Source organism: Hyphobacterium sp. (genome assembly GCF_043584775.1).
Taxonomy (GTDB): Bacteria; Pseudomonadota; Alphaproteobacteria; order Caulobacterales; family Maricaulaceae; genus Hyphobacterium.
The window spans coordinates 2836725-2952067 of the sequence record NZ_CP121327.1 but is presented as its reverse complement, the minus strand read 5'-3'; the positions used below and the strand labels follow the sequence as shown (position 1 = coordinate 2952067).

Genomic DNA, 115343 nt, shown 5'->3' with positions numbered 1-115343 from the left:
CGGCGGTCCTGGACCATGTCGTGAGTGCCCACGCGGACCTGTCCACCATCAGGCTCCAGACGGCCCGCAATCATGCGCATGACCGTGGTCTTGCCGGCGCCATTGGGTCCGAGGAAGCCGAGAACTTCCCCGGTCGCCAGTTCGAAACTGACGCGATCAACCGCGGTGCGGCGTCCGAATGTTTTGACCACTGAGTCAACGGCCAGCATGGCGTGAAGTGTATCCTCATCAAGAATGATGCATGGCCCATAGCGATAACTTGCGTTGCCGGACTTGGCCAGATGAGAACAGTGAAAGTCTGAAGGAAGGGTGTCGGCCGGGGGTTATACTGCTGATCCGGGGGGCTGGGGGGGCTGTCTGAAACCTGGACCATGCAGCCTTTGAACAACCGTCCGACCGACAGGTGAAAGCTGTTTTCAGGATGCGGCCTTCACAAGACCGAAATTTGACGGCTTTGTGGCGATGCGTGAATACTTGGTAACAAAGCCGGAGTGATTCCGCTCTGGCGTCCATCAGGGAGCCTTGTTTCGCTTATGAGGGGAATATCCGTTTCGGCCCGCGACGAAACCGTCATGTTTGCCCGCCCCGAACTGGATGCCATCCTCAGCGTTTATGGCCGTCTTGTCGCCAGCGGTGACTGCAAGGATTACGCAATAGACGGTCTGTCTGACCGGGCGGTTTTTTCCATCTTCCGGCGGACCAGCGAGTTTCCGCTCTATCGCATAGAGAAGACGCCCGCGAACGCCAAGAAACAGGGCGCGTGGAAAATCCTGGCACCGGGCGGCGCCATTCTCAAGCGCGGCCACGAACTCGGCCCCCTGCTCAGATATTTCGACCGGAAGCGCTTCCAGGTCATCGACTGATCGGTCACCGGACGTTGGCGCAAAGAAAAACCCCGGCTCAAGAAGCCGGGGTTTCAAATCGTTATCTGCCAGACCCTATTCGCGGCCGAGCAGCGAAAGGATGATCTGGAAGATGTTGACGAAGGCGAGATAAAGGTTCAGCGCGCCCATATTCGTCATAACGGCCAGCGAACGCTGATCGCCCTGATAGGCATAGTAGGAACCTTTCAGGGATTGCGTTTGCCAGGCCACGATACCGGCCATCAGACCCAACAGGACGATCTGGATCAGAAGCTCAAGACCGCTCGACTGGACGAAGAACACATTCACCAGGCTGGTCGCAATGGCGCCCCAGGCGGCCATGATCATGAAAGAGCCAATGCCCGACAAATTCCGCTTCGTCGTATAGCCCCAGAAGGACAATGCCAGGAAGGACGACGCCGTAATGAAGAAGGCCTGACCAATTGTGGTGAAGCTGGCGGTGATCGAGGTCCCACTGGCGGTTTCGGCAGTGATGTTATTCTGTGCGATAAACACCCAGACGCTCAGACCCATGCCGATCAGTGTAACGATGGACCAGTAAAGCAAGGCCGACCCGATCGGAGACGGGCGGCGCATGAAGAACATGGAGCCGAGCAGCAGAACGATCGGACCGAACTGGACGACGTAAAGAAGCGGCGTGCCAAGAACGAGGCTGGTCAGCGGCGCAACCGTTCCGACCGCATAGGCAAGCGCGGCAGACAAAACGAGGCCCAGCCCCATCTTGTTATAGACGCCGAGCATGAAGCTGCGCAGTCCGGCATCGACGGACATATCCATCGTACCGGCGGCGTTGGCATAACCACGATAGCTGTCATTCATAGCAATTCTCTTTCCTTCAACACGAAAGGGGCCCTTGCCGAAAGGCAAAACCCGTTGCCGGGAATATCGTTCGATTGGCGTGTCATTACAAGGGGAGACGGGCGAAAGATGAATCCCCCATCCCGTCCCGCCTTTGACAGTTTCGGGGTTAAAACCGCGACGGAAACGCGCCATTCTCGGCGGCATGTCTCTACGCCTCTTTGCCGCCCTGCCCCTTCCGGCGGATATCGCCGAACAATTAACCGGATTGCAGCTGGGGGTGCCGGGTGCGGATTGGCGGCAGACAGACACCCTGCACCTGACCCTGTGCTTCTTTGGCGAAATGGGTGACGAATCCGCCGAGGAGCTCGATCACGAATTGTCCCGTATCCGTTGCAAGCCCTTTGACCTGGCCATCAGGGGCGCCGGACATTTTGGCCGCGAGGAACCTCGCGCTCTCTGGATGGGAATAGAGGCACATCCATCGCTCTTATTGCTCTCAAAGGCCTGCGAACGCGCGGCGCGGCGCATCGGGCTGAAAATTGAAAAACGGAATTATATCCCGCACGTTACACTGGCCTATCTGAATGACACTCCGCTCGGCCGCGTGCACGCCTTTGAGCGTCAGCATGCTCTGTTTCGCAGCCCGGACTGGCGGGCGGACCGATTTTATCTCTACTCATCCTGGAAGGGCGGACGTGGCGATAACCCCTACCGGGTCGAGGCGGAATATCCGCTGGGCTAGATCCAGCGGCGGGTCCGCGCGCAATACGCGGTGAAGGCATCACCGAACAAGGCGTGCAGGGCGCGCTCTTCCGGCTGAATCTGCAAGCGATTCAACGTGATAACAAAGCCCGGCAAGGCGATGAGGGCCAGGATGTCGCCGGTATGGAAAACCACTCCGGTCAGCACCAGCAGCATGCCGAGATACATGGGATTGCGCGTCAAGCGGTAGATTCCACCGGTGACCAACGCCCTGGCCTTGTCAATTGTGTGGGGGTTGATCGTCGTCTTGTGTTTCTGAAACTGAAGGACGCCGAGAACAGCAATCAGAATACCCGTAGCAGCAAAGACCAGCGCCAGCGGAATGCGGGATTGACCCATAAGGAGGTCGAACGGCGAAAGCGGATCTATGCCCAGCGCGATGCCGATGAAGAAAATCAGGATGATTGGCGGCGGGATGATCGGTTTCATGGCAATCGGCTCACCTATTCGGCAATGTCGAAAACGCCCTCGAGCACGGTGACATGCCAATCGTCTGCGATACGATAAAGCCAGAAAACGTCACCATAATCGGCAGACGTCAGCTGCCCGCTCTCACACAGAGTGCCGGCCAGCGCATCTTCGCCGGCAATGGCGGCTACCCAGTTACAGCTGGTATTGGAATGTTCGGCAACGAAGCTCCAGCGGGCATCGGATCCAAGAGCATCGGCAATCGCGTCTTCACGCGTACGTTCGGCCATTCCGCCGCCACACATGGCAGGCGCGGATGGGGCAGCGGCATGTTGAACGACCGCTCCCGCCGGCAATGCCGTCTCAAAGGTCCGGCAAGCCCCGGATGAATAGACGGCATCAAAATCCGGCTCGCCCAGTAGGGCATCCAGGCGGGCCACCATTGCCAGCCCATTTTCACCGAGCGGGCAATCGAGCGCATTGCAGGATTCGTCCGCCTTGCGGGCATGGCGCACGATCAGGAGATGGCGGTCTGCCGACTGAATGTCCGCACGAACGCTTTCATCCGCCGCCATGAGAAGTGCCTCGCGATCAAATTCACCGTCGGCGAGCGCGGAGGCGGAAAACACGAAGCCAAGCGCAATTGTCGCGACCGCGAACAGAGCGGTGCGCCATTGTGCCGAACGGACAGAAGTCTGGCCGAAAGCCGGACGGTCGAGATGTCTCATGAGCTTCAAAATTCAACTCCGTGGGGAAAGCGGAGCGAGTCTTTAACGCACCCATAGCCAAAAGGCGACGGCGGATTTCATGACAAAAAGGAGAGCTTCGGGATCCGGGTTCAGAAGCCGCTGTTTAACAGGGGCTTTCTGCCAAATCGCCGGCGGAAAATCTGGATTTCCTTGTCGGCTTGCTCATACGGTGTCGGCGTTTCCGCACAACAGAAAAAGCGTCCCTGGGGTTTGGCCAGCGAGGCCTGTGTCGCGATTTCCTTGAGAAACTCTTCCCTCAGATTCTTCGAGCCGCCCAAGAATACCATATCGCCTTCGCGCTTGCCACTCATCAGGGCATAGACACCGGAAGCGTCCGGGACGTCCGGCACACAATTTTCCGTGAGCGGAAGAACATTGCCCCAATGGAGGGAATTGCCGGTTTGAATCCGCGGCGCAGGCTTCGGTGCGCCTTGAGCAGGTTTTCGGGTGGGCGCAGCGGAGGCTGTGGACGTTCCGCGGGCTTGCTCGACCCCTCTTTTACCAAACCCTGCCATAATGCGCGTTACACCCGTTTGCCGCTGCTGGACTCTAAGCCACATCTTTGTGTGAGACCAACAGATTTACGGCCAAACGGTAATCAGGACTTTAAGATGAAAGCTAGACGTCCACCTCGGCTTCAAGCGCATGAGTCGTGATGAAGTCGCGCCGAGGCTCGACAAGGTCGCCCATCAGTTTGGAGAAGAGGTCATCTGCCTCGGCCAGTTCTTCGATTTTGACCTGCAGAAGCGACCGTGCATCGGGATCCAGCGTTGTCTCCCAGAGCTGTTCGGCATTCATCTCGCCCAGCCCTTTATAGCGCTGTATTTTCATACCCTTGGCACCCGCGGCTGTCACCGCCGCCATCAACTGGGTCGGCGTATAGATGACCGTATCGGCAGATTTTGTGACGTAATTGGCTGGCCCAACGAAATCACCGGCAATGGCGATGGCCCGATCCGACAGGCGACGTGCCTCCGGCGAGACACGAAGCGATTCTTCAAGAATGGCCGTTTCGGTCACACCGCGAACATCGCGTTTGAACACAAGTGCGTGATCTTCGGACAGTGTTGCCGTCCAGTTATCTTCGCCTTCTTCAGCGAAACGATTGAGAATGCCGGCCGCCTTGTCGGCAGCGTCCTGCGAAACCTCCGGCACCATGGCGCCTGCCAATGCGGCGGCTTCTGCGGCAAAGATGGGTGCCCGCGCCGCCATGCGATCGAGCGCCAGCTTCACCAGCCGTGCCTTCTCCACACGGTCCGCGAGATCGGCGCCGCCGATGGTTGAACCATTGGCCAGTTTGAGCAGCGCGTCAGAACAGCCCTCTTCGATCAGATAGGAATCCATCTCTGCCTGATCCTTGACATACCGTTCAGATCGCCCGCGCGTGATTTTATAGAGCGGAGGCTGGGCAATATAGAGGTGGCCGCGCGTTATCAGCTCGGGCATCTGACGATAGAAGAAGGTCAACAGGAGCGTCCGGATATGCGCGCCATCGACATCGGCGTCAGTCATGATGACGACCTTGTGATAGCGCAGCTTGTCGAGATCGAGTTGATCTCGCCCGATCCCGGCCCCCAAAGCCGTGATCAGCGTCCCGACCTGTTCCGAGGACAGCATTTTATCAAAACGGGCGCGTTCGACGTTCAGGATCTTGCCGCGAAGGGGCAGAACGGCCTGAAACTCGCGCGCACGTCCCTGCTTGGCTGAACCGCCAGCGGAATCACCCTCGACGATGAAGAGTTCGGATTTGGACGGGTCTTTTTCCTGACAATCAGCCAGCTTGCCGGGCAAGGATGCAATATCCAGAGCGGACTTGCGCCGCGTCAGCTCACGAGCCTTGCGCGCCGCTTCCCTCGCTGCCGCCGCTTCAATGATCTTGCCAACAATCTGCTTGGCCTCATTGGGATGCTCTTCAAACCATTGAGACAGCATTTCATAGCATGTGCCTTCAACCGCCGGACGCACTTCAGACGAGACCAGCTTGTCCTTGGTTTGCGAGGAGAATTTCGGGTCCGGCACTTTCACCGACAGAACGCAGGTCAGGCCTTCGCGCGCATCATCGCCGGTAATGGTGACTTTCGACTTTGCCGCCAGGCCGGACGAAGCCGCATAGGTGTTGATTACCCGCGTCAGCGCACCCCGGAAGCCCGCCAGATGAGTGCCGCCATCGCGCTGCGGGATGTTATTTGTGAAGCACAGAACGTTCTCGTGATAGCTGTCATTCCACTCCAGCGCGGCCTCGACGGTGACGCCTTCGCGTTCACCGGCAATCAGGACTGGCGGCTGAAAGATCGGTGTTTTGGCGCGATCCAGATGCTCGACAAAAGCGGCAACCCCGCCTTCATAGAAGAGGCGCTCTTCAAACCCTTCATCATCACGCTGGTCACGAAACAGGATCAGCACACCGGAATTCAGAAAGGCCAGTTCGCGCAGACGGTGGATCAGCGTTTCACGCTTGAATTCCACATTCGTGAAAATCGAATCCGATGGCATGAAGCGAACTTCGGTGCCGGTCAGCTTCTTGCCCTTGGCATCCGGCGCATCGCCGACAATCTTCAGATCTTCGCCGTTTTGCGGATCACCCATCAGAAAGCGCATTTCGTGCGTCTTGCCATTGCGCCAGATACGCAGATCCAGCCATTCCGACAGCGCATTCACAACGGACACGCCCACACCGTGGAGGCCGCCGGAGACCTTGTAGGAATTCTGATCAAACTTACCGCCCGCATGCAGCTGAGTCATGATCACCTGAGCCGCCGAGACGCCCTCGCCTTCATGCATATCCACAGGGATGCCACGGCCATTGTCCGACACGCTGGCCGAACCGTCGGCGTGCAGGGTCACGCGAACCTCGTCGGCATGCCCTGCAAGCGCTTCATCGATGGCGTTGTCCACCACCTCATAAACCATGTGATGAAGCCCGGATCCGTCATCGGTGTCGCCGATATACATGCCGGGGCGTTTGCGGACGGCGTCCAGTCCCTTGAGGACCTTGATGGAGCCGGCTGCGTAATCCTGATTTTGTTCGTCGCTCATGGATTCAGTCTATCTGAATCGGCCTTCTCGCGCCATGCTTGAACTACATATTTATGACGAAGATATCGCAATAATTTCAATAGCTTAAATGTCGTGGTCAGGGAGGGTTGGAAAACGCCGTCATTTCCCTCTGAAAACCGGAGAATCAGCGGAAAACAAGAAGGATGGCGATACCCAGCATTACCGCCGCCGTGAGCGCATCCGACCAGCGCTTGACGCCCTTTTCCTGCAGCCAGTTTCGCGCTCTGTGGGCCAGGCCGACATGAACGCTGGCGGTCAGCAGATACATGGCCAGCATGATGGAAACCATCGCGAAATAGGCAATCAGATCGACCTGAGCGAGGTCAAAAAAGCTCGGCAGAAGAGTCAGGTAGAAGATGATGGGCTTGGGATTGGTCAACGGCATGGCAATACCCGCCAGATAGGTCGCCGCGAGCCCCATTCGTGTCGGCTTTTTCAGCTTCGCAATTTTCGGATGGCGAAAGGATTGAAAGGCGGTCCAGGCAAACCAGAGCAAAATACCCACACCAAGGATCTTGAAAATCCAGCCCGCAGGTCCGATGCGATCGGCAACCGCCGTCAACCCTGTGACGGCGACAGTGAACCAGAAAATATCGCCGGTGATGATCCCGCCGCCATAGACAAATCCGTGCGCCGGGCCAGCATCCAGCGTCCGGGCCACCATGGCGACATTGCCGGGGCCGGGGGTAAAGAACAAAACCAGCAGCGCACCGGCAAAAAGAACAAAGGAGTCTGGAGACATTATCTATCCACGGGAAAGGTGAGATAGGCGTAGATAGCGCGCGACACATCTTTCAGGAACGCTTCATCGCCATGCGTGTACAGCGCGCCGATCCCGTCATCACGGAACAGCCCGTATTCCATCGGCAGCAGGTTCAGCTGATAAGCCAGAAACGCCGCGGCGCGGTCCGGTTCCTCGACTTTAACCTCCTCCGGAAACAGCGCCATCAGCTGAATGGCGGACTGGCGCGCCTGCTCTATAAAGCCATTCCATTTATCGCCGATCAGATCCGGCCGCTGGCGTGCAAATAGCACGGTCGCGCGCAATAAATGGCCCTCGTTTTCGGTAAACGCCCAAGCAGTATATACGATTCTTTCGATAGCCGGCTTCAGGCCCGCATCAGGCTCAATCTCCACTCGACCTTCCTCTGCCAGGAAGTCAATAAGGCGCTGTTCGTAGAGCTCGAAAATCACCGGAATCAGGGCCTCCTTGTTTTCAAACCGTTGATAGATGGTACCAACCGCTACGCCCGCCTCCTTGGCAAGGGCCGGCATGGTAACGTCATCAAATTTCATGGTTTTCAGCATCCGGCCCAGAGCCGCCACAATCCGGTTGCGCTTCTCCAGCGCTCGTTTCTGCAGGGGACGGCCTTCAGGCTTGCGCGCTTGATCAGATCGATTGTCGGGCACGCGCTTTACCTTCTTGAATTCCAGGCTTTCGATTTTCGTCTTGACGCATACTCAGCGCCCGAATATGAATCTGAATTCATATTCATTAATAATCTACTCTGGCTATCGAAATCCGTCAAGCCTGAGAGGGTCGAAAGAGGTATCTCAAATGTCTGCGATTCTTGATCTCCACCCCGCCCTCCTCGTGGGCTTCAGCGGCATTGTTTTCATCCTGACCAGCACTGTCATTAGCGACCTGAGGCGCGCCTGGGGTGAAGATGAACCGCTGAGCGAAGCGGAGCGGTTGACGCTGTATGATCTGATCCGGCTACGGCTTGCCCTGATGGCCGTAATCGCAATTGCCGCCTGGGCACTGGCAGGGCTGCCCCTTGCACAGATGGGGCTTCACTGGGGTTCAGGATGGCGTTTCATTGCCGCCTGGGGCGTGACGGGGACGGCCCTCACCCTCATGGCAATACAAACAGCGTTCGCGCTGCGAAGCCATGAAGCCCGCCGAGAAACCGCGAGGCAGCTGAATGCCGATGAAAACCTTAATGTCATCCGCCCGGCAACCCGGCGTGAAATATCCAGCTTCACCTGGTTGGGTCTGACCGCCGGCATAACCGAGGAAATTATTTTTCGAGGATTCCTGACGGTTCTATTTGCGTTGGTAGCACCGCTGTGGGCAGCCATCATCCTGGCCAATGCTTTCTTTGTATTTATCCATATCTATCAGGGCTGGAAAGGCATGTTGCGTATCGTGCCCATAACGGTGTTGATGGCCTTTGTCGCATGGCTCGGCGGGTCCCTTTATCCCGCGATCACTCTTCACATCGGGGTCGACTGGATCGCGGCATTCATGTTCCGCGCCGTCGCAAACGTGCCGCCAGAGGGCGAGCCACGACAGGAAGAGGCCGCCGCAAGCGCCTAGTTTACAACCCGGCCCTGTTCGACCGTGAAATGCTGCGCCTGATCACCAAAGGCGGCAAACAGGCTTGCTTCGACCCCTGTCAGCCAGGCTTGCGCGCCCAGTTCCAGTATGGCCGCGGCCAGCCCTTCGCGCCGGACTTCATCAAGGTGCGCACAGGCTTCATCGAGCAGAAGAAGCGGGACGACCCCACCCCGCGATGCCAGCGACTGGGCCTGCGCCAGCACGAGGCGGATGATCAACGCCTTCTGTTCACCGGTCGAGCACCGTGACGCCAGCTGATCCTTTTCGCGATGACGTCCGGTCAGATCACTCCGATGCGGGCCCCGTGTCAGCGTTCGCCCCGCGGCCGCATCACGGGAACGCCCCTCACTGAGGGCATCAATCAGCAAGTCTTCTGCAGCGCGGATTTCGGCGCCTTCAGCCAGCGCGGCCTCGATCAGGCCATCGAGCGCCAGATCGGCCTTGGGAAAGGCATTGTCCTTCGCGGCATCAATCGCGCCCTGCAAACGGGCCAGTGCATGGAGGCGGCCAGCCGCCAGCGCGACGCCATGCCCGGCCATGTCCGTTTCCAGCGCGTCGAGCCAGACCGGGTCGGCCCGCCCCTGATCCAGCAGCCGCTGGCGGCGCGAACGCAGCTTTTCATAGGCACCCAGCGTTTCACCATGCGACGGTTCATTGGCCGCCACCAGACGATCGAAGAATTTCAACCGATCCGACCGCGGTCCGGCAAACATGCGATCATGTTCCGGTAGAAGCGCAATCATAGGCAAACGCCGGGCGAGATCCCCCCGGGAGGCAGACTTTCCATCCATGCGGGTCTGGCGCCGGCCACCGTCGAGAAGCCCGGAGGCCAGCGTAACCTCATCGCCGTTCTCCGAAAGGGTTTCAGCAAACACGGCCCAGGCAGGCGCCACAATGCCGTCTGAGCGGCGCAATGGCTCCTCTGTTTCAGCGCCGCGCAATCCGCGTCCAGGCGCGAGCAGTGATATTGCTTCAAGAATATTGGTCTTGCCCGACCCATTGGGGCCGGCCAGACAGACCGGACGCGCATCAAGATCCAAGTCGAGCGTTTCGAAATTGCGGAAATCCGTCAGCCGCAGCCGCTTGAGGGCCGCGATATTCCGGGTCTCGGCTAACGTTTGCGTCACACGCGGAGCGGCATCAGCACGTACAGCGAATCCGCATCACCGGAATCGGTCACCAGCGTTGGCGAGGCCGGATCAGCAAAGTGGAACTGCGCAAATTCACCTTCAATCTGTCCCGCGACATCCAGGATGTAACGCGCATTGAAGCCGATCGCGAAACCGCCTTCCTTGCTGTCGACGGGCACTTCTTCGGTGGCCTGGCCGGATTCCGGATTATTGACCGCCAGAGTCAGAGTCCCATCGTCCAGAGACAGTTTGACCGAGCGGGATTTCTCAATCGAAATGGTCGCAACGCGGTCGACCGCTTCAGCAAAGCGCTTGTTGTCGACCGACATCATTTTCTCATTCCCGCGCGGAATGACCCGCTCATAATCCGGGAAAGAGCCATCAATCAGCTTCGAGGTCAGTACCGCACGGCCAAAGCCGAAACGGATCTTGCCATCAGAAACCGAAATGCGGATATCATCATCCGCATCTTCCAGAAGGCGGCGGGCCTCCTGAACGGTTTTACGCGGCACGATGACGGCCGGCATGCCACCCGCGCCATCGGGCAGATCACATTCCGACAATGCCAGACGATGACCATCCGTGGCCACCGCACGAAGGGTCTTGCGGCCCTTCTCATCGGCGGCGTGAAGGTGAATCCCGTTGAGATAATAGCGCGTCTCCTCGGTCGACACGGCAAAACGCGTCTTGTCGATGATCCGCGCCAATGCGTCTGCTTCCAGCTCGAAAGCATGCTGCAAGTCTTCTGACGGCATCATCGGGAAGTCGCCCGGCGGAAGTGAGGGAAGCGAGAAGCTCGACCGGCCTGCCTTCAGGCTGAGGCGAGGGTCATCACCATCCAGCTCAAGCGTGACGTCTGCGCCGTCAGGCAGTTTGCGGGCAATTTCATAAAGCGTGTGGGCCGGGGCCGTCGCCATGCCTTCCCGATCAACCTGTGCCGCAGCGCTTTCCTGAATTTCCATGTCGAGGTCGGTCGCGGCAAAACTCGCGCCATTCGATCCGGCAGTGATCAGGACGTTGGACAGGATGGGAATCGTATTACGGCGTTCAACGACAGCCTGAACGTGACCCAGAGCTTTGAGAAGAGCTGCGCGTTCGATCGTGAGTTTCATATCGTATCCGTCTTCCTGCCTTCTTGTCCGGAAACAGGGTCAATCGCGACAGAAAAATGAATCGCCTCATCCCCGGGGCACAGAGCATAGCGAAATTTTATAAAGTGCAATACGCCCCAGCCTGCCTGAATGCAGCAAGCCGGGGAAAAGTATTAGCCCCGAATTTCTTCGGACAGACTCTCGATTTCGTCTTTTACCGGGTCTCCGGCCTTGATCATATCGCTGATCTTGTTGACAGCGTGAATGACGGTGGAGTGATCACGATCACCAAACCGCCGGCCAATATCCGGCAAGGACCGTGTCGTCATCGTCTTGGCCAGATACATGGCAACATGCCGCGGCTTGACCACTGTCTTGGTCCGGCGCTTGGATAATATGTCCGCCACCTTCACGCCAAAGCGTTCGGCCACCGCCTTCTGGATGACATCCACCGTCACGCGACGCTCGGAGACGATCGACAATTCACGCAAGGCCGCCTCGACGGCCTCCATCGTGACCGGCCGCCCCAGCAAGGCCGTCCGTCCGATCACATTATTGAGGACACCCTCGAGCTCACGCGCGCTGGCCGTCATGCGGGCAGCCAGAAAATCGCGCACCGTCTCGGGAACGGCCAATTCGGGATAATGACAGCCGGCCTGGGCGATCTTGCAATCGAGGATCTTGCGACGCAGATCGAGATCCGGCTTGCGAAGCTCGCACGCAAATCCGCCCTTGAGCAGAGAGGCCAGTCGCTGATCCGACACGTTCAACTCGGCGGGAGGCAGATGCGACGCCAGAACCACTTGCTTTTCATCCGCAATGAGAGACGCGACCGTATGCAGGAATTCATCCTCGGTTTTCGGCTTGCCGGCAATGAAATGCACATCGTCAATCAACAGCACATCCACACGACGGACAGATTCCTTGAAACTGATCGTGTCTTTCTTGCGCATCGCGGACACGAAACCGGACAGAAACTCTTCCGCCGTCAGATAAAGCGCTTTGCGCCGGGCGCCGCCCAGCTCGACCGAATGGGCAATGGCATTCAGAAGATGGGTCTTGCCGACCCCATAATCGCCGTAAAAGAAGGCCGGATTGAACGGTGAGGGTGACGCATTGACGATCGCCCGCGATGCGGCGGACGCCATTTCGTTCGACGGCCCGACCATGAAGGTATCGAAAGTGAAGCGCTCGCTGACCACGCGCGGCTTCGCCTCGGTGGAGGGATGAGCGGCCGCCACAGCCTCCTTCGTTGCAATCGCAATGACCGGACTGGGAACAACATCTTCTTCGGAGAGGAGCTGGATAGTACGGTTCGCTGGGTCCAGCTGGGCCCAGAGCGCCCGCAATCGCGCGCCGGCATGGTCCTCGACCCAGTCCCGGTAAAACCGACTCGGCGCGATCACCAGAAGTCCGCCGTCTGCTTCCTCGCGAACTCGCAAACGTGCCATATTCGATGAAAAAACCGTATCGCCATACTCACGGCGTAGATGCGTTCGTACCTCGCGCCAGACAGCCCCCGCAGTCTTCATTTCACCCGCCTTGTCCAGGGATTTTAGCGCACCGCCAGATAATAACGACATATCCCCCAAACCCTCTTCTTGGGCCCATACATTGTAGGCCATGTTATTGTATTACAGACACATTTTCCCCGCTCACCGAACGCGCAAGCGCTCGGCGTCAGCGTCTTATTTGATCCGCATGGGAATGAACGCCTGATATGACCCTAGAGTAACCCCTGACCCGGTTCGGTCAACCGAACTTTCCCCCTGATTCGCGTGATTCTTCGCTTGACACGAGAAAAGTCGTGAAGGGGAAAGAATTTGGCATCTGCATGTTTTTTTCATCCGTACACAGGGCCGTTTGAGGACGAAAACGACTCGCAAAAAGGCAAAGAAAAACGCTCCGAGCACGGCGCTCGGAGCGTCTTCAAAATAGCTGTTCTGGTATCAGCGTTTAAGCCGAAAGGGACTTCACGCGAGCCGACATACGCGAGATTTTGCGCGATGCCGTATTCTTGTGAAACACGCCTTTGGTAACCGCGCGCATCATCTCTGATTCCGCTTTCACCAGAGCCTCACGGGCCTTCCCGGAGTCACCGGCAGCAATCGCCACGTCGACCTTCTTGATGAAGGTCCGAACGCGCGAGCGACGGGATTTGTTGATCGCGGTGCGGCGAGCAATCTTGCGCACCATTTTCTTGGCAGAGGCCGTATTCGCCATGAAGGTCTGTCCGTTGTCTCTATAATTCTGTGCCTGCGCGCTCCAAAGTCCGGATCGCGAGTGAGGCGGGGCGTATACTCGTCCGGACCCCGCCCGTCAACTCTCTGCGCAGGCTATTTGTGCTTGAAGTGTGCGGCCCGCTTCTCAGCGAATGCGGCCATGCCCTCACTCTGGTCCTCGGTCGCAAATTGCGACTGGAATACGCGGCGTTCCCAGCGCACGCCTTCAGCCAGGCCAAGTTCGAATGACCGGTTGATCGCTTCTTTGGTCATCATCGCAATCGGCATGGATTTGGCGGCAATGGTTTCCGCAGCTTCAAGCGCGGTGCTCATCAGGTCATCCACCGGCACGATCCGGCTCACAAGTCCGGCCCGCTCGGCCTCCTTGGCGTCCATCATGCGGCCTGTCAGGCACATATCCATAGCCTTGGCCTTGCCGACAGCGCGCGGCAGGCGCTGCGTACCACCGGCCCCGGGCATGACGCCGAGATTGATTTCCGGCTGACCGAATTTGGCGGTTTCCGACGCGATGATGAAGTCGCACATCATGGCAATCTCGCAGCCACCGCCGAGCGCATACCCGGAAACCGCTGCAATGATCGGCTTGCGGAAACGCGCCACGGATTCCCACGTCTTCTCGAAGGGGTCGTTCATATAGAGGCCAACAAAATCCTTGCTGACCAATTCCTTGATATCGGCTCCGGCGGCAAACGCCTTCTTGGAGCCGGTCAGGACCACACAGCCGATATCGCTGTCGCTTTCGAATTTCGCCAGCGCACCAGCCAGCTCCGTCGTAAGTTCGTCGCAAAGCGCGTTCAGCGCTTCCGGGCGATCCAGCGTGATCACGCCGACACGGCCTTCGGCCTTTACCTGAATTGTCTTGTAGCCCACGAAAGGCCTCCATCTGACTGCAGCGTTTTCACTGCCGGAATGTTAAGCGCGCCGCTATATCGCAAACGGGCACCGGGGTCACCACCCCGATGCCCGCTGATTTGACATAGCGGCTTTGCGGTTACGGTCCTGACACTTCAATGCCGCGATCCCGCAGCAAGGAGATCACGCCCTGCTCGCCCGGCAAATGCCCGGAGCCAACCGCGATAAAGACCGTTCCCGACCCTTCGAGAATGGTTTCGATATCCTCGACCCAGCGCTGATTGCGCTGAACGATGATGACGTCATGCACCTCGGGCGCGTCTTCCCGCATCTGGCCATTCATGACGTCATCGATGGCGGCCTGATCACCATTGGCCCATGACGTCACGAGCGTATCGATCTGATCCGGGGATTGCTCGAACTCGGCCATGGTTTCTTCCAGCAGGCGCACTTCTACCTCCTGCGGGAGATTGGCAAAGAAGCCGATCTGCTCTTCCACGGTTTCGAAATAGGCCAGAGTCTTGCCCGCGTCATTCGCCATCGGCCACAGCGTGGCTTCAACGCCCGATTCCGGATTGTATCCTGACGCCACAATAAAGCCGACACTCAGCTGGACGGTCGCGATCCAGGGCCGCAGGCTTTCCAGTTGCGCTGCCGAAAACCCAACCTGAGGAGCAAACTCCTCGATCGAGGCCCAGGTCTCATCACTCACAAGCGACGACAGGGTCACACCGGCCGGGTTCATCGCGTTGGCGAAGACCGCTTGCTGCATGGCGCTCGCCTGTTCGGGGTCATTTACCGGGGCTTCAAAATACACGGTATCGGCGGCATCAAAGGCGGCCATGACCTCCTCTGTTTGCCACTCGATACCCGGTCTCAGGATATGAACCGTGCCGAAGACGTATACATCGCTGTCTTCATCCTGAATATGCCAGAGCGTCGGGTCGGCCGCGGCCGTTCCCACGAGCAAGCTGGCGGCAACAATTCCGCCTGCAAGAGTTTTGAAATGCTTCACGTGTTTCTCCAGTCCGGGAATTTCATTCGACCAATAGCGCGCTTTATTGCGGCCAACACACCTGTGATCTACCGGGAATAGACGCCAGCCTGTCTCCCCTATCGCTGACAAGTCGGGCAGAAAAATGTCGACCGGCCCGATTGCACGATGCGCTCGATCTTGCTGCCACAATCCGGCGTCACGCAAGTTTCGCCTTCGCGGCCATACGTCCGGAATGTGTGCTGGAAATAGCCCAGCTCGCCATCAGCCGAGGCGAAATCCTTCAGGCTGGACCCGCCGGCTGCGATCGCCTCGTCAATGACTTGCCGGACTGCCAGGGCCAGACGCTCTGCGCGCTTTGGCCCCAGACTCCCGGCCATCCGCCTTGGCGAGAGTCCGGCCCGGTACAAGGCTTCGCAGACATATATATTGCCCAGCCCGGCAACGACGCGTTGATCCAGCAAGGCCGCCTTCAGCGGGGCCTTTTTGCCTTTCACACGCGCCTGCAGGAACGGGCCGGAAAATTCATTGGAATTCGGCTCCGGCCCCAGCCCGGCCAGAAACGGGACGGCCGCTTCGTCATCCGTCGCGAACAAGGTCATGAAGCCAAAGCGCCGCGGATCATTGAAAACAATCCGGACATCCCCTTCCATGTCAAACACGACATGGTCGTGCTTTTCCGATGTCGGGGGCGCGTGGACGAAGTCGCCCGGCTTCAGGGCCACCTCCGATTGCTGGACGGTAAAGCGTCCCGACATCCCCAGATGCGACAACAGGGTTTCGCCACTGTCCAACCGCATCAGAAGGTATTTGGCGCGGCGGTCCAGCCGCTCGACCCGCGCCCCGCTCAACCGCTCTACAAAGCCGTCCGGAAACGGAAACCGCAAATCCGGGCGCCGGTTCTCCGCGCGTTCGATGAGGCGGCCCTCCATCACTGGAGCCAGCCCTTTTCGGACGGTTTCAACTTCAGGAAGCTCGGGCATGATGTCGCGCTAGTGCAAAGCTGTTCATTGCCCTATCTTCCGTTCCCATGAGTGAACCGCAATCAGAAACCGCATCCTTTGGCTTCAGGGATGTGCCGAAAACCGAGAAGGCGTCGCTGGTCCGCGGCGTCTTTGACCGCTCCGCGCGCAAATATGATCTGATGAATGATCTGATGTCGCTGGGCATTCACCGTGCCTGGAAAGACATGACGATCGAACGCGCCAATCCGCAGCCCGGCCAGAAGCTGATCGATGTCGCCGGCGGCACTGGAGATCTCGCCCGCGCTTTCGTTGCAAAAGCCGAACAGCGCCGCAAGACGCGCGGCGGCGATCCGGCAACGGCGATTGTGACCGATATCAATGAGCAGATGTTGTTGGCAGGCCTCAAACGCGGCAACGCCGAGCACCTGACATGGGCAGTGGGGAATGCCGAATGTCTGCCCTTCGACGACAAGAGCGCCGATTGCGTCACCATCGCCTTTGGCATTCGCAATGTCACCGACCGGATTTCAGCATTGAAGGAAATGCGCCGGGTTTTGAAGCCTGCAGGCCGATTCCTGTGTCTCGAATTCTCCCGGCCGACGACCCGGGCACTGGAGCGCATCTATGACGCCTGGTCCTTCAACGCGATACCGGTGTTGGGCGAGAAAATCGCCAATGACCGCGACAGCTATCAGTATCTGGTGGAGTCCATTCGCCGGTTTCCGCATCAGGACGCGTTCGCAGAAGAACTCCGCGAGGCCGGGTTCGGCCAGGTTGGCGTTACCAATTATTCTAGCGGCATCGCTGCGCTTCACACGGGCTGGCGGATCTAGATCAGTTTCGCTCTCCGAAAAAAAGCGGCGAGGACAAGGCCGATCACCACCAGACTGGCCGTGACGATCCAGAAAGCCCAGGGGCTGTTTGCACCGGGCATGCCTCCGACATTGATCCCCAGCAGCCCGGTCAAAAGGCCCAGTGGCAGGAAAATCGCCGCCACCACCGAAAGCAGAAGCGTATAGCTGTTCATTTGCTCGGCGCGGCGCTCCAGCAATTGATCATGAACGATCGCCGCGCGTTCCCGAACAGATTCCAGTTCTTCAGCGACACGCGTTGTCTTGTCGGCCGCTTCCCGGATCCGGCTTCGGTCCCGTTCGGTCAGCCAGTCGAGATCCTCGATCGCCAGCGTGTTGAGAGCGTCTCTCTGCGGCGAGATAAACCGGCGCAGAATAATCGCCTGACGGCGCAGGTCTGCAAGGTCACTGCGGCTGAAACTGGCTTCCGGATCATCCAGAACGTCTTCCATTTCATCAATCTGCTCATGCAGATCAGCAACGGTCGGCTCCATCCGGTCAACAAGGCGCAGGGCCAGCTTGGCCACCAGATCTCCGGGGCTGGCGGGCGCAATGCCGCGTTCGAGCGAAGCCATCAAATCCGCCGCAGCATAGAGCGGGCGGCGCCAGACACCGATGACGCGGCGTTTTTCAACCCAGAGCCGGAGCGAGATCATGTCCTCCGGTTCTGCGCCTTCATGAAGATTGACACCACGCAGATTGATAATCGCGCCATCGCCATGAACCGTACAGCGGGGACGGGTATCCTCTGCGGTCAGGGCCTCACGGATAAATCCATCGAGATCGCTTCCGGATTCCAGCCATTCGAGTGCTTCGGCATTGTCCCGCTGAAGTTGGATCCAAACAAATTCGAACCCGTTTGACCCGGCATCGGACTGGGGCAAATCCTCCAGTGAGGAGGGCGCGGCTCCACCGGCTCCGTCGAGCTCGAAAACCGCAATGGGTGGAAGCTGAAGCGTCTCCGACATGCCCGGAGTCTGATCTCCGCGCGTAACGCTATGGTTAACGCCTCGGAAATGCGTAATGCTCACCGCATGGCAGATGCAAGAACCCTTCAACGACGGATCTGGGCGGGGCTCTATACCGGTGTGAAACGCTTCACCTGGGGGCACGGCCTTGTCGCCGGCATTATCCTGGCCTCGCTGCTCTTGCTAGCGATTCAGACCGAGCCGTCCCTGTCGCCAGCCTTGCGGGCCCGCCTGAATGTTATTGATGCCCTGATCCCGATCTTCTTTGCCGCTGAGTTTGCGCTGCGCTTCTGGGCCGCGGGCGCAGACCGGCGCTTTCAGGGGCTGAGCGGACGGCGGGCTTTCATCTTCCGCTGGGTCACGGTTTTCGATTTTCTCGCCTTTGCGCCGGAAATCATCATGCTCATCTTCTTTCCGGAACTCTGGGCCGGTGCGCGATGGGTGCGGATGTTCCGCCTTTTCAGACTGCTCAAACTCTTTGCCATGTTCCCGGCCTTCCGGGAAATCGGACTGGCTGTGCGCGACGCCGGCCGGCAGCTGACCGCCACGATTGCCATGGCGGGCATTCTGCTGTTCTCCGCCGCCGTTATGCTCTACGTCGCCGAAGCCGATGCACAGCCCGAAGCCTTCGGGTCGGTCCCGCGCGCCCTCTGGTGGGCCGTCGCGACCCTGACCACGGTCGGATATGGCGATGTCTATCCGATTACAGTCCTCGGCAAGGTCATGGCGGGGTTCGTCGCCATTCTCGGCGTCGGTCTGGTTGCCCTTCCCGCCGGCATCCTGGCCTCCAGCTTTGCGGATCGTCTGCGGCGGCGTAAATAGAAATGTCTGCGACCGCATACCGCGCTCGCCATAGCCACCTGTCCGGACTAAACCTCACCCGCAATGATTGGAACGCTTCTATCTCTCGGCCGCCTTGCTCGCGCCGGTATCACGCTGGCGCGCTATGACGCCATTTTTCCGCGCGAGTATCAGGAGAAATTCCCACCCCCGCTGAAAGCCTTCGCGGCGCTGACCCGGCTCTTCTCGCGTCGCGGCGAAGCAGAGAATCCCGGCGAACGGCTGGCGAGGGCGCTGGAGAAGCTCGGGCCGACCTATGTCAAATTCGGACAGGTTCTGGCCACGCGGGCCGATGTCGTCGGGCAACGATTTGCACGCGGTCTCTCGCGGCTTCAGGATCAGATGCCGCCCTTTGATCAGAAGGTCGCCATTGCCACGCTGGAACGTGAACTGGATGGAAAGCTGGCCGACTGGTTCACCGAGTTTCGTGAACCCGTCAATGCCGCCTCGGTGGCGCAGGTTCACCGCGCCACAACAACGGACGGCCGCGATGTCGCCGTAAAAATCTTGCGGCCCGGCGTTGAGCAGCGTCTGGCGAAGGATATTCGCGCCATGCAATTGTGCGCAAAACTGGTTCAGCGATTTGTACCGGCCGCAAAGCGCATGGAACCCGTGAAGTTCGTCGATACCGTTGCCCGCGCCACCGAGCTGGAAACCGACCTTCGACTGGAAGCCGCCTCCGCGAGCGAATTGTCAGAGGCTGCTGCGCTCGCCGAAAATTATCGCGTGCCCGAGATCGACTGGGAACGCTCGGCCAAGCGTGTGCTCACGACCAACTGGATTGACGGCATTCCGCTGACCGATACGGACCGCATGGATGCAGCGGGCATAGATCGCGTAGCTCTGGCCAATACGTTGACGCGCGCTTTCCTGACCACGGCGATGGAAGCGGGCGTGTTCCATGCCGACATGCACGCCGGAAATCTGTTTGTGGACACGGACGGCAATCTCTGGGCGGTGGATTTTGGCATTATGGGCCGGATCGGACGCGAGGAACGGCGCTTTCTGGCGCTCATTCTGCACGGGTTTCTGACGCGCGATTACAAAGGTGCAGCCGAGGCCCATTTCAATGCCGGCTATGTTCCGCCGCGGCATTCGATTGATGATTTTGCGTCCGCGCTTCGGGCCGTCGGAGAGCCGATTTTCGGCAAAAGGGCCGACGAGGTGCCGATGAGCCGCGTGCTCCTGCAGCTATTCGAGATCACCGATCTGTTCGACATGCATCTTCGCCCGGAACTGGTCCTGCTTCAGAAAACCATGGTTCAATCCGAAGGCGTTGCGCGTATTCTGAACGCGCAACACGACATGTGGGCCGCGTCAGCGCCCGTCGTGGAAAAGTGGATGAAGCGCGAGCTCGGTCCTGAAGGCATTGCGCTGGACTTTATCGATGACGTCAAACGCCTGCGTGCCAGCGCCAAGCGCCTGCCCGATGCCATCGAGGGCTGGGCCGAAGCCGGCGCGAGATTGCGAAGCGGTGAGATCAAGCTCGACGAGGCCAGCCTGACCCGGCTGGCGGGCCAACAGCGGGAAGGCCGCCTCTGGCGCTGGCTCGGCTATGGTGTGCTGGCGATGGCGGCCGGCGCCGCCGGCGCCAGCCTGTTCACGCTGTTCTAGAGCGCGATCAAGAAGTGCAGCCACATTGCCACCAGAACGATGGCGGAAATCCTGTGAACCAGAAACCTCAACCCGATCGTGTTGATCGTAATGTGAATCAGCGTGTGCAGATATCTGAGCCCGACAAACACCCAGGCCAGTGTCAGCTGCAGGCCCCAGACTTCGATGTCGCCTGCGAGGTGAAGCGCGATCAGGACATAGAAAAGCACCGGCAGTTCCAGAAGATTGACAAGGTTTCGTCCCGCATTGCCGACATAGGGTGGTGGCGGCGCGCCCGTTTTGGTCAGCGAGTATTCCTTGGATAATTCGCCGCGAGCATTGGCGATTACGCCCAGCACGGTCATCAGAAAATAGACAAACAGTGTGAGCAGGGCGAGCGCCGCTGCGGCGTGAAGTATGGATGGCATGAAGTCCTCCCCGATTCAGACGAGGAAAAGCTAGCGCGCTTTGCCCTCCACCTGCGAGCAAAAACGCGCTAGGAGACAGGAGTTTCTGGAGGCCCGAATGAGCGACAAGCGTATTCTTCTCATCGTCGGCGGCGGCATTGCTGCCTACAAATCGCTCGAACTGATCCGCGAGCTGGCGCGGCGCAGCATCGCTTCACGCTGTATTCTGACCAGCGCGGGAGAGAAATTCGTCACCCCGCTCAGTCTGGCAGCTTTATCCGGTGACAAGGTCTATTCCGACCTCTTTTCGCTGAATGATGAAGCCGAGATGGGGCATATTGAATTGTCCCGCTCCGCCGACCTGGTGGTTGTCGCGCCAGCCACCGCAGACCTGATGGGCAAATGTGCCAACGGCCTCGCCAACGATCTGGCCTCAACCACGCTTCTGGCCACCGACAAGCCGGTCCTGATGGCTCCCGCCATGAATGTCCGGATGTGGGAACATGCCGCCGTCCGGCGCAATTTCGAAACGCTCAGGTCCGACGGGGTTGGATTTGTCGGCCCGGATGAAGGCGAAATGGCCTGTGGCGAATTCGGACCCGGCCGCATGGCCGAACCCGCAGCAATCGCCAATGCTGTCGAGGGGCTGCTATCGCGGGCCGCCGTATGAGCGCACTGACCGGCAGAAAAATTGTCGTAACCGCAGGGGCCACGATCGAGGCCATCGATCCGGTAAGATTCCTGTCCAACCGGTCCAGTGGAAAGCAGGGCTATCTGATTGCCGAAGCGCTGGCTCATCGAGGCGCGGATGTGCGGCTTGTGTCCGGGCCAACCTGTCTGCCGTGCCCGCTGGATGTCACACGCATCGACATCGAGAGCGCCCGCGACATGCTTGCCGCTGTCGAGGCGGAGCTCCCCGCTGATGCCTTCATCGCTGTCGCAGCCGTCGCCGACTGGCGCCCGGCAGAAACACATACCCGCAAGGCAGAAAAATCAGCGCAGGGCACAATGCTTCAGCTCGTTGAAAACCCGGACATCCTCAAATACGTCGCCAACCTCGCGCACAATCGTCCGCCGCTGGTTGTGGGTTTTGCGGCTGAAACCCATGACGTATCCGAGCGCGCGCACAAGAAACGCCTTCGGAAAGGGTGCGACTGGATCGTCGCCAATGATGTGTCCGGCGATGCGATGGGCGGGGAGGAAAATGCCGCTGTTCTGATCACAAATGACGGTGAGGAAACCTGGCCGCGAACCCGGAAAGTGGCCATTGCGGCGCTGTTGGCTGATCGGATCGAGACCGCGCTCGCAAAAATGTGAGAAGAATAACCTAGCTGAATTTCCACCGATTTCGTACTTTTCGATGAGAAAGCAGGAGGCAGGTCAATGAAAACGGCGATTATTTCTGCAATGGCGCTGGCGAGTCTGGCAGCCGGTGGCGCGCTCGCGCAATCCGATGTCGAGGAATATGGCTGCGCGGCCATGTCGAATGATGGACAGGGTGCCGCCGGAATGCCCGGATACAGCGTTCTGGAGGAAACTCGTGAAGACGGCCGCTTTTCTTTCGGGATCTCCGCCGATTTTGCCGTCAGTGGCATTATGTGCCGCCGAAACTCGATCATTCCGGCCGAATTCGATTTCGAAGTGCCGCTCTCTGGTTATCCCTTGTACATCTCCACCGACGGCGGCGACGGCAGCCGGATCGTCGTCCTGACCATTGAAGACGAGCAATTCGTTGTCAGAGTGTTGGAAGGCCGGCTGACGGCGGCGGAGCGGGCGCAGGTAGCGAGCCGGATCGAAAGCTATTACGCTCGGCTCAATTCCGAATCATAGACTGACCGCCAGTCCCGACAACTCGCGGTCCTTGGGGGAGGACCGCCATGCCGGTTATTGTTCAGGTTTCACCATTGCCGCATTTTGACGGTCTGGAACTGCCGAGATACCAGACAGCCGCGAGCGCGGGACTGGATCTGCCCGCCGCCGTGGCGGAAGATGAACCGGTAACAATCCCGCCGGGCGAATGGCGTCTGATTCCGACCGGCCTCGCCATGGCGCTGCCCGATGGATATGAAGCGCAGATACGGCCGCGCTCGGGGCTCGCCGCAAAATTCGGCATATCCATGGTCAACACGCCGGGCACAATCGATGCGGATTATCGCGGCGAGATGAAGGTCAATCTGATCAATCACGGCAAGGAGCCGTTTGTCGTCAAACGCGGCGAGCGGATAGCCCAGATGGTTGTCGCCCCCGTCACGCATATCGAGTGGGCTCCCGTGGCCACCCTTGACGAAACCGCGCGCGGCACCGGCGGGTTTGGCTCGACCGGGCGATAAGAACACCGATTGAACCCGCCAGCTCTGGCAATGTGTCTTTTCCATCATACATGGGGAGGGAGCCACAGCCGGAGAGACAGGCCATGAAAACCAACGGGCGCGGGAAGATCTACGCATCATTTCTGGACACGATTGGCGATACCCCGCTGGTCGAGCTGGGTCGGCTGGCCGAAAAACACGGGGCCAGAGCGCGCGTTCTGGCCAAGCTGGAATTCTTCAACCCGCTCGCCAGTGTGAAAGACCGTATCGGCCTGGCGATGATTGAATCACTGGAAGCCGCCGGCAAAATCGGGCCGGACACACTTCTGGTCGAGCCGACTTCGGGCAATACAGGCGTGGGGCTGGCCTTTGTCGCCGCCTCCAAGGGGTATCGGCTGAAACTGGTCATGCCGGAATCCATGTCGATCGAGCGCCGCAAAATGCTGGCCTTTCTCGGCGCTGAACTGGAATTGACGCCCGCCGCCAAGGGCATGGGCGGGGCCATCGCGCGGGCGAAGGAAATTCTGGAAGAGAATCCGAACGCTGTCGCTCCCGGTCAATTCGTCAATCCTGCCAATCCGGCGGTCCATCGAAATACGACCGGGCCGGAAATCTGGAATGACACAGGTGGCAAGGTTGATGCCTTCATCGCCGGTGTCGGCACGGGCGGCACGCTGACGGGGGCCGGCGGGTATCTCAAGGAGCAGAATCCGGACGTGAAGATTGTTGCGGTTGAACCAACCGACAGCCCGGTCCTGTCAGGCGGCGCACCGGGACCGCACAAAATTCAGGGCATTGGCGCCGGCTTTATTCCCGACATTCTCGATACCGGACTGATCGACGAAATCCTTCAGGTCTCGAATGATGACGCCATCACCTGGTCGCGCGAGGCCGGAAAGGTCGAAGGCCTGCCCGGAGGGATTTCGTCGGGGGCGGCATTGAAAGCGGCGCTGGAGATTGCCAAACGCGATGACATGGCGGGCAAAACGGTAGTTGTGATCATCCCGTCTTTTGCCGAGCGTTATATCTCGTCAGCCCTGTTCGATGGGATTGGTGACTAGCCCCTAGAGCTGCGCATCATGGCAATAGGCGGAAACGTCGTTAATCCTCGGATCAACGACAAGGTCGCTGGGGCGCAAGGGGCGGGAAATGCGTAAGCCTTCAAGCGACCGCGCCCGCGACAGCGCAACATAAGCCTGTCCGTGCGCAAACATGCCACGGGAAAAATCGATATAGAGCTTGTCGATGGTCAGGCCTTGCGCCTTGTGAACCGTCATCGCCCAGGCCAATCGCAGCGGTAATTGCTTGAACGCCCCGACCACCGATTTGTCGATCGCCTTCTTTGCAGCATCATATTGATAGGAATACCGCTCCCAGGCCGCGGGCACGACACGATGTGTTTCGCTGCCAATTCTGACCATCACCGCGCCGTCATCCAGATCGGCAACCTCGCCCATTGTCCCATTGACCCATTTTCCTGACGGATCGTTGCGGATCATCATTACCCGCGCGCCCCGTTTGAGCACGAGCGGGTCTTCGGTCGGAAACAGGCGTGGATCAAACTGACCCTCGGTCTTGGAGCTGTATTCGCCCGCCTCGCCGGGCAAAGCCGCCAGCCGGGCCGCATTGATGTCATGCGCAGCCTGATTGGTCGGGGTCAGCACAACATGTGTGGCGCTGGCGTCAAATCCGGTGGCCTGCGTGACCCGCTCATTCAACAAGGCGGCTTCGCGCTCGTCCACGCGTGCCTCGCGCACAGCCGAGAGGATATCGATGAAATCCGGATCCGATTGCCGGAATACCGTCTCCAGCTCGACGCGCAGGAAGCCGGCATCACGAAAACCGGGCGCATTAAAGAAAAACGGGCCGCCATAGATTTCGTCCAGATACTGACCCACCTGCCCGTCCACGACCGGCGGAAGCTGGGCCAGATCCCCGACTACGATCATGCGGACCCCGCCGAACGGTTCCGAGCTGTCGCGATGAAGCCGGAGAGAGTGGTCAATTGCGGCCATCTTGTCGGCCCGCACCATGGAAATCTCGTCAATCACCAGCGTGTCGAGTTCTTTCAGAACCCGCGCATGGCGAAGCCGGCGGATATCCTGGGGCTCTATGAGGCGCGGCGGAAAACGAAAAAAGGAGTGAATGGTCTGCCCCCCCGCATTCATTGCGGCGACTCCTGTCGGCGCTACCACAGCCGCGCGGCCCTCCATCTGCTGGAGAAATTTCCGCAGAAGCGTGGTCTTGCCGGTCCCCGCCCGTCCGGTCAGGAAAATATGGGCCCGGCCCGTCGTCAGCAGTCGCAAGGCGGGCGCGGTCGGATCATCATGAGGGGCAATCGTGTTCATGATTCCAGACTGATCTGATTGGTGACGAACCGCCATAGGCAGGATGATAATCCGGTGCTAGTCGATGAGCATGAATGATGACGAGATCGAACGCTATGCCCGCCATCTTGTTCTCAAGGAGATTGGCGGCCCGGGACAACAGCGCCTGCGCGCTGCCTCTGCGGTCATCGTTGGAGCCGGTGGCCTTGGCGGACCGGCCGCGCTCTACCTTGCAGCGGCGGGGGTCGGCACGATCACCTTGATCGATCCCGACACCGTCAGCCTCGACAATCTGCAGCGCCAGATCCAGTTTGCGACGGCGGATATCGGCCAACCCAAAGCGCAGACCGCCGGCACCGGGCTCGCCCGGCTGAATCCGCTGGTGAATGTCCGCGCCGTTCAGGCTGAACTGACACCGGAAAATGCCGCCTCCGTCATCGCCGGAGCCGACATTGTGCTCGACGGTTGCGACAATTTTGAAACCCGCTTTGCCGTCAACGCCGCCTGCCACAAGCAGGGCATTCCTCTGGTTTCAGGCGCGGTCGGACGATGGACAGGACAGGTAGGTGTTTTCACATCCGGGGTGAAAGTCGGCTCGCCCTGCTATCAGTGTTTTGTGCCCGCAATTCCACCGGACGCGGAAACCTGCGAGCGTGTAGGCGTGGTCGGGGCCCTCACCGGCGTCGTCGGCTCGATCATGGCGCTGGAAGCCATCAAATGGATCACTGGCGCGGGCGAACCCCTGGCAGGGCGCCTGATGATCTATGAGGGTCTGGCCGCAACCAGCCGTACATTGACGCTTCGCCGCGACCCTGCCTGCCCGATTTGCGGTTAGTTATTTCGGATCAGAATCACCGCTTTCCGCCCGCTCGCCGGTGAAGACGTTTTCATACTAGCCGCGATCCGGTCCGATCGTGCGATCAAATAACTGGACCGCCGAACGCAAGACCGAGCTCATGTCGGCGCTGCGCGAAAACTGGTGACCCGCACGGTCATATATCGCGAAGTCGACGACCACGCCCGCAGAATTGAGTTCGCCCGCCATTTCCTGGGATTGTTCAAACGGCACAATCCCGTCGCGAATACCGTGCGCAATCAGCACCGGCATGGTGAATTGATCGGCAAGATTCACCGGTGACGCCGCCTCCAGCCGGGCGCGATCGCGGCGGGGGTGGCCAATGGCACGCTCCCAGTATTCCGCCGCAGCCTCGTTATTCTCCTGCCAGTATTCGACGAAGGAAATAAGGTTGGTCACGGGCGCGCCCGCAAACACGCAGTCATAGAAATCCGGTCGCTGCGCGCCGCCCATCAGGGCCGCATAGCCGCCATAGCTGAACCCGGCTATGCAGACGCGGCCGCCGTCAACTTGTCCGGCCGCGATGACCGCCGCGATTGCATCATCGATATCCTGCTGCATCCGGCCGCCCCATTCGCCATATCCAGCCTCGGCAAAGGCTCGCCCATATCCCGCCGAGCCCCGGAAATTGGGCTGTAGGACAGCATAACCATTGGACGCAAAATACTGAGCGACCATGTCATAACCATACAGATCGCGGGCTTCCGGGCCGCCATGCGGCAGCACGACCAGCGGTGTATTGGATCCCAGTCCCTGACGTGGAATGGTCAGATAAGCCTGCAAGGCCATGCCGTCGCGCGAAGAATAGGACACCACGTCAACATCGTTGAGGTCTGACTCGTGCAGATTGGGGCTGACTGAATAGACATGGGTGATTTCATCGCTGGCAGCTTCGTAGAAATAGAGCGCTCCGGCTTCCCGCGGACTGCTGGCATGCAGCATCATCCGGTCGCCGCGAAACCCTCTCGGCACAATGGTCAGATCCTCGTCAAACCGGGTAACAATGCGTTGGTAGTGCGCATCCAGAGCAGGATCGAGGATCACCACTTCATTAGCCCCGTCCGAGCGAACATAGCCGAGGAGCCGGCGCGAGCGGCCATCCACAATGGTTCGCGAGATATCGACGCGGTCCTCGATCGCCAGCGGCGCGCCATATTCCCCTTCCGCCAGATCGAACCGGTAGAGCCCGACCTTGTCGCTGCCTTCGGGGCGGCCGAAAATGATGATTTCCCCGGGCGCGCCGCCATGTCCGGCAAAATCGAACTCCGGCGCGGCCTCAACGAGTTCATTGGTCAGATAGGACGCCGACCGCCGCCATCGCCGGCTGTCCGGTGCGCGGGTGAACACATGCACGCGCCGCCGGTCTGTCGAAAGATCGACCCGCATGGCTGCCTGACCATTGGTGTTGGTAAACCAGTAGGCGGTGCGCTCCGTACCCCGTTCCACAAGCTCGGCATCGCCGGTAAAGACATTGACGCGCCAGAGGTCGAGATTCCGGTCCCGATAGGCCGGCATCAGGACATGGGCATCATCGCCCGGCAGGATATCGACAACCGCGCTCCAGAAAGCATTGTTGACGTTTCGGAACACCCGCCGGCCTTCATTCTGGAACAGGACAACCGGACGCGACGTATCCCAGGGGTCAAAGCTGACCGTCCGGATGACCGGCACATCCACGCGCTGCCCGCCCGCCTGTACGAAGCCATTGGTCCGGATCGTCACCAGCAAACGCTGCGCATTCGCCCACACCATGTAGACAACATCATAACCCGTCAGATCGGTGCGGGAGATTTCCGGCTGGCCGGGTGAATCCAGGTCGCGGATAACCAGTTCTCCACCCGGAGAGTCGACGCCGCGATACTGCATCTGGGCCAGGAGGCGGCCATCAGGCGACAATTCCGGCGGCGTTTCACCGGCACCGGAAAGATAGTCATACACATTGACATACCGGTCAGGCCAATAGCCGTCCTGGGCGAGCGCGGGCGTGGCCATCATGCCGGTGACCGCTGCCACGCAAATCAGAATTCTGATCAACATCGTCCTGCTCCGTTGATTCACTGAATAGACGCATACCCTCATTCAGGATTGGCCGTTTCGGCCTCGATGGTTTCGGCCTTGGTGTTGAGCCATGTCTCCGGAAAAATCTCCTCATGCTGTCCGCGTTCAGGACCGATCGTCCGGTCAAACATCTGGGTTGTCTGCGTCAGCAAGGACCTCAGAAAATTGTCGTTCTCGAAAGAATGCCCGGCACCGTTGAAAGACAGGAAATAGAAGTCGCCTTCCTCCTCCTCCAATGCCTCCGCCATCCAGACAGAATGCGCATAGGGAACAATCGGGTCATCCTGACTATGGGCCAATAGCACCGGCATCGTCATGCGCTCAGCCAGCTGAACCGGCGAAACCCAGTAAAGTCGATCACGCTCGGCTCGCGTATCCCCGATCGCCATCGTCCAGTATTCGTGCGCGTCTTCATTGCGGTTTTCCCACCCGTCGACAAATTCGATCAGGTCCGTCACGGCAGCGCCCGCAAAAACGCACCGATACAGGTCCGGGCGGGTGGCACCCCCCATCAGCGCCGCATAACCGCCATAGCTGAACCCGGCGATACAAATCCGGTCTGGCGCAACCCGGCGCTGATTGATCAGGGACTCAACCGCCTCATCCAGATCTTGCTGCATGCGAGCGCCCCAGCGCCGATAGCCGGACTCAGCGAATGTCCGTCCATACCCGGATGACCCGCGGAAATTCGGTTGCAAGACAGCATAACCCCGGGAGGCGTAATACTGGGCGAACAGGTCAAATCCGTAGGTGTCGCGCTGTTCAGGGCCGCCATGTGGCATCAGAACAAGCGGCGTATCGAGGCCGATTCCCGCCCGCGGCCGGGTCAGATAGGCGGTCAGCTCAAGACCGTCACTCGTGCGGTATCGCAAGGTTTCCACCCGATGCAATACGTCCGGCGGCAAGCGCGGACGAAGCGTCATGACCGGATCGACCGAACGGGTCCCGCGATCATAAAGATAGTAGCTGCCGGGCTCTCGCGGGCCGGTCACAAACAGGACCATGCGGTCCCCCGCAAAACTGGACGGCAAGACCGTCACCTCGTCGCCGAAGAAGCCGGCCAGCCCCTCATAATGACGGCGCAATTCGGGATCACGCATATCGACTTCCAGTCGGTCATCGCTGAATGCAAAGCCGAGAAACTCGCCTCCCGTCCGGCTGATCATGACATGGCTGATATCCACGCGGTCATGTTCGGCCATGGTCTCGATATAGGTTTCGGTATTGAGGTCATAAAGATAGACGCCGCGCCGGTCCGACCCATCCCGGCGGCTGAAGACGTAGATCTGGCCCGGCTCGTCAGAAATTCCGGCCCACTCAAACTCCGCCGCGCGGTCGGATAGCTCGTTGGTGCGAAAACGGGCCGTCCGGCGCCAGCGCCGCTCGCCCGGCTGACGTGTCATCACATCCACGCGGCCGCCCCGCTGATTGACATCAACCCGCATGACGGCAAATCCGTTGGCATTCGTGTGCCAGTGGGTCGTGCGCGTATTGCCACGCTCCTCGACATCGGCCTCACCCGTAAAGATATTGACGCGCCAGAGATGCAGGGCTTCGCCCCGATAGGCGGCCATCAGAACATGTTCCGGGTCTTCAGGCAGCGTATCGACCAGATCATTGCCGAACGCGTTGTAGAGATTGCCGAAAACCCTTCGCCCCTCGCCTTCGAACAGAATGACCGGTTGTGACATATCGCGGCGATCATAACTGACCGTCCGCGTGACGGGAGCAGTCATCGAAAATCCGCGAAACCGTATCTCGGCATTCCGCAGCAGCGTAATCAGCACGCGCTCATTGCTGGCCCATGAAATGTTTATGATCGGAAAACTGCCAAACCCGGTCTGGCTGACATTGGCCTCGTCCGGATCATCCAGATCGCGAATGACGAGGACATCGCCATTCTCGGCATGGTCGGTGTGCACCATGAAGGCGAGATAGCGCCCATTGGGCGACAGAACCGGCCGCGTGACTTCCGGCGTATCCAGAAAGTCCTCCAGCTCCGCCTGACCAAATGCCGGCAGGTCATCCTGCGCGATGGCAGAACCCGCAAACAGGCATGCAATCGCAAACGCAATAAGGCTTCGCAATGTGAACACTCCCCTCTTGGTGGATTTAAGAGGATCGGGAATGATCACGCAATGCCTGATTGTCCCGGCGGCAAATATCGCCAGATCACAACGCCGGGTTCGTCAGCAAATCAAAGAGGATACCCGTTCAGTCGCAGCCGATTGTCAGCGGACTGGTTTCGGTATCACCAACGGCATCGAAATAGAGCGTGGCGACCATGCGCGGCGTACAGATGAACCGCCAATTCCAGTCGTCTGCATAATCTGCCAACGGATCGGCCGCCAGCACGTCCTCGAGCGACAGACCCTCTTCGACCAGTGGCGCAATTATCGCTCGCGTTGCCACGATCATATCGATTGAAGCCTGTATATCCTCGCGTGTTGACAGGGGGCCGTGCCCGGGAATGACCTGAGTGTCGGGTCCGGCGATACGCAAACCGGTCTCCATGGCATCGAGGAAACCATCGATCGTGCCGCCACCGGCCACATCGATATAGGGGAAAAGCCCGGAGAATAATGTGTCGCCCATATGTAGCACATCCGCATCCTCGAAATAGACAACCGCATCCCCATCGGTGTGCGCGGTCGGCACGTGTACGGCCCGAACCGTTTCGCCATTCATGTGAAAATGAATGTCCTCTCCAAAAGTCAGGATAGGCAGAAATCCGTATTCATTCTGCGAGTCGGAATTGGCAAGCCGGGTGCGGATATTGTGGTGAGCGACAATCGTCGCGCCCTCAGCATGAAAGTGATCATTCGAACCCGTATGATCGCCATGATAGTGGGTGTTGAGAATAAAACGCGGCACGCCCTCACCGGCAATATCGGCAATGGCGGCTTCGACCTGCGGCCCGGAACCGGCAAGGAGGTCGTCCACCAGAAGGATGCCGTCTGCGCCTGTCAGGAACGCCATATTGCCGCCCGCTCCGGTCGACAGCATGACAATGCCGCCGCGCAATTCGGTCGGCTCAAACGCGTACTGACGGTCCTGCGCGCTGGCAGCAGCGGCAAGAACAAACATGGTTGCACCGGCGATCACGATTTTCATGGGGCGTCTCCTTTTCGATCTGACCGGATATAGACCGAAGCGCCCGGCAAGTCCCGTTCCATGCAATGTTTTCAACGAAAAACGCGATCAAGCCTGTCAGTTCAATTGTCGGCGCTCAAGTCATCGTAAAACGCGCCCGCCAGACCTCGGGAGTCAATGAACCATTCCTGCCATTCAGGCGCTACAGCCTGCAGGGGGTCAGATTCGATGAATGCAGCGCGTGACATATCGTCTGCCAGCGCGGCAAGGGTGATGTCCCGCATCCGGATCAGCCGGTCATGAAGGGCAAGAACCTCCTCCCGGGAGGCCAGCGGGCCATGCCCTGGAATGATCACCGTATTCTCGTCGGCCAACCGGTGAATCTCGGCAAGCGCTGCAATCGTGCCATCGACGCTGCCGCCTGCATATACATCTATGATTGGCCAGATGCCGTTCACGAAGACATCGCCCGTAGCGATTATATTGGCTGTTGTGACCTGAACAATGGAGTCTCCGCCGGTGTGCGCTGCGGCCGGATGATATATGCGGATCGCCTCATCGCCCCAGAACAGCGACATTTCGTCCTCATATACCACAACAGGTAATCTTTCGACGGGGCGCGGCTCGACCCAGCGCTGGCTCACATCCGAGTAGCGGCGATGGGCAATGCGATGACGCATGAATGAATGCGCAATCGTCAGCGTCCCTCCATTATTGAAAACGTCATTGCCAACTGAATGATCGCCATGGTGGTGTGTGTTGACCATGGCGCGCGGTGACGATCCGAAACGCGCCTCTATCAATGAGTTCAACGCATCGCTGGCCGGCTGCATCAAGGAATCGACCAGAAACACGCCTTCCGGTGTCGCAACAACGGTAGTATTGCCGCCGAAGCCCTCCACCATGAGAACGGTTTCGGAGATTTCGTGCACGACGATCGGATCGTCCGCCTGAAGCGGGCTTTCTGAAGCGGGGCTTTCGATCAACGGGTTGATCAGCAACATCAATGTCAGAAGCATTGCAGGCCCTTTGCTTTGTCAGCCGGAAGCGTCCTTTTCCCAAACTTTCAGACGCCGCTCCAATCACGATCCCGTGGGCTGTATTGCCGCCGCCTGTGACAGTAAGAAATTTACCGATCCTTCAGGGCCTTTGCGTCATTGATGGCACATGATTTTTTTGCGCCTCGCCCTTATGATCTGCGTCCTGACGATGTCAGGGCAAGCTTTGGCGCAGGAGGCCGACACGCCTTCGGGATATCCGGTGCCGCGCTTTGTCTCGTTGAAGGTCAGCGTGGCATACGGACGGGAAGGGCCCAGCCAGGATCATCAGATCATCTGGCGTTATGTGCGCGAGGGTCTGCCGCTGCGGGTAACGGCGGAAGCGCCCGGCTGGCGCCGCGTGGAAGACCCGGGCGGCGAAGTCACCTGGATGCACCACTCCCTGCTTTCTGGCCGCCGCACCGTCTTTATTCCCGAAGAAACTGAATTGCGTATTCGCCCCGATAATGACGCCAATATAGAGGCGATTGCCGAAGCCGGGGCCATACTGGATCTGGAACGCTGCGCAGACGGCTGGTGCCGCCTTGAAGCGCAAGGGCATCATGGCTGGGCACGGGCGGATGCCGTCTGGGGGCTGATGCCTTCCGATCTGGGGTTGAGCGACGCTGCCACAGACAGCCTCGCCGCCTTGAGTGCCCCGTCGCCGCATGATACCGCTGATCACTGAAAGCGGTGGATATCTGACGGCTTGATCCTCCGCTCCAATTCATAAAGCGGACCGTCACCGATCGGGATCGAATATGACAGAACGCCTCAACGCGCTTTCTTACGAAGACCTCCTGCGTTCAGCCAGCGGAGAACTCTTCGGACCGGGCAATGGACAATTGCCGGCACCGCCCATGCTCATGATGGACCGCATCACCCACATATCCGAAGAGGGTGGCGAATACGGCAAGGGCCAGATCATCGCCGAGCTCGACATCACCGACGACAAATGGTTCTTCGAATGCCACTTCAAGGGCGATCCGGTCATGCCGGGCTGCCTCGGGCTGGATGCCATGTGGCAAATGGTCGGGTTTTTCCTCGTCTGGGCCGGAAACCCGGGCAAGGGCCGGGCCATTGGCTGCGGCGAAGTGAAATTCGTCGGACAGGTAACGCCGGATGTGAAGCTTGTTCGGTACCAGATCGACATGAAGAAAATCGTGAAGCGCGGACTGGTCCTCGGCGTTGCCGATGCACGCCTCTTCGCTGACGGTAAGGAAATCTACAAGGCCAAGGATCTCAAGGTCGGCCTCTTCAAACCGGAAGATCTCGCCCGTCAGGGCTGAGCCCCGAATAACAGGAGTTCATCAATGCGCCGTGTTGTGATCACCGGGCTGGGCGTGATTTCGCCTATCGGAAACAATGCCGACGAAGTCGCAGCCTCGCTGAAAGCGGGCAAGAGCGGCATCGGCTTCATGCAGGAATTTGCCGACCATAATTTCAAATGCCAGGTCGGCGCCAAACCGGCAATCGATCCGGCGGAGCATGTCGACAAACGCGTCTATCGCTTCATGAGCGAAGGCGCAGGCTGGTGCTATATGGCGATGGAACAAGCCATAGCGGCAGCCGGCATCGGTGAAGACGATATCTCCAATCCGCGCACCGGTATCATCATGGGATCTGGCGGACCTTCGGCCGGAACGATCGTGAATGCCGCCGATATCACGCGCGACAAGGGGCCTCGCCGCATCGGGCCATTTGCCGTGCCCAAAGCAATGAGCTCGACGGCCTCGGCCACTCTGGCGACACCGTTCAAGATTCTCGGCGTCAATTATTCCATTACTTCGGCCTGCACGACCTCTCTGCATTGCGTCGGCGCAGCCGCAGAACAGATCCAGTGGGGCAAGCAGGATGTGATGTTTGCCGGCGGCTGTGAGGAAATCCACTGGGCACTCTCCAACCTGTTTGATGCCATGGGCGCAATGTCGACGAAGTATAACGACACGCCGCAACACGCTTCGCGCGCCTTCGACAAGGATCGCGACGGTTTTGTCGGCGGGGCCGGCGCCGGGGTTGTGGTTCTGGAAGAATATGAGCGCGCCAAGAAACGTGGTGCTCCGATTATCGCGGAAATCACCGGCTATGGAGCCACATCCGATGGTTATGACATGGTCGCCCCCTCAGGCGAAGGCGCTGTGCGTTCCATGAAGCTTGCCATGGAGACGGCGGGATCGAACATCGACTATCTCAACCCGCACGCCACCGCGACGCCGGTTGGCGACATCACCGAGATGAAAGCGGTCAAGACCGTGTTCGGCGACAACGCCCCCATGATCTCGGCCACCAAATCCATGACCGGTCACTCGCTCGGCGCCGCCGGTGCACACGAGCTCGTTTATACGCTCCTGATGATGCGCGATAACTTCGTAGCCCCGTCGATCAATGTCTTTGACATGGATCCGGACATTGCCGCTCTGAACCTGCCCATCATCACCGAAACCCGTGACGCCCAGATCAAGACTGCCATGTCCAATTCCTTCGGCTTTGGCGGCACGAATGGCACGGTGGTTGTGTCCAAGGTGTGACGTTGATTGATCGGCGCAATCTTCTGACATTAGCCGGCGCGACGTTACTTGCGGGTCTGGCAGCACGTCAGGCCAGGGCATTCGACACATCCGCAGGACAGGCATTCGATAGGGCCATCTCACAAGTCGATCATTTCTCAAGCGACGTCCTCAATGGCAGCATTTCAATTGCCAACTGGCGTGAAAGCCTTGATCACGTTTTTTCAAGCCTTGATCCGAACGATGTCCGGCAGGCTATCGAATTTGACCATCTGCTGAACTCTGCAGGCACCGCCGAGCGTGGCGTCGCAACCGCCCCGGTTCGCCTGCAACTCGAGAATGGTGATCGGTTGGCATTTTTCCCGAAATTCTTCTCCATCGGACGCGGCAGAGCTATCATCCCTCATGGCCACAGCAATATGATATCGGCTCACCTGACTTTGCAGGGCCGGTTTCACCTCCGACAATACGACCGGATCGGAGTGGAAGCCGATGCGCTTTTGATCCGCCCGACGATAGACGAAGTCGTGACGGCCGGATCATTGGCATCAATCGGAGACCCTGACGACAACATTCACTGGTTCATCGCCGAAGAGCAGGCCTGCACACTGGATATCATCATCACCAATCTGGACGCTACTGCTCCGTCCGCGTTTGACATATTCAATATTGACCCGATGGAGGCCACGGCCTTAGGTCAGGATATCTGGCGCGCGCCGCGCCTTTCAGTAGCGGAGGGCCTCGCCAAATATGGCTGAGCCCAAACCCCGGAAGGACTTTCCATGACTGATACGATTTTCCCCAAGGGCGACCTGATGAAGGGCAAGCGCGGCCTCATCATGGGCGTCGCCAACAAGAATTCCATTGCCTGGGGCATTGCCCAGCAGCTCGCAGCGCAGGGCGCAGAGCTGGCCTTCTCCTATCAGGGCGAAGCGCTGGAAAAGCGTGTGCGCCCATTGGTGGAAAGCCTGGGGCAGGAGTCCTTCATGCTGTCCGCCGATGTGACGGACGATGCCTCCATGGATGCGTGTTTTGCGGCCATTGAGAAAAAATGGGGCAAGATGGATTTTCTGGTCCACGCCATCGCCTTCGCCGGCAAGGACGAGCTCGTGGGCTCCTTCACCGAAAACACCACCCGCGATGGTTGGCGCCGGGCGATGGAAATCTCGGCCTTTTCCTTTGTGGATGCCGGCAAGCGCGCCTCACGCCTGATGACCGATGGCGGTTCCATGGTGACGCTGACCTATCTGGGATCAGAACGTGTCGTTCCTTCCTATAATGTCATGGGCGTCGCGAAGGCCGCGCTGGAAGCCTCGACCCGCTATATGGCCCGCGATCTGGGCCCGTCCGGCATTCGCGTCAATGCCCTTTCGGCCGGTCCCATGCGCACTCTGGCCATGGCCGGCATTTCCGGGGGCAAGGCGCTGATGCGCACGGGCCGGGAATGGTCGATGATGAAGGAAGATACGCGCATGGAAGGCGTCGCTGGCGCCGCGCTCTACCTTCTCAGCGATCTTGGCCATTCCTGCACGGGCGAGACCCTGCACGTCGATGCCGGCTTCCACGCCGTGGCCGTGCCCTCAACGGACGATGACGATTAAACCAGCCCGTATTGTAAATTGAAAAAGCCCCGCCGGATTACTCCGGCGGGGCTTTTCTTTGGGCTATTCCAACTTATTACCGGCCTGCACCATCACTTTCCGGCGCTGGAGTTTCATCTTCCGTGATGCCGCGGTCCGTAGGATCTTCTTCCGGCAAGACCCAGGTGTTGAGCCAGTCTATGCTCTCGGCCAGGACGTGCAGCACGCTCTCGCGCCCGCGATAACCATGGCTTTCATAGGGCAGCATGACGAGGCGGGCTGTTCCGGCATTGCCTTTGACCGCCGCAAACATGCGTTCCGACTGCATGGGATATGTGCCGGAATTATTGTCCATCTGGCCGTGGATCAACAGGATCGGCTCGTTGATATCGTCCGCATGCATGAAGGGGGATAGCTCGAAATAGGTCTCCGGCGCGGCCCAGAAGGTACGCCGCTCTGACTGGAAGCCGAACGGCGTCAGTGTGCGGTTGTAAGCGCCCGAACGCGCAATGCCCGTCCGGAACAGATCACTGGCCGCCAGAAGGTGCGCCGTCATGAAAGCCCCATAGGAATGCCCGGCAATCGCCACGCGCTCACCATCGCCAAATCCCCGGCGCACGGATTCATCAATCGCCGCCTCGGCGGACAGAACGAGCTGCTCGATGAAAGTGTCATTCACCGTTTCCGGATCATCACCAACCACGGGCATGGTCGCATTCTCCAGCAGCGCATAGCCCTGCGTCACCATGAAGCGCGGACTGGTCCCGGCGACGCGCGAGAATTCATAGGGTGAACCGCGCACCTGACCGGCCGTTTCCGCATTATTGTATTCCAGCGGATAGGCCCAGATCAGCAAGGGCAGCGTTTCGCCTTCCTCGTAATCGGCAGGCAGGTAGAGCGTGGCCGACAAGGGCACGCCATCGGCACGTTCATAGGTGATCAGCTCGCGCGAAATCTCGTTGAGCTGTGGATGCGGGTTTGCAAAGTCTGTGATGAAGAGCGGCTCACCCTCGCCATGAAGGCGCACATTGGGCGGGGCTTCCGGATCCTCATAGGAAGACAGGAAGACCGACCCGTCCGCCTCGATCAGGCCGATGACCCGCTCGTAATTTTCACCGCTATTGCGCCATAGTTCTTCCGTTTCGAACGTCTCGAAACTCACCCGGTTCAGGAAGGGCCGATTACCCTCCGGTGTTGCGCCGGTGCCGGTATAATAAAGATACCCGCCCTCGATCGCCGCGACCGAACGCCCGAATTCATTGCGAACTGTCTCGGGCGAGCCCGGATCGGCATAAGAATCTTGTAAATTGCGTTCTTCGGCCAGACGCGGCTCAGCGCCATCTTCAGCAAAATCAATCACCCAGCGCCGGATAATCCGTGTATCCCGGTCATACTCAACGGCAATGCCGGTCTGGCCTTCCGAGGTAAACTGGGTGCCGTAATAGCGATCTTCAAAGCGCGCAATTTCCGTCGGTTCGCCGTCAAACGGGGCATTCAGCGCCCAGACGCTGTCCCGTTCATCGGCCTCCACACGCGGATCACCGCCATCCAGCGCCTGTGACCAGATAACCCGCGCCGGGTGGGAGGCCTGCCAGCCAACACTGCGCCGTCCGGTAATCACGCCGCCAATCGGCACATTGTCGGCAATGGGCTGGCGCGCAATTTCCGCGACCTCATTGCCATCAAGATCGATGACATAGGTCCGGTCCGCAAAGCTTGCCCAGTTCACATCATAGGAGAAGGGCTGCTGCATGGCGCCGATCAGGATCATCTCGCCGCCGGGGGCGGGGTCCGCAGAATAGATCAGGTCCGGATCGCCGACGGGCTGCGGACGCCCGCGGCGGGCATCCACCATCACAAGCTGGGTCGTCGCCATCCAGGCGAAAAGCGCCGCATCATGGCTGTCGGTCAGAAGGTCCTGATAGGTCCGGACCGGGGCTTCATATCCCCCGGCCTCCTGAATGACGGGACCCGCCGGGACGAGGGGGCGCTGCGGCATCGGTCCGCGATTCTCCGGAACCGTATTGACCAGCAGCGTCTGGCTGTCCGGCATCCAGCTGATCGGATCAAAGACGGCATTCACGCCTTCGGAAATCACTTCGCGGGCGCGGGCACGTTCAACATCCGCAACCCAGAGCGACAACGTACTGCCCTGCGTGACAACAAAGGCCGCATATCGCCCGTCCGGCGACCAGTCGAAATTCGACAGTCCGACATCGTCCGGCATGTCAATCGCGCGTTCTTCGCCGGTCGTCACATCAATCACCGACAGGCCCGTCGCCGTCCGGGGTCCATGCCGGCCATTGGTGGCTGCATCCAGACGCAAGCCAGCAAGACGTTCCATCGGGCGGGCCAGCTCGGCAACCGGCGGCAGGCTTTCGCGATGGATCAGAAGCAGATGCCGGCGATCCGGCGAGAAGGTCGTCCACGGAGAGGACGGCGCATCAACGATATCGACAATCTCCTGCGGCGGCAGGCGATAGGCATCGTCCTGTGCCAAAGCTGCTGACGAGATGAGGCCGGCGCAACCGGCAAGGGCGAGAATCTGGCGGATCACTTCATATCTCCCGATGATCAATTGGATCAATCATAGGGGGCGAAGCGAACAGGTCCAGCTGTCCTGCCGGAATCCGGCTCAGTTTCTGTCTTCTGCCGGGGCTTCCATCCGGCTGACCAGGCGCCCTCGAAAAGCCCGGAAGGCCGCGACCCGGCTGGCCGGGTGACCGGATTCCTCTGCCATCTCTATAGCCCGGTCAATCTCTGTTATCGCAGCGGCATACTGCCGGGCAGCGCCCAGCGTGTTGGCACGGATCGCGACCACTTCAACATTCTCGGGAAACCGCCGCTGTAATTCGTCGAATACAGTCATCGCGGCACCGACTTCACCCTCCGAACCCAGCGTGAAGCCGGCGAGGCTGAGCTCCATTGTTTGCGGATGAAAACGCCAATCGAGGCGGCTTTCTTCCTGAGCAAACCAGGCACGAACGGCGTCAGCACCACCTTGGCGCGCCCGCTCGACCAACTCCGTCTCCTGATGTGCGAAAGGATAGAGAAATGATATCGCCCGATGCAGGCCCTCTGGCACATTCGTGAAATGATTTTCTCCGGGCCGGATTTCGAACACCCAGTCAAGGCTTTGCGGCTCCATGGCTGCCAGGCGTTCTGCAAACAACTCACCGTCCGGTACGGTGGCGCCGCCATCTGTTTCTCCAACGGCAGTGTACAGGGCGGCACCCCCAAAATCTAAATCAGCGGTTTGAAGGCGGTCAAAAAGCACCCGGTCCGAGACCCATGTACTGGCCCCGAGCGCGATATATCCATCAAACACTTCGGAGTCGGTGAGAAGCTGGTTGAGCACCATTACGCCGCCAAAGGAATGACCGAAAAGAATTCGGATATCATTGGTACGGTATCGTTCGTCGATCAGCGGCAACACGTCTTCGGAAACGTGCCGCAGATAGGCATCGCCATCGCCCGACCCCGGATATCCGGGGTCGGCCACCGGAACCAGGTCGGCATTGCGCTCGGGATTGAAAAGCCCAACGACAATATGGCGCGGAATGCGGCCCCACTCCGCGTGGTAGTCCAGCGTTGCAGCAATAAGATCGAACTGCCATTCCGCATCGGTCAGGTAAAGGACGGAATAGCGTCTGTCCGGATTGTCCTGATAGTCATCTGGCAGATGCACGATGATCTGACGCGTTTCACCGAGCACATCAGAGACGATCTGCAGATTCTCCCGCCGTTCATCATCATTGAGCGGGGTAGCGCCAGCATCCGGCACGACCAACAGGAGAAACAGACACAGCATAATAAAAGATCGCATGGAACAGCTCCGGAATGAGATGCTCCGCCTATCGCGGTTTCTGGATACGATCTTGAAGAATAGTGAACCGCCTCAGGCCCCGAACCATTCAGCGAACTGTCCGGGGGCCAGCCCGATTTGGCGGCAGAAAGCGTTGGTGAAATGACTCTGGTCGGAAAACCCGCTGTCCAATGCGATATCAGCCAGCCGGAGACCGGCCTGGATTCCACCTTTCGCAAATTCGAGCCGGCTGCGCAGTAACAGAGCGTGCGGCGTGATGCCGGCCTTCGCCTGAAAAGCCCTGAACAGATAGCTGCGGCTGACACCGGCAGCGCGGGCGAGCATGTCAACGTCGGTCTCGACAGCTTCAGGGCCATACATCCGGTCGAGAAGATCATCCAGCTTGGCCTTGCCGATTCTGGGTGTGGATTGGATGTGCGTCGATGAATAGGTGAGCGCGAGCCTCTCGATAATCGCGTCCATGATCCGGTCCGGATTGGCGGGATCAGGCTTCGCGGCGCGCATCACCTCGTAGAGACCTCCGGCAAGTCTCAATAAAGCAGCATCATGGAAGCATGGCAGACGCTGGACACCTCTGCGGCCAGGATCTATCTGCCCCAGACGGTCCGGCGATATGTGAATGTGCAGAGCGTCAACCTTTGGGCTTCTCCACTGAACGGTTTCTGCCGTTCGCGCCGGATAGAGGCCGAACGAGCCAGAAGCGGCTTCAAAGTCTTCCTTTCCGTGACGTGTGGCGCGGGATAACCGGACCGGAGCCTCAGGATAAAAGGACAGGACATGCCAGCGCCGCCGCTTCAGCTGCAGCGAACAGCCGGATGACTTTTGCCATTCCACGCTCCATCCGGGCCCATTGAACGGGCGGGCCGTGAGCAATCCGGCTGTGTCAAAATTGATAGCGTGCATAAAAAATTGGCCCGGATTCACATCCGGGCCAATTCAATCAGATTAGACGATTGCGAGAAAGAGCTATTCCTCTTCGTCGCTTTCGTCTTCCTTGATGTCCTTGCCGGTTTCCTGATCGACGACTTTCATCGACAGGCGAACCTTGCCGCGGTCATCAAAGCCCATCAGCTTCACATAGACTTCATCACCTTCGGCAACGACGTCTTTGGGATGCGCGACGCGCTCATTCTTCATTTGTGAGACGTGAACCAGGCCGTCTTTCGGGCCGAAGAAGTTCACGAAGGCGCCGAAATCGACGACCTTGACCACTTTGCCTTTGTAGATCTTGCCCACTTCCGGCTCGGCGGTCAGACCGTTGATCCAGTCCAGAGCCGCGCGGATGGATTTGCCATCCGGCGACGAGACCTTGATCACGCCGTCATCATTGACGTCGACCTTGGCACCGGTGACTTCGACGATCTCGCGGATCACCTTGCCGCCCGTACCGATCACATCACGGATCTTGTCGGTCGGAATGGTGATGGTTTCAATGCGCGGAGCATATTCGCCAACTTCCTCGCGAGCCGTGCCGAGCGCATCATTCATCCGCTCGAGGATGTGCATGCGGCCGCCTTTGGCCTGCTCCAGAGCGGTTTTCATGATGCCTTCGTCAATGCCGGCAATCTTGATGTCCATCTGCAGCGACGTCACGCCTTCAGACGTACCGGCAACCTTGAAGTCCATATCACCGAGATGGTCTTCATCGCCGAGAATGTCGGACAGGACAGCCACGCCATCCGGATCCTTGATCAGACCCATTGCAATGCCGGAGACGGGGCGCGTAATCGGCACACCGGCATCCATCATCGCCAGCGAGGCACCACAGACGGTTGCCATCGAGGACGAGCCGTTCGACTCGGTGATCTCGGAGACCAGACGGATCGTGTAAGGGAAGTCTTCAGCCGATGGCAGGACCGCATTCACGGCACGCCAGGCCAGCTTGCCGTGGCCGATTTCGCGGCGGCCCGGAGCCAGACGGAAGCTGGTTTCACCCACCGAGTAGGGCGGGAAGTTATAGTGGAGCATGAAGCGCTCCTTATAGGTTCCCGTCAAAGCGTCGATGAACTGCTCGTCCTCGCCCGTACCGAGCGTTGCCACGACCAGACCCTGCGTTTCACCACGGGTGAAAAGGGCAGAACCGTGCGTGCGCGGCAGGATGCCAGCCTCGGCAACAATGGTCCGGACTTCGTCGAGTGCACGACCATCAATCCGCTTGCCGGTCTTGATGATACCGCCGCGAACAATCGAGGATTCAACGCTTTTCAGGACGTCAGCCAGCACATTGCCCGGAACACCATCCGGATTGTCTTCGCTTTGACCCAGGGCTTCCTTGGCCTTGTCCTTGGCCACACCAACAGCCGCATAGCGCTCTGTCTTGTCGGTGATGGTATAGGCAGCGGCCAGATCTTTCTCGACCAGCTTGCGAACTTGTGCTTCCAGCTCGGAATGGTCTTCCGGCTGGAAATCCCACGGCTCCTTGGCGGATTTCTCGGCCAGGCGAATGATCGCTTCGATCACGGGCTGGAAAGCCTCGTGTCCGAACATGACTGCGCCGAGCATGACGTCTTCAGAAAGCTCCTTGGCCTCTGATTCCACCATCATCACGGCATCGCCGGTTCCGGCGACAACCAGATCCAGCGCGCTGTCTGCAATCTCGTCACAGAGCGGGTTCAGAACATACTCGCCATCGATATAACCCACGCGGGCCGCACCGATCGGGCCCATGAAGGGCAGGCCGGAAATGCAGAGCGCGGCGGATGCGCCGACCAGACCGACAATGTCCGGGTCATTTTCCATATCGTGCGACAAAACCGTCAGCATCACCTGGACTTCATTCTTGAAGCCTTTGGGGAAAAGCGGACGGATCGGACGGTCGATCAGGCGGGAGGTCAGCGTTTCCTTTTCGGTCGGCCGGCCCTCGCGCTTGAAAAAGCCGCCCGGAATTTTCCCGGCGGCGAAGTATTTTTCCTGATAGTTGACAGTCAGCGGGAAGAAGTCGGCTCCCGGCTTGACGTTCTTGACGCCGACAGCGGTCGCCAGAACGGTTGTCTCACCATAGGTGACCATGACAGCGCCGTCCGCCTGGCGGGCGACCTTGCCGGTCTCGAGGGTCAGCTCACGGCCGCCCCATTCAATTGTTTCTTTGTGTATCTCAAACATCTCGTGCGTGCTTTCGTCCCGTTCGTCGTCTCAACCAGCGTTTAGCGGCGGAGGCCCAGCTTCTTGATCAAAGCCTGATAGCGTGCCTCATCCTTGCCTTTGAGATAGTCCAGCAGCCGTCGGCGCTGGGATACCATCTTCAACAGACCACGACGGGAGTGATTATCCTTTTTGTGGGTTTTGAAATGCTCGGTCAGATTGACGATCCGTTCGGTCAGGATAGCCACCTGGACTTCCGGAGAACCTGTATCGCCCTTGGTTTGAGCATTTTCGGAGATAAGCGCACTCTTGCGCTCTTGCGTTACCGACATCGGACTTTCCTTTCTTGCCCGCTTCTGGGGCTCTAGATGCTGTGGTTGAAGACCCGTGACGGAACGAATTTTCCCGCCTGTGCGTCTCCGAGAGCGACCGCCATCTCGCCATGCATCGCCACCGCCATTCGAGACCCGTCTTTTCCGGAAAGATCACGAGGACGCCTTTGGGCACGGAGCTCCTGCGCGATACGCGGGAGCAGGACGATGGACCGCCCTTGCCTCAAATGAGAAGCCTCCTCCTCGGTTACGGCCAGTGCCGGGATGTCGTCCAGCGCGGTCTCAACCGGGGCAAGCCCCTCAAAAGCGCGGCCCTTATGGGCTAAATCTGCCAATTCGTCCAGCGATATGGCAGCAGACTCTTCAAACACGCCTACCGCTGTGCGGCGCAATGCGGAAATATGCCCTTCTGTCCCGAGTTTGGCAGACAGATCCCGGGCGATGGCGCGCACATAAGTGCCCTTGCCGCAATCCATTTCAAACACGGCTTCGTCAGGCGACGGCGTGTCGACAAGGTCCAGTCTGTCAATACGGACAGGGCGCGCCGCAAGCTCGATCTCCTCTCCGGCCCGGGCAAGATCATAGGCCCGCTCGCCATCAATCTTGATGGCCGAGTATTTTGGCGGAATCTGTTCGATATCACCTACGAAGTCCGACAAGGCGTCGCGAATGGCGGCGGCATCCGGCCGCACATCGGACGTTGCGATTTCGGAGCCCTCGGCATCCAGCGTATCGGTAGACACACCCCAGCGAATGGTGAAGCGGTAGGTCTTGCCCGCATCCTGCGCGAGGGGGACGGTTTTCGTGGCCTCGCCCAGTGCGATGGGCAGCATGCCGGTTGCGAGCGGATCCAGCGTGCCGGCATGACCGGCCTTCTTGGCGTCGAACAGGCGGCGTACCGCTGAAACCGCCTGGGTGGACGTCATATTCAGGGGTTTGTCGAGCAAGACCCAGCCATGAATATCCTGCCCCTTCTTGCGACGCCCCATCAGTCATCACCCTCATCGGCCAAACCCGGATCAAGGTCGCGCTTGACAGACGGGCTTGCGAGCAAATCGTCAATGCGGCTCGCCTGATCAAAACGGTCATCAGCGACGAACCGGAGCTCGGGCGTGTTCTTCATTTCGATTTCACGGCCCAGCTGTCCGCGCAGAAAGCTGGCACAGCGATTCATGGCCTTGGCGACCTTCTCCTTGTCGCCCTGAGCCAGCGGCGCGACATAGACCCGCGCATTCTTCAGGTCGGGCGACGCCCGGACCTCGGTAATTGTGATATCGACACCCGCGAGATCACTATCACGCAATTCCTTGCGCTGGAGGATATCGACCAGAGCGTGGCGGATCAGCTCGCCGGCGCGAAGTTGGCGTTGGGACGGCATTTTGGCGCCCGTTTGGGGCGATCCGTGGCGGGACATGGAAACCTCGTTCTCGAAGGACCGGGATCGAACCGGCGCATTCGTTATGTAGAAGGGCGCGCGGTCTAACGCTTCAGGCCCACCAACGCAAGCTTTACGTAATTGCCAGTATATTCGCGATTTTGTGATTGGGGCGTGTACAAATCTCAGACTAGAACCGGGCTCAAAGGAGCACGTTTCATGAAAACTCTATTTTCTGCACTATTATTCTGTCTGGGAGGCTTTTGGACCTCCGCGCTGGCCCAGGAGCAAACCCCGGCACGCCAGACAGCAGAGGCCTGGCTGGACGCCTATCAGGCACAGGATTTCAGTGCCATGCGCGCCCTGCTGACAGACGAGTCGGTCTTTATCGATCCGACTTCTCTGGGCCGCGAAAATTTCGGCGATCCGATCAACTGGCAAGGCGCAGATGCCATACTGGCCGGAGTCGGCGCCTGGGGCGTCACACATGCCGAATACCATATTGATCGCACCTATGAATCTCCCGGCCGCGTGATTTTCGATGGCTCCGTCGATGTCACCTATGGCGATCCGGACAACCCGGTCAGCTATAATTTTCCGATCATCACGATCGTCACGGTCCGCGACGGATGGGTGGCAGAGCATCGGGACTATACGGATTTCGACGGTGCCCGGTCACTGAGCGCCGAGGCGGAGCCGTTGACGGAAAACAGCATCATCAATGCCTATATGGCGGCCTATTCCGCTGCAGATTTCGAAGCCATGGCGGGTTTCATGGATGAGGCGGTAATCTTCTCGGATCCGACAGCCACAGGACAGGGCGAAACCGGCCTGCTGCATCATGGCCGCGACGAGATCATGACGGCGCTTCGCGAGTTTGCCGCGCAGAATAATCCGATCGGGCTCAATTTCGAATGGGACACGGTGTTTGAGAGCAATAATCGCTATGTTTTCATGGGCCGTGTGAATGCGACCTACCCGGTTCAGCAGGACGGCATGGTTTTCCAATGGTCAGCGCCTCAAACGACGGTCATCCACATGCGGGATGGACTTGTGGTCGAGCAATACGACTTTGCTGATTATGAGGGCGCGGAGCAGGGTCTCGTCCCGGCAGAATAGCTAGCGCATCCAGAATCGGGGCGTGAAAAGAAGCAGAATCACTACCAGCTCGAGCCGTCCCATAAGCATCACCGCACACAAAAGCCATTTCGCCGGATCCGGCAGGGTCAGAAAATGCCCTGCCGGTCCGATGATATCGCCCAGTCCCGGTCCGACATTCGCCAGAGCTGTGGCAGAGGCTGTAATCGCGGTTTCGAAATCCAGACCCATCGCCGCCAGCAAGACAGCCCCCACGGCGAAAGTCCCGACATATAATCCGCCGAACAACACCACTGACGCCACATCGGAATCTTTCAGCGTCCGCCCGGCATGTTGCTCGGTGGCAATGGCGTTCGGCATGGAAGCCTGATTGAGCGCCCGGCGTACGGCCTTGAGTGCGATCTGCAAGCGGAAGGTCTTGAACCCGCCCGATGTCGATCCCGCACACCCCCCGAGAAATGTCAGGATAAAGACGCTTGAGAGCGCCAGCGGGCCCCATAGCTGATAGTCGCCCGCCGCATAGCCCGTCGTCGTGATGATCGAGACCGTCGAAAACAGCGCCAGCCGCAATTGTTCCATCGGGGCGGAGTCCATACCGTGCTGCGCAAACACGAGCAATCCCGTGAACAACGCGACAATCATCAGAAATCCGCTGACCTCTTCATCAATTCCGCGCCGGCCATCGGCCCGGCTGAAAACCCGTACATAGGCAAGAAATGGCACGGCCCCCGACAGCATGAAGATGATGGCCACCCATTGTGCCCCCGCCGAAAACCCGCCCATTGAGGAATCGTGCGTCGAATAACCACCAGTCGAGACTGTGGTCATGGCATGGGTCAGCGCTTCGAAACCCGACATGCCCGTCGCGGCATACCCGAACAGGCAGAGAGCGGTCAGGCCGATGTATAGCGCCGCAATTATGCCGGCGAGATGTCCGGGACGGGCGATAACCTGATCTGCTGTCGGCTTTGAGGATTCCATCTGGAAAAGCTGCATCCCGCCAACCCTGAGGAAAGGCAGAATGGCGATTGAGAGACCGATAATACCTATTCCGCCAATCCACTGCAGCAGAGCCCGCCAAAGGAGAATCGACGGTGCCGTTTCGTCCAGCCCGGTCATGACTGTCGATCCGGTCGTCGTAATTCCCGAATAGGATTCAAAAAGGGCATCCGTCCAGGACAGACCGACCGCTGAGGCAGTGAATGGAATGGCGGCGAGAAGCGGGATGCCAATCCAGGCGCCGGCGGTGAGCGCAACCGCGCCGCGATAATCGATTTCCGGCCGGGCATCCTGCCCGAACAAGATCAAGGTGCCGCCCAGAAAACCGGACACAAAAACAGCTTCCAGGAAAGCGGGCGCAACGCCGTCCTCAAAAATATAGGCAGATAAAATCGCAGAAAGGCCGGCGAGCCCCGCAATCCCGATGCATAGCGAGCCAAGGATCAGGAAGACGATCTGATACTTGCGCACTATCAGTCCTCAGGATTCGAATTCATCGGTGCCACCCCGGTCTAAAAAAAACCCCGCTTTCGCGGGGCTTTTCTTGTTAGAGTTTGCGTTCGACTTCCTCGACTTCGAAGCACTCGATGAGGTCGCCTTTTTGAAGGTCTTCGTAATTCTCGAACGCCATACCACACTCGGTTCCGGCGCGGACTTCCGGCACTTCATCCTTGAAGCGCTTCAGTGTTTTCAGCTTGCCCTCATGGATGACCGTGTCGTCACGCAGCAGGCGAACGCCTGATCCACGCTTCACAACGCCTTCGGTCACGCGGCAACCGGCAACCTTTCCGGCCTTCGAGATATTGAAGACTTCCAGAATCTCCGCATAACCGATGAAGGTTTCGCGTTTTTCCGGCGCCAGCATGCCTTCCAGCGTGCCTTTCACGTCATCCAGAATGTTATAGATGATCGAGTAATACCGGATCTCGACGCCTTCAGCCTCGGCCATCTGGCGGGCCTGCTTGTTGGCCCGGACATTGAACGCAAAAACCGGCGCGCCGGACGATTTGGCCAGCAGAATATCGGATTCATTCACGCCGCCAGCGGCACCATAGATGACGCGGGCTTTCACCTCGTCATTACCGATTTTCTCAAGCGACTGCGCAATGGCTTCAGCAGAACCCTGAACATCGGCTTTCACGACCAGCGGCATTTCCTGAATATCGCTCGACTGAAGCCGGGCGAGCATCTGTTCCAGAGAGGCGCCACCCGCACCGGCGGCAGATGCCGACTGGCGCTTCTGACGCTGACGATAATCCACAATCTCGCGGGCACGCGCTTCACTATCGACGACAGAGAATAATTCACCCGGCTCGGGCGCACCGTCCAGACCAAGGATTTCGGCCGGCTGGGATGGGCCCAATTCCTTGAGCTGCTGATTGCGCTCATCAATCATGGCGCGCACGCGGCCCCATTGAGCCCCGGCCACAACGATATCGCCGCGCTTCAGCGTGCCTCGCTTGACCAGTACGGTCGCCACGGAACCACGGCCCTGTTCAACCTGACTTTCAACGACAACCCCGTCGGCAGCCCGATCAGGATTGGCCTTCAGTTCAAGCAGCTCAGCCTGCATGGTGATGGCATCGGTCAATTCCTCGAGGCCGGTCTTTTTCAGAGCCGACACCTCGATCGCCTGGGTTTCACCGCCCATGCTTTCGACGATCACTTCATGCTGGAGCAGATCGGTCAGCACCTTCTGGGGATTGGCCCCTTCGCGATCCATCTTGTTGATGGCCACAATAATCGGTGCGCCGGCGGCCTGAGCGTGTTTGATCGCCTCGATCGTTTGCGGCATGACCCCGTCGTCGGCCGCGACCACCAGGATCACGATATCCGTTGCCATGGCTCCACGTGACCGCATCGCGGAGAACGCTGCGTGACCTGGCGTATCCAGGAAGGTGATCTTGTCACCGGATTTCAGCTCAACCTGATAGGCGCCGATATGCTGGGTGATCCCGCCCGCTTCGCCGCGCACGACATCGGTCGAACGCAAAGCATCGAGCAGCGAGGTCTTCCCGTGATCGACATGGCCCATCACGGTCACGACGGGCGGACGCGGCTGCTTGCTGTCTTCCGGATCATCGTCAGCGATAAAGCCTTCTTCGACGTCAGATTCCGAAACACGCTTCGCAATGTGGCCAAAGTCTTCGATGATCAACTCGGCCGTATCGAGGTCGAGCACGTCATTCACGCGGACCATCTGGCCCTGCTTCATCAGATACTTCACGACGTCAGCGGCACGTTCGGCCATACGAACGGCCAGTTCCTGAACCGTGATGGCTTCCGGCAGCACCACTTCCCGCTGGATCTTGTCGCGTTCACCGCCTTGTTGACGGCGTTGCTTCTCGCGCTCCCGTGCGCGGCGCACCGAGGCGAGCGAGCGCTGACGATCTTCGTCACCATCCAGAATGTTCTGAATGGTCAGCTTGCCCGAGCGGCGTCCATGATCGGCTTTCGCGCGAGCCTTTTCAGGTGCCGCGCGTCCAGGTCCCGGAGCGCCCTTCTTCTTGACGCGGCCGCCCATGGCTTCAAGCATGGAATCGGCATCATCAATGTCGCGATCCTTGTTCTTGTCTTTCGGCTTGGGCGCTTCGCGGCGCGCAGGCGCAACATCATCCGGATCGCCCTTGGCAGGTGCCGGTGCCGCGGCGGCAGCTGCAGCAGCGGCCGCTTCGGCTTCAGCCTCGGCCTTCCGGCGCTCGGCGTCGGCAGCTTCCTCGGCTTCGCGTTTTTGCTTGGCTTCCAGAAGACGCTGTTCTTCTTCGGCGCGCTGAGAGCGCTCGGCTTCGGCTTCCTTGCGCTTTTCTTCCTTCTGGGCGGCTTCGGCGCGCGCACGTTGAATGGCGCGCTGCCGGGCGACCAGTTCCTCTTCGGACAGGCCGAGCTCGCGGGCCTTGGCGGCCAGCGGCGTTTCACCCTTCCTCTGGGTCGCGCCCGGTTGCGGTTTGCCCGGAGCTGCGGGGCTTCCACCCGATTGGGGGCCGACCACGCGTTTGCGTTTTTTCTCGACCACCACAGATTTGGAGCGGCCGCGCGCAAAACTTTGCTGCACCGTGCCTGACCCTCCGCGATTCAGCGAAAGAGGCCGGCGGCCGGAACCACCCTGATTACGATCGTCGTTGTCGCTCATGCGAACCTTTCAACACGGCCTATTCCGGGAACACCGCTGGCGGCCGATCAACCAACGTCCCGTTTTCAAGTCATCAAGGCTTGAAAGCCCGCTAAACTAGCCAGCTTCAAGCCGGATTCAACCACTCTCACCCGCTTTCGTTGCCGGATCGATGATCCGGAAGCCCGAAAGCCGGTGCATTACCTCCCCAAAAGACCGCCCTTGCGGCCCGCTGGAGAGGGCGGCATGGACAACGCTATCGCGTCCAACCGCCTGTCCAAGTTCGGCAGCAGAGAAACACCCTGCCACCGGAATATCACCCCACGCAGCCGCCGCCAGCCGGTCCAGTTTGCCACGGCCATCAGCCGCACCATCGCTGGCTTCGATCCGCCAGGCCGGCCGAGACGCTTTCAGCGACAGGCGAACGGCGTCCATTCCCGTCGCCAGCGCTCCGGCCCGTCGCGCCAGCCCGAACAGGGACAAAGCACGCGCCGCCAGAAGCATTTCCACCTCGTCGGCCAGGCTGGCCGATGCTTTCGCGCCATCCAGCGCGCGTGCCAGCTTGCCCTTCTTGACGGCCAGATCGACCGACGCACGGTCGGCGCTGACCCAGGCCCCCCGGCCCGGCAATTTGGCGGCGATATCCGGCACCACATTCCCATCGGGATCGGCCACAAAGCGGATCAGTCCGCTTTCCGGGCCACTTGTCCCCTTGGCAAGGCAGCGCCGCTCGCGCATGTCCGTTTCGCGGCTCAGTCCTTGGCCTCTTCTCCGTCCTCGACCGGCGCGTCCAGATCCACGCCGAGCGCAGCGGCTTCAGCTTCAAGCGCATCAAGATCCATATCGGCAATATCGACTTCGCCTTCGTCTTCGGCGCTGGCTTCAACCTCTTCAACTTCAGGCTGGGGCAGGTCTTCTTCAGAAATCCAGCCCGCCGCAACGCGCGCTTTCAGGATCAGCATTTCAGCATCTTCCTGAGACAACTCGAACTCTTCAAGAATACCCGGTTCGCGAACGCGCTCGCCATTCTTCGTCTCGAACCAGCCGCGCAGATCATCCGGCGTGAAACCGGCCAGATCGTCGGCCGACTTGACCTCGGCCTCACCCAGCTTCACCGCCATGGCAAGGTCTATGCCGTCAATTTCGAGCAGCGCATCTTCAACACCCAGTTCGGTGCGCTTGGCGTCCTGTGCCGATGCGACCTTGTCGAGATGCTCCTTGGCGCGGGTCTGGATTTCAACCGCGGTATCCTCGTCAAAACCTTCAATGGCCGCGATTTCATCCAGCTGGACATAGGCCAGCTCCTCGACGCTCGCAAAGCCTTCCGTTGCCAGAAGCTGGGCAATCACCTCGTCCACATCCAGCGCATCCATGAAGATGGCCGTACGTTCGGCAAACTCTTTCTGGCGGCGTTCGGATTCTTCCTGCTCGGTCAGGATATCGATCGACCAGCCGGTGAGCTGCGAGGCCAGCCGCACATTCTGTCCGCGGCGGCCAATGGCCAGCGACAGCTGATCATCCGGCACAACAACTTCAATGCGCTGATCTTCCTCGTCCAGAACCACTTTGGCCACTTCTGCCGGTTGCAGAGCATTCACGATGAAGGTCGCCGGATCATTATTCCACGGAATGATATCGATCTTCTCGCCGGCCAGTTCGGACACAACGGCCTGAACACGCGAGCCGCGCATACCCACACAGGCGCCCACCGGATCAATCGAACCATCATTGGAAATCACGGCGATCTTCGCACGCGAACCTGGGTCACGGGCGACGGCCGGAATTTCGATGATACCTTCATAGACTTCCGGCACTTCCTGAGCGAACAGGGCGGCCATGAAGTCCGGATGCGCGCGTGACAGGAAGATCTGCGGACCGCGGGTCTCTTCGCGCACATCATAGATATAGGCGCGGACACGGTCGCCATTCTTCAGATTTTCGCGCGGAATACCGTCATTGCGGCGGATAATCCCTTCGGCGCGGCCCATATCGATAAAGACATTGCCGTATTCGACGCGCTTGACGATTCCGTTGAGAACCTCGCCAACACGGTCCTTGTATTCCTCGTACTGGCGCTCGCGCTCGGCATCCCGCACCTTTTGCGTAATGACCTGCTTGGCCGCCATGGATGCGACACGGCCGAATTCGATCGGCGGCAATTCTTCGGAGAAGACCGTCCCGATCTCGGCATTGGCATCGATTTTTTTCGCATCGGCGAGGCTCATCTCCTGAGCCTCATTCTCCACCTCTTCGACGACTGTCGTGTGGCGGGTCAGAGACATTTCACCGGTCTTCGGGTCAATCTTCGAACGAATGTCCAGTTCGGCACCATAGCGCGAGCGGGCGGCCTTCTCGATCGCCTCTTCAATGGCCTCGATGACGATGCTTTCGTCGATCGATTTTTCATGTGCCACAGCCCGGGCAATCGCGAGCATCTCGGTCTTGTTTGCACTGACGCCGATATTCATGGCGTGTCTCCACTTGCTTCGTCCGAGCCGGATGGCGCACCGCGCGCCGCCAGGTCGGCCTTGATCAATTCTTCGGTGAGAACGAGCTTGGCATCGGCGATCCAGTCAAACGGAATCAATGCCGTCTCATCCTCTTTGGGCAAATCCATCAGCACCGAATTATTTTCGAAGCCGGCGAGTTGCCCGGAAAAGCGCTTCTGTCCCTCGACCATCCGGTCGAGTTCCAGCTTGGCCCTGAACCCTTCCCAGCGCTCGAAATGCGCGGGCATTGTCAGGGGCCGATCGATACCGGGGGACGATACTTCAAGCGTATATTCACCCCGGATCGGATCTGTTTCTTCCAGAACGTCAGACAGGCCGCGCGACAGCTTCGCGCAATCCTCGACATTCATCGTTCCGTCCGATTTTTCCGCCATGATCTGAACGATCTGCGTCTTCCCCGACTTCACACGAATGCGGACAATTTCCATGTCCAGCGCATCGGCCACAGGCAAAGCCAGTGTCAGTATCGCCTCATCCGTTGCGGTGCGGGTGCGCAAGGGCGGCCCTCCGTATCAGCCAACAAAAACGGCGGCCCCGGTCTGGAGCCGCCGATAAGCGCAATCCAGCGCTAATCGAACGTGTTGAGGGGGATATACGCCCCCGACAGCTAAAGATCAATTCCCCTTGCGCGGTAGCCAAACGAGGGAACCAAGAAAATTCCCGAGTGCGACAAGCACAAAGGAGATAATAGCTCCGAGCATTGCTGCACCCAACAGGAGCAAGGTCTTATCCCAAGTGGTTTCCGGCGGAATCGCATTTGATGTACTCACAACCGAAAGACCGGCACCAGCGATTGTCGCTATTGCAATGTAGAGCCAAGCCGCAGTTTGAAAGGGGTCTTTAGACATCATTCTCGCGACAGGGAGGGCAATGAAAGCTGGAGCGATCAAAAAAGTGGCAACCCAATGTCCATAGGTCAATACGCCGATTGTCATCCAGCCAGCCCATTCAGCGACATGTTCACCGTCCGCTGCGTTGCCATCCGTGAGCCCCATGAAGGGCATGATCAAAAATGAAAGAGAAAAAACTACGGCGAAAGCGAGCCAGCAACCAACCCAACGCAACGCGATCCACGTAATATAGCGCATAAAAATACCTCAAAGCCGGATTCTGGGTGAATTGCCATTTTCAAAATCAAAAAACACCGGCGCGCAATCGCCGAGCTGTTTGGTCTCATAGCGCGTGGTCAGATGATCCGCGGGAGGCTGGCGCCAGTCAGCGGCAGAGCGCGCCTGCCATTCCAGGCCCGGCGTCTGGCGCAGAATCCACAATGCGTGGTCGGCATAGGCTTTGACATCGGTTGCCACCCGCAAGTGGCCGCCGGGCTTCAGCAGGCGCGCAAACTCGGCGGCTGTCTCGTCCTGCACAAAGCGCCTTTTGGCATGCCGCACTTTGGGCCAGGGGTCGGGGAAGAGCAGAAAAATCCGGTCCAGACATTGATCCGGCATCCGCTCCATCACTTCGCGGGCATCGCCCTCATGAAGACGGACATTTTCAAGCCCGCTCTCCTCGATCTGGGTCAGAGCCTTGGCCACACCATTGATAAAGGGTTCAACGCCAATGTATCCGGTGTCCGGATGGCGCGCCGCTTGCCCGGACAGATGCTCACCGCCCCCGAAACCGATTTCGAGGATGTGTTTCGTTTTTCCTGGCAATAGAATTGCTGGATTCACAACGCCCGATGCCGGAATTCCGATCTTCGGCAAAAGTTCATCAACCAATGCCTGTTGACGATCCGACAAGGTCCGCGATTTGGTGCGGCCGAACGTGCGTAGCCGCTCGGTCATGACCGATTGCCGTCCGGGACATCGGGATAGGCGGTTTCAATGACATCCGCAGTTTTCACCGGCCAGTCGAGCGTGGAAAGGCCTGTTTTTCGAGCCAGAACGCCCGACGCCTCAAAGCCGACAGAGCCTTCCGCAAATCGTTTGCCCTCGCTCCACAGCCAAGGAATGATGAATTGCGGCAATTCTTCATACGCGGCGAGGATTTCAAATCCGGTGGCCGGGTTGAAAAACCCCGGCCAGGCGTCCTTGGAAAAGCGGAGGAAATCCCAAGGTTGATCGTGAAGACCAATGGTCTGGTGGGTGGAGATAAACACCAGACCGCCGGGCTTGAGAACCTTGTTGATCTCGAGCGCGACCTTCCAGGGCATCAATAAATGTTCGAACACGCTTCGCGAATGGACAAAGTCAAAAGACTCTTGCGGAAACAGCTCGCTCATCTGGTGCGCATCACCCACGACATCCACCCGAGGTCCCGGCAAGACATCAATTACGGTCACCTGTGCGCCGGGAAACTCCTTGCGATCGCCGACTTCGCTCCGGTCGCGGCCGCCCACATCCAGCAAGCGGCAGCCGGGCGCCATGGCAACGCGGTCGCGAAACTGACGGAAGGCCTGGCTGCCTTCGCTCCGGCCGCGGCGATCGGAGATCAGATCCGTCAACCGGATCGTCAATGCGGCATCCAGACTTGTCCTGAAAACCAGCTCGCCCGCTTCCGGAAACTCGTCCTCTCGCAGCAGGATTTCAACACTGAAACCTTTTTGCGGACCAAGGTCGGGCAGAACACCGCCATGATCGAAACCGGTGCGGATATCGGCTGACAAGGCATCGATATCCTTCAGATCAATTCCGGTGAGCTTTGATTCTTCGTGATGGAACCATCCTGACACGCGGAGATAGCGGTGCATTTTCGCGACCGTATCGACCAGAAAAAGATGTCCATCAATCTCCACCGCTCAAAGCGTCCTCACGCGAGGCCCTTGAGCTGGTCGACCAGATCGAGCTTTTCCCAGGAAAAGCCACCATCATCATCCGGCTGGCGGCCAAAATGACCGTAAGCAGACGTCCGCGCATAAATCGGCCGGGAAAGGCCCAATTGCTCGCGAATGCCGCGCGGTGACAGATTGGCGATCTGCTGTAACGCATCCTCGACGCGCACTTCATCAACATGACCGGTGCCGTGGAAATCAACATAAAGCGAAAGCGGTTTGGACACGCCAATCGCGTAGGACACCTGAATCGTGCATTTCTTTGCCAGACCTGCAGCGACGACATTCTTCGCCAGCCAGCGGCAGGCATAAGCAGCCGAGCGGTCCACCTTGGTGGGGTCCTTGCCTGAGAAAGCGCCGCCGCCGTGTGGGGCGGCCCCGCCATAGGTATCGACAATAATCTTGCGGCCGGTGAGGCCGGCATCGCCGTCCGGACCGCCGATCACAAAGTTTCCGGTTGGATTGACGTAAAACTCGTCATCCGGCGGAAACCAGCCTTCGGGCAAAACGCCCTGGACGATCGGGCGGACCAGTTCTCGAATATCACCCGGACTGAACCCGTCCTTGTGCTGGGTGGAGACGACGACGGACGTCACGCCAACCGGTTGCCCGTTTTCATAGCGCAGCGTTACCTGGGATTTGGCATCCGGTTCAAACTCCGGACGTTCACCGGATTTGCGCTGCCGGGCCATTTCCTTCAGAATCTGATGTGAATACTGGATCGGTGCCGGCATGAATTCAGGCGTCTCATCGGTCGCATAACCGAACATGATACCCTGATCGCCCGCGCCCTCATCCTTATTGCCAGACGCATCCACGCCCATGGCGATGTCGACAGACTGTTCGTGCAGGAAATTGCTGAAGTCTGCATTGCGCCAGTGAAAACCGTCCTGCTCGTAGCCAATGTCGCGCACCGCAGCCCGGGCGACACCCTCCACCTCGTCGGAGTGAACCGGGTGCGCGGACCGCACTTCGCCTGCCAGAACAATCCGGTTGGTCGTGGTCAAGGTCTCGCAAGCGACGCGCGCTTGGGGATCACGGCCCAGATAGAGATCAACCACGGCATCAGAAATGCGATCGCAGACCTTGTCCGGGTGACCCTCGGAAACACTTTCCGAGGTAAAGATGTAGGATTTCCGACTCACAGCGCTCCGCCTTTCATATAAAGATGTCTTTATATGATGTGCCGATTACGCGCTTCCAGCCCGGCTGGCAACCAAATGTCAGCAATTTTTGGCAGAATTATCAGTCGCCGCCGTTTTCGGCTTCGTCTTCATCGGCCAGTGAACGCACCAGCTCGAGCACGCGGCGCCGGACTTTCGGAGTCTTGATCCGGGAGAAGGCTTCCGCCAGAGCTACGCCATCGGAGCTCTGAATAAAGTCATAAACAATCGGACTTTGTTCGGTTTCGGCGACACCTGTTGCCGCCACACCCGTCAGGCCTTCAAAGAAGAAATTGACGGGCACATCGAGGACATTGGCCAGGCTGAACAGACGGCTGGCGCCAATACGGTTGGCACCCCGCTCATACTTTTGCACCTGCTGAAAAGTGACGCCAAGTTCGTCGCCAAGTTTTTCCTGGCTCATTTTCATCAATTGGCGCCGCAAACGGACACGCGATCCGACATGGGCATCTATTGAATTGGCTTCGCGCGGGTTTCGTTTCATGGCAATCCCCCGGTTATGATAAGAATATGACAGGTCCCTGACGCCATCAAGTAACCTAAATTTTTTGTAAGACTAGGCATAATTACAGACACCGCAATATTTTTTCATCTGCGTAATTGCTCACGTATTACAGTCGCAAAAACCACGAATATACTTAAGATATAAAAGAGCCAGAACAATACACCTGAAGTGATCGAATACAGAGTGCGAGCGCCCGCCATAGGCAGGCGAACATCGGTGATACCGTCGTACCGGCGGTCAATCCTGACCGGCATACGGCCATACGGATCGACAACACCTGAAAACCCGCGGGACGCCGAGCGAATGATGGGCAGGCCGGTTTCAATGGCGCGATAGCGCGTACTGTTCAGATGCTGTCTGGGCCCAGCGGTCGGTCCGAACCAGGCATCATTTGAAATATTGAGTATCCAGTTCGGACGCGCGTCAACCTGCTCAACGATGCCGGTAAAAACCGCCTCATAGCAGATCATGGGGAAAAATGGCGGAGCACCGGCATTGTCCAGCGTGATAAACTCGGCTCCGTGGGAATAGCCCTCCACCTGCTCCTGTAATGACCGGATACCCAGCGAGGAAATGGCCTCTCCCAGCGGAATGAACTCTCCGAACGGCACCAACAAGACCTTGTCATAGAGCCCCAGAACACGCGGCCGGTCTTCCGCGAACCTAATGGCAACAAGCGAATTGTAATAGCGGACCTCGTCACCTTCGGCGCGCTCTCGCCGCGGTGTGCCGGCAAGCAAAACCTGGTCCTGAGTCAGAATTTCTGTCAGGGCCGAAATGGAAACACTGTCCTCGATCAGGAACAGCGGCAGCGCGCCCTCTGGCCAGACAACATGAGTGACATCGTCGATGCCCTCTGACGCTGTGAGTTCGAGATATCGGGCGCGGACAAGATCGTCGCCCCCCGGCGCCCATTTCGTTTGCTGGTCAATATCGACATTGACGAGCCGGAAAACCACATCGGGCTGATAGGCGATCTCCGCCTGGCCAAGCCGGAGCGTACCCCCGGCATACAGGGCCGCCAACGCCAGCAGGCTGACCATGAACGGCAATCGGCGTTGCACCTCACCGCCCCTGCCAGCAAGCGCCGCAGGACTGGAAAACAGCAGCAGGACCAGAAAGCTGAGCCCCCAGGCGCCAAACCACGCTGCAGACTGGGAGACCGCACCGCCCGCCGGAAAGACATGTGCCGGCAAATTCCATGGGAATTGGGTAAATGGCAGGCCTTTTGCCGCTTCTGCCGCCAGAAACAGCACCGCAAAGGCCAGAACCCGAACCGGCCCACGCAGGCTGAGCTTGGCATAGGCGGCGCCGGCAAATCCCCAGAATACAGCCAGAAATGCGCCCCCGCCAATTGCCACCAGTGGCCCGAAGAAAACATAGGCACCACCGCGGTTCCAGAAGGCAAAGGCCACCCAGAAAACGCCAATGCCAAGATATACCCAGGCAAACAGGAATGACCGCCAGAACCCGGATAGACCCGGCTTTTTCATGTCCATCGACCGATCCAGCATCCAGACAAGACCTGTCAGCCCGACAACCAGCGAAGGGAAGAAATGTATGGGAGAAGCCGACAAGCCCGAAAACAGTCCAAGCGCAGCCAGCACGATCCAGGCTTTATACGGCGGAAGCGCATGAAAGCGCTCGCATATGGCTTCAGGCGAGGCCTGACCCAGCAGCTGTCTTAACTGCAAAGCGGCCGTCATGCCGGCTCCCAGCTGCTTTCATCCTTGCTGGATTTGCGGCCCTTTTTTCGGATTCTCAGCCGCTTGATCCGCCGCGGATCAGCATCAAGAACCTCGAATTCGAAGCCGCCCGGATGGAGTATCATTTCGCCGCGCTCCGGGATCCGGCCGGCAATCATGAAAACCAGCCCGCCCAGCGTGTCGATATCATCATCCTCACCCTCTTCGAGAATGGCCTGACCCGCGATCTGTTCCAGCTCATCGATGGTGGCACGCGCATCGGCCACCCAAACGCCATTCCCTTTCGGCACAATGCCGGGCGTCGCCTCGTCATCATGTTCGTCTTCAATATCGCCCACGATCGGCTCAAGCAGATCCTCAAGCGTCACCAATCCGTCCGTCCCACCGTATTCATCAACGACGAGCGCAAGATGCATACGGCGCGCCTGCATACGCAATAGCAGATCAATCGCCCGCATCGAGGGCGGGGCAAACAGAAGCGGCCGGCGGATATCTTTCAAAATCTGACGCGAGGCCCAACCCTGGTCGGGCTCGGACACAATCGGCACCAGTTGTGACATCACATCCTTGATGTGCACCACACCCAGCGGGTCATCCAGTGTTTCACGATAGATCGGCAGGCGGGAATGCGCCGCTTCAGCAAAGGCCGGTATCAGTTCGCCCAGCGGCGTGTTGACTTCGATGCCAACAATATCGGCACGCGGCACCATCACGTCCGCAACCTGCATTTCATTGAAAAGCTGAACATTGGCCGCAAAGCCATTGCCATCGGGAAGGCTGGCGTCCGTTTTCGATTCGCGGCCCATCATGCGCGCCAGACGCGCGCTCCAACTTCGGTCGTTAGCGTCGTCACTCATTGCTGATCTCCTTGATAAGGGTCGGCAATGTCGATGTTTTGGAGCGCTTCACGCTCGAGGGATTCCATCTGCTCTGCTTCTGCCTCCGTCTGGTGATCATAGCCCTGCAGGTGCAGGAAACCATGCACAACCAGATGCGCGATATGGTGAATTACCGGAATAGACTTTTCTTGCGCCTCGCGAAAGACCGTTTCCTGCCCCAGTGCAATATCACCGAGAAAGCCGACATCGCTTTCTGCCGCCGGAAAGGCAAGCACGTTTGTAGCGGTCGGCTTGTTCCGGAATTGCGAATTCAACGCCTGCATCTCGCTATCGTCTGTAAACAGGAGACAGAAGGCATCGGATGACTCAATGCGCAGTATTGTGAGGGCCGATGAAATGGCCTGCTCACATACCCGCAACAGTTCATCTTCCGGCGGCCAGTTCTCAGCATCGACAATCAGGTCAAATGACGGCGCCATGGCTTATGGCTTCGCATCCCGGCGCTCATAGGCGTCGACAATGCGGCCCACAAGGTTGTGGCGGACAACGTCCTTGCGTTCAAAACGAATGATTTTGACCGCAGGATCGCCGTCCAGAATTTCCAGCGCCTCGGGCAAGCCGGATGGCTGACGATTATCAAGGTCCGTCTGGGTTGGGTCGCCGGTCACAATCATGCGCGAGCCTTCGCCGAGCCGCGTCAGCACCATCCGCATTTGCGCGCGCGTCGCATTCTGGGCTTCGTCGACAATGACGATGGCCCGGCTCAGTGTCCGGCCCCGCATGAAAGCCAGTGGCGCAACTTCGATGCGCTTGTCCTCACGGAATTTTTCCATCTGGGTCCGCCCCAACGCGTCGGTGAGGGCATCCCAGACTGGCAAGAGGTAGGGATCAACCTTCTCCGCGAGATCGCCGGGAAGAAACCCGAGCTTCTCGCCGGCTTCGACCGCCGGACGCGTGATGATCAGGCGCTCCACGGACCGTTGCGCCAACTGGGCCGCGCCATAGGCCACCGCCAGCAGGGTTTTTCCGGTTCCCGCAGGCCCGACGCCGAAGATCAAATCGCTCTTTTTCGGGTCATTCAGAGCGCGAATATAATCCGCCTGACGCGGTGTGCGCGCCATGAAGCTTGCGCCGCGCGGCACGCGGATAACCGTGGAATCGGCCAGCGCCGCCTCACTGTCATCAAGGGTCAGAACCGACCGCACATCCGCCTCGTCACAAGCCATCTGTTGTTCAAGGCGTGTATAAAGCCGGTTAATGATGCGCTTGGCCTCGAGCCGGGTTTTGGGTTCAGCACCGGATATCTGGATCTGGCCACCGCCGGGCGCGGCAAGACGCACACCGATTTCCTCTTCAATCATGATGAGGTGGCGATCGCCGGCACCTGCCAGCAGGCGCACGCGATCACTATCGTCGAAATGAAGCGTTTCGACGGGTTCCTTGCGCGGCTTGGCAGAACGGGACTTTTTGGAGCGGGAGGCGGTCAAGCGGCATCGACCTTTGCATCAAGACGGCCGGTCAATGAATTCTGGCTGGCATCCGTGATCGTGACCTCTGCAATTTGCCCGATCAATTCGGCCGGTGCTTCGCAATGCAGGGATTGAAGATAGGGCGACCGGCCGTGAAGCTGGCCCGCGAGTCGGCCCTTTTTTTCAAACAATACCGGCAATCGCATACCGATCTGCGAACGATTGAAAGCGGTCTGTTGTTCAGTCAGCAATGCCTGCAGATGAGCCAGTCGCTCGCTGGCAATTGTGTCATCGACCTGCAGGGGCAGAGACGCGCCCGGCGTGCCGGGACGGCGTGAATATTTGAAAGAGAAGGCCGACGCATAATTGATCTCGCGGACGGCCTGCATCGTGTCCTCGAAATCCTTGTCCGTTTCACCGGGGAAGCCGACAATGAAATCACCGGAAATCGCGATATCCGGCCGCGCAGCACGGACTTTCTCGATCACGCGTGCATAGCTTTCAATCGTGTGCTTGCGGTTCATGGCATGCAAGATTTTATCCGAACCCGATTGAACCGGCAGGTGCAGATAGGGCATCAGGCATTCCAGATCACCATGCGCGGCAATCAGCTCATCATCCATGTCATTGGGGTGGGAGGTCGTGTAGCGGATCCGGTCCAATCCACCGATCAGCGACAGATGCCGCAAAAGTTTCGCGAGCCCCCAGGGGCCGTCGGCTTCGCGTCCCGAAGGCGGCGCACCATGAAAGGCATTCACATTCTGACCCAGCAGGGTGATTTCCCGCACACCCTTGGACGCCAGCATGCGGGCCTCGGCTGTGATCTGGTCAACCGGGCGGGACCATTCGGCGCCGCGGGTATAGGGCACGACGCAGAAGGTACAGAATTTGTCGCACCCTTCCTGAACCGTCAGGAAAGCGGAATATCCTTCTACGGCGCGGTCGCCTGCAAGCGCATCGAATTTGGCGACCGGCTCGAATTCGGTCTCCAGCCGCTCTCCGCGTGCCCGATGGGTCTGGGCGATCAGCTCGGGCAGCTTGTGGTAGGTCTGGGGGCCGACGACGAGATCGACGACCGGCGCCCGGCGCATGATCTCTTCACCCTCGGCCTGAGCGACGCAGCCCGCGACAGCAATCGTCATCGGGTCTTTTGTGCCCGCCTTCGCGTCCTTGTGCGGGCGCAAGCGGCCCAGCTCGGAATAGACCTTCTCGGCCGCTTTCTCGCGGATATGGCAGGTGTTCAGGATCACGAGATCCGCGCCATCGGGCTCATCGGCGGGCTCATAGCCCAGCGGCGCCAGAACATCGCGCATGCGCTCTGAGTCATAGACGTTCATCTGACAGCCATAGGTCTTGATGAAGAGCTTTTTGCGCTGTTGCGCCATGGTGGACCCGTCTTTCTTGAAAGAGGCGCGGGTTATGATGGAAAGCAGACGGAATCGCAAGCCCCGCCTAGGCTGTGACCGCGTTTCGTCCGATCACCCGTGCGATAATCACAACGGCGCAGGCGGTCAGAAGGCCCGCAAGGGCAAAGGGAGCCCCCGGGAAATAGAACGCCGCATCCCGGTTCGAGAAGGAATAAAAGATGAAGGTCATCATCCCGGGTCCGAACACCGTCATAAGGGAGGCAAGACTGGTCGTTGCACCGGAAAGCGCACCCTGCATATTCGCCGGCACCTGATTGGACATGATCCCCTGCAGGGCCGGACCGCCAATGCCCGACAGTGCGCCCAATACGATGATGATGTAGAGAACAAACACATTGGGTGCGAGGGCATATCCCCAATACGCCGCGCCTGCGATCGCAAATCCGATCACCGCTGATCGCTTGGCGCCCAGCAAGGGAATGACCTTGCGGGACAACAGACCCTGCACAATAGCGGCCGAAAAACCGACCACGCCCAGCGAAATGCCGATGTCGAGCTGCGACCAGCCAAATCGCTCAATGCCGAAATATGCCCAGGCCGCCGGGAGGGCGGTGTGGCCAAGGTGAAACAGCGCCAGCGCACCCAGCAAACCGAAGACCATCGGAAACTGGCGCATTTGCAACAAAGCGCGCAACGGGTTGCTATTGAAGAGCCGGAATGGACGGCGGTTCTCTTCGGCCAAAGTCTCCGGCAAGACAAAATAGCCATAAATGAAATTCGCCATGCCCAGCGCCGCCGCGGCAAAGAAGGGCAGACGATGATCAAATTCACCCAGTACGCCCCCGATAACGGGGCCGATGATAAACCCCAAGCCAAAGGCTGCGCCAATCAGGCCAAAATTCGCGCCACGCTTCTCTGGCGGCGACACATCCGCGATGAAGGCGCCGGCCGTCGTATAGGTCGCGCCAAAAACGCCCGACAGCACCCGCCCGATAAACAGGACCCACAGAAAAGGGGCGAGCCCCATGATCAGATAATCAAGTGAAAAACCGGCGAGCGAGAACAAAAGCACGGGCCGGCGGCCGAACCGGTCCGACAGATTGCCGACAATCGGCGCACAAACAAACTGCATGAAGGCATAAAGCGTCGCCAGCGCTCCGCCCCAGAGCGCGGCACGGGCCAATGTCAGCCCTGTCAGGTCCATGATCAATTGCGGCAGAACCGGGATAATGATCCCGAGGCCGATCATGTCGACCAGAACCGTAACGAAAATGAAGGCCAGAGCATTCGGGCCCGGAGTGCGCGAATCGACCAACGCCTGACGTTTCTACTTGCGTTCGTCGGCAGTCAGCGGAACGGCATAAAGCTCCAGTCTGTGATCGACGAGGCGATAGCCCAGCTTGCGGGCCACGGCTTCCTGCAGACGTTCGATTTCCTCATTGACGAATTCGATGACCTCGCCGGAGCGCAAATCGATCAGATGGTCATGATGATCGTCACTGGCTTCCTCATAGCGGGCACGGCCATCCCGGAAATCATGCCGTTCGATAATCCCGGCTTCCTCGAACAGACGAACGGTCCGGTAAACGGTGGCCAGGGAAATCCGGTCGTCTTCAGCCGCCGCGCGACGATGCAATTCCTCGGCATCAGGGTGATCTTCGGCGTCCGAAAGAATGCGCGCAATGACGCGGCGCTGATCGGTCATGCGGAGGCCTTTTTCAACGCAGATTTTCTCGATCCGGTCCGGCATGAATATTCCCCTTGCAGTGATATGCCCCAGACATAAGCCCGTCCGGGCAAAACGTCTATTCGCCGAGTGTCTTTTCCATCACCAGCGCATCCGATCCATCCGAATAATAGGCGCGTCGTCTGCCGCCTTGAACAAACCCCGTCGATTGATAGAGCGCAATGGCCGCAACATTGGTATCAGAGACTTCAAGAAAAGCCGTCCTGGCCCCAAGGCGCCCCGCTGCTTTCAGAGCGGCACACAGCAGGCCGCGGGCCACACCCTCACGTCTTCTGGCCGGATCCGTGGCCAGGGTCAGGATCTCCGCCTCATCCAGCGCGACGCGGACCAGAATGAAACCGGAGACCCGCCGCCCACCAGCCGACAGGGCGATAACACCGGATTCTGCCGCCAGCCGGGCCAGCTCCATTGACGACCATCCGCGCGGAAAACACCTTGCGTGCAGATCAGCAAGATCACCGAAGGCGTCTTTTCTGATTTGTGAAATCATCAGGTCAGACTGACGCCGCCGGGCAATTTCGCATCCGGTGGCCGCGCATAGAAGGGTTTGGGCGGGTGAAATGGCGCCTCGGCTTGTTCCGCAAAAGACAACAAGCGGGTCAGATCGGGTTGAAAATCAGCATCTTCACGCGGCACAGGAAACAACAGGCGGGCTCCTGTCCCGGTCATGATCATTGCAGAAACCGGCCGTCCGGACTCGAGCGCTTCGAGCGCATAGTTTTTGGCCTTCTCCTCTATCATTAGAAGAGGCGGGGTCTGTGGAACACCGTCTTCAAAGCGTTGAACCACAAACTCGCCGCGCTTTGCATCATGGACGGCAAGCACAGTGCTCAGACCTTCGGAATGCGCTTCAAACGCCCACCATTCCAGATTGGAAATGCCCACCACATCCGCGCCGGTGGCGAGCGCCAGCCCGCGGGCAAACGCAACGCCGACACGCGTCCCGGCAAAACTGCCGGGCCCGGTCGTCACGCCAATCCGCTCAAGATCGCGCGGGGTCAGTCCGGCTTTCGCCAGTACCTCGGCCACCATTGGTGCCAGCCGCTCGGCCTGCCCCCGCGCCATGGCTTCAGAGCAAACAAGGTCAGCCTGTCCCGGCACACGAAGCGCCACAGAACAGGCCGGCCCCGTTGTATCCATCACCAGCAATCGCATGCGAGGGATTTAGAGGATTGTTGCAGCCTCGTCGAATGAAAGCCTCGGTAAACGCGGAAACTGGTTTTCACCGGAGCCATAGCCCAGATTGACGAGGAAATTGGTGGTCCAGCTGCTCCGCAACGGATCATTGGCAAAGAATTCCTGATCAACCCCGTCAATCGAGAAACCGGACATGGGCCCGACATCCAGCCCCAGAGAGCGCGCAGCCAGGATCAGATAAGCGCCCTGCAGCGTGCCATTGCGATATCCATTGGTCTCGGCGGTCTTCTTCATTGTATCCCGCGCGCCCTCGGAATGGGGGAAAAGCTTGGGCATTTGCTCGTAGAATGCCTGGTCCCAGGCCACAATCACCGTGACCGGAGCCGTCAGCGTCTTTTCAACATTTCCCGGCATGAGGTGGGGTTTGAGCCGGTCCTTGGCAGCATGGGACGTTAGAAAAACAAAACGCGCCGGCGAATTATTCATGCTGGTCGGCCCCATCTTCACAAGGTCATAGAGCGCTTTCAGCTGTTCAGTGGAGACCGGCGTATCGGTCCACGCATAGTGGGTCCGCGCTTCCCGGAAAATCTGGTCCAGCGAATCATCATTCAGCGGCGTTGAAGCGGAGGAGGCATCAAGCATCGGGGCACCTGTTCGTTATTTGTGACGAACAGGGACATAGTGTCGATCGCAGCCGCTTTTAACCGCGATTCCGGAAAAAGTGATTATCCAACCGCGACAACTTCGCGGACCTCGGGCACATAATGCTTCAGCAGATTTTCTATGCCGGACTTCAGCGTCATCGTTGATGACGGGCAGCCGGCACAGGCGCCGCGCATCACGAGCGCGACGATACCGGTCTGCTCGTCAAATCCCTTGAAAATGATGTCGCCGCCATCGCGCGCCACAGCCGGACGCACCCGGGTGTCTATGATTTCCTTGATCTCTCTGGCCGGACCGCTATCGGGCTCGAATTCGGCTTCGCCCCCGTCGGCTTCGAACAGCGCAGCCCCGGACTGCAGCACATCCATGATCGTGCCAAGAATGGCCGGCTTGATATGGGGCCAGTCGATGGTCTCGTCCTTCGAGACGGAGACATAGTCCGCGCCGCAGAAAACACCGGTCACGCCATCCACCGCAAACAATTCCCGCGCCAGCAGAGAGGCTTCTGCCTCTTCAGGCGTCGCAAATTCTCGCGGGTTCTCGGGCGCGATCTCGCGCCCGGGCAGGAATTTCATCGTGTTGGGGTTCGGAGTATCTTCGGTCTGAATAAACATGGGCTCGCCCGTCGTCTGGATCAGGCTTCACATGGCGCTTAATCGGCCAAGCTGCAACCCTTCATCATGTGAGGTCATCAATCGCGTCGCGAGACAGCCCGCCCGGCACAACCGTCACCGGAATGGGCCGTGTGCCCGTCAGCCCGCGGCCTCGCGCCAAAGCCGTCACCAATGGACCGGGGCCCTCTCCGGACTCTGCGGCACCGAGCACCAGGATGGAGATTTTCGAATCCTCTTCGATAAGATCGGCCATGGCATTGCGAAGTTCGTCTTCGCGAAGGATCAGCTCGGGCCGCTCACCCATGACCGCTTCGGCGTCCTCGGCCAGCATGTCTAGCAATTCGGTTGCTTCTTCCTCGGCCTCACGGCGCATGGTCTCGGACACGCCGATCCAGTGATCAAAATTCGAGGGTTCAATGACGGCGAGCAAAGTCAGGCCACAATCGGTGGCTTGCGCCCGCTTGGCTGCGAAATAGAGCGCCGTACGGCACTCCTCGCTCTGGTCTGCCACGACCAGAAATTTTCGGCGATGTTCACTCATACTGCATAGAATTGGCCTGACACGCGTCATTCGTCCAGATAGGAATGCGCTTCATGACCGAAGCAACTTATTCCGACCGCCGCAACGCAACGTCTCCGGAACAGCATATCATGCTGGAATCCGGGCGAATTTCCGTATCCATGGACGGAAAACTGCAACGGGCCATCGCATTCGACGAGATCAACGAGGTGCGTCTGGGTGTAGAGATGGCCGGGCGGGACAGCCAGGTCGTCTGCCGCATCACCGCAAACGACAGGACCCGGATCGTGTTCGGGTCCCGAAGCTGGAAGTCAGTCGGTCTCTGGGAAAATCAGGCGGATCGTTTTCGTGAATTCAACACCGCCCTGCATCGCGCTTTATTACCTCACGCCGCCGGCATTCGCTTCATGGAAGGTCAACCGCTCTGGTTCGGTTTTGTCATGTGCGGGCTGGGCCTTTTGATGGCGCTTCTGGGCGGCGGATTCGCGCTTTATCTTCTGTGGGATGATAATCTGATCGGATTTGGCGGCGTTCCCGGTCTTATCATCGGCCTCTATCTGGCCTGGATGTTCCGGCCTCGCGCGCCAAAACCCTATGATCCCGCACTCTATGCCGGCACCGGCTAGTATTCGGTGGTCTGTCCCGGCGGCATCGACCGGACCTCGAACGTCACAGGCACCGCTCCGGCATTCTGGAAATGCAGCGTGCCACTGACACGATCGCCCTCCGCGACCGGCGCGAGACCGAACACCATCAGGTGACGGCCACCGGGTGTGAACACCAGCGGGCCTTCATCGCCAACCCGCTGCGGCCCGATCTCACGCATCTGCATCACGCCCTCTGACGTCATGAAATGACCGTGCAGCTCGACCCGCTCAGCGCCTTCAATCTCGACCGATTCCAGCAAGTCTTCTGACCCTTCCGACAGGTTCAGAACGACATAGGCCGCCGTAACATCACGTCCCGCCGGATGCGGGCGCATCCAGCTGGCGCGGATATCAATCGTGGTTGCCTGCTCGGCAACCGGGTCCTGTTCTTCGGTGCCAGAATTCCCATGTGCCGAGAGATCGATCTCGCCGGATGTGCCTGCTTCGGGATTGCCGCAAGCGGCCAGCAAAAGGGTGGGTATCACGGCGAGAATGAAACGCATGGCTATGTCTCCTGTTTCGGCCTTGCTAGCGCCCGGGCAGTCCGCTGACCATGCGGCGAATCAGCCCCAGAAACCGACCCTGGCCTTGACCTCTTTGATAACGGGATCGGCAATGGCGCGCGCCCGTTCAGCGCCTTTGGTGAGGATACGATCCATTTCAGCAGGATCCGCGATCAGCCGCGCATACTCATTGGCAACAGGCGACAGGCGCTCAACCGCCAGCTCCGCCAGTTTCGGCTTGAATGCGCCAAAGCCCTGACCACCAAATTCGGAAATGACCTTTTCCGCCGTTGACCCTTCCAGCGCGGCATAAATACCCACCAGGTTGAGGGCTTCGGGCCGGTCACCCATATCCTCAAGCGATCCGGGCAGGGGTTCGGGATCGGTTTTGGCCTTCTTGATCTTGCGGGCAATTGTATCGGCATCATCGGACAGATTGATGCGGGAAAGATCCGACGGGTCGGACTTCGACATCTTTTTCGAGCCGTCTTTCAGCGACATGATGCGCGTGCCGGCCCCCTGAATATAGGGGTCGGGCAGAGGGAAGAAGCCTTCACAATCATAGTCGCGCATGAAGCGCGCCGCGATGTCCCGCGACAATTCCAGATGCTGTTTCTGATCTTCACCCACCGGCACATGGGTCGCCTTGTAGACCAGAATATCGGCTGCCTGCAGCACCGGATAGGTAAACAGGCCGACACTGGCGCGTTCCTTGTCCTTGCCGGCCTTGTCCTTGAACTGCGTCATGCGCTCCAACCATCCGAGGCGCGCCACGCACTGGAAAATCCAGGCCAGCTCGGCATGCGCGGGAACGGCGGACTGCGCAAAGACAGCTGATTTCTCCGGGTCGACACCCGAAGCAATATAGGCGGCCGCAGCGCCGCGCACCTTGTCCGGCAATTCGGCGGCCGCGTGCGGCATCGTGATCGCGTGCATATCCACCACGCAGTAAAAACACTCAGCGCCGCTTTCCTGCAGCTTCACCCAGTTTACCAGCGCGCCCAGATAATTGCCCAGATGAAGGCCGCCCGTGGGCTGCATTCCCGAGAGAATACGCTGCGGCCCGGAATAGGTTTGGATATCGGTCATGGCTGGAACCCGGCTGGTGTCGATAGGAAGATAGGGGGTTTAGCCGCGGGCAAAGGCGGCGCGCAACTCCGAAATCCGCAATCCGCGCGTAATCAGACTGATCAGCAAATAAACCAGCATCCCGATACAAGACGCGACCACCGCCCCCATCAACCGGGAGCCCAGAGAGAAGCTGGCAAGGTCGGCTTTGTAGATTTCAAGCCCGAACATGACGCCGCCCGCTACCAGGGCAGCAAGAAGCAGGCGCGGGATCGTTGTATATAGGCGGCGATCCGGTCGGAAGCCGTTCCGGCGACCGAGGAAGAAGGCCAGCAGACCGGCATTGATCCAGCCCGCAAAAGATGTGGCCGCAGCAAGCCCGACATGCCCCCGATCCGGTGCAAACTCCCGGATCCAGAAAAACGCAGCAGCGCCAATGACGATGTTCAGAAACATCGAAACCGCAGCAAATTTCATGGGGGTTGCCGTATCCTCCCGCGCAAAGAAGCCCGGCGAGAACACCTTGATCAGCACAAAGGCCGGAAGGCCAACCGCAAACGCCTGCACAGCGAGGCGTGTCGATTCAGCGTTCTCGGGTGTGAAGGCCCCCCTCTGGAACAGGCCATCCACCAGCAATCCGGGCATGGCGATCAGGGCGGCCGTCGCGGGCAAGGTCAGCGCCATGGAAATTTCAATGGCGCGATTTGTGATGTCGATCGCGCCTTTTTCATCTCCAGCGCGCAAGCGTTTGGACAGGCTCGGCAGAAGCGCAACGCCCATGGCAATGCCAATCACACCCAGCGGCAGCTGATAAAGACGATCCGCGTAATAAAGCAGCGCGACAGCGCCATCCTGCAGCGTGGCGATCAGCTGACTGATGACGATATTGATCTGGGTCACGCCGCCCGCAACTGCACCCGGTACACCAAGGGCGATCAGGCGGCGCACTTTCGGCGTCAGTTTTGGCAGCCTCAGACCCAGCGTGATCCCGGACCGTCGGCACCCCCAGTAGAGCAATCCGGCTTGCGCAATGCCCGACACCGGAACAGCAATCGTAATCCACAAACCGGTCGTTGCAGGGTCAGCCGGGGCCGCGAGAAGCACGCCAATCATGATGACGTTCAGAGCAATGGGTGCGGCGGCTGAAATCGCAAAGCGGTCATGTGCATTCAGCGTGCCGCCCATCATGGCCGTCAGTGAGACAAGCAACAGATAGGGCATGGTGATCTGGGTGAACAAGACGGCCATGCCAAACAGATCAGGCTCATCAACAAACCCGGGCGCAATGACGCGAATGATCGGGTCCATGAAGATTTGCGCGCCGACGGTGAGTGCTGAAAGGACCACAATCATGACGGACAGCGTGTCGCGGGCAAACTGCCGGGCCTCGTCTTCGCCCTCGCCCTCCAGCGTCCGGGAATAGAGCGGGATATAGGCCGAGTTGAAGGCGCCTTCGGCAAAGAAGCGCCGGAACAGGTTCGGAAATCGGAACGCGACCACAAAGGCCTCTGCGACCGGTCCGGCGCCCAGAGCCGCAGCCAGCAGCATTTCCCGCAAAAAGCCCAGAACACGGCTGATCGCCGTGAAGCCGCCGATGACAAAGGTTGAGCGAAGGAGGCGCATGATCAGCGTCCAGAGCTGGCCCGGGCGCGAGCAAGACCTCGGGTTCGGGCTTTTTCTTCTATCCGGGCTTCTTCTTCCGCCAGGACGGTTAACAAAGCCGCCTTCACATCTGCAATGAGCCGCTCATCGGATAGTTTCTTGCCGTCTTTGAGGACGTAAAAGACATCTGTGGCGCGCTCACCATAACCATCGATACGCGCCGATTGCAGCGCCAGTCCCGAATCCGCCAGCGTCTCCGATAAATCTGCCAGAAGGCCTGGCCGGTCCCGCCCGGAGGCTTCGATAAGCGTGGCGGTTTCAGCAGCCTTCTGATCAATCGATACCGACGGAATAACAGTGAAGGCGGCCGCCCGCCGGGTCAGACGCTGGGAAGGCCGGGCCGTTACGCGCGTCTTGGAGCCCGACGCGGCCCGCCTCACACGTTCGGCGAGAGCATCCCGTGCCCGTTCCCGGTCAAAGCCATAAGGCTGCCCGGCCGCGTCCTGGACATAGAAGACATCAAAAGCCTCACCCGATGCGGTCGTCGAGACCTGAGCCCCGACAACGCTCGCGCCCAGATTGGCCAGAACAGCAACAATATCGGCAAACAGCCAGTCCCGGTCAGGCGCAATCAGCATGACTTCAGTCGCGGCGCGACGCTTGTCGACCCGGGCCGCCGCGGCCACGAGATCGCCGCGCCCGCGCGCCGCCCGAACGAAAGCCGCATGGCGCAACCGGTCGGCTTCGGAAAAGGACAGCCAGTAGGAATCATCCAGATCCGCGATCCAGCCCTTGGCAAAATTGTCGTCTACGCGTTTCAGCTTTTCGCGGAAGGCGGCCCGCGCTTCATCGGCCTGCCCTCTCAGGAGCGAACGGATTTCAGCCTCCCCGTCGCTGGAGGTATCCCCCTCCAGCACGGTCCGGGTTGCCGCATAGAGATCGCGGAGGAGCTGGCCTTTCCAGCCATTCCAGATGCCCGGGCCCACGGAGCGGATATCAATGACCGTCAACAGGGTCAGGAGGTTGAGCCGCTCCAGCGTCCCGACTTCCCGTGCAAATTCGATCACCGTCCGAGGGTCGCCGATATCGCGTCTTTGCGCGGTATCGCTCATCAACAAATGCGAGCGCACCAGCCAGGCGACCAGCTCCACCTCCGCCTTCGGCAAGCCCAGACGGGTGCACGCGGCGCGCGCCTGCGCCGCCCCTTCAACGCATTGATCGCCCTTGCCCTTGCCGGTGTCGTGCAGCAGCACGGCCAGATGAAGCGCCCGGCGTCCCTTGATGTCATGCACAATCTTTGTTGCCACCGGGTGATCGTGCGGGTGGTCTCCGGTTTCGATCTCGCGCAACAATCCGATCAATTGCAATGTGTGTTCATCCACCGTGTAGCGGTGATACATGTTGAACTGTGTGCGCGCGACAATACCGCCAAATTCGGGCAGGAATTTTCCCAGCAATCCGGCTTCGGTCATGAGCCGCAAGACCAGTTGAGGCGCGGCTGAATCCAGCAATATCGAAAAGAAGACCCGTACGGCCCGGGGGTCGGAACGGAAATCATCGTCAATATGGCGGATATTCCGGCCGACAACCGCAATCGCGTCCGGGTGCAGGTCAGCGCCCATCGCTGACGCCGCCCAGAACAGGCGCAACAGCAAGACAGGGTCTTTTTCGATCATGCCCGGATCGACAAAATCAAGACGTCCATCGACAAGCTTGAAGGCATCATCCACCGGCTCGCCCAGCCCGTCATTTTCCGGAAGGAATCGCGCCAGACCCCGTGGCCGGGACTTGCGGTGATCGGCTTCCAGCTTGGCACAAACAAGCCGCGTCAAACTCCCCACATCCATCGCCGTCAGAAAATACCGGCGCATGAAACGCTCTACGGCGCTTTCCGCCTCGGCATCATCAAAGCCCATCCGGGCCGCAATCTCCGGCTGGATATCGAAGGTCAGGCGATCATCCTTTCCCCCGACAATGGCGTGAATGTGAAAACGGATGGTCCAGAAGAAATCCGAGGCCCGCAAATATTTCTCGACGTCGTTCACGGTCAAAAGACCGGACGACACCCATCGTTCGAAAGCGTCTGCCCCGTAGAGAAACTGGGCCAGCCAGCGCATCAATTGAAGATCGCGCAGCCCGCCCTTGGATTCTTTCAGATTGGGCTCGACCGTATATCTCGACCGCCCGGCTTTTGCGATCCGGCTGTCCCGTTCCGCCAGTTTGGCCTCGACAAAAGCCGGGCCGCTCGACTGGGCTTCATCCCACAAAGCCTGACGCAGGGCTTCGGTGGGTGCCGGATCGCCGGCCAGATGACGAAGCGACAGGAGCGAGGTTCGCTCACCAATATTCGTATTGGCAATCTTCAGCGTCTCGCCGACGGTTCGCACGGCGCCGCCACCAATATCCAGACCCGAATCCCAGAGAACATAGATGACGCGTTCCAGAAACTCCTTTTGAGCCTTGCTGGCCCGGTCCGGCTTGATGAACAGGATATCGACATCAGAGCTCGGCGCGAGCTCGCCCGCCCCGTAACCGCCAATGGCCAGGAGCGAGATTCCATCAGCCACCTTGCCCGCATCGGCGGCCAGTGAATCAAATACAGCTCCGAGAACGGCATTCATGACGCCGGACAGAAAGCGCGCGGCTTCCAGCCCGCCACCGGCGCCGTCCAGCTTCCGGAAGGCCGCTTCCCGGCCGGATTCGATGGCCGCCTTGATCCGGGTAATCGCCGCCAGACGGGCATTGACGTCCTGCCAGCCCTTGTCGCTCAAAGCGGCTGCCAGTTCGGCGCGAAGCTTCAATCCATCAAGGGATGCCGGAAGAGCGGAAACAAGCATTGCCGGTGTTCTAGCGTGCCTCGCAGAAAGCGTCACTCACTGTCTTCGTCCGACAGGCGTTTGAGCTCATAAAGGCAATCCAGCGCCTCTCGCGGGCTGAGCTGATCAGGGTCAATTCGCTTCATCCGCTCCGTCACTTGCGAAGGTTTCGCAGGAGTCATGACGGGCATTGAGGAAAAGAGCGGTAGCTCGGCCAGTGCCGCGGCAGGCGCATCCTCGCTTTCCAGACGCTCGAGAATCGTGGTCGCGCGGGAGATGGCGGCCGATGGCAATCCGGCCCGGCGGGCGACCTCAATACCGTAGGAGCGATCGGCCGGCCCTTCGGCCACCTGGTGCAGGAGTACCAGTTCGCCTTTCCATTCCCGTGCCTTGAGGCTGAGATTACCGGCCGCTGACAGCTCATCGGCCAGCCGTGTCATCTCGTGATAGTGCGTCGCAAAGAGCGCCCGGCAGGTATTGACTTCGTGCAAATGCTCGGCGGCAGCCCAGGCGATCGATAGACCGTCAAATGTCGATGTCCCCCGGCCCACCTCGTCAAGAATGACAAAGCTGCGCGGTGTCGCCTGATTCAGAATGGCGGCGGTTTCGACCATTTCATTCATGAAAGTCGAGCGGCCGCGCGCCAGATCGTCCGCCGCGCCAACGCGGGAAAAGAGCCGGTCAGCAATGCCTATTCGCGCTTTCGAGGCGGGGACATAAAGCCCGGCCTGCGCCAGGATGATCATCAGGGCGTTCTGGCGCAGATAGGTCGATTTACCGGCCATGTTCGGCCCGGTCACCAGAAGCAATCGCGCCCCGGCCTTCCCACTGCCGGCCATGCGGCAATCATTCGGTGTGAACCCGGCGTCGCCGTCGCGTTTGAGCGCCGCCTCCACAACCGGATGCCGGCCGCTTTCAACTTCAAAGACAGGGTCGTCCGTCAATTCCGGCCGCGTCCAGTTGGCCCGCCGCGCCAGTTCGGCATTGGCGGTCGCAACGTCAATCTCAGCCAGTGCCCGGGCCACAGCCCTTATCGTTTCGGCTTTCTCCTCAACACGGTCACGAAATCCCGAATAGGCCTCCAGCTCCAGCGCAAGCGCGCGCCCGGCGGCCCCGGCAATCTTTGATTCCAGCTCGGCCAGTTCTGTCGTGGTAAAGCGAACCGCATTCGCCATTGTCTGCCGGTGGATGAAGTCATCATGCGCCATAAGCGGGTCGGCATGCTTCGCGCTGACCTCTACAAAATAGCCCAGAACATTGTTGTGCTTGACCTTCAGATTGGTGACGCCCGTGGTCTCACAATAGGTTTTCTGCAAGCCCGCAATCAGCTTTCGGGAATCATCCCGCAATGCTCGCGCTTCATCGAGGGCGGCGATCCACCCCTCGGCGATAAAACCGCCATCGCGCGCATAGTGGCCCGGCTCGTCAACCAATGCGGCTTCCAGATCTGCGACCAGCTTTCGCAGGGCCTCAAATCGCTGGATATCCAGAGCCTTGGCCAATGCGGCAAGCCGCTCGGGAATATCAAGACCCGGTCCCGGTGCCAGCAGGGCCGACAGATTTTGCGCTTCGGTCAATGTGCGCCGGAGCGCCGCGAGATCGCGGGGCCCGCCGCGCGAAAGAACGAGGCGCGACAAGGCACGCTCCGGATCCCCGGCAGCCTTGAGGCGTTCACGAATCGTGGCGGACTTTGGGGATTCCAGAAAATGCGTGAGCAAATCCAGCCGGGCATTGATCTCTGCCGCATCGGTGGAGGGCCGGCTGAGCCGCGCCGACAAAAGGCGGGCGCCGGGCGCTGTGACCGTTTCGTCTATGGCATCAAGCAGGGACCCTTTACGCTGCCCTGCCAGCGTCCGGTCAATTTCCAGGCTTGCGCGGGTCGCCGGATCAATCAGCAAGGCCCCACCACTACGGATCTGCCGGGGCGAGGAAAGCTTGGCGGGAGCGCCGGCTTGCGCGAGTTCCAGATAATCCAGCAACGCGCCCAGCGCTGCGATTTCAGCCGCCGAAAAATCGCCAAACCCGTCCAGAGAATCGACGGCGAACCGCTCTTTCAGCCGGCGGCTGGCGGATTTGGCATCGAATTTGGCGCGCGCCAGTGGTGTCACCCGGCCCTGGCCGATCCACTCGCCAGCCGGAACGAACAGGTCTTCCGTCACCAGCAATTCGGCGGGGTTGAGCGCGCCGAGCTCTGCGGCGATGAGCGCTTCTTCCACCGCGCAGACGGCAAATTCGCCCGTCGAAACCTCCGCCCATGCCAGGGCCATGCCGCCCGAGGCCGATTGCGCAAAGGCTGCAATCCGGTTCGAGGCCCGCGCCTCCAGCAGCGAATCTTCCGTCAGGGTTCCGGGCGTCACAATCCGCGCCAGACCGCGTTCGACCGTTTTGGCGCCGCGAGCCTTGGCGGAGGCCGGGTCCTCAAGCTGTTCACCGACCGCGACCTTGAAGCCTGCCCGGATCAACCGCGCCAGATAGGCCTCGGCTGTGGCCGCCGGAACGCCGCACATCGGAATAGGTTCACCCTGATGCTGCCCGCGTTGCGTCAGGGCGATGTCGAGCGCTTCGGCGGCGCGTTTGGCGTCGTCGAAGAATAATTCGTAGAAATCCCCCATCCGATAGAAGAGCAGCGCATCCTTCGGCGTTTCCTCCCGCAGGGTGAGGAATTGCGCCATCATCGGCGTGGCACCATCGGCGCTGGGAAACTGGCGGTCGGAGAGCGTCGGATCAGTCATGGAGCGAGGGAAATTGGCCGGGATTCGTGAGCTCTGCAAGCGGCCATGACGCTTGCGTCAGACGCGGGCGGCGTTAGGTTCGATTCAAACCTTCCCGCGACCCGTTCAGGAACCGAGATATGTCAGACCGCACCAGCCCCGTGGATGATGAAGACGCGCTGCGATTCCATAGCCAGCCAACCAAGGGAAAGCTTGCGCTGCAGCCGACCAAGCCCATGGCCACCCAGCGCGATCTTTCGCTCGCTTATTCGCCGGGCGTCGCCGCGCCGGTCAAGGCCATCGCCGCGGATCCAGACCTGGTCTACGAGTATACATCCAAGGGCAATCTGGTCGCCATTGTATCAAACGGCACCGCCATTCTGGGCCTCGGCAATCTCGGGCCCATGGCCTCCAAGCCGGTTATGGAGGGCAAAGCCGTTCTGTTCAAACGCTTCGCCGACATCGATGGCATGGACATCGAGGTCGACGAGGATGATGCTGATCTCTTCGTGGAATGTGTGGCCCGGTTTGGCGAAACTTTCGGCGGTATCAATCTGGAAGACATCAAGGGCCCCGATTGCTTCATCATTGAACAGAAGCTCCGCGAGCGCCTCGACATTCCGGTCTTTCATGACGATCAGCATGGCACAGCGATCATCGCCGCTGCCGGCATCATCAATGCGTGCGAGATCACCAAGCGCGATATTTCAAAGCTGAAAGTTGTCGTAAATGGCGCTGGAGCCGCCGGCATTGCCGTTCTGGAGCTCCTCAAGGCCATGGGCGTAAATGCCAAACATTGCATTCTCTGCGACTCGCGCGGCCCGATCTATCAGGGCCGTGAAGACGGCATGAATCAGTGGAAAGCCGCTCATGCTGCGCCGACCAAGGCGCGAACCCTCGCCGAAGCGCTCAAGGGTGCCGATTGTTTCCTCGGCCTGTCAGTGGCCGGTGCAATTGACGAAGACATGGTCATGTCGATGGCGAAAAACCCCATCATTTTTGCCATGGCCAATCCGGAGCCGGAAATCCGCCCCGAAATTGTTCGCAAGATCCGCAAGGATGCGATCATGGCGACCGGCCGCTCGGATTATCCCAACCAGGTCAATAATGTTCTGGGCTTTCCCTACATTTTCCGGGGGGCCCTCGATGTCCGGGCCCGGACCATCAATGAGGAAATGAAAATCGCCTGCGCCACGGCGCTCGCCAATCTGGCCAAGGAAGACGTGCCGGATGAAGTGGCCGCTGCCTATCACGGACAACGGCCCAGCTTCGGCAGGGACTATATTATCCCGTCACCCTTCGATCCGCGCCTGATTTCCTACATTCCGCCTTATGTCGCCCAGGCCGCGATGGATTCCGGCGTGGCCCGGCGTCCCATCGAGGACATGACCGTTTATAAAAAATCGCTTGCCCGGCGGCTGGATCCGACCGCCGCCCTGCTGCAGCGCATCCAGGGCGCGGTGGCCGGAAAGGGAAAACGCATCGTTTTTGCCGAAGGCGAGGAACCGTCGGTGATCCGCGCCGCCTATGCCTTCCAGATGCAGGAACTGGGCGAAGCCATTCTGGTCGGCCGCGAGGAGCAGACCCGCGCCAATATGCGGCTGGTAGGCGTGCCGGAAGACGCCCTGACCATCGTCAACGCCCGCCTTTCGGAACGCAATTCGGACTATTCCAGCTTCCTGTATTCCCGGCTTCAGCGCGAAGGCTATCTCAAGCGCGACGTCCAGCGCCTCGTCAATAATGATCGCAATGTGTTCTCCGCCTGCATGGTAAAGCTGGGCGATGCCGACGGCATGGTCACGGGCGTGACCCGAAATTATGATGCCGCACTGAAGGATGTCGGGCGGGTTCTGGATCCGGCCGCAGGCGAGCGCGTGATCGGCATGTCCATCGTTCTCGCCAAGAACCAGACCTATTTCATCGCCGATACGAACGTCACCGAGTTTCCGGATTCAGAAGCGCTGGCGGATATCGCCTGCGAAGCCGCGGCTGCCGCAAAACGCTTCGGCTTTGATCCGCGCGTGGCCTTCCTGTCCTATTCCACCTTCGGCAATCCGGCGGGACAGCGCTCCGAGAAGCTGCAGGCGGCCGTCCGGATTCTGGACGAGAGAGGCGTGGATTTTGAGTATGAAGGCGAACTGGCGGCCGATGTGGCGCTCGATCCGGCCCACCGTCTGCTCTATCCCTTCTCGCGCCTGACGCGCGCCGCGAATGTGCTCGTAATGCCGGCCATTCACTCGGCGTCTATTGCAACAAGGCTGATGGGCGCCGGGGCCGGGGCCACGGTTCTCGGGCCGATGCTTCTGGGGTTTGAACGTCCGGTTCAGATCGCCCGCCTCGGCGCACCCGTGACTGAAATCACGACCCTGGCCGCGCTCGCCGCCTACGACCTTTCGGCAGAGGCGGAAGCCGCGGAATAGGTCAGATCGTTTCACGCTCGGCGAATTTGTGCAGTCCCTTGGCGGCTTTGGGGCCAGCCATCATCAGATAGAGCAGCAGAGCCCCGGCGGGTAATGTATAACCGGCTGTGATAAGGAAAAAATTCACCCAGCCAACGGCATCCGCCAGTACACCGGAGAAGCCGGATAGAAATTTTGCCACAAAGGCATAGAAAGACGCCAGAAGCGCATATTGCGTCGCAGCATTCGCCGGATCGACCAGGCTGGACATGTAAGCAATGAAAGCTGTCGTGACAAATCCACCAGCCAGATTGTCCCCGACAATCGCGACGGTCAGTTTCCAGTAATCGTCCGATCCCGCCGTCGCGGCAAGCCAAGCATAGGCACCGTTTGTGATAAAGGTAATGAACAGGCCGATCACCAGCGCCTTCATCAAGCCAAACCGGTAGACGGCCACACCGCCAATGAAGAGTCCCGCCATTGTGGCAATCAAGCCAGGGCCGCCCTGAATGCCGCCGACAACAGCGCGGTCAAATCCAAGATCGGAGTAAAGCGGACTTGCCATGACACCCATGGTGAAATCCGACATGCGGTAAATCATCACGAATAGGACAACAGGAACAATCCACCAACGTAACAAGGCAAAAAACTGGAAAAGCGGTTCCCAGATGGCGCTGGCCACTTTCTGCGGGAAGCTGCCTTTCAATTCACGCTTGCCAACCCCAACGGCCGGCTCTTTCATGAAGAACACAAGTATAGCGGCTAATGCCATCGCCGCAGCCATTGCCAGGAACGACCAGTTCCAGTCGGCCCAGGCCGATATTGCAAGCCCCAGACCCGACATCAGATAGGCAAACCGGTAGCCAAGCGAATACGCAGCCGCCATGTTTGCTTGCATCCGGTTGGGTGCCGATTCGATCCGCCAAGCATCAATGGCCACGTCGAGTGTTGCACCGGAATAGGCAAGCAGAAGCGCGGCTATCGCAATAGGCAACAGGATCAGGAAGGTCCGGAATTCCTTCAGTTGGGAGAAATGCTCATCGGTTTCGATCAGCTGGAGCAGGCGGCGGTGATCCTCGACGGGCAGGGCCACGAGCTCCGTGCCGTCAGAGTCGGTGCTGCGCTCCGGGGTCGCCCTCAGTAAGGCCGCTTCCTCCATCCCGACCTCGTCCTCGGCAACCGCATGGTCGAGCGACGACATCAACAAAGCATATTCGCCCGCGCTGATCTCCGCGAGGCGATTTCCGTCTGCATTGGTGCGGTATGCCGCACCGGTAGGATCGGTAAAGGCGATAAGAGACAGGGCGATTACGGTTCCGGTTATGGCCGTTACGATCCAGGATCGGCGAGCACCCAATAACTCGTGCAAAACCGGAATCTTGAACCGGTCGACAACCGGAGCCCAGAGAAATTTGAAAGAATAGGCCAGTGTGACCCAGTAGAAAAAGCCAATCGTCGATCGGTCGATCCCGACATCGCGAAGCCAGTAGCTCAGTTTCTGGAACACCATGTAGAGCGGCAAGCCTGATGCAAAACCCAACACCAGCATCGAGAGCATGACGGGAGTAAAATAGACCTTTGCGGTCTCTAACCAGGTTCGGTTGGCCCGGTCCGCTGCCGCGTCCGCCATTGCTTGCTCCTCTCCGGCTTATCCGGAAACAACCCTGAAACGCTTTTGCGCTTTCGACAAGCTCAGCACTGTGCCGGTCAGGGTTTCCGGATCAACCGGTTTGGTCAGGAAAGCATTCATGCCGGCCTCCAGACAGGCGCGGCGGTCGGCTTCGGATGTATTGGCGGTCAGGGCGATCAGCGGCACATTGATCCCGGCCTCGCGCGCGGATTTGGCGACGCTCGGCCCATCCATCTCCGGCATGCGCAGATCAATGAGGGCGGCATCCAGTCCGCCCGCCTTCAGACGTTCGAGCGCTTCGCGCCCATTCATGGCACGTTCCGGATGCGCGCCAAGCCGGGTCAATACCCGCTCGGCAATCAGGCCATTCACCGGATCATCCTCGGCAATCAGGACCCGCAGACCGGCGAGCGGCCAGCCTTCGCCTTCAAGCCGGTTATTGTCTCCGGCCTGACCCGGCATGTCCCCCCCGACAAAGCGTTCAAGGCTCTGGCGCCGGACCGGCGTCACCAGCCAGCCATCAGCGCCTTTGGGTGGATTATCCCTTATTGCATCTTTCGAGGCGGCATCCGTCAGGATCAAAGTCCGCTTCGCGCCGCTATCCGGCGCACGTTCGGCCCATTTTGAATCGAGCAGCAATGTCAGTCCGCGCGCGGAAGAGATACGGTCAGGATTGGACAGTGTCCGGGCTTCGCCCCCCAGCGCCAGGATCTGCGCAGAAAGGGCATTCCGGGTCACGCGCGATGGCGATGCCACCATGACACTTTCGCCGGCCAGCGGCCGATCCGTACGCATGCCCTTGCGGATCGGTACGGGCAGCGCCGCCCAGAAGGACGCACCTTCACCGGGCGCACTTTCCAGCCCGATCTCGCCATTCATGGCTTCGACCAGTTTCTTGACCATGGCAAGGCCGAGCCCGGCACCGCTTTCCTTCAGTTGAGCTGAACCCGTGCCGCGTTCGAAATGATCAAAAATCTTCGCCTGATCCGCAGCGTCAATGCCCGGTCCGGTATCCCGCACGGTGATGATCAGCCGGGCACGATCTTCACTGTCATGGTCGCCGGACAACTCCACCCAGGCCCCGCCTTCGGAGGTGAATTTGACGGCATTCCCCAGAAGATTGAACAGTATCTGTCTTAGACGCGCCGTATCCGCCAATACTTCTTCCGGTGCGGATTCCCGAACAACGCAGGCGAGGGCGAGGCCCTTTTCAGCCGCGCGCGGTGCGAGCAATTCAACCGCATGGCGGACAAGGTCTGACGGGCGAACCGGTTCCGGGCGCAAATCCAGATGACCGGCCTCGAGCCGCGAAAGGTCCAGAATCTCATCAATCAGTCCCAGCCCGTGCATCGCACTTTCGGCTACGGCGCGGACATATTCGCGCTGGTCAGGTTCCAGCGCCGTCAGCGCCAGAAGGTCAGCGACGCCTTTGACACCCGCCAGGGGCGTACGCAATTCATGGGTCACGGACGCAAAGAAGCGGGTGCGTGCATCTTCGGCTTCCTGGCGCTCGGCATCGGCATCGCGCTGATCAGTCACATCGCGGCCAATCGAGATCGAACCACCGCTTTCAACCGGGCGCTCATCCCACTCCACCCAGCGATTGCCGGAGCGTGTCCGCATCAGGGCTTCAAACCGGCGCGATCCGCGATCCGTCGGTCCTGCCGGAGCCACTGCAAACCAGCGGCCGGTCCAATCCGAACGTTTCCCGCCGAATGCCGAAAGAAAGGCATGGTTGACGAAACGCACACGGCCATCAGCCGCTCGCAAGAGCGCCATCTCGCCGGCTGCGTCCAGCGCGATAAGGGCGGCGTCGGCCGCATCGGAAGAGGGTGAATCCGGCGTCAATGTCATGGCGGCGTTATTAACCCTGAACCGGTTAAGGAACCGCTTCTGTCCTAACCGGCGGATACGCGGTTGCGCGATGCCGATATCGCCCCGGCACCGGGCGCGGCCCGCCGGAGTGACAAGGCTTCGGCAATATGAACCCGGCGCACGCCATCCGAACCATCCAGATCGGCAATCGTCCGCGCTGACCTCAGGACACGGTGATATCCGCGCGCCGTCAGGCCCATGACTTCCGCCGCCTGATTGATCAATTGCTGACCCCCGCGATCCGGCTCGGCCACATGATCCAGCAATTCTGCCGTCAAACGCGCATTGAGGCGGCCACGTTCGGCCTGGGCCTCGCGCGCCCGCGCCACGCGGACTGCGGCTTCTTCAGTTCCCTCGGTGGGCGGCGGCAAGGCCAGATCGGCTGGCGTCACCGGCGGCACTTCGACGTGAAGATCTATCCGGTCCATCATCGGGCCGGACACACGCGCCTGGTAATCCGCCGCGCATCTCGGCCCGCGCTTGCAGGCTTCGCCATTCGCCCCCGCCCAGCCGCAACGGCAGGGATTCATGGCCGCAATCAGCTGGAAATGCGCCGGATAGGTGATGTGGGCATTGGCCCGCGCCACGACAATCTCGCCGGTTTCGAGCGGCTGGCGCAAACTGTCGAGAACTTGCGGATGAAATTCCGGCAGCTCGTCGAGAAAGAGCACGCCATGATGCGCCAGAGACGCTTCCCCCGGCTTGGCTTTCTGGCCACCGCCGACCATCGCTGCCATGGAGGCGGAGTGGTGCGGGGCCCGAAACGGACGCGACCGCGTCAATCGCCCGCGCTCCAACAATCCCGCCACCGACTGAATCATGGAAACGTCCAGCAATTCAGGGGCAGACAAGGGCGGCAAAAGCCCGGGAAGGCGGGCCGCCATCATGGATTTCCCCGATCCCGGAGGACCAACCATCAGGAGATTATGACCACCGGCCGCTGCGATCTCCAGCGCCCGCTTGGCGCTTTCCTGACCCTTGACATCCTTGAGATCGAGATCGGGCCGCGCATCGATCAGGTCGCCGGGAACCGGACGCGACAGCATCTGCCGGCCCTTGAAATGATTGACCAGCTGAATGAGGGAAGCGGGTGCCAGAATGGAGAGCTCACCCCCCGCCCAGGCGGCTTCGGGACCGCAGGATTCCGGACATATGAAGCCCAGATCAAACCGGCTCGCCGCCATCGCGGCGGGCAGGGCGCCCGGCGTCATATTGATCGAACCGTCCAGACCCAGTTCGCCCATGGCCAGATGATCGGCCGCAGCATCGGGTGGAATAACGTCCATGGCTGCCATCAGACAAAGCGCAATCGGAAGATCGAAATGCGCGCCCTCCTTGGGGCGGTCTGCCGGTGCGAGATTGACAATGACCCGGCCCGGAGGAAGCGAGAGCCCGATCGCGGCAAAGGCGGCCCGAACCCGCTCCCGGCTCTCCGCCACCGCCTTGTCGGCAAGTCCGACAACGGCAAAGACAGGCTGGCCACCTGCAAACTGGGCCTGCACATCAACGCGCTTTGCCTCCGCGCCTTCAAACGCAATCGTCGTCGTTTTCGCCGCCATGCTCTGTCCCCTGTTCGGCCCGTCAGCGAGAGCAAGCCTTTATGATATCGACACTTTTCCACAGGACGCGGAACGCAGCCGATCAAAACAGGAACATAATAAGAACGAAAAGCGTTATAGAGTCAAGTTTGTGATAGAATCAAACACCCAGCCGCCGGTCCACCGCGTCCCAGAACAGGCTGGCCGCATCCACACCGGAAAAGCGCTTCAACTCCTGCACGCCCGTGGGTGACGTCACATTGATCTCGGTCAGCCGGTCGCCGATGACATCAATTCCCACCAGAACCAGACCGCGCTTCTTGAGCACCGGGCCAATGACTTCGCAGATATGCTTGTCGGCATCGCTGAGCTCGGCGGCTTCCGCCTTGCCACCGACATGCATGTTCGAACGGGTCTCGCCCGGTTGCGGCACCCGATTGATGACCCCGACCGGATCGCCATCGATCAGGATGACCCGGCGATCCCCGGCGCTGACATTCGGCAGAAAGGCCTGCGCAATAATGGGTTCGCGATTGATGCCAAAGAACATCTCGACGATGGACGAGAAATTGCTGTCGTCCGGTTTCACCCGGAACACGCCCGCCCCGCCATTGCCGTATAGTGGCTTGAGGATGATGTCCTTGTGTTCGGCACGAAAGGCCTTGATCGCGGACAGGTCCCGGGAAATCAGCGTCGGCGGGATAAGGTCGGGAAAATCCAGAGGAATGATCTTTTCCGGGCTGGACCGGACCCATTCCGGATCATTCAGCACCAGCGTCTGGCCCTTCAGATACTCCAGAATATGACAGGCCGTGATGTAGGACATGTCAAACGGCGGATCCTGCCGCATGAGAACCACATCGACATCCTTCGCCAGATCCAGCGTCTCGCGATCGCCCTCGATCGCCGGCTGCCCGGCGACACGCTGCACCGTTGCCGGGCGGGCACGGGCCGTCACCTTCCCGGCTTCCCAGGACAGGTGTTGCGGCTGATACGTCCACAATGAGTGGCCCCGCTCCTGAGCTGCTTCCATCAGGGCAAAACTGGTATCGCCCTTGATATCGACGCCGGAAACCGGGTCCATCTGAACCGCTATGCGAAGGCTCATTCTGTGTCCTGACTAGTCAATAGGTGTGAAGGTCGATGACCGCACATCCTGCGGTGGCTCCAGCGATGGCAGGGACTCATTTGCCGGAATCGCCTCTCCGCCGCAAGCCGCCGCCTGACGCTGACCGCGGGCGATGGGCGTCGTTTCCTCGCCCACGACCCGGACGAAGGTGACGACTTCGGTCACGCCATCCACGAGGGAGGCGTGTTGCGCCGCCCGTTCCAGTTCACCGCGTGTGCGGGCGACACCCAGAAGGAAGACGCGGCCATTCTCCGCTTCAACATTGTAATTCACGCTGCGAACCGAACGGTCCCGCAGGAGGCGGCCACGGACCTGCTGGGTAATCCAGCTATCGCGCGCACCATCGCGGAGGGTTGAGGCATCCGCGACCGTGACCTCATTCTCGACAGCCCGGACCGCCAGGGCTGACCAGGCAAGGCATTCAGCCTGTCGGCGATCTTCTTCACGAGGTGCCGTGCCAGTCAGCAACGCAATCCCGTCGGTCACCTCAACATCCACCCCATCGAGCGCATAGCCTTCGGCGCGGGTCATGGCCGCCTTGATGGAAAGTGATGCATTCGTGTCGTCAATATCGCGGCCGATCGACCTTTCAGGTTGAATGGCGGCGCAGGCCGAAAGGGTCAGCGCAAAAAACAGGGGAATAAGGCGGAATTTCATGTGGCAACACTCCGGAAATGACAGCCCGGCGGGAAGTCTATCTGCGCAATTGAGTCTGTTCAGTTAAAGTTTTGTGAGCCGCGCCCATCCGGCCAGAAGGCCTGCCGGGAGTGATGGGGCAGGCGCCATGGACGGATCACGATCAGGTCATAGCGGATATGCAGCCCGGCATATTGCCGCCTCTGGCCGATGAAACTCGACGTTCCGCGGATAATGCGTTGTTGCTGATGCCAGGTCAGCGCGTTGATGCCCTCTTCCAGTGTATGACGCGCTTTGACCTCGATGATCGCCAGTATCCGCCCCTTGCGGGCAACGATGTCCAGCTCGCCGGAGGCGGTTTTCTCGCGCATGGCGAGGATGCGATATCCTTTCAGCATCAGCCAGAATGCCGCCCACCCCTCCGCCCGGCGGCCACGCGCCTCGGCCTGCCGGCGCGTCCGGGTCACGCCTTACCGTCTTTGATCATTTGCGCGCGCGCATAGAGCTCGCGCTTGTTGAGGCCTGTAGCGTCGGCAATTTTCGCCGCCGCACCCTTGACCCCCAACCCCGGAATCAGGGCCCGCAATTCCGCATCGATATCGATGGAGGCACTTTCGGCACCATCACCCGGGCCGATCAGCAGCGTGATCTCGCCGCGCGGCGCACCGTTTTCGGCGTAGAATGTCGCAAGGTCAGCAACAGGCCCGCGACGAAATTCTTCGAACTTCTTGGTCAATTCGCGCGCCACAACCGCTTCCCGCTCACCCAGAACGCTGGAAATGTCCGCCAGACTCGCCGCCAGCCGCAGGCCGGATTCATAAAAAACCAGCGTTCCCGGAATGGACGCCATCTCTTTCAGGCGATTTTTTCGTGTCCCGGTTCGCGGTGGCAGGAAGCCGGAAAAGAAAAAGGCATCACTGGGCAATCCGGCCGCAGCCAGCCCGGTCAGAAGCGCTGACGCCCCCGGCAAGGCTCTCACCGGGTGCCCCGCCTCAACGGCCTCACGCACCAGCTTGTAACCCGGATCGGAAATCAGCGGTGTGCCCGCATCCGAAACCAGCACAATGCGTTCGCCAGCTTCGAGTGCTTCCAAAATCTCCGGCCGCACTTTTGCCCCGTTATGGTCGTGATAAGGTAAGACTTTTCCGCTAATGCCATAGGCGTCCATCAGCTTCCGGGCCACGCGTGTGTCTTCAGCCAGTATCCGGTCGGCACCCGCCAGGGCATCCAGAGCCCGGAGCGTGATGTCGCGTAAATTGCCGATCGGCGTGGAAACAATGTTGAGACCCGGCTCGGGCGGTTGCGGTGCGGGAGCGCGGCGGCTAGCTTTGCCGGGAATATGTGAAGGCGGCTCTGTCATGATTCTCGCAGCATCTTTGCGCGGCTTGCGCAAACTACCAAGACCGATTGTTGTTACGGTGACAATGGCCACGCTGGCCGCCTGTGCCAGTACGCCCCCGCCACCTCCTCCACCGCCCCCGCCGCCGCCACCGGTTGTCGTGGAGCCGGAAGTGACGACACCCGAAGTGGTCGAGCCGGAAATCATCCGGCAGGACGGAATTGTTCCGCGCCATCTCGAAGGTCAGGATCTGACCCGTGCGGCGCTTTTACTGCCCTTCAGTCACCCCAATGCCGCGGCGCGTAGCGAGGCCTCCAATCTGTTGCGTGCGGCCGAGCTGGCTCTTTTCGAGCACGGCGCCGATACGCTGGTCCTGATGCCGAAGGATACCGGGGGCACTGCAGAAGGCGCGCGTCAGGCGGCTCAGGCGGCGATTGATGACGGTGCCGACATTATTCTCGGCCCGCTTTTCGGGGCGGCTGCGGTTGCGGCCGGACAGGTCGCACAGCGCTATGATGTCCCGGTTCTCGCCTTTTCGACCGATACCAGTATTGCCGGAAACGGGGTCTATCTTCTGAGCCTGCCACCCGAACAGGAAGTCGCGCGGATCACCGAATATGTCGCCCTCCTCGGGGTTGAGCGCTTTGCCTTTATCGGCCCGGGCGGGGCCTATGGCGGAGCCGTCCGCAATGCCCTTGCTGAAAACGCCCGGCTGAATGGCGGTGCGTTGGTGGCCGAAGAAACCTATGTCGGCGGTGTTGAGGCCATGACTTCAGCGGCACGACGTCTCGCCCAGCTGGGCTTTACAAGTCTCGAGGCCGAAGACGCCATGATGTTCAATTCCAGCGAATGGGTCCCGTCACCCAATGCGCCTTTCCAGGCCGTTATGCTGCCGGAAGGCGGCACGCGGTTGCGCACACTCGGTCCGCTTCTGCCCTATCACGAGATTGACCCGTTGATCGTGCGCTTCATCGGTACCGGTCTGTGGAACAACGAAGAGACCCGTCGTGAACCCGTCCTGCATGGCGGCTGGTTTGCCGGACCGGATGCCGAAGCCCATGACGCTTTCGTCGCCCAGTACGAATCTGCCTTTGGCGAGGAACCGTCCCGCATTGCCAGTCACGCCTATGACGGCGTCTTGCTGTCGGTCTTCTTTGCCAATGAGGGCGAAGTCAGCCGTGAAGCGCTGGAAGATCCGGAAGGCTTTTATGGCGCGGACGGACTGTTCCGCTTCCGCGCCGATGGCCGGATTGAACGCGGCCTGGCTGTCTATGAAGTCCGGCGGACTGAATTCCGTGTGATTGACCCGGCACCGCGAGAATTTGCTCCGGCCGTCTTCTAGGGACAAAGCGCAGCGGCAATCCCGTCGGCCAGAAGCCGGCCCTCATCGGTAAAACGAAGCCGCGAACCGGTCGTCGTCAGCCAGCCCTGCTCGGTATATCGGTGCAATTCTTCGGCATTGACGCTTTGACCTGTCGCGCGTTTCAAGTGTTCAAGGTCAAGACCGCCGTCGATCCGCAACCCCATCAGAATGCGCTCCCTGGCTTCGTCCAGCGCCGACAACGTCTCCGCTTTCGACCCTGTGCCGGTCTCGGCAACCCGGCGCGTATAGTCGGCAGGCCGTAGCGCGGTCTCGGTCGAGAGCCGTCCACCGCTTGCAGCTGACCCGATCCGGCCATGCGCGCCGGGACCAATGCCGATCCAGTCCGCCCCTTCCCAATACAGCCGGTTATGGCGGCATTCAGCGCCGGGCCGAGCGTGATTGGAGATTTCATAGCCGACAAGCCCCGCTTCCCGGCACATTCTCTGGGTCAGGCGGTACAGCCTTTCTCCCAAATCGTCCCCCGGAGGCGTCAACTCGCCCCGCTCCACCCGTTTGGCAAAGGCCGTTCCCGGCTCGATGGTCAGCTGATAGAGCGAGAGATGGGGAAGGCCTGCGGCCAGGGCCGAAGCCAGCTCGGTCGCCCAATCGCGTTCGGTCTGACCCTCTCGGGCATAAATGAGGTCGATGGAAACATTGTCGAAAACCGACAGTGCGCCATCCAGCGCCGCCCGGCTGGCCGCGCCATCATGGTCCCGGCCGAGAGCCTTCAGGGCCTCATCATGAAAGCTCTGAACGCCGAGAGACAGCCGATTGATCCCGGCGGCAGCAAAGTCTTCAAATCGGCTTGCGTCATTCGGATTGGCTTCCAGCCCGATTTCGATATCCGGCTCAAATCCGAACCCGGCTTGCGCGCGGTCGATGAGCTGGCCGATTTGCCGGCCCGACATCAGGGATGGCGTTCCGCCGCCAAAATGAATCGAGGTGAGTGTCCGCCCGGACAATTGCCCAGCCCAATGATCCAGATCCGCCAGGAGGGCTTCGAATAGCGCATCATCATTTCCGCGGGCCCGGTACACATTGAAATCACAATAGGGGCAGATCCGCGCACAAAACGGCCAGTGAATGTAGAGACCCAGAGCGGTATCAGACATGTCCGAACTCGGCCGCAATCAAGGCTGACATGGCGCGGGCGCGATGACTCATCGATGCTTTCTCTGCAGAGCTCATTTCCGCAAACACCCGCGTCTCGCCTTCTGGCTGGAAGACAGGGTCGTATCCAAATCCGCCTTCCCCGCGTGGCGGCCAGATCATCTGGCCATCAACCCGGCCCTCATAGATTCGGTCTGACTGTCTAGGCACCACAAGTGCCAGCACACAAACGAAGGCGGCGCTGCGGTCGGTATTACCACTTGTCTGCAATTCGTCTTCGATCCGGCGCATCGCCCGCCCGAAGTCGCGCGGCTCGCCCGCCCAGCGCGCAGAATGAATGCCGGGCTGACCGTTTAGCGCCGTGACACAAAGGCCGGAATCATCGGCGAGCGCAGGAAGACCGGTGGCCTGACTGGCCGCCCGTGCTTTCAGCAGGGCATTACCGGCGAATGTCGACTCGGTTTCATCGGGATCAGAAAGTGAAAAATCAGCAGCGGACTGCAGTTTTATCCCGAATGGCGAAAGCAATTCGCCTATCTCTTTGATTTTGCCTTGATTATGGGAGGCCAACACCCATGATTCTGCCTCTTTCATAGCTCTGTTCACCCCCTTTTTTTATCGCCTTTCGGAAAATTAATATCGAAAAACGATATTTTTTGCTTGCAGCCCGAAGATTTTATGTTTATCGATAAATCCACGGACGGCGAAATGATCGTTCGGCAGACAAAACAAAACATCTTGGTCGATTGAAACACTTAACTGGAGAACATAAAAATGGTCAGGTCCGAAAACACAGCAGCACGCACTTTTCTTGCGGTTGCAATCAACGCGTTTCTTATCATTGCGGTCGGTGCCGGCGTAGTTGCCGCTCTCGCCCCGGCGATGGCATGAGCGTAAAATGGTCCCGGCGGTAGCGTAAGGCGCCGCCGGGGACCCAATAGGGGGCAGGGAGTTAATGGAGGCAACAAAAGCAAGTCCGATGATCGGAGGTCTGAAATGGCTTCTGGATATCATCTGGTATCTTTTGTGGGCGGTACTTATCGTCAGCGCCGTCACCGTGCTGCTTGCCACAGTTTTATTCGGAGCCCAGCTTTTCGGCTGGTTACCGTCCGGGGTCGCCGCCTCTCTTACCGGGGCCGTTGACCGGGTGATCATGCTCCCGCTTGTTGTGGGAGAAATTGTAACGCTTCTGGTGATTGTTCACCGCCTGAGGCTGATTGTCAGAACCCTCATTTCCGGGGATCCCTTTGTCCCTGAAAATGCTGGACATTTACGGGTCATAGCCATTGCGGTCGGCGTCTACCAGATCGTTCGCTATGCCGCCCAGGGACTGGTCGCGATTTCGCTGGCCGTCTTCAACTTCCGGATCGGCGGCGTGGAGCTCACGCATTTCGATCTCAATCTCGGGCCCTGGTTTGCAGTGGCCGCCCTTCTGGTGTTGTCGGAGGTCCTTCGTGAAGGAGCCCGGATGCGCCAGGAACAGAAATTGACGATTTAGGGAGGCGCGAGAACATGCCTATTCGCGTCACCCTCGACAGGATGCTCCTTGAGCGCCGCATGTCTCTGACAGAGCTGTGCGATCGGGTCGGCATCACAATGGCAAACCTGTCCATTCTGAAGACAGGGAAGGCCAAGGCAGTACGATTTTCGACGCTGGAAGCGTTGTGTCAGGAGCTGGATTGCCAGCCTGGCGACCTTCTGAGCTTCGACGAGGATGAAGACGGAGACGGCACAGACGCCTGATCCGTTTCAAGTAAGCCCCCGGCGGAATTTCCACCGGACGGTGAAGAAGCAGCGGGAGCGGGCCTGATTGGCATACGCCCCTTCCCAAGAGCGCCGATCGGGCCTTTTTCAGCCCCCCAGCGCGCTCCCGCTGCTTCTCTTTTACCCACAAATTGACATTTACCGCAATTGCCACGCACGTTTCGGTCAAACCGGCGGTGTTCAGAATGGCAACCGAAACCGACAAACTGGAAATTCTGGCCATACAGGCCGCATGGCTTAAAGCCGAGCTGGCTCAAGACATGCGAGCGTTGCGCGACCATATGTGTGCCGACATCACCTTGTGGCCAGATGACGGGCCGCCCATTGAAGGTATCGAGCCGGCCCTTGATACGATAAGGGCAACATATCCAATCCGCGACATCAGTGTGTTCGATGAATCAATTCAGGCGGGCTCTGAGCATGCGTGGAAAACCGCCCGCTTTATCACCCGCATCGACATGGATGGGGAAACGGTCTTGTTTCAAGGCCGTCACCTCTGGATATTGCACCGCGTTGACGGCAGCTGGAAAATCGCCGGAATCAGCTGGAATATCGAACACTAGCGCCGGATCGCGGAAGTCTGGATTTCGCCGAGCTCGACAATGCCTTTCCGTGCAAGGTCAAAAAGTTCATTGAAGTTTTCCTGAGGCAGAGGCCGGTCTTCGGCCGTTGCCTGAATCTCCACAATCCCGCCGGATGCGGTCAGAACAAAGTTCGCATCCGTTGAGGCTTTGCTGTCTTCCTCATACTCCAGATCGAGCCGGGCCGTCCCGTCGACCATGCCGCAGGAAATCGCGGCCAGTTGGTCAAATACCGGATCCGTTTTCAGAACCCCTTCTTCAACGAGCCAACCCATCGCCAGTTTGAGCGCAACCCAGGCACCGGTAATCGATGCGGTGCGCGTTCCGCCATCGGCCTGGATAACATCACAATCCAGCGTGACCTGCCGCTCGCCGAGCGCCCTGAGGTCTGTGACTGCGCGCAGGGAGCGTCCGATCAGGCGCTGGATTTCCTGCGTGCGGCCGGATTGCTTGCCGGACGCGGCCTCCCGGCGGCCGCGTGTATGCGTGGCGCGGGGCAACATGCCATATTCAGCCGTTACCCAGCCTTTGCCGGAATTGCGCATCCACGGCGGAACATTCTCTTCAACGCTGGCGGTACAAAGCACATGCGTATTGCCGCATTTGATCAGGCATGAGCCTTCTGCATAGGGCGAAACACCGGTTTCGATCTTCACCTCCCGAAGGGCATCCAGGGCGCGGCCATAAGGTCTCATATCTCAATTCTCCGACAGGCTTCCCGCTCCGTCTAGCCATGGCGCTGGTGAAGGTAAACCGGCGATCACCGCTTTGCCGGATTGAACGCCACAGCTGCATGTCCTAACTGAGGGTTCAATGACCCTCGACAGACAGAATATGCCCAGCCTGGCGGATCTGGATGAACGTTCGCGGCAGATTTTCCGCGAAATCGTCGATTCCTATCTGGCAACCGGCGATCCGGTCGGCTCCCGCACGCTGTCGCGGCGCGAAGGCGTCGACCTCTCGCCCGCCTCCATCCGCAATACCATGTCGGATCTGGCCGCGATCGGTCTGCTGACAGCGCCGCATCAGAGCGCTGGGCGTCTGCCCACCCATGCCGGGCTGCGCCTTTTCGTGGACGGTTTGTTGCAGGTCGGCGAGCCCTCGGCAGAGGACCGGCAGGCCATAGAAGCGCGGGTCGCGCCAACCGCCGCCAAGGTTTCCGACGTCTTGTCCGAGGCCTCCTCCATGCTGGCCGGACTGGCCGGCGGGGCAGGATTGGTCACCACTCCCTCGCGCGAAACCAGACTGCGCCATGTCGAATTTGTACCGGTCAGCGCGCATGAAACGCTCGCCATCCTGGTATCGGAAGACGGCTCGGTCGAAAATCGCATCATGGTTGCACCGCCGGGCCTGCCGGCGTCGGCCATGGTCGAGGCCGGAAACTATCTTTCCACGCGCCTCAAGGGCCGGTCGCTGAAGCAGGCGATGGAGGAAATCCGCGCCGAGATCAAGGAGCGCCGGGCGTCTCTGGATTCCGCGGCCAGCGCCCTGGTGGAACAGGGATTGGCGAGCTGGTCGGGTGGCGAGGAACGCGCCCTCATCATTCGCGGACAGGCCCAGCTTCTGGACAATGTGGCGGCAGCGGAAGATCTGGAACGCATTCGTATGCTGTTTGACGAAATCGAACGCAAGGAGGGCCTGATTGCCCTTCTGGACAAGACAAAGGATGCCGAAGGCGTGCGCCTTTTCATCGGCGCCGAGAATCCGCTTTTCTCCCTGTCGGGTTCAAGTGTTATCGTCGCTCCCTATATGGACAGCGAACGGCGCATTATCGGGGCGCTCGGCGTAGTCGGGCCGACACGTCTGAATTACGCACGGGTTATCCCCATGGTCGATTATACTGCCCGCGTGGTCGGGCGATTGCTGGAAAAATCCCGCAACTAGACGGGTCAAGAGGACAACATGGCAGAGAATAACGACGATCAACCTATCGAAGACCGGATTGAGGAAATCGAAGCCGCGGAGGCCGCCGCCATGGCCGAAGCGGAAGCTGCGGAAGCCAAAGCCGAGGCGGAACAGTCAGAGCCCTCCCCGGAAGATGCCATTCGGGCCCTTCAGGCCGAACTGGAAGAAACGCGTGACCGGCTTTTGCGCACCGCAGCTGAAGTCCAGAACGCCCGCCGCCGGGCAGAAAAGGACGTGAAGGATGCGCGCCAATACGCCATTTCTGGCTTTGCGGGCGACGTTCTGAATGTTGCCGACAATCTTTCCCGCGCCCTTCAGGTTGCGCAGTCGGAATCGCTGGAAGGACCAGCAAAAACGCTGGTGGACGGCGTTGCGCTTACCGAGAAAACCCTTCTGTCGACGTTGGAACGTCACGGCGTAAAGCGCGTCGATCCGGCTCCGGGCGATGCCTTTGATCCCAATCTTCATCAGGCCACGACACAAATTCCGTCCGAGCACAGATCCGGAACCATCGCGGCAAGCTTTGCACCCGGCTATGTCATCGGCGGACGCACCTTGCGGGCGGCCATGGTGGCGGTTTCCGCTGGCCAACCAGCCGGCGCGCAGGAAAATGATGCAAATCCGGGGGATGGAGAATCTGCACCGGGTTCCGGCGTCGACGTGAAGGCCTGATCCCGGCCGCATATTGATTCCCGCCCTGAATTGCTCTCCTCTGTTCCTCTGAACAGGGGAGAGATTCATGGAATTCCTGATCGCCGCTATCAATGCGCCTTCGAGCTTTGATGCCGCTGCTGCAACCGATGCCTATATTGCAACAATGGATGCGGCCGCGCGCGCCCGGTCGGATGCCTATTTTGAAGGCGGCTACTGGCTCATTCTGGTTAATCTGATCGCGGGCCTGGCCATGGCCTTTCTGCTTTTGCAGACCGGATTTTCAAAAGCGCTTCGCGATCGCGTGCAATCCATCGTCAAATCAAAATCCGTAACGGTTGCGGTCTACGCAGCCGTCTACACGGTCGTGACAACCGTGATCCTCTTTCCACTCACGCTCTGGCAGGGTTATTTCCGCGAACACGCTTACGGACTGTCGACCATGACCCTCGGAGGCTGGCTGGGCGAACAAGCGATCGGGCTCATAACCGGCGTCATTATGGCCGCCCTCTTCCTGACCGTATTCTATATCGTCCTGCGCCTTGCCAAGCAGGCCTGGTGGATGTGGGGCGCGGCCTTTTCGGTTCTGCTTCTGGGCACCGCCATCTTTGTCTCGCCTGTCTTCATCGATCCGCTCTTCAACGAATACACTCCGATGGAAGAAGGCGAATTGCGCGATGATATTCTTGCCCTCGCAGAGGCCAATGGCATTCCGGCTGACAATGTCTATGTCTTTGACGTCTCCCGGCAATCCAACCGCATTACGGCCAATGTGAATGGCCTGTTCGGTACCACGCGGATCGCCCTGTCCGACACACTGATCAATAATACCGATCCCGATGAAGTTCTCGCGGTCATGGGGCATGAAATGGGTCATTATGCGCTCAATCATCTCTGGGAAATGTTCATCATTTTCGCGGTTGTGCTGGCCATCGGATTTGCGTTTACCGACCGGCTTTTCGCCATTCTGAATGCGCGGTTCGGCAAAAATTGGGGCATATCCGGCATCTCGGATATTGCCGGCCTGCCGCTTCTTGCCGCCTGTCTGTCGATCTATTTTTTCCTCGCCACTCCGGTCTTCAACACCGTGATCCGCACCAATGAGGCCGAAGCCGATATTTTCGGTCTCAACGCCGCGCGCGAACCTGACGGATTTGCCACCGCCGCCTTGCGGCTGGCCTCCTATCGCAAGATCGATCCCGGAAGCTGGGAAGAATTTGTCTTCTTTGACCATCCGTCGGGCCGGGCGCGTATTGCCATGTCAATGGAATGGAAGGCCGGTCAGCTGGCATTGGGCGCGGCCGATCAGGCGCCGGAATTGCGACTCGATCGGGCGCGGGCGATATCCAGCGAATTGGGCGCTCAGAATTGATCCTGTCCCGGGATCGGTTGAGCACGCTCACACACGACCTTTGTTGGGCACGGCGATGACAGGGCGTCTCGTCATGACAGCGAGGCATTGTATGTTTGCACGCAGATAAACACAGGAGCCGATATGCTTCCCGACTGGGCCATGGATACGCTTGCCATCCTGACGCAGGTTTTCATCCTGCTGCTGGGAACAGGCGCTCTGCTCGCCATCATATTTTTCATCATTGATATCAGTCAGACCCGTGATGCGGTGCGGCGCAACTATCCTGTTGTCGGCCGGTTCCGAGGGCTCTTCACGACGTTGGGAGAGTTCTTCCGTCAATACTTCTTCGCCATGGACCGGGAGGAATTGCCGTTCAATCGCGCCGAGCGGGATTGGGTCTATCGCTCCTCAAAGGGCGAGGGCGGCACGATTGGTTTTGGATCGACCAAACCCCTGACGCCGGTCGGGACGGCTATTTTCGTCAATTGTCCCTATCCCATGCTGGATGATGATGGCGCCGATGCCGAAAGCATGTTGATCGGTCCTTTTGCGCGCCAACCCTATGATGCGCCCTCCTTTTTCAACATTTCCGGCATGAGTTATGGCGCATTATCGCGTCCCGCAGTGCGCGCCCTGTCGCGCGGAGCCGGAAAGGCCAATATCTGGCTGAATACCGGCGAGGGCGGATTGTCGGATGCGCATCTGGAAGGCGGGTGCGACATCGTTTTCCAGATCGGGACGGCAAAATACGGGGTTCGCAATCCGGAAGGCGGCCTGTCGGATGAAAAGCTGAAAGCCGTGGCCGGGCATGAGCGGGTCCGAATGTTTGAGCTGAAGCTGTCGCAAGGGGCCAAGCCGGGAAAGGGCGGCATTCTTCCGGCAGAAAAAGTCACCGACGAGATTGCAGCCATTCGCGGCATTCCCGCACATCAGGCGTCCCACTCACCCAATCGGCATCCGGAAGTTGGCGACAATAGCGAGCTGCTCGATTTTGTGGCCCATATCCGCGACATCTCCGGCAAGCCTGTCGGCATCAAATTCGTCGTCGGCGCGTATGGCTGGATTGATGAGTTGTGCGAGGACATCAAGGCGCGCGGGATTGAAAGCGCGCCTGATTTTTTCACCATAGATTCGGGCGATGGCGGGACCGGAGCGGCCCCCATGGCATTGATGGACAATGTCGGCCTTCCAATCCGCGAAAGCCTGCCCATGGTCGCCGACATCTTGCGGCGTCATGGCCTGAAGGACCGCATCCGGATTATCGCTTCCGGCAAATTGCTCCTGCCCTCTTCAGTGGCCTGGGCGCTGGCCGCCGGCGCCGACTTCATTCAATGCGGCCGGGGCTTCATGTTCTCGCTGGGCTGTATCCAGGCAATGAAATGCCACAAGAATACCTGCCCGACAGGCGTCACAACCCACAAGAAATCATTGCAACGCGGTCTGGTGCCCAAAGACAAGGCCGAAAAGGTGGCCACATATGCCAATACGCTGCGCGAACATGTTGAGATCATTGCTCATTCCTGCGGCGTCTCCGAACCGCGAAAACTGAAACCCATGCATGTCCGCCTGGTCGAGGCCAATGGCCGGTCAAAAGCCATGGACCGCCTCAACTTCATTCCGCCGGAAGAATTGAGAAAAGCGGGAAGCCTGCCGGAGCAGCACTAGTTTGGCAGTGTCACCCTTCTCATGGTCAGGTTCAAACGCCCCCCGCCCGGCACAAGCGTGCAGGTGCCCGGATAGATGCGGTCCACACCGTGATAGCAGCGCCGCGCCACGCCCCCCAGCACCACAACATCGCCTGATGACAGGATCAGGGAGTGCGTTTTGCCTTTGCGCGTCGGTCCGCCCAGCCGAAATCGCGCCTTGTCGCCCAGAGAAACAGATACAACGGCGGCGTCCGTCGCCTCTTCATCCCAGTCGATATGCAACCCCATGCGGGAGGCCGCCGTATAATAATTGACCAGACAGGCCTCAAAGGGAGCCGGATAATCAGCCACCGCGTCCCAAAGGTCGGTCAGGGATTCAGGCGGATCTGGCCAGGACGCGCCGGTCTCCGGGTGAGCGCGCTCATACCGATAACCCTTTTCCTTGTCGGTCACCCATCCCAGCGGCCCGAAATTCGTCATCGTGACGCTCATCGGTTGACCGGTTCGGGGCATGCAAGGCCTAAAGAAAGGTGCGGATTTCACCGCCTCGCGGATGGCATCCACCAGCTGGTTTTGCCGGGCCCGGTCAAAATAGCCGGGAAGGTATCGGAATCCGTCTGGCAGGGTCATGCCGGAGAGGATAATGGATGTCGCTCATACGATCAGCCACTTTAGCTGCAAACACCTGAATTGATTCGCCCCACGCCCTTGCGGGTTATGTCGCGCCTCCCTATCTCCGGCATCGAGCCGGGTGTCCGGCAACTGGATAATCAAAGAACAGGCGGCAGGGCCTGAAACCTTGGGGGGCTTTCAACCCGTCAACCGGCGCTTCGGGCCGATTGGAAATTCGGGAAAGCCTCGCCCAAAAAGAAAACGGAGACGAAATCGTCATGAGTAAGGTAATCGGTATTGACCTCGGGACCACAAACTCCTGTGTGGCTGTCATGGATGGCGGCAACGCCAAGGTCATCGAGAATTCGGAAGGCGCCCGGACCACCCCGTCCGTCGTGGCGTTTACGGAAGACGGCGAGCGCCTGATTGGTCAGCCGGCCAAGCGTCAGGCCGTCACCAATCCGGAACAGACCTTCTTTGCCATCAAACGCCTCATTGGCCGCGACATGTCGGACCCGATGGTCAAGAAGGACGCCGACATGGTGCCTTACAAGATCATTGCCTCTGACAACAATGATGCCTGGGTTCAGGGCCGCGACAAGAAATACTCCCCGTCGGAAATCTCCGCTTTCATTCTTCAGAAAATGAAAAAGACGGCAGAATCCTATCTCGGCGAGAAGGTCGAGCAGGCCGTCATCACAGTTCCCGCCTACTTCAACGACTCCCAGCGTCAGGCCACCAAGGATGCCGGCAAGATTGCCGGTCTCGAAGTCCTGCGCATCATCAACGAGCCGACCGCAGCAGCGCTCGCCTATGGTCTCGACAAGGGTGATAATCGCACGATTGCCGTCTATGACCTTGGCGGCGGCACATTTGACGTTTCGATCCTTGAAATTGGCGATGGTGTCTTTGAAGTGAAGGCCACCAATGGTGACACCTTCCTGGGCGGTGAGGATTTCGACCTCCGTATCGTCGATTACCTCGCCGACGAGTTCAAGAAAGAGAACGCCATTGACCTGCGCAAGGACAAGCTGGCGCTGCAACGCCTGAAGGAAGAGGCGGAGAAGGCGAAAAAGGAATTGTCGTCTGCCACTTCCTATGAAGTGAACCTGCCCTTCATTACAGCCGATGCCTCGGGTCCGAAACACCTGACCATGAAGCTGTCCCGCGCCAAGCTGGAATCGCTGGTCGAGGATCTGGTCAAGCGCACGATCGAGCCCTGCAAGAAAGCGCTGAAAGATGCCGGCCTGTCCGCATCCGACATTGAGGACGTGGTACTGGTCGGTGGCATGACCCGCATGCCGAAAGTCCAGGAAGCGGTGAAAGGTTTCTTTGGTCGCGAGCCGCACAAGGGTGTGAACCCGGATGAGGTGGTCGCCATGGGCGCGGCCATTCAGGCCGGCGTGCTTCAGGGCGATGTGAAAGACGTGCTCCTGCTGGATGTCACGCCGCTGTCGCTCGGCATCGAAACCCTGGGCGGTGTCTTCACCTCGCTGATCGAACGCAACACGACCATTCCGACCAAGAAGTCGCAAACCTTCTCGACCGCTGAAGACAATCAGCAGGCCGTGACCATCAAGGTCTCGCAAGGCGAACGCCAGATGGCCGCCGATAACAAGCTGTTGGGTCAGTTCGACCTGATGGGTATTGCTCCGGCACCTCGTGGCATGCCTCAGATTGAGGTCACATTCGACATTGATGCCAACGGCATCGTGAATGTGTCCGCCAAGGATAAGGGCACGGGCAAGGAACAGCAAATCCGCATCCAGGCCTCCGGGGGTCTGTCCGACGAGGACATTGACAAGATGGTCAAGGATGCCGAAGCCAATGCCGAGGCCGACAAGAAGCGCAAGGAGCTCGTTGAGGCCAAGAATAACGCCGAGGCGCTGATCCATCAGACCGAAAAACAGCTTGAGGAGTTTGGCGACAAGGTGGGTGACGACGTCAAGGCCGAGATCACCAAGGCGTCAGACGAGCTGAAAGCCGTCAAGGACGGTGAGGATGCTGCCGACATTCAGGCCAAGACCCAGGCTCTGGTTCAGGCCGCGATGAAGCTGGGCGAAGCCATGTATGCGGCTCAGCAGACTGAAGGCGGATCGGACGATACCGGCGATACGGGGTCCGGCGACGAGGATGTCGTGGATGCCGAGTATTCGGAAGTCGACGGTGAGGGCGATGAGTCCTCCGACGACAAGAAAGAAAGCGCTTAACCCGCGTATGGGATGAAAGGCGCCCTGCTCAGGCAGGGCGCCCCTCACCTGAAGGCAGTTTTCCATGGCAAAGCGTGATTATTACGAAGTTCTGGGCGTCGATCGCTCGGTCGACGACAAGGCGCTGAAAAGCGCCTATCGAAAGCTTGCCATGCAGTATCACCCGGACCGCAATCCGAATGATGCAGAGGCCGAAGCCCGCTTCAAGGAAGTTGGCGAAGCCTATGCCGCGCTCTCTGACCCACAGAAACGCGCCGCTTATGACCAGATGGGTCATGCCGCCTTCGAGGGTGGAATGGGCGGCGGCGGTCAGGGCCCCTTCGGGGGCGGCGCAGGCGCCGCTGACTTTGCCGATATCTTCGAGCAGGTGTTTGGAGGCGGTTTTGGCGGAATGGGCGGCGGCCGCCGCGGTGGACGCCGCAGCAATGGTCCGGCACGCGGTTCCGATCTGCGATACGATCTCGAGGTCAATCTCAAGGACGCCTTCGAAGGAAAATCCGAAACACTGAAAGTGCCCACCAACCTCACCTGCGAACGCTGTGAGGGCAATGGCGCTGAGCCCGGCACAACGCTTGAAACCTGCACAACATGTGCGGGTCAGGGCGTGGTCACGGCCGGTAATGGCATGTTCCGGATTCGTCAGACTTGTCCGACCTGTGGTGGACAAGGCAAGACCGTTTCAGATCCCTGCCATGAATGCGATGGCGTTGGCCAGGTCCGCAAGGTGCGGACGCTGAATGTCGATATTCCGGCTGGCGTCGAGGACGGCATGCGGATCCGTCTCGCCGGAGAAGGTGAATCCGGCGCGCGGGGCGGTCCGAGAGGCGACCTCTATATCTTCGTGTCGATCCGGCATGATGATCTGTTCGAGCGCGACGGCCCGAACCTATATTGCCGGGCTACTGTACCCATGGTCACGGCGGCGCTGGGCGGAACGATCTGTTGTCCGGTGATCGATGGCGGCAAGGCGGAATTGAAAATCCCGTCTGCGTCCCAGACAGGCAAGAGAATGCGCCTGAAGGGCAAGGGCATGCCGCGCCTGCGCGGTGGGCCGCGGGGCGACATGATCGTTGAATTGTACGTCGAGACACCGCGCAACCTGACCGACCGCCAGAAAGAATTGCTTCAGGAGTTCTGCGAACTCTCCGGTGGCAATTGTAACCCGGAATCAGATGGCTTTGTGGGCAAGGCCAAACGTTTCTGGGACGATCTGACCAGTGAGGATGGCCGGCCCGGCGTCTAGGCTGACGGAGCCGTCAGATACCAGAGCGCCGCTTTCTGGATGTCGGAAGTAAAGGCCCGGCGAGCGGCATCATTTACCTGTAGGTCGGCCTGAAACAGGGCAGCATCCCGACTAAGACCCATGAGCAGAGTCAGAAGAAACCGGGCTGCAGGCAGTGCAAAATGCGGTGGCTTTATCTTCAACACGGTCAGCGTCTTTGACAAATCCTCTGCCAATCTCTCGGAAGGCTGGGCAAGGTCAACGGCACGACCGGCCAGGCGCGATAACAAGGCCCTGTTGTCCAGCCCGTGTCCGACACAGGCCTCGGCAAGCTGCCCGATCCAGCGATGCACATCCCGATGCCGGCGGGCCTCCTGATTGGCCAGAAGCAGGTTTTCGGTCAAACTCTCCAGCCGATCCGAATAAAGCGCATCCAGCGCCGCGGCCTTGTCTGCAAAGCGGCCATAGAACGCGCCAACCGAGGATTTTGCTTTCCGGGCAATATCCGCAACCGTCAGCGCATCGATGGAATTATCCAGGACGGATTTTTCAAGCACCTTCAATATTCGTTCGCGAGTTGCTCGGCTGCGGGCTTGCATGGCCGGTCTCACGCCCGGCTCGCTCACAGATCGTTCCTTTGGCTGCGTCTTCCATTCCGGCACGGCATTAACTTTCTATTCATACATTCGAATCAACTACTTGCATGATAGTTTTAAATAGAACCAAATTCTAGTTCCTATACAGGGGGGACACGTAAGGGGAGAAATATTCACCTTGTTAACCCTATTGCGGCATGGATTTTACCGATATAGCCCGCCCGTAGCGCCTGAGAGGGTTTCAGCATGGCCTTGAACATTTCGATCGTAGGAATTGGTGGCCGGCTCGGCCGTACAATCGCGCGCGAGATCATTCTGGATGAAAGATTCGAGCTGGTGGGCGGCGTTATACGCGCTGACTCCGACCATGTGGATCAGGATCTGGGAGAAATCGCCGGCACACAATGGCTCGGTAAAGCGGCGAGTATCCGCCTTGAAGATGCCCTGGAGGGGGCTGACGCTGTCATCGACGCGTCCACACCACAGGCCAGCGCCGCAATTGCCCGTCGCCTCGCCGATCTGGGCGGACCGGCTCTGCTATGCGGCGTCACAGGCCTGAATCAAGCCCAGACGGACGCACTTCACGCCGCCAGCGAGGTCTTGCCGGTACTCGCCGCCCGCAATTTTTCGATCGGCATCGCGCTGGTTGAAATGTTGGTGTCAACGGCGGCCGCAGGCCTGCCGCTGGAGCGCTGGGATGCCGAAATCAGCGAAACCCATCATCGCCACAAGGTCGACGCCCCTTCCGGAACAGCGCTCGTTCTGGGCGAATTCATCGCCCGGTCTCGGGGACAGATTCTCGATATGGTGGCCGAGCGGGGCCGCAGTGGCCCGGATCAACCCCGTACTCCCGGCGGCATTGGCTTTGCCTCCTTGCGTGGCGGGGCCATTGTCGGCGAGCATGAAGTGCGCTTCCTGTCCGATAATGAGGAAATATCAATCGGCCACCGGGCACTGGATCGGCGGGTGTTTGCCCTTGGTGCCCTCACAGCCGCACAATGGCTCGTGGGCCAGAAGGCCGGACTCTATTCAATGCGTCATGTCGTCGTCGGTGAAGACGCATGAGCGAGCCCGGGCAGGAAGGGTTTTTGCCCCTCGAGGTAAAGGCTCTGGCCGTTTTCAAACTGGATTACCGCCTCCTTGGCGTCGGACTGTTTCTGATCAGTCTTGGTAGCTTTATCGGAATTGCGGTCTTGACCCACATAAATGGATTGGAGGGGCTGCTTCCAGGTGGGAGTCTGGCACAAGAATTTGAAATCGCGCTCGTATTCAGTGCTTTGTTGGCGCTTGCCATCTGCCTTCAAACCACCGGGCATAATCTCTGGCAACGGGAACTGCCATCACTGAAACGGGCAATCCGTACTGGCCTTCACGATCGATTGGCGCCGTTTGCAACCGGGTTGCCGATTGAATGGGAAAAACCCTATCGCTCTGCCAGTCTGGTGGGCTTTGTTCTCGGAATCGCAATGAACGGCGCCATAATTCTGCAGTCTGAACACCCCGTCCGTATTATGACCGACCCCATTGGAATATGGTTCTTTGTTATGGGCCCGCTTCTCTTGACACTCGGGGCCCGCGGGTTGGTGGATATGTCGCATCAAAGCCGGTTTCTGAAGGACCTGATAGAAAACGGCGCTGTCATCGACCTCACCGACCTAGAGAATTTGCAAGTATTCGGTCGGATGGGGCTTCACGAAGCCCTCTCCTGGAGCCTGATCGCTGTTATCCTAATCCCGGTTTTGGTTATGGGGTTTTCGACCGGGGGCATAGGCGTTGTCGGAACAGGCATCGTCGCCATCACGCTGGCACTGGGCGGTGCCGTCCGGTCGTTCTGGCTCGCCATACAGCCAGTTCAAACCCGGATTTCGCTCGTCAAGGCTGATAAAATCAGATTGCTCAGAGCGGAGATTATCAAGGCGCCGGCCAATGTTGGCGATCTGATTTCTCTTGAAAACTGGGTGTCTGCGCGTCCGGAATGGCCGATTTCCGCCCCCATATCCCGCCGCCTCGCAGTGTATGTCGCCTTACCACTTTTGGCCTGGGCTGGCGCGGCGCTGGTTGATCGAGGTGTTAGCGCACTCATCACTTGACGATTGCCCTGATTGATAGGACAAGCGAGCCGTCAGGAGTTGACATGAGCAGATCCCGCCGTCTTGTTGAAGTTGTTCGCCAACTGAAGAAGGTCGCGCCCAAGGCGTTGACGGCACACCAAATTGCCGAGACCTTCAGCGTGTCCGAGCGCACCATCTACCGCGATATGGCGAAGCTGATTGATTCCGGCGTTCCGATCGAAGGCGAAGCCGGATTGGGCTACTGGCTGGCACCGGATGACGGCCCGCCGCCGATTTCACTAACCTGGCGCCAGGCCCAGATACTCTGGCGCGGCGCCCGCCTGTTAGCGCTCACCGCGGAAGAAGAATTTGCTGCGGACGCGGTCGCGGCGCAAAATCAGCTGGAAAAAATCCTTGGTGCCCAGCGGATAGACCGTATATCTGGCCACCCCATACTGTCACTTAGTGACAAGCTTCGGCCTGCGGATGCGGTTCTGTCAGCGTTTGAGCGCGCCCGAGAGCGGGGTCATGCCATTCGGATTATCTATGTTTCATTGAGCGATGAAGACATTGCCGTCGAAGGCGTGCCAACAGGCATCACACCGATTGGCGAAATGCGCATTTTGACCTTGACATGTCCTGACGGGCTGATTCACATCCGCGCCGAGCGCGTCAAGAAGCTCACCATGCGGGCCTGATTACCAGCTACCCTCATTTTCCATTGTCGCCCATGGCTCCTGCGGTTCGCGTGCCTCGCCGGCTTGCAGGAGCTCGACAGAAATTCCGTCCGGAGATTTCACAAACGCCATCCGGCCATCCCGCGGCGGGCGATGGATGGTGTATCCCAGCCCCGCCATGCGGGAACAAACGGCATAGATGTCCTGAACCCGATAGGCGAGATGGCCGAAATTGCGACCCCTGGAATATTCTTCCGGATCCCAGTTATGGGTGAGCTCGACCGTCGGCAAACCTGCGGGAATAGGGCTTTCCTCGCCGGAATAGCCGCCGCGTTTCATATCGTCCGGACTGGCAAGGAAAATGAGTGTGAATCGCCCGGCCTCGCTGTCATGGCGGCGAATTTCCTTCAAGCCCAGGCCGTCGCAGAAGAATCGCAGCGTTTCATCAACATCGCTGACGCGGATCATGGTGTGGAGATATTCCATCAGTTTTCCTCTTCTTTCGGAGCCCCATCGGCGATCGCGCGGGCACGCCGGGCCCATTTAGGCCGCGCGCGCTTCAGGACAACATCGTCCAGCGGTTCGCCGCGCGCGCGCATCAGCGCAGGATTGAATCCTTCCGGAGCACGCTGATGGTGAAAGCGGGCAGCCAGAAACCCGCAGAACGCCCAGGCGCCTACAAGTCCAAAAAACATGAAGAACATCCAGGGATAATAACCCGGCGCGAAGACATCGCTGGCATCGACCAGATCCGTAATCCAGGCCCAGAAGGCCAGAAGTCCGAATACGGCAGGCGGAGTCACGAGTATGGCGGCAATCAGCGCCGCCGCAGCATAAACCGTCCAGCGCGGCGCATAACCGTTCACATAGAGGCGAACAAATTCCGCTTCACTCACACCCTCAACGGTATGAGCGCGGTCCTCAAGCCGCCCGGCATATTCGACGTGCGCCTCGCGCCCCAGATTCGCCGTTGAGACAAACCACCGGATCAACAAACCCGCTGCAGCAAGCACGGCCAGAATGGCGGCAATCAGAAAGGGATCGGTCATAGGCCAAATCTAGGCGCTTACGGCCTCATAGGCCAGCATGGCGCGCTTGCGATTCACACCCCAGTGATATCCGGTCAGACGGCCATCGGAGGCCAGAACCCGATGGCAGGGGATTAACCAGCTGACCGGATTGGCGCCAACGGCTGCGCCGACCGCTCGCGAAGCCTTGGGCGTACAGACCTCTTGTGCAATGTCCCGATAAGTGACCGTCTGACCGGAGGGAATGCTCAAAAGCGCGCGCCAGACCTGGCGCTGCCAAGGTGTGCCGTACAATGCCAGCGGGATTGGCCCTCCACCTCCGACAAATATTCGATCTGCCCAGCGCAGGGCTTCATCATCATCACGGCGGTAATCCGCTGCCGGGTATCGCGCCGTCAGATCGGCAATCGCCGTAGCAAGATCCGGATCGGCAAAGGCCAGTGCCGACAGGCCGCGCGGCGCGATCAGGAAGACGCCTTGTCCGAACGGCGTCGGCGCCGCGCCCCAGACAAAGGACAGGCCCGCCCCTCGAGACCTGGCCTGACCGGGTGTGACCGCCTCATGCGCGATGAAAAGGTCATGAAGGCGTCCGGGCCCGGACAATCCGGCCTCGAAACTCGCATCCAGCATATTGGCACCATCCTCCATGGCCGCTCTCGCAGCAGAATGTGCCAGCGCACCGACATATTTCTTCGGACTCAGCCCCACCCAGCGCGAAAACACGCGTTGGAAATGATGCGGAGAAAGGCCGGCTTCGCGCGCAGCAGCATCCAGATCAGGATGGTCTCGCCAATGATCACCGAGAAAGCTCAGCGCGTCAGCGATTCGGTCAAAGTCGCGTTCCGCCGCGTGAAGGTCATAGATTTGGGATTCGTGAGCGTGTGTCATGGCCCGAGAATGACGCGGCGCGCGATCAGGCGCCACCCGATTCTTGCGCTATGGGCTGACGCGCCCGGCTCAATGCGCGTTCAATGGCCTCACCCAGATCGGGGCGTTCGGGCGGGCTGAGAAAGCTTCCAACGACCAGCCGCTTGCCGGACGCAGACAATTCAACGGCCGCATCATGCTTTCCCGCCTGATGAATTTTCACGCGCGTCCACGCGGTCGGCAGAACATAATGGCGCGTTGCGCCATTGGGGTGCTGGCGATGAATGAGAATCCGGTCCCGTGCAATACGAATGATTTCACGGCGCCGCCCATCCCGGTAACTGACCTTGAAGGCCAGCCAGACCAGAAAAATATCAAGGCCAAAAAAGAAGGGGATGGGCCAGGCCCCCATACGCAGATATGCCAGACCCGCCACAAAACTCATTCCGGCCAGCACCGCCATTAACGCGATAAATCCCGGATTGGGCAGGGAGCGGTTGGGCGCAAGAACGGCATCCATGAAGAGCGGGCCCTCCGGAGCGTTCGGCAGGCGGGATTCAGGAGGGCAGGATTCAACAGGGCCACGCATGGGGCGAAATATAGTTGCACTTCCCGGAATGTCGCGTGACGAATTGGCCCACATCCATTAGGGCCAGAGCATGGTCGCCCCCGCCCTCCTTCTTGGCTTCGCCATCACCGCGCTGATCATAGAGCTGACGCCCGGACCCAACATGGCCTGGCTGGCGCTGCTCAGCGCAACAGAAGGACGAAAGGCAGGGCTCGCCGCGACCGCTGGAATTGCCGTCGGCCTGCTCCTGATTGCCGCAGTGTCGGCGCTCGGCCTTGCGGCTTTGATCGACAACCACCCGGCTATCTACGAAACACTGCGATGGGCGGGGGCATTGTTCCTGCTTTATCTGGCATGGGAGGGATGGCGGGCGGCGGGCGAATCCTCGCCGGCCTCCACAAGATCCGGAGCGGCCCGTCATGCCTGGCGCGGTTTCGTGATCAATGCCCTCAACCCCAAGGCTGCGTTTTTCTTCGTGACCGTGCTGCCGGAATTTGTCTCCCCGGCCATGCCGGCGGCACCGCAGACGATCACTCTGGCGCTGACATCGGTGACGATTGCAACCCTGATTCATCTCGCGCTGGTCTTGATGGCGGGCAGCATTCAGGCCTTCATTGCGGATGAAGCGCGAAACCGTTTGACCCGGCGCATCCTGTCTCTGGCGCTGGTCGCCGTGGCCATCTGGCTTTTCATCTCTGCCGCGCGTTAGGACTTGGCGAAGGCGCCGCGCCAGTCTATTCCGCCTCCATGCCCCGCAAGAAGAAACCGGCCCCGTTCACAACCGAAGAAGCGACAGACCTCTTCGCCCGCCTTGCAGAAGTCCGGCCGGAGCCGCAAACCGAACTCGATTACGTCAATCCATTCACACTGGTTGTGGCCGTCGCCCTGTCAGCGCAAGCCACCGATGTCGGCGTCAACAAGGCCACGCGAAAACTGTTTGAGGCCGCCGACACGCCGGAGAAGATGGTGGCACTGGGTGAGGACGCGATTCGCGAGCACATCAAGACGATCGGCCTCTTTCGTAACAAGGCAAAGAATGTATTCGCCTTGTCGAAAATGATCCTTGAGGAGTTCGGGGGCGAGGTTCCGCAAACCCGCGAGGCGCTGGAGCGCCTCCCGGGCGTCGGGCGCAAGACCGCAAATGTTGTGATGAATGAGGCCTTTGGCGAACCAACCATCGCCGTCGATACCCATATTTTCCGGGTCTCCAACCGGACAAATCTGGCGCCGGGCAAAAACCCGCTTGAGGTCGAGCTGAAGCTCGAAAAAATCATCCCCGCGCAATATCTGAAAGGCGCCCACCACTGGCTGATCCTGCACGGTCGCTATACCTGCAAGGCGCGCAAACCGGATTGTGGGAATTGCGCCATTGCCGATCTTTGCCGGTATGACGCGAAAACGCCCGCCTAGCCGGGTCGCACTATGCTTTCATAGTCGAACGCATCCCGCAGACCATCCCGCAAATCCCGCATCGTCGCGTTATTGCAGCCCTGATACCAGAGCACGGTGTGCGACCCCCGGCGATTGGTCCAGGTGATTGTTATGCTGGGCATGTCCGACAAGGGCGGGCCGGGGCAGACATCGGGATTGTTGAAGGTGAATTCGGCCGGGAGGTCGAAGAAATCGGCATTCTCCAGCAAATCCTCCATCCGCGCATAGCTGCCGGCGTCCAGGTCGCCCTCGGAAAAACCATTGACCCGAGTAAAGCGCTCGCCATTCAGCAGATAATGATCATCCGGCGTGATCGTCACATCATAGATCGGGCATTGGCCAAAGCAGGCCCCCTCTGAAATCTGGATCGACTGACTATTGTTGGAAGTCGTCGCACAGGCGGCGAGAGCAAAAAGCGAAATGGTCAGCAAAAAGAGACGCATCGAATGTCCTCCGGGTGATTTTCACCATCCTGCCGCAGAACCGCGGCAAAGTCATGGCATTCACGCCGGGTTTGCTAACAACCGGTCAAGCGCTGCCGAAAAATGCGCGCCCATATACTCACCCTGTTCCGGATAGAGATAGGGCTCGATCAATTCCAGCTCCATCACCTTCCACCCCCCATCAGCGCCGCGCATCAGATCGACACGGGCATAGAGTAGCGGACCTGCAACCGACTCAAGCGCCGCATGAGCAACCGCCAGAGCATCTTCCGGGGGATCGGCCTTCTCTTCTTTGGCGCCATACATGGACTGCGTGCGGTAATCCCCCGCCTTGGGTTTCTTGACGAGCCCATGAGAGAAAACGCGGTCAAAGAATAAGAGGGTAAGCTCGCCTTCGCTTTCTGCAGCCTTCAAAAAGGGCTGGATAAGACAGGCGGACGGCGGCAATGCCGCAGCATCTGGTATCGGATCGCTCCTTTTCAGCCGCGCTTGCCGCCAGGCACTGGCCCCGATGCGCGGTTTGATGACGACATCGTCCGCGCCCAGCGTATCAAAAGCGCTCCGGATTGACCGCTCATCCGCCCTATCGGCCCAGACCGTCGGAATGGTGGCAATGCCCTGATCACTCAGATTGCGCAGATAGGATTTGTCGGAATTCCACTTGATCGTGCCGACCGGATTGAGCAAACGGGTTGTTGCACCGAGCTTGTCCAGGGTTTCAAGGAAAAGGTCCGGCTTCTCCATATAATCCCAACACGTGCCGATGATCGCGGCTTCATAGGGGGACAAATCAAGATCCGGCGCATCCCAGATCTGCTCCTCAAGCGTGATCAGACGATGTTTGCAAGCGGAAGAAAGGGCGGCAAATTCGAGCGTGTGTTCCCACGCATCCTCGCGGGCATCGGCATGATCTTCCAGCATGCAGGTGGCGGTGAGAAAGGCGACACGTTTCATGTTCAAGCGGTTAGCGCGCACAAGCACAGCCCGCAAGCTTGCCGCGCGGTTGGGGCCGCGCTAAGGCCGGAGCAGAAAAGCCAGCTAGCGTTAATGCGCAGGAGCCGAAAATGAGCCAGCACGCCTATGATGTGATCGGTGTCGGGAACGCAATCGTTGATGTGATCGCCTCTTGCGATGATGCCTTTCTGACCGAGCAAGATATTGAAAAAGGCGCGATGACGCTGATTGATGAGGCCCGCGCCGAAGAGCTTTACGCCGCCATGGCACCCGGCAAGGAAGTGTCGGGAGGCTCTGCCGCCAACACGCTCGCGGGCATTGCCTCTTTCGGCGGACGCGGCGCCTATATCGGAAAAGTATCCGGCGATGAACTCGGCGAAATTTTTCGCCACGATCTGAATGCTGCCGGCGTGGACTACAAGACGGCGCCTCTGGGTGAGGGGCCTTTGACCGCACGCTGCCTGATCAATGTCACACCCGACGCGCAACGATCAATGTCGACCTTTCTGGGCGCATCGGTGTTCTTTTCGGAAGACGATATTGATGCCGACAAGATTGCGGCTGCCCGCATCACCTATCTGGAAGGCTATCTGTTTGACCGCGACGAGGCCAAGGAAGCTTTTGTCAAAGCAGCAGAAATTGCCAAGGCCGCCAATCGTCTCACATCCCTGACCCTGTCCGACAGCTTCTGCGTTGATCGCCACCGCGCCGCTTTCCGGCAACTCGTGCGCAATCACGTCGATATTCTGTTTGCCAACGAGGCAGAGCTGATTTCGCTATACGAAACCGACAATTTCGATGCAGCGCTTGACGCCGTAAAGGCTGAAACCCGTATCGCTGCGATCACACGCTCGGAAAAAGGCGCGGTCCTGATCGACAAGGGAGACGCGCTGGCGATTCCCGCCGAGCCGGTGAGCCGGATTGTCGACACGACCGGCGCGGGCGATCTGTTCGCAGCAGGTATGTTAACCGGACTGGCAAAAGGACTTGATCTTGAAACCTCGGGACGGCTTGGCGCCATCGCTGCCGCCGAGATCATATCCCATATCGGTGCGCGGCCGAATATCCGGCTGAAAGACCTGGCTGAATCAAAAGGCATAGAATTGTCGGACTGATCCCAAGTATTTCGCGGGTGTTAACCGCACTCTTCAAATGCTGCCTCAGTCCGTTAACGAAACCTGATTGCGGTTTTAACCGTGTTTCAAACCCTTTCTGCCATCTTGCTCCCAACGAGAAGAAAAATCTCCGGGTGGTAGGACATGTTTCCAATTGGTTTGAACGACCTTTTTGCGTCTGAAAGCTGCATGTCTGCGCCGGTCCGGAACAGCTGACCAAAGGCGCGCCATGGCACCGCTTCACAGCCTGATTTCACGTTTCATGCGTTCGCTCGTAATGAAGTTTACCTTCATGACGGCTCTACTCATGATCGGCACGGCAACATTCCTCCTCGTGATCGAGAACCGGAATGATCGCCAGGAAAATGAATCTGTACTGATCGAACGCGCCGGGATGAAGGCTCAGATCCTCGCGCTCAACGTCTCTGATGACATTCTGGCGGACGATCGGTCACGCCTTCAATCGCGTGTATCCAGCCTTGTGGAGCGCGCGGATGTGACCCAGGCATTCATTGCCGATGCGCGCCGCCGCACACTTGTTCACAGCGATCCAACCGCATTTGGCCAGTCCAGCCTGGCGACGGACCCGCTTGTCGTGATGGCGCTGGGGTCGGGCGAAACGCGTTCGGAGATCAGAGGCAATGCGGTGCATGTCGCCGCTCCGGTTTACAGCGCCGCGAACCGGTTGGTCGGCGTTGTCTATACCCAGTCGCCCATGGACGAGCTTTACGCCGCTTCGCGTGCCTCCCTGCAGCGCCACGTCCTGACAGCGACCATTGCCCTGTTGATCTTTTTGCCGATTGCCGGCGCACTCGTCTTCTGGTCGCTACGGCCGATTGCCCGTCTGACGGATGCGGCCCGCACGGCCTCTTCCAAATCGCTCGATGTGCGTATCAATGTGAAAACCGGCGATGAGCTGGAGGTCCTGGCGAATGCCTTCAACCGCATGCTGTCGCGGATCGATTCCAATCTGAAGCGGATTCACCGTCTTGCCTATGTCGACATGGTGACAGAATTGCCCAATCGCGAGCGCTTCCGCAAGGAAGTGGAGCGCGTCACGCGCAATGCGGTTGAAGAAGAAACCAGCGGCGCTGTGCTCTTTCTCGATCTCGACCGGTTCAAGCGCGTCAACGACTCGCTGGGAATTGGTGAAGGCGACAAGCTGCTCGAGATGGTCGCAAGGCGCTTGCGCGAAGCGGCCCGGGGACACGATCTCGCCCGTGGCGGCGAAGGCGAGCCCTCAATGGTCGCGCGTCTGGGTGGCGACGAATTTACCGTTCTCGTGCCTCACGTTGAGAATTCCGCTGACGTCGCCCGCTATGCCCAGCAAATCATCTCGGCCATTCGCCGGCCTTTTGATGTGTCCGGTCACCAGGTTTTCCTGGGAGTGAGTGTCGGTATTGCCGTCTTCCCACAGGATGGCGCTGAACCTGAAAGCCTGTTGCGTCACGCCGACCTGGCCATGGCGCACGCCAAGGAAACAGGCGGAAATGCCGCGCATTTCTTCGAACCGAAAATGAACCAGACGGCTTTCGAACGCCTGGTTCTGGAGAATGAGCTGCGCGATGCCGTCAAGCTGGATCAGCTCGTCGTTTTCTACCAGCCAAAGGTCCGGATGAGCGACGGTATTATCGAAGGGTCGGAAGCGCTGGTGCGCTGGAACCACCCGACGTCGGGGCTTCTGACGCCCGGCCACTTTATCGAAGCCGCCGAGGAATCCGGCCTGATCGTCGAAATCGGCGACTGGGTCATGCGCAATGCCTGCCGTCAGGCGGCAGAATGGGCCAGCCATGGATTGCGCCTGCCGGTAGCGGTCAACGTCTCGGCCATGCAGTTCGAGCGGCCGGGCTTTGCCGACAATGTCATGGAAATTCTTGAGCATACCGGCCTGCCCCCCGAATTGCTCGAAATCGAACTTACCGAATCCATTGCGATGCGGGATCCGCAACGCGTCATTGATCAGGTCCAGCCCCTGCGCGATCGCGGTGTGAAATTCGCCATTGATGATTTCGGAACGGGTCACTCCTCGCTGTCTTACCTGACGCGGATGCCGTTTGACGTCTTCAAGATTGACCAGAGCTTTGTCCGGTCGATGTCGCAAGACCCGCACTCGCGGGCCGTGGTTGAAACCATTCTGGCGCTCGCCAAGGCGCTGAAACTCAAAACCGTTGCCGAGGGCGTGGAAACAACCGAACAGCTGGCCGCCCTCCGGGAAGACGGCGCTACGCTGGCTCAGGGCTACCTTTTCTCGAGACCGGTTCCGGCAGAAGATTTTGAAATCTATGCCCGAAACAGCCTGGCTGATGAAATCAAGGCGGTCAGCGCCTGATCATCGGGCCTTGACGTTACGTTTTCGCCCCCCGACTCTGCGCGAATAAAGTGCGGAGCAATTCATGACAAAAACCGACAACACTCCTGGTTGGCGTGGCACCACAATTCTGGGCGTCCGCAAGGGTGGAAAATTTGTTCTGGCAGGTGATGGTCAGGTTTCTGTCGGCCCCACAATCATGAAGGGCAACGCCAGGAAAGTCAGGAGACTGGCCGACGGGAAAGTTGTTGCCGGTTTTGCCGGCGCAACAGCGGATGCCTTCGCCCTTTTCGAGCGGCTCGAATCCAAGCTTGAGAAGCATTCGGGCCATCTGGCCCGTGCCTGCGTCGAGCTGGCCAAGGACTGGCGGACAGATCGTTATTTGCGTCGTCTCGATGCCATGCTGATCGTGGGCGACAGGGATGCCACTTTTCTGATCACCGGCGCGGGCGATGTGCTTGAACCGGAAGAAGGCGTGGTCGCCGTCGGGTCCGGCGGGAATTACGCTCTGTCCGCGGCGCGTGCGCTCATCGAATATGAAGACGATGCCGAAACCCTCGCTCGCAAGGCGATGGCGATCGCGGCCCGAATTTGCGTCTACACAAACGATCAGTTGACGATAGAAGTGATCAATTCGGCGGACTGATCAGCGCGCGAATATCTGATCATCATTCCGGAAGCTCTTGAATTCCAGAGCATTCCCGCTGGGATCAATGACAAAAAACGTGCCCTGCTCACCGGCCTGTCCCCGGAATCGCACATAGGGTTCGATCAGGAAATCAGCACCGCCGGTCTTCAGCCTCTCTGCCAGATTCTCCCAGTCGGCCCAGTCCATGAGCAAACCGAAATGCCGGACAGGGACTTTCTTGCCATCGACATCATTGGCAATCGCACCGCTACATTCTTCCGGCGCGAAGTGCGCGACAATCTGATGACCAAAGAGATCGAAATCAATCCATTGACCCGGGTCTTCACGGCCCTCCGGGCAGGCCAGAAGGCCGCCGTAGAAGCCACGCGCGGCTTCGAGATCATGAACCGGAAAAGCCAGATGAAACCGGGGGCGGGAGTCGTTTGACATGAATTTCCTCAGCTGCGGGATTTGTGGAAGCCGGTATGGCAGACTACATGATTGGAAGAATTAAACCGGAAAGACCGCCCTGCCCATGACTGATTTTTCTCCGCGCGAAATTGTCTCGGAACTCGACCGTTTCATCATCGGCCAGAAAGACGCCAAACGCGCCGTCGCCATTGCGCTGCGAAATCGCTGGCGCCGGAGCCAGCTGGAACCCGGTCTGCGCGAGGAAGTCACGCCGAAAAACATTCTGATGATCGGGCCCACGGGTGTCGGCAAGACCGAAATATCCCGCCGTCTGGCCAAGTTGGCAAAAGCCCCCTTCCTCAAGGTCGAGGCCACCAAATTCACCGAAGTCGGATATG

114 protein-coding genes (2 of these 114 cut by a window edge) are annotated in these 115343 nt (G+C 59.4%); 39 read left to right on the top strand and 75 right to left on the bottom strand.

Features of this window, described 5'->3' with window-relative positions; translation table 11 throughout:
- Positions 1-209 carry the start of an ABC transporter ATP-binding protein gene (locus P0D52_RS14710; protein WP_394693401.1) on the bottom strand. Its footprint begins 523 nt before the window's first position, so the window shows 209 of its 732 coding nt (coding positions 1-209); the start codon lies at positions 207-209; its stop codon lies beyond the left edge, outside the window.
- 324 nt (positions 210-533) lie between these two features.
- Between P0D52_RS14710 and P0D52_RS14705 the strand changes: the two genes are divergently transcribed.
- Positions 534-863 (top strand): DUF2794 domain-containing protein, encoded by a 330-nt coding sequence (locus P0D52_RS14705; RefSeq protein WP_394693400.1) that lies wholly within the window; start codon positions 534-536, stop codon positions 861-863.
- A 75-nt stretch (positions 864-938) separates the two neighbouring features.
- On the opposite strand, the gene P0D52_RS14700 is transcribed toward P0D52_RS14705, so the two are convergent.
- Positions 939-1703, bottom strand: coding sequence for a Bax inhibitor-1 family protein (locus P0D52_RS14700; RefSeq protein ID WP_394693399.1), 765 nt, complete (start codon positions 1701-1703; stop codon positions 939-941).
- 184 nt (positions 1704-1887) lie between these two features.
- On the opposite strand from P0D52_RS14700, the gene thpR reads away from it, so the two are divergent.
- The gene (thpR, locus tag P0D52_RS14695) at positions 1888-2427 is read left to right on the top strand and encodes an RNA 2',3'-cyclic phosphodiesterase (RefSeq protein ID WP_394693398.1); all 540 of its coding nucleotides are present in this window, start codon (positions 1888-1890) and stop codon (positions 2425-2427) included.
- Here thpR and P0D52_RS14690 read toward each other — a convergent pair.
- The 6 genes from P0D52_RS14690 to P0D52_RS14665 form a co-directional block, all read right to left on the bottom strand.
- Entirely contained in the window at positions 2424-2876 is a 453-nt protein-coding gene (locus tag P0D52_RS14690) for a methyltransferase family protein (RefSeq protein WP_394693397.1), read from the bottom strand. The two genes, thpR and P0D52_RS14690, sit on opposite strands and share 4 nt — an antisense overlap.
- 14 nt (positions 2877-2890) lie before the next feature.
- Positions 2891-3583, bottom strand: coding sequence for a histidine phosphatase family protein (locus P0D52_RS14685; protein ID WP_394694803.1), 693 nt, complete (start codon positions 3581-3583; stop codon positions 2891-2893).
- Positions 3584-3693: 110 nt separating this feature from the next.
- Entirely contained in the window at positions 3694-3954 is a 261-nt protein-coding gene (locus P0D52_RS14680; protein ID WP_394693396.1) for a hypothetical protein, read from the bottom strand.
- A gap of 268 nt (positions 3955-4222) precedes the next feature.
- The gene (gene gyrB, locus P0D52_RS14675) at positions 4223-6640 is read right to left on the bottom strand and encodes a DNA topoisomerase (ATP-hydrolyzing) subunit B (RefSeq protein WP_394693395.1); all 2418 of its coding nucleotides are present in this window, start codon (positions 6638-6640) and stop codon (positions 4223-4225) included.
- A gap of 145 nt (positions 6641-6785) precedes the next feature.
- On the bottom strand, positions 6786-7403 hold the full coding sequence (locus P0D52_RS14670; protein WP_394693394.1) for a LysE family translocator: 618 nt from the start codon (positions 7401-7403) through the stop codon (positions 6786-6788).
- Positions 7403-8071 (bottom strand): TetR/AcrR family transcriptional regulator, encoded by a 669-nt coding sequence (locus tag P0D52_RS14665; protein ID WP_394693393.1) that lies wholly within the window; start codon positions 8069-8071, stop codon positions 7403-7405. The genes P0D52_RS14670 and P0D52_RS14665 overlap by 1 nt, the downstream gene beginning before the upstream one ends.
- A gap of 64 nt (positions 8072-8135) precedes the next feature.
- On the opposite strand from P0D52_RS14665, the gene P0D52_RS14660 reads away from it, so the two are divergent.
- A complete protein-coding gene (locus P0D52_RS14660; RefSeq protein WP_394693392.1) occupies positions 8136-8981 on the top strand; it encodes a CPBP family intramembrane glutamic endopeptidase in 846 nt (281 codons plus the stop codon).
- Here P0D52_RS14660 and recF read toward each other — a convergent pair.
- From recF to mutM, 7 genes are all read right to left on the bottom strand, one after another.
- Positions 8978-10129, bottom strand: a complete 1152-nt coding sequence (recF, locus tag P0D52_RS14655; RefSeq protein ID WP_394693391.1) for a DNA replication/repair protein RecF — start codon at positions 10127-10129, stop codon at positions 8978-8980. The two genes, P0D52_RS14660 and recF, sit on opposite strands and share 4 nt — an antisense overlap.
- Positions 10126-11244: a DNA polymerase III subunit beta gene (gene dnaN, locus P0D52_RS14650; RefSeq protein WP_394693390.1), complete on the bottom strand. Its 1119-nt coding sequence runs from the start codon at positions 11242-11244 to the stop codon at positions 10126-10128. The genes recF and dnaN overlap by 4 nt, the downstream gene beginning before the upstream one ends.
- 152 nt (positions 11245-11396) lie before the next feature.
- Positions 11397-12806 (bottom strand): chromosomal replication initiator protein DnaA, encoded by a 1410-nt coding sequence (dnaA, locus tag P0D52_RS14645; RefSeq protein WP_394693389.1) that lies wholly within the window; start codon positions 12804-12806, stop codon positions 11397-11399.
- Positions 12807-13179: 373 nt separating this feature from the next.
- A complete protein-coding gene (gene rpsT / locus P0D52_RS14640; RefSeq protein ID WP_187165964.1) occupies positions 13180-13446 on the bottom strand; it encodes a 30S ribosomal protein S20 in 267 nt (88 codons plus the stop codon).
- A gap of 113 nt (positions 13447-13559) precedes the next feature.
- Entirely contained in the window at positions 13560-14336 is a 777-nt protein-coding gene (locus P0D52_RS14635) for an enoyl-CoA hydratase (protein ID WP_394693388.1), read from the bottom strand.
- Positions 14337-14457: 121 nt separating this feature from the next.
- Entirely contained in the window at positions 14458-15333 is an 876-nt protein-coding gene (locus P0D52_RS14630) for a TraB/GumN family protein (protein WP_394693387.1), read from the bottom strand.
- Between the two features lie 98 nt (positions 15334-15431).
- Complete coding sequence (gene mutM, locus P0D52_RS14625; RefSeq protein WP_394693386.1) at positions 15432-16295, bottom strand: bifunctional DNA-formamidopyrimidine glycosylase/DNA-(apurinic or apyrimidinic site) lyase; 864 nt, start codon at positions 16293-16295, stop codon at positions 15432-15434.
- A 47-nt stretch (positions 16296-16342) separates the two neighbouring features.
- Here mutM and P0D52_RS14620 point away from each other — a divergent pair, with 47 nt between their 5' ends.
- Positions 16343-17110 carry a class I SAM-dependent methyltransferase gene (locus tag P0D52_RS14620; protein WP_394693385.1) on the top strand — a complete coding sequence of 256 codons (768 nt, stop codon included), beginning with the start codon at positions 16343-16345 and terminating at the stop codon, positions 17108-17110.
- Here the strand turns inward: P0D52_RS14620 and P0D52_RS14615 are convergent.
- The gene (locus P0D52_RS14615; protein ID WP_394693384.1) at positions 17107-18096 is read right to left on the bottom strand and encodes a zinc transporter ZntB; all 990 of its coding nucleotides are present in this window, start codon (positions 18094-18096) and stop codon (positions 17107-17109) included. The genes P0D52_RS14620 and P0D52_RS14615 overlap by 4 nt on opposite strands.
- A 66-nt stretch (positions 18097-18162) precedes the next feature.
- Between P0D52_RS14615 and P0D52_RS14610 the strand changes: the two genes are divergently transcribed.
- Positions 18163-18918: an ion transporter gene (locus P0D52_RS14610; protein WP_394693383.1), complete on the top strand. Its 756-nt coding sequence runs from the start codon at positions 18163-18165 to the stop codon at positions 18916-18918.
- A gap of 63 nt (positions 18919-18981) precedes the next feature.
- Entirely contained in the window at positions 18982-20550 is a 1569-nt protein-coding gene (ubiB, locus tag P0D52_RS14605) for a 2-polyprenylphenol 6-hydroxylase (RefSeq protein ID WP_394693382.1), read from the top strand.
- Here ubiB and P0D52_RS14600 read toward each other — a convergent pair.
- Entirely contained in the window at positions 20547-20957 is a 411-nt protein-coding gene (locus P0D52_RS14600; RefSeq protein WP_394693381.1) for an MAPEG family protein, read from the bottom strand. The two genes, ubiB and P0D52_RS14600, sit on opposite strands and share 4 nt — an antisense overlap.
- A 97-nt stretch (positions 20958-21054) precedes the next feature.
- On the opposite strand from P0D52_RS14600, the gene P0D52_RS14595 reads away from it, so the two are divergent.
- The 5 genes from P0D52_RS14595 to cysK all read left to right on the top strand — a co-directional run bounded on the left by P0D52_RS14595 (position 21055) and on the right by cysK (position 24306).
- Positions 21055-21606: a flavoprotein gene (locus P0D52_RS14595; RefSeq protein WP_394693380.1), complete on the top strand. Its 552-nt coding sequence runs from the start codon at positions 21055-21057 to the stop codon at positions 21604-21606.
- On the top strand, positions 21603-22253 hold the full coding sequence (locus P0D52_RS14590) for a phosphopantothenoylcysteine decarboxylase (RefSeq protein ID WP_394693379.1): 651 nt from the start codon (positions 21603-21605) through the stop codon (positions 22251-22253). Before P0D52_RS14595 ends, P0D52_RS14590 begins: the two co-directional genes overlap by 4 nt.
- 66 nt (positions 22254-22319) lie before the next feature.
- Entirely contained in the window at positions 22320-22766 is a 447-nt protein-coding gene (locus tag P0D52_RS14585; RefSeq protein ID WP_394693378.1) for a hypothetical protein, read from the top strand.
- A 47-nt stretch (positions 22767-22813) separates the two neighbouring features.
- Positions 22814-23266: a dUTP diphosphatase gene (gene dut, locus P0D52_RS14580; protein ID WP_394693377.1), complete on the top strand. Its 453-nt coding sequence runs from the start codon at positions 22814-22816 to the stop codon at positions 23264-23266.
- 83 nt (positions 23267-23349) lie between these two features.
- Positions 23350-24306 (top strand): cysteine synthase A, encoded by a 957-nt coding sequence (cysK, locus tag P0D52_RS14575; RefSeq protein ID WP_394693376.1) that lies wholly within the window; start codon positions 23350-23352, stop codon positions 24304-24306.
- Positions 24307-24309: 3 nt separating this feature from the next.
- Here the strand turns inward: cysK and P0D52_RS14570 are convergent, their stop codons facing one another.
- Positions 24310-25593: an ATP-dependent RecD-like DNA helicase gene (locus P0D52_RS14570; RefSeq protein ID WP_394693375.1), complete on the bottom strand. Its 1284-nt coding sequence runs from the start codon at positions 25591-25593 to the stop codon at positions 24310-24312.
- A 64-nt stretch (positions 25594-25657) separates the two neighbouring features.
- Between P0D52_RS14570 and P0D52_RS14565 the strand changes: the two genes are divergently transcribed.
- Positions 25658-26407, top strand: a complete 750-nt coding sequence (locus tag P0D52_RS14565) for a HesA/MoeB/ThiF family protein (RefSeq protein ID WP_394693374.1) — start codon at positions 25658-25660, stop codon at positions 26405-26407.
- Positions 26408-26464: 57 nt separating this feature from the next.
- Here P0D52_RS14565 and P0D52_RS14560 read toward each other — a convergent pair whose 3' ends face one another.
- The 4 genes from P0D52_RS14560 to P0D52_RS14545 all read right to left on the bottom strand — a co-directional run bounded on the left by P0D52_RS14560 (position 26465) and on the right by P0D52_RS14545 (position 32598).
- The gene (locus P0D52_RS14560; protein WP_394693373.1) at positions 26465-28465 is read right to left on the bottom strand and encodes an alpha/beta hydrolase family protein; all 2001 of its coding nucleotides are present in this window, start codon (positions 28463-28465) and stop codon (positions 26465-26467) included.
- A 38-nt stretch (positions 28466-28503) separates the two neighbouring features.
- Positions 28504-30573, bottom strand: a complete 2070-nt coding sequence (locus P0D52_RS14555; RefSeq protein ID WP_394693372.1) for an alpha/beta hydrolase family protein — start codon at positions 30571-30573, stop codon at positions 28504-28506.
- Between the two features lie 127 nt (positions 30574-30700).
- Positions 30701-31600, bottom strand: a complete 900-nt coding sequence (locus P0D52_RS14550; protein WP_394693371.1) for an MBL fold metallo-hydrolase — start codon at positions 31598-31600, stop codon at positions 30701-30703.
- Positions 31601-31701: 101 nt separating this feature from the next.
- Positions 31702-32598, bottom strand: a complete 897-nt coding sequence (locus P0D52_RS14545; protein WP_394693370.1) for an MBL fold metallo-hydrolase — start codon at positions 32596-32598, stop codon at positions 31702-31704.
- 148 nt (positions 32599-32746) lie between these two features.
- On the opposite strand from P0D52_RS14545, the gene P0D52_RS14540 reads away from it, so the two are divergent.
- The 5 genes from P0D52_RS14540 (at position 32747) to P0D52_RS14520 (ending at position 36724) form a co-directional block, all read left to right on the top strand.
- A complete protein-coding gene (locus P0D52_RS14540; protein WP_394693369.1) occupies positions 32747-33304 on the top strand; it encodes an SH3 domain-containing protein in 558 nt (185 codons plus the stop codon).
- 73 nt (positions 33305-33377) lie between these two features.
- Positions 33378-33905: a 3-hydroxyacyl-[acyl-carrier-protein] dehydratase FabA gene (gene fabA / locus P0D52_RS14535; protein ID WP_394693368.1), complete on the top strand. Its 528-nt coding sequence runs from the start codon at positions 33378-33380 to the stop codon at positions 33903-33905.
- Between the two features lie 24 nt (positions 33906-33929).
- Complete coding sequence (gene fabB, locus P0D52_RS14530; RefSeq protein ID WP_394693367.1) at positions 33930-35144, top strand: beta-ketoacyl-ACP synthase I; 1215 nt, start codon at positions 33930-33932, stop codon at positions 35142-35144.
- Positions 35141-35881, top strand: coding sequence for a hypothetical protein (locus tag P0D52_RS14525; protein ID WP_394693366.1), 741 nt, complete (start codon positions 35141-35143; stop codon positions 35879-35881). The genes fabB and P0D52_RS14525 overlap by 4 nt, the downstream gene beginning before the upstream one ends.
- 24 nt (positions 35882-35905) lie before the next feature.
- A complete protein-coding gene (locus P0D52_RS14520; protein WP_394693365.1) occupies positions 35906-36724 on the top strand; it encodes an enoyl-ACP reductase in 819 nt (272 codons plus the stop codon).
- A gap of 76 nt (positions 36725-36800) precedes the next feature.
- On the opposite strand, the gene P0D52_RS14515 is transcribed toward P0D52_RS14520, so the two are convergent.
- The 7 genes from P0D52_RS14515 to rbfA form a co-directional block, all read right to left on the bottom strand.
- Positions 36801-39260, bottom strand: a complete 2460-nt coding sequence (locus P0D52_RS14515; RefSeq protein WP_394693364.1) for a S9 family peptidase — start codon at positions 39258-39260, stop codon at positions 36801-36803.
- 78 nt (positions 39261-39338) lie between these two features.
- Entirely contained in the window at positions 39339-40529 is a 1191-nt protein-coding gene (locus P0D52_RS14510; protein ID WP_394693363.1) for an alpha/beta hydrolase-fold protein, read from the bottom strand.
- Between the two features lie 72 nt (positions 40530-40601).
- Positions 40602-41432, bottom strand: a complete 831-nt coding sequence (locus tag P0D52_RS14505; protein WP_394693362.1) for a helix-turn-helix transcriptional regulator — start codon at positions 41430-41432, stop codon at positions 40602-40604.
- Between the two features lie 63 nt (positions 41433-41495).
- Positions 41496-43631, bottom strand: a complete 2136-nt coding sequence (pnp, locus tag P0D52_RS14500; RefSeq protein WP_394693361.1) for a polyribonucleotide nucleotidyltransferase — start codon at positions 43629-43631, stop codon at positions 41496-41498.
- A 41-nt stretch (positions 43632-43672) separates the two neighbouring features.
- Entirely contained in the window at positions 43673-43942 is a 270-nt protein-coding gene (rpsO, locus tag P0D52_RS14495) for a 30S ribosomal protein S15 (protein WP_394693360.1), read from the bottom strand.
- Between the two features lie 32 nt (positions 43943-43974).
- Positions 43975-44931, bottom strand: a complete 957-nt coding sequence (gene truB / locus P0D52_RS14490; protein ID WP_394693359.1) for a tRNA pseudouridine(55) synthase TruB — start codon at positions 44929-44931, stop codon at positions 43975-43977.
- Complete coding sequence (rbfA, locus tag P0D52_RS14485; protein WP_394693358.1) at positions 44931-45356, bottom strand: 30S ribosome-binding factor RbfA; 426 nt, start codon at positions 45354-45356, stop codon at positions 44931-44933. The genes truB and rbfA overlap by 1 nt, the downstream gene beginning before the upstream one ends.
- A 180-nt stretch (positions 45357-45536) precedes the next feature.
- On the opposite strand from rbfA, the gene P0D52_RS14480 reads away from it, so the two are divergent.
- A complete protein-coding gene (locus tag P0D52_RS14480) occupies positions 45537-46436 on the top strand; it encodes a nuclear transport factor 2 family protein (protein ID WP_394693357.1) in 900 nt (299 codons plus the stop codon).
- Here the strand turns inward: P0D52_RS14480 and P0D52_RS14475 are convergent, their stop codons facing one another.
- From P0D52_RS14475 to P0D52_RS14370, 22 genes are all read right to left on the bottom strand, one after another.
- Positions 46437-47885, bottom strand: coding sequence for a TrkH family potassium uptake protein (locus P0D52_RS14475; protein ID WP_394693356.1), 1449 nt, complete (start codon positions 47883-47885; stop codon positions 46437-46439). It lies immediately after the preceding gene.
- Positions 47886-47961: 76 nt separating this feature from the next.
- The gene (infB, locus tag P0D52_RS14470; protein ID WP_394693355.1) at positions 47962-50544 is read right to left on the bottom strand and encodes a translation initiation factor IF-2; all 2583 of its coding nucleotides are present in this window, start codon (positions 50542-50544) and stop codon (positions 47962-47964) included.
- Positions 50545-50661: 117 nt separating this feature from the next.
- On the bottom strand, positions 50662-51261 hold the full coding sequence (locus P0D52_RS14465) for an RNA-binding protein (RefSeq protein WP_394693354.1): 600 nt from the start codon (positions 51259-51261) through the stop codon (positions 50662-50664).
- Positions 51262-51275: 14 nt separating this feature from the next.
- Positions 51276-52991 carry a transcription termination factor NusA gene (nusA, locus tag P0D52_RS14460; protein ID WP_394693353.1) on the bottom strand — a complete coding sequence of 572 codons (1716 nt, stop codon included), beginning with the start codon at positions 52989-52991 and terminating at the stop codon, positions 51276-51278.
- Positions 52988-53530: a ribosome maturation factor RimP gene (rimP, locus tag P0D52_RS14455; RefSeq protein WP_394693352.1), complete on the bottom strand. Its 543-nt coding sequence runs from the start codon at positions 53528-53530 to the stop codon at positions 52988-52990. The genes nusA and rimP overlap by 4 nt, the downstream gene beginning before the upstream one ends.
- Positions 53531-53647: 117 nt before the next feature.
- A complete protein-coding gene (locus P0D52_RS14450) occupies positions 53648-54121 on the bottom strand; it encodes a hypothetical protein (protein ID WP_394693351.1) in 474 nt (157 codons plus the stop codon).
- A 9-nt stretch (positions 54122-54130) separates the two neighbouring features.
- Positions 54131-54820 carry a tRNA (guanosine(46)-N7)-methyltransferase TrmB gene (trmB, locus tag P0D52_RS14445; protein WP_394693350.1) on the bottom strand — a complete coding sequence of 230 codons (690 nt, stop codon included), beginning with the start codon at positions 54818-54820 and terminating at the stop codon, positions 54131-54133.
- Positions 54817-55770: a class I SAM-dependent methyltransferase gene (locus P0D52_RS14440; RefSeq protein WP_394693349.1), complete on the bottom strand. Its 954-nt coding sequence runs from the start codon at positions 55768-55770 to the stop codon at positions 54817-54819. Before P0D52_RS14440 ends, trmB begins: the two co-directional genes overlap by 4 nt.
- 14 nt (positions 55771-55784) lie before the next feature.
- A complete protein-coding gene (metK, locus tag P0D52_RS14435; protein ID WP_394693348.1) occupies positions 55785-56951 on the bottom strand; it encodes a methionine adenosyltransferase in 1167 nt (388 codons plus the stop codon).
- 100 nt (positions 56952-57051) lie between these two features.
- Complete coding sequence (locus P0D52_RS14430; RefSeq protein ID WP_394693347.1) at positions 57052-57474, bottom strand: helix-turn-helix domain-containing protein; 423 nt, start codon at positions 57472-57474, stop codon at positions 57052-57054.
- Positions 57475-57578: 104 nt separating this feature from the next.
- Positions 57579-59201, bottom strand: a complete 1623-nt coding sequence (lnt, locus tag P0D52_RS14425; RefSeq protein WP_394693346.1) for an apolipoprotein N-acyltransferase — start codon at positions 59199-59201, stop codon at positions 57579-57581.
- Entirely contained in the window at positions 59198-60058 is an 861-nt protein-coding gene (locus P0D52_RS14420; protein WP_394693345.1) for a hemolysin family protein, read from the bottom strand. The genes lnt and P0D52_RS14420 overlap by 4 nt, the downstream gene beginning before the upstream one ends.
- Entirely contained in the window at positions 60055-60519 is a 465-nt protein-coding gene (gene ybeY / locus P0D52_RS14415) for an rRNA maturation RNase YbeY (RefSeq protein ID WP_394693344.1), read from the bottom strand. The genes P0D52_RS14420 and ybeY overlap by 4 nt, the downstream gene beginning before the upstream one ends.
- A gap of 3 nt (positions 60520-60522) precedes the next feature.
- Entirely contained in the window at positions 60523-61527 is a 1005-nt protein-coding gene (locus tag P0D52_RS14410; protein WP_394693343.1) for a PhoH family protein, read from the bottom strand.
- Positions 61524-62894 carry a tRNA (N6-isopentenyl adenosine(37)-C2)-methylthiotransferase MiaB gene (gene miaB, locus P0D52_RS14405; protein ID WP_394693342.1) on the bottom strand — a complete coding sequence of 457 codons (1371 nt, stop codon included), beginning with the start codon at positions 62892-62894 and terminating at the stop codon, positions 61524-61526. The genes P0D52_RS14410 and miaB overlap by 4 nt, the downstream gene beginning before the upstream one ends.
- 67 nt (positions 62895-62961) lie before the next feature.
- Entirely contained in the window at positions 62962-64191 is a 1230-nt protein-coding gene (locus tag P0D52_RS14400; protein WP_394693341.1) for a TCR/Tet family MFS transporter, read from the bottom strand.
- A 12-nt stretch (positions 64192-64203) separates the two neighbouring features.
- Positions 64204-64626: a Fur family transcriptional regulator gene (locus P0D52_RS14395; protein ID WP_394693340.1), complete on the bottom strand. Its 423-nt coding sequence runs from the start codon at positions 64624-64626 to the stop codon at positions 64204-64206.
- Positions 64627-64681: 55 nt separating this feature from the next.
- Entirely contained in the window at positions 64682-65113 is a 432-nt protein-coding gene (locus tag P0D52_RS14390; protein ID WP_394693339.1) for a GNAT family N-acetyltransferase, read from the bottom strand.
- Positions 65113-65763, bottom strand: coding sequence for a tRNA (adenosine(37)-N6)-threonylcarbamoyltransferase complex dimerization subunit type 1 TsaB (gene tsaB / locus P0D52_RS14385; RefSeq protein ID WP_394694802.1), 651 nt, complete (start codon positions 65761-65763; stop codon positions 65113-65115). Before tsaB ends, P0D52_RS14390 begins: the two co-directional genes overlap by 1 nt.
- Positions 65764-65787: 24 nt before the next feature.
- Positions 65788-66402, bottom strand: coding sequence for a malonic semialdehyde reductase (locus P0D52_RS14380; RefSeq protein ID WP_394693338.1), 615 nt, complete (start codon positions 66400-66402; stop codon positions 65788-65790).
- Positions 66403-66485: 83 nt separating this feature from the next.
- A complete protein-coding gene (locus P0D52_RS14375; RefSeq protein WP_394693337.1) occupies positions 66486-67037 on the bottom strand; it encodes a NifU family protein in 552 nt (183 codons plus the stop codon).
- A 64-nt stretch (positions 67038-67101) separates the two neighbouring features.
- The gene (locus tag P0D52_RS14370) at positions 67102-67578 is read right to left on the bottom strand and encodes a universal stress protein (protein WP_394693336.1); all 477 of its coding nucleotides are present in this window, start codon (positions 67576-67578) and stop codon (positions 67102-67104) included.
- A gap of 53 nt (positions 67579-67631) precedes the next feature.
- Between P0D52_RS14370 and P0D52_RS14365 the strand changes: the two genes are divergently transcribed.
- Positions 67632-68183 carry a hypothetical protein gene (locus tag P0D52_RS14365; RefSeq protein WP_394693335.1) on the top strand — a complete coding sequence of 184 codons (552 nt, stop codon included), beginning with the start codon at positions 67632-67634 and terminating at the stop codon, positions 68181-68183.
- On the opposite strand, the gene P0D52_RS14360 is transcribed toward P0D52_RS14365, so the two are convergent.
- Genes P0D52_RS14360 through mutS form a run of 5 tightly spaced genes read right to left on the bottom strand, consistent with a single transcriptional unit; the run spans position 68180 to position 76925 of the window.
- Entirely contained in the window at positions 68180-68707 is a 528-nt protein-coding gene (locus tag P0D52_RS14360) for a copper chaperone PCu(A)C (protein ID WP_394693334.1), read from the bottom strand. The genes P0D52_RS14365 and P0D52_RS14360 overlap by 4 nt on opposite strands.
- Before the next feature lie 60 nt (positions 68708-68767).
- Positions 68768-69796, bottom strand: coding sequence for a tryptophan--tRNA ligase (gene trpS / locus P0D52_RS14355; RefSeq protein ID WP_394693333.1), 1029 nt, complete (start codon positions 69794-69796; stop codon positions 68768-68770).
- Between the two features lie 39 nt (positions 69797-69835).
- The gene (murJ, locus tag P0D52_RS14350; RefSeq protein ID WP_394693332.1) at positions 69836-71398 is read right to left on the bottom strand and encodes a murein biosynthesis integral membrane protein MurJ; all 1563 of its coding nucleotides are present in this window, start codon (positions 71396-71398) and stop codon (positions 69836-69838) included.
- A 2-nt stretch (positions 71399-71400) separates the two neighbouring features.
- Positions 71401-74214, bottom strand: coding sequence for a [protein-PII] uridylyltransferase (locus P0D52_RS14345; RefSeq protein WP_394693331.1), 2814 nt, complete (start codon positions 74212-74214; stop codon positions 71401-71403).
- 32 nt (positions 74215-74246) lie between these two features.
- Positions 74247-76925: a DNA mismatch repair protein MutS gene (gene mutS / locus P0D52_RS14340; protein ID WP_394693330.1), complete on the bottom strand. Its 2679-nt coding sequence runs from the start codon at positions 76923-76925 to the stop codon at positions 74247-74249.
- A 119-nt stretch (positions 76926-77044) separates the two neighbouring features.
- Here mutS and P0D52_RS14335 point away from each other — a divergent pair, with 119 nt between their 5' ends.
- Entirely contained in the window at positions 77045-79324 is a 2280-nt protein-coding gene (locus tag P0D52_RS14335) for an NADP-dependent malic enzyme (RefSeq protein WP_394693329.1), read from the top strand.
- Between the two features lies 1 nt (position 79325).
- Here P0D52_RS14335 and P0D52_RS14330 read toward each other — a convergent pair whose 3' ends face one another.
- The 7 genes from P0D52_RS14330 to rsmI all read right to left on the bottom strand — a co-directional run bounded on the left by P0D52_RS14330 (position 79326) and on the right by rsmI (position 87471).
- Entirely contained in the window at positions 79326-80933 is a 1608-nt protein-coding gene (locus tag P0D52_RS14330) for an MFS transporter (protein ID WP_394693328.1), read from the bottom strand.
- A gap of 18 nt (positions 80934-80951) precedes the next feature.
- On the bottom strand, positions 80952-82787 hold the full coding sequence (locus P0D52_RS14325) for a hybrid sensor histidine kinase/response regulator (RefSeq protein WP_394693327.1): 1836 nt from the start codon (positions 82785-82787) through the stop codon (positions 80952-80954).
- 44 nt (positions 82788-82831) lie between these two features.
- Entirely contained in the window at positions 82832-84367 is a 1536-nt protein-coding gene (locus P0D52_RS14320) for a YifB family Mg chelatase-like AAA ATPase (protein ID WP_394693326.1), read from the bottom strand.
- Between the two features lie 139 nt (positions 84368-84506).
- A complete protein-coding gene (gene gshB, locus P0D52_RS14315) occupies positions 84507-85454 on the bottom strand; it encodes a glutathione synthase (RefSeq protein WP_394693325.1) in 948 nt (315 codons plus the stop codon).
- A gap of 12 nt (positions 85455-85466) precedes the next feature.
- Positions 85467-86132, bottom strand: coding sequence for a BON domain-containing protein (locus P0D52_RS14310; protein ID WP_394693324.1), 666 nt, complete (start codon positions 86130-86132; stop codon positions 85467-85469).
- 59 nt (positions 86133-86191) lie between these two features.
- A complete protein-coding gene (locus P0D52_RS14305) occupies positions 86192-86578 on the bottom strand; it encodes a YraN family protein (protein ID WP_394693323.1) in 387 nt (128 codons plus the stop codon).
- Positions 86575-87471, bottom strand: coding sequence for a 16S rRNA (cytidine(1402)-2'-O)-methyltransferase (gene rsmI, locus P0D52_RS14300; protein ID WP_394693322.1), 897 nt, complete (start codon positions 87469-87471; stop codon positions 86575-86577). The genes P0D52_RS14305 and rsmI overlap by 4 nt, the downstream gene beginning before the upstream one ends.
- Here rsmI and P0D52_RS14295 point away from each other — a divergent pair.
- On the top strand, positions 87470-88792 hold the full coding sequence (locus tag P0D52_RS14295) for a penicillin-binding protein activator (RefSeq protein WP_394693321.1): 1323 nt from the start codon (positions 87470-87472) through the stop codon (positions 88790-88792). The genes rsmI and P0D52_RS14295 overlap by 2 nt on opposite strands.
- Here P0D52_RS14295 and hemW read toward each other — a convergent pair.
- Complete coding sequence (gene hemW / locus P0D52_RS14290) at positions 88789-89925, bottom strand: radical SAM family heme chaperone HemW (protein ID WP_394693320.1); 1137 nt, start codon at positions 89923-89925, stop codon at positions 88789-88791. The genes P0D52_RS14295 and hemW overlap by 4 nt on opposite strands.
- Positions 89918-90517 carry an RdgB/HAM1 family non-canonical purine NTP pyrophosphatase gene (gene rdgB, locus P0D52_RS14285; RefSeq protein WP_394693319.1) on the bottom strand — a complete coding sequence of 200 codons (600 nt, stop codon included), beginning with the start codon at positions 90515-90517 and terminating at the stop codon, positions 89918-89920. The genes hemW and rdgB overlap by 8 nt, the downstream gene beginning before the upstream one ends.
- A 361-nt stretch (positions 90518-90878) precedes the next feature.
- Here rdgB and P0D52_RS14280 point away from each other — a divergent pair, with 361 nt between their 5' ends.
- The 3 genes from P0D52_RS14280 (at position 90879) to P0D52_RS14270 (ending at position 92250) form a co-directional block, all read left to right on the top strand.
- Complete coding sequence (locus P0D52_RS14280; RefSeq protein WP_394693318.1) at positions 90879-91421, top strand: DUF2975 domain-containing protein; 543 nt, start codon at positions 90879-90881, stop codon at positions 91419-91421.
- Positions 91422-91435: 14 nt separating this feature from the next.
- Positions 91436-91666, top strand: coding sequence for a helix-turn-helix domain-containing protein (locus P0D52_RS14275; RefSeq protein ID WP_394693317.1), 231 nt, complete (start codon positions 91436-91438; stop codon positions 91664-91666).
- A gap of 206 nt (positions 91667-91872) precedes the next feature.
- Positions 91873-92250 carry a YybH family protein gene (locus tag P0D52_RS14270; protein WP_394693316.1) on the top strand — a complete coding sequence of 126 codons (378 nt, stop codon included), beginning with the start codon at positions 91873-91875 and terminating at the stop codon, positions 92248-92250.
- On the opposite strand, the gene rph is transcribed toward P0D52_RS14270, so the two are convergent.
- The gene (gene rph / locus P0D52_RS14265) at positions 92247-92963 is read right to left on the bottom strand and encodes a ribonuclease PH (protein WP_394693315.1); all 717 of its coding nucleotides are present in this window, start codon (positions 92961-92963) and stop codon (positions 92247-92249) included. The genes P0D52_RS14270 and rph overlap by 4 nt on opposite strands.
- Positions 92964-93081: 118 nt before the next feature.
- Here rph and hrcA point away from each other — a divergent pair, with 118 nt between their 5' ends.
- The 4 genes from hrcA to P0D52_RS14245 all read left to right on the top strand — a co-directional run bounded on the left by hrcA (position 93082) and on the right by P0D52_RS14245 (position 97843).
- Positions 93082-94152, top strand: a complete 1071-nt coding sequence (hrcA, locus tag P0D52_RS14260; RefSeq protein WP_394693314.1) for a heat-inducible transcriptional repressor HrcA — start codon at positions 93082-93084, stop codon at positions 94150-94152.
- 18 nt (positions 94153-94170) lie between these two features.
- Positions 94171-94845 carry a nucleotide exchange factor GrpE gene (gene grpE / locus P0D52_RS14255; RefSeq protein ID WP_394693313.1) on the top strand — a complete coding sequence of 225 codons (675 nt, stop codon included), beginning with the start codon at positions 94171-94173 and terminating at the stop codon, positions 94843-94845.
- 67 nt (positions 94846-94912) lie between these two features.
- A complete protein-coding gene (locus P0D52_RS14250; RefSeq protein ID WP_394693312.1) occupies positions 94913-96196 on the top strand; it encodes a M48 family metallopeptidase in 1284 nt (427 codons plus the stop codon).
- Between the two features lie 123 nt (positions 96197-96319).
- The gene (locus tag P0D52_RS14245; RefSeq protein ID WP_394693311.1) at positions 96320-97843 is read left to right on the top strand and encodes an FMN-binding glutamate synthase family protein; all 1524 of its coding nucleotides are present in this window, start codon (positions 96320-96322) and stop codon (positions 97841-97843) included.
- Here P0D52_RS14245 and P0D52_RS14240 read toward each other — a convergent pair.
- The gene (locus tag P0D52_RS14240; RefSeq protein ID WP_394693310.1) at positions 97840-98454 is read right to left on the bottom strand and encodes an alpha-ketoglutarate-dependent dioxygenase AlkB family protein; all 615 of its coding nucleotides are present in this window, start codon (positions 98452-98454) and stop codon (positions 97840-97842) included. The two genes, P0D52_RS14245 and P0D52_RS14240, sit on opposite strands and share 4 nt — an antisense overlap.
- Before the next feature lie 260 nt (positions 98455-98714).
- Here P0D52_RS14240 and dnaK point away from each other — a divergent pair, with 260 nt between their 5' ends.
- Positions 98715-100646, top strand: a complete 1932-nt coding sequence (gene dnaK / locus P0D52_RS14235; RefSeq protein WP_394693309.1) for a molecular chaperone DnaK — start codon at positions 98715-98717, stop codon at positions 100644-100646.
- 64 nt (positions 100647-100710) lie between these two features.
- A complete protein-coding gene (gene dnaJ, locus P0D52_RS14230) occupies positions 100711-101889 on the top strand; it encodes a molecular chaperone DnaJ (protein WP_394693308.1) in 1179 nt (392 codons plus the stop codon).
- Here the strand turns inward: dnaJ and P0D52_RS14225 are convergent.
- Positions 101886-102467, bottom strand: coding sequence for a TetR/AcrR family transcriptional regulator (locus P0D52_RS14225; RefSeq protein ID WP_394693307.1), 582 nt, complete (start codon positions 102465-102467; stop codon positions 101886-101888). The two genes, dnaJ and P0D52_RS14225, sit on opposite strands and share 4 nt — an antisense overlap.
- A 243-nt stretch (positions 102468-102710) precedes the next feature.
- Between P0D52_RS14225 and dapB the strand changes: the two genes are divergently transcribed.
- From dapB to P0D52_RS14210, 3 genes are read left to right on the top strand one after another with little or no spacing between them, the layout of a single operon-like run.
- A complete protein-coding gene (dapB, locus tag P0D52_RS14220; RefSeq protein WP_394693306.1) occupies positions 102711-103529 on the top strand; it encodes a 4-hydroxy-tetrahydrodipicolinate reductase in 819 nt (272 codons plus the stop codon).
- Entirely contained in the window at positions 103526-104554 is a 1029-nt protein-coding gene (locus P0D52_RS14215; RefSeq protein ID WP_394693305.1) for a hypothetical protein, read from the top strand. The genes dapB and P0D52_RS14215 overlap by 4 nt, the downstream gene beginning before the upstream one ends.
- A gap of 44 nt (positions 104555-104598) precedes the next feature.
- Entirely contained in the window at positions 104599-105213 is a 615-nt protein-coding gene (locus P0D52_RS14210) for a helix-turn-helix transcriptional regulator (protein ID WP_394693304.1), read from the top strand.
- On the opposite strand, the gene P0D52_RS14205 is transcribed toward P0D52_RS14210, so the two are convergent.
- From P0D52_RS14205 to P0D52_RS14190, 4 genes are read right to left on the bottom strand one after another with little or no spacing between them, the layout of a single operon-like run.
- Positions 105214-105678: a VOC family protein gene (locus P0D52_RS14205; protein WP_394693303.1), complete on the bottom strand. Its 465-nt coding sequence runs from the start codon at positions 105676-105678 to the stop codon at positions 105214-105216.
- Positions 105678-106241, bottom strand: coding sequence for a hypothetical protein (locus P0D52_RS14200; protein WP_394693302.1), 564 nt, complete (start codon positions 106239-106241; stop codon positions 105678-105680). The genes P0D52_RS14205 and P0D52_RS14200 overlap by 1 nt, the downstream gene beginning before the upstream one ends.
- Before the next feature lie 9 nt (positions 106242-106250).
- Positions 106251-107108 carry a methylated-DNA--[protein]-cysteine S-methyltransferase gene (locus P0D52_RS14195; RefSeq protein ID WP_394693301.1) on the bottom strand — a complete coding sequence of 286 codons (858 nt, stop codon included), beginning with the start codon at positions 107106-107108 and terminating at the stop codon, positions 106251-106253.
- A 25-nt stretch (positions 107109-107133) separates the two neighbouring features.
- Positions 107134-107607, bottom strand: a complete 474-nt coding sequence (locus P0D52_RS14190; RefSeq protein ID WP_394693300.1) for a DUF2244 domain-containing protein — start codon at positions 107605-107607, stop codon at positions 107134-107136.
- A gap of 139 nt (positions 107608-107746) precedes the next feature.
- Here P0D52_RS14190 and P0D52_RS14185 point away from each other — a divergent pair, with 139 nt between their 5' ends.
- Both P0D52_RS14185 and nth read left to right on the top strand, forming a co-directional pair.
- Positions 107747-108364: a LysE family translocator gene (locus tag P0D52_RS14185; RefSeq protein ID WP_394693299.1), complete on the top strand. Its 618-nt coding sequence runs from the start codon at positions 107747-107749 to the stop codon at positions 108362-108364.
- Between the two features lie 38 nt (positions 108365-108402).
- Positions 108403-109065: an endonuclease III gene (gene nth / locus P0D52_RS14180; RefSeq protein WP_394693298.1), complete on the top strand. Its 663-nt coding sequence runs from the start codon at positions 108403-108405 to the stop codon at positions 109063-109065.
- Here the strand turns inward: nth and P0D52_RS14175 are convergent.
- Complete coding sequence (locus tag P0D52_RS14175) at positions 109062-109529, bottom strand: DUF6438 domain-containing protein (protein WP_394693297.1); 468 nt, start codon at positions 109527-109529, stop codon at positions 109062-109064. The genes nth and P0D52_RS14175 overlap by 4 nt on opposite strands.
- Positions 109530-109589: 60 nt before the next feature.
- Positions 109590-110483: a RimK family alpha-L-glutamate ligase gene (locus P0D52_RS14170; RefSeq protein WP_394693296.1), complete on the bottom strand. Its 894-nt coding sequence runs from the start codon at positions 110481-110483 to the stop codon at positions 109590-109592.
- 110 nt (positions 110484-110593) lie between these two features.
- On the opposite strand from P0D52_RS14170, the gene P0D52_RS14165 reads away from it, so the two are divergent.
- The 3 genes from P0D52_RS14165 to hslV all read left to right on the top strand — a co-directional run bounded on the left by P0D52_RS14165 (position 110594) and on the right by hslV (position 114552).
- Positions 110594-111598 (top strand): adenosine kinase, encoded by a 1005-nt coding sequence (locus tag P0D52_RS14165; protein ID WP_394693295.1) that lies wholly within the window; start codon positions 110594-110596, stop codon positions 111596-111598.
- Between the two features lie 229 nt (positions 111599-111827).
- Positions 111828-113927, top strand: coding sequence for a putative bifunctional diguanylate cyclase/phosphodiesterase (locus P0D52_RS14160; protein ID WP_394693294.1), 2100 nt, complete (start codon positions 111828-111830; stop codon positions 113925-113927).
- Positions 113928-113991: 64 nt separating this feature from the next.
- Complete coding sequence (hslV, locus tag P0D52_RS14155; protein WP_394693293.1) at positions 113992-114552, top strand: ATP-dependent protease subunit HslV; 561 nt, start codon at positions 113992-113994, stop codon at positions 114550-114552.
- On the opposite strand, the gene P0D52_RS14150 is transcribed toward hslV, so the two are convergent.
- Positions 114553-114984 (bottom strand): VOC family protein, encoded by a 432-nt coding sequence (locus P0D52_RS14150; protein ID WP_394693292.1) that lies wholly within the window; start codon positions 114982-114984, stop codon positions 114553-114555.
- A gap of 85 nt (positions 114985-115069) precedes the next feature.
- Here P0D52_RS14150 and hslU point away from each other — a divergent pair, with 85 nt between their 5' ends.
- Positions 115070-115343, top strand: the 5' end (the start) of a protein-coding gene (gene hslU / locus P0D52_RS14145) for an ATP-dependent protease ATPase subunit HslU (protein ID WP_394693291.1). The gene runs 1031 nt beyond the window's last position; 274 of the gene's 1305 nt are visible here — the first part of the coding sequence; the start codon lies at positions 115070-115072; its stop codon lies off the right edge, out of view.

Coding starts and splice junctions, on each gene's coding strand:
- P0D52_RS14595 (WP_394693380.1), top strand. CDS start 21,055: ATGAGCGACAAGCGTATTCTTCTCATCGTCGGCGGCGGCATTGCTGCC.
- truB (WP_394693359.1), bottom strand. CDS start 44,931: ATGGGGCGTCGCAAGAAGGGGCAGGATATTCATGGCTGGGTCTTGCTC.
- P0D52_RS14250 (WP_394693312.1), top strand. CDS start 94,913: ATGGAATTCCTGATCGCCGCTATCAATGCGCCTTCGAGCTTTGATGCC.
- P0D52_RS14565 (WP_394693374.1), top strand. CDS start 25,658: ATGAGCATGAATGATGACGAGATCGAACGCTATGCCCGCCATCTTGTT.
- P0D52_RS14275 (WP_394693317.1), top strand. CDS start 91,436: ATGCCTATTCGCGTCACCCTCGACAGGATGCTCCTTGAGCGCCGCATG.
- P0D52_RS14270 (WP_394693316.1), top strand. CDS start 91,873: ATGGCAACCGAAACCGACAAACTGGAAATTCTGGCCATACAGGCCGCA.
- nth (WP_394693298.1), top strand. CDS start 108,403: ATGCCCCGCAAGAAGAAACCGGCCCCGTTCACAACCGAAGAAGCGACA.
- P0D52_RS14200 (WP_394693302.1), bottom strand. CDS start 106,241: ATGACCGATCCCTTTCTGATTGCCGCCATTCTGGCCGTGCTTGCTGCA.
- cysK (WP_394693376.1), top strand. CDS start 23,350: ATGAAAACCAACGGGCGCGGGAAGATCTACGCATCATTTCTGGACACG.
- rsmI (WP_394693322.1), bottom strand. CDS start 87,471: ATGACAGAGCCGCCTTCACATATTCCCGGCAAAGCTAGCCGCCGCGCT.
- P0D52_RS14380 (WP_394693338.1), bottom strand. CDS start 66,402: ATGCTTGATGCCTCCTCCGCTTCAACGCCGCTGAATGATGATTCGCTG.
- P0D52_RS14215 (WP_394693305.1), top strand. CDS start 103,526: ATGAGCGAGCCCGGGCAGGAAGGGTTTTTGCCCCTCGAGGTAAAGGCT.
- P0D52_RS14295 (WP_394693321.1), top strand. CDS start 87,470: ATGATTCTCGCAGCATCTTTGCGCGGCTTGCGCAAACTACCAAGACCG.
- P0D52_RS14590 (WP_394693379.1), top strand. CDS start 21,603: ATGAGCGCACTGACCGGCAGAAAAATTGTCGTAACCGCAGGGGCCACG.
- infB (WP_394693355.1), bottom strand. CDS start 50,544: ATGAGCGACAACGACGATCGTAATCAGGGTGGTTCCGGCCGCCGGCCT.
- trpS (WP_394693333.1), bottom strand. CDS start 69,796: ATGACCGATATCCAAACCTATTCCGGGCCGCAGCGTATTCTCTCGGGA.
- gyrB (WP_394693395.1), bottom strand. CDS start 6,640: ATGAGCGACGAACAAAATCAGGATTACGCAGCCGGCTCCATCAAGGTC.
- P0D52_RS14225 (WP_394693307.1), bottom strand. CDS start 102,467: ATGCAAGCCCGCAGCCGAGCAACTCGCGAACGAATATTGAAGGTGCTT.
- grpE (WP_394693313.1), top strand. CDS start 94,171: ATGGCAGAGAATAACGACGATCAACCTATCGAAGACCGGATTGAGGAA.
- ybeY (WP_394693344.1), bottom strand. CDS start 60,519: ATGGCGCCGTCATTTGACCTGATTGTCGATGCTGAGAACTGGCCGCCG.
- P0D52_RS14690 (WP_394693397.1), bottom strand. CDS start 2,876: ATGAAACCGATCATCCCGCCGCCAATCATCCTGATTTTCTTCATCGGC.
- P0D52_RS14360 (WP_394693334.1), bottom strand. CDS start 68,707: ATGCGTTTCATTCTCGCCGTGATACCCACCCTTTTGCTGGCCGCTTGC.
- P0D52_RS14195 (WP_394693301.1), bottom strand. CDS start 107,108: ATGACACACGCTCACGAATCCCAAATCTATGACCTTCACGCGGCGGAA.
- P0D52_RS14670 (WP_394693394.1), bottom strand. CDS start 7,403: ATGTCTCCAGACTCCTTTGTTCTTTTTGCCGGTGCGCTGCTGGTTTTG.
- P0D52_RS14480 (WP_394693357.1), top strand. CDS start 45,537: ATGAAAACTCTATTTTCTGCACTATTATTCTGTCTGGGAGGCTTTTGG.
- rpsO (WP_394693360.1), bottom strand. CDS start 43,942: ATGTCGGTAACGCAAGAGCGCAAGAGTGCGCTTATCTCCGAAAATGCT.
- P0D52_RS14165 (WP_394693295.1), top strand. CDS start 110,594: ATGAGCCAGCACGCCTATGATGTGATCGGTGTCGGGAACGCAATCGTT.
- mutM (WP_394693386.1), bottom strand. CDS start 16,295: ATGCCCGAGCTTCCTGAAGTTGAAACCGTCCGAAAAGGGCTGGCTCCA.
- P0D52_RS14330 (WP_394693328.1), bottom strand. CDS start 80,933: ATGGCGGACGCGGCAGCGGACCGGGCCAACCGAACCTGGTTAGAGACC.
- P0D52_RS14390 (WP_394693339.1), bottom strand. CDS start 65,113: ATGATTTCACAAATCAGAAAAGACGCCTTCGGTGATCTTGCTGATCTG.
- rpsT (WP_187165964.1), bottom strand. CDS start 13,446: ATGGCGAATACGGCCTCTGCCAAGAAAATGGTGCGCAAGATTGCTCGC.
- rdgB (WP_394693319.1), bottom strand. CDS start 90,517: ATGAAAGAGGCAGAATCATGGGTGTTGGCCTCCCATAATCAAGGCAAA.
- P0D52_RS14685 (WP_394694803.1), bottom strand. CDS start 3,583: ATGAGACATCTCGACCGTCCGGCTTTCGGCCAGACTTCTGTCCGTTCG.
- dnaA (WP_394693389.1), bottom strand. CDS start 12,806: ATGTCGTTATTATCTGGCGGTGCGCTAAAATCCCTGGACAAGGCGGGT.
- dapB (WP_394693306.1), top strand. CDS start 102,711: ATGGCCTTGAACATTTCGATCGTAGGAATTGGTGGCCGGCTCGGCCGT.
- P0D52_RS14175 (WP_394693297.1), bottom strand. CDS start 109,529: ATGCGTCTCTTTTTGCTGACCATTTCGCTTTTTGCTCTCGCCGCCTGT.
- P0D52_RS14585 (WP_394693378.1), top strand. CDS start 22,320: ATGAAAACGGCGATTATTTCTGCAATGGCGCTGGCGAGTCTGGCAGCC.
- lnt (WP_394693346.1), bottom strand. CDS start 59,201: ATGACGGCCGCTTTGCAGTTAAGACAGCTGCTGGGTCAGGCCTCGCCT.
- P0D52_RS14660 (WP_394693392.1), top strand. CDS start 8,136: ATGAATCTGAATTCATATTCATTAATAATCTACTCTGGCTATCGAAAT.
- P0D52_RS14550 (WP_394693371.1), bottom strand. CDS start 31,600: ATGAAAATCGTGATCGCCGGTGCAACCATGTTTGTTCTTGCCGCTGCT.
- P0D52_RS14150 (WP_394693292.1), bottom strand. CDS start 114,984: ATGTCAAACGACTCCCGCCCCCGGTTTCATCTGGCTTTTCCGGTTCAT.
- P0D52_RS14600 (WP_394693381.1), bottom strand. CDS start 20,957: ATGCCATCCATACTTCACGCCGCAGCGGCGCTCGCCCTGCTCACACTG.
- P0D52_RS14570 (WP_394693375.1), bottom strand. CDS start 25,593: ATGAACACGATTGCCCCTCATGATGATCCGACCGCGCCCGCCTTGCGA.
- P0D52_RS14620 (WP_394693385.1), top strand. CDS start 16,343: ATGAGTGAACCGCAATCAGAAACCGCATCCTTTGGCTTCAGGGATGTG.
- P0D52_RS14190 (WP_394693300.1), bottom strand. CDS start 107,607: ATGGATGCCGTTCTTGCGCCCAACCGCTCCCTGCCCAATCCGGGATTT.
- gshB (WP_394693325.1), bottom strand. CDS start 85,454: ATGAGCCTTCGCATAGCGGTTCAGATGGACCCGGTTTCCGGCGTCGAT.
- P0D52_RS14335 (WP_394693329.1), top strand. CDS start 77,045: ATGTCAGACCGCACCAGCCCCGTGGATGATGAAGACGCGCTGCGATTC.
- P0D52_RS14450 (WP_394693351.1), bottom strand. CDS start 54,121: ATGCGCTATATTACGTGGATCGCGTTGCGTTGGGTTGGTTGCTGGCTC.
- P0D52_RS14615 (WP_394693384.1), bottom strand. CDS start 18,096: ATGTCGGAGACGCTTCAGCTTCCACCCATTGCGGTTTTCGAGCTCGAC.
- rph (WP_394693315.1), bottom strand. CDS start 92,963: ATGAGACCTTATGGCCGCGCCCTGGATGCCCTTCGGGAGGTGAAGATC.
- mutS (WP_394693330.1), bottom strand. CDS start 76,925: ATGACTGATCCGACGCTCTCCGACCGCCAGTTTCCCAGCGCCGATGGT.
- fabB (WP_394693367.1), top strand. CDS start 33,930: ATGCGCCGTGTTGTGATCACCGGGCTGGGCGTGATTTCGCCTATCGGA.
- P0D52_RS14540 (WP_394693369.1), top strand. CDS start 32,747: ATGATTTTTTTGCGCCTCGCCCTTATGATCTGCGTCCTGACGATGTCA.
- P0D52_RS14205 (WP_394693303.1), bottom strand. CDS start 105,678: ATGGAATATCTCCACACCATGATCCGCGTCAGCGATGTTGATGAAACG.
- nusA (WP_394693353.1), bottom strand. CDS start 52,991: ATGAATATCGGCGTCAGTGCAAACAAGACCGAGATGCTCGCGATTGCC.
- dut (WP_394693377.1), top strand. CDS start 22,814: ATGCCGGTTATTGTTCAGGTTTCACCATTGCCGCATTTTGACGGTCTG.
- P0D52_RS14510 (WP_394693363.1), bottom strand. CDS start 40,529: ATGCGATCTTTTATTATGCTGTGTCTGTTTCTCCTGTTGGTCGTGCCG.
- dnaJ (WP_394693308.1), top strand. CDS start 100,711: ATGGCAAAGCGTGATTATTACGAAGTTCTGGGCGTCGATCGCTCGGTC.
- murJ (WP_394693332.1), bottom strand. CDS start 71,398: ATGCGCCTCCTTCGCTCAACCTTTGTCATCGGCGGCTTCACGGCGATC.
- P0D52_RS14505 (WP_394693362.1), bottom strand. CDS start 41,432: ATGCACGCTATCAATTTTGACACAGCCGGATTGCTCACGGCCCGCCCG.
- hemW (WP_394693320.1), bottom strand. CDS start 89,925: ATGTCTGATACCGCTCTGGGTCTCTACATTCACTGGCCGTTTTGTGCG.
- P0D52_RS14365 (WP_394693335.1), top strand. CDS start 67,632: ATGACCGAAGCAACTTATTCCGACCGCCGCAACGCAACGTCTCCGGAA.
- P0D52_RS14245 (WP_394693311.1), top strand. CDS start 96,320: ATGCTTCCCGACTGGGCCATGGATACGCTTGCCATCCTGACGCAGGTT.
- P0D52_RS14370 (WP_394693336.1), bottom strand. CDS start 67,578: ATGAGTGAACATCGCCGAAAATTTCTGGTCGTGGCAGACCAGAGCGAG.
- hrcA (WP_394693314.1), top strand. CDS start 93,082: ATGACCCTCGACAGACAGAATATGCCCAGCCTGGCGGATCTGGATGAA.
- hslV (WP_394693293.1), top strand. CDS start 113,992: ATGACAAAAACCGACAACACTCCTGGTTGGCGTGGCACCACAATTCTG.
- P0D52_RS14185 (WP_394693299.1), top strand. CDS start 107,747: ATGGTCGCCCCCGCCCTCCTTCTTGGCTTCGCCATCACCGCGCTGATC.
- dnaK (WP_394693309.1), top strand. CDS start 98,715: ATGAGTAAGGTAATCGGTATTGACCTCGGGACCACAAACTCCTGTGTG.
- dnaN (WP_394693390.1), bottom strand. CDS start 11,244: ATGAAACTCACGATCGAACGCGCAGCTCTTCTCAAAGCTCTGGGTCAC.
- P0D52_RS14545 (WP_394693370.1), bottom strand. CDS start 32,598: ATGCTTCTGACATTGATGTTGCTGATCAACCCGTTGATCGAAAGCCCC.
- pnp (WP_394693361.1), bottom strand. CDS start 43,631: ATGTTTGAGATACACAAAGAAACAATTGAATGGGGCGGCCGTGAGCTG.
- P0D52_RS14325 (WP_394693327.1), bottom strand. CDS start 82,787: ATGACATTGACGCCGGATTCACCCTCTTCCGATGCGGCCGACGCCGCC.
- rbfA (WP_394693358.1), bottom strand. CDS start 45,356: ATGTCCCGCCACGGATCGCCCCAAACGGGCGCCAAAATGCCGTCCCAA.
- P0D52_RS14430 (WP_394693347.1), bottom strand. CDS start 57,474: ATGAAACGAAACCCGCGCGAAGCCAATTCAATAGATGCCCATGTCGGA.
- thpR (WP_394693398.1), top strand. CDS start 1,888: ATGTCTCTACGCCTCTTTGCCGCCCTGCCCCTTCCGGCGGATATCGCC.
- P0D52_RS14210 (WP_394693304.1), top strand. CDS start 104,599: ATGAGCAGATCCCGCCGTCTTGTTGAAGTTGTTCGCCAACTGAAGAAG.
- trmB (WP_394693350.1), bottom strand. CDS start 54,820: ATGACCGAGCGGCTACGCACGTTCGGCCGCACCAAATCGCGGACCTTG.
- P0D52_RS14375 (WP_394693337.1), bottom strand. CDS start 67,037: ATGTTTATTCAGACCGAAGATACTCCGAACCCCAACACGATGAAATTC.
- P0D52_RS14395 (WP_394693340.1), bottom strand. CDS start 64,626: ATGCCGGACCGGATCGAGAAAATCTGCGTTGAAAAAGGCCTCCGCATG.
- P0D52_RS14610 (WP_394693383.1), top strand. CDS start 18,163: ATGGCAGATGCAAGAACCCTTCAACGACGGATCTGGGCGGGGCTCTAT.
- P0D52_RS14560 (WP_394693373.1), bottom strand. CDS start 28,465: ATGTTGATCAGAATTCTGATTTGCGTGGCAGCGGTCACCGGCATGATG.
- P0D52_RS14240 (WP_394693310.1), bottom strand. CDS start 98,454: ATGACCCTGCCAGACGGATTCCGATACCTTCCCGGCTATTTTGACCGG.
- P0D52_RS14705 (WP_394693400.1), top strand. CDS start 534: ATGAGGGGAATATCCGTTTCGGCCCGCGACGAAACCGTCATGTTTGCC.
- P0D52_RS14320 (WP_394693326.1), bottom strand. CDS start 84,367: ATGGCGGCGAAAACGACGACGATTGCGTTTGAAGGCGCGGAGGCAAAG.
- P0D52_RS14345 (WP_394693331.1), bottom strand. CDS start 74,214: ATGCTTGTTTCCGCTCTTCCGGCATCCCTTGATGGATTGAAGCTTCGC.
- P0D52_RS14700 (WP_394693399.1), bottom strand. CDS start 1,703: ATGAATGACAGCTATCGTGGTTATGCCAACGCCGCCGGTACGATGGAT.
- miaB (WP_394693342.1), bottom strand. CDS start 62,894: ATGGCGCAACAGCGCAAAAAGCTCTTCATCAAGACCTATGGCTGTCAG.
- ubiB (WP_394693382.1), top strand. CDS start 18,982: ATGATTGGAACGCTTCTATCTCTCGGCCGCCTTGCTCGCGCCGGTATC.
- P0D52_RS14310 (WP_394693324.1), bottom strand. CDS start 86,132: ATGAAATTCCGCCTTATTCCCCTGTTTTTTGCGCTGACCCTTTCGGCC.
- P0D52_RS14465 (WP_394693354.1), bottom strand. CDS start 51,261: ATGCGCGAGCGGCGCTGCCTTGCCAAGGGGACAAGTGGCCCGGAAAGC.
- P0D52_RS14280 (WP_394693318.1), top strand. CDS start 90,879: ATGGAGGCAACAAAAGCAAGTCCGATGATCGGAGGTCTGAAATGGCTT.
- tsaB (WP_394694802.1), bottom strand. CDS start 65,763: ATGGATACAACGGGGCCGGCCTGTTCTGTGGCGCTTCGTGTGCCGGGA.
- P0D52_RS14420 (WP_394693345.1), bottom strand. CDS start 60,058: ATGAGTGACGACGCTAACGACCGAAGTTGGAGCGCGCGTCTGGCGCGC.
- fabA (WP_394693368.1), top strand. CDS start 33,378: ATGACAGAACGCCTCAACGCGCTTTCTTACGAAGACCTCCTGCGTTCA.
- P0D52_RS14520 (WP_394693365.1), top strand. CDS start 35,906: ATGACTGATACGATTTTCCCCAAGGGCGACCTGATGAAGGGCAAGCGC.
- P0D52_RS14160 (WP_394693294.1), top strand. CDS start 111,828: ATGGCACCGCTTCACAGCCTGATTTCACGTTTCATGCGTTCGCTCGTA.
- P0D52_RS14170 (WP_394693296.1), bottom strand. CDS start 110,483: ATGAAACGTGTCGCCTTTCTCACCGCCACCTGCATGCTGGAAGATCAT.